Raw genomic sequence first — 110,774 nt, forward strand, 5'->3', positions numbered from 1 at the left:
CCGGTGCCCGCGATGCCTTTTCGCAACTGAGCGGCGAGCTGCATGCCTCGCTGAAAAGCCAGTTGCTGCAGCAGGCAGGCCTTGCCCGCGAGGCGGTGATCGACCGGATCAACGGCAATGTACCGGTTAAGGAAACCGAAGGCGGCGCAAGTTTCTGGATGACCGGTATCGCCGCGACCGACCGCTTCGACAGCGACGGCAATGCTGCAGATATGAATGGCCATATCGCGGGCCTGTTTGCCGGCATCGACGCCGATGTCTCGGAGCATTGGCGTATCGGCGGCCTGTTCGGTTACACGAATGCGTCTGCGGGCACCGATGCCGACTGGGACAGTTACAGCGCCGGTCTTTATGCTGCGGCCGATTGGGGAAGGCTCAACTTCACGACGGGCGCGATCTATTCAAGAAACGATATCTCTACCGAACGGAATATCGCTTTCGGCGCATTCGAGGACCAGCTTGAAGCCGATTACCAGAGCGCGACGCGGCAGGTTTTTGCCGATCTCGGCTGGCGCGAGAAGGTCGGTGCCGCCACGCTCGAGCCTTTTGCCAATCTCGCCCATATCAATCTCGAAACCGATGGTTTTCGCGAACAAGGCGGTGCGGCAGCGCTTTCGGCAAATGGCAACACGGATGACGTGACGCTGACCACCCTTGGCCTCAGATGGTCCGCCGATATCGGCAATGCGGATCTGCCGGCGACCTTTTCCGGCATGCTGGGTTGGCGTCACGTGATCGGCGATCTGACGCCATCCTCGCGGTTTGCCTTCTCGTCCGGCAGCCCCTTCGTCATTGAAGGCGTCTCATTGCCGCGCGATACGGCCGTGCTGGAGGCTTCACTCACCGCGCAGATCTCCAAGACGGCACGGGTTAAGCTCAGCTATTCGGGCGAGTTCGCCCACTCCTTTGCCGCCCATGCGGCAAAGGCAAGTCTCGTCGTAGACTTCTAGAAATCAGATCGCGTCGGCCCATTCGCCGAGTGCGGCAACCACGGCCGGCAGGTCCTGCATGCGCGAGATCACCGTTTCGGCACCCGCATCCGTCAGGCGGTCAGCGTGGCTCGGATAGGTATGCGATGCGCCGGTAAAGCCGACGACCCGCATGCCCGCAGCTCTGGCAGCGTGGACGCCATGGGTCGAATCCTCGACCACCAGGCAGCGCGACGGATCGACACCGAACTGCTGCGCGCCATGCAAAAAGATGTCCGGCTTCGGCTTGACCCGATCCGGTCCCAGATCCTTGGCCGAATAGATATGCGGCGCGAAATAGGGTTTGAGGCCGACCTTGGTCAGCATCATGTCCAGCCGTGCGCTGGAGGAATTGGAGCAGATGCAGCGCTGTGTCGTCAGCCGGGCAAGTGCGAACTTCACGCCCTCGATGATCTTCACATCGCGTTCCAGCCGGGCATCGAGCAGCTTTTCCGACTTGTCGAGCAGCGAGGCGGAAAGCGGAATATCGGCTTCCTTCTCGATGCTAAGCAGGATGTTCTTCCAGGTCATGCCGGCAAAACGCTCACCCATTTCCTCGACGCTGATCGGGTAACCGGCTTCCGTCAGCAGCTGGGATTCCACCCTTGCAGCAATGATTTCGGAATCGACGAGCACGCCGTCGCAATCGAAGAGGATGAGGTCGAAACCGCTCATGATGGAGATATACCCTTTTAAGACGTCAGCCGCCTTCTAGCGGATGGGTGCCGGAAGCTCAACCAGTACGGTCGCATGGCTGGGTCAATCGGGGCGGGAGGCTGCTCACTTCAATATGGGGTATCGAGCGGGAACTGTAGCAAAAACCTCCGCTCGCCTTCGGGCGAAAAGAGTACCGCACGGCTCTCCTCGCTGCGTCGCGCCCAGCCCTGGGCGAGCATATGGGCAAGCAGCGCCTTGCCGAGCGTGCCTGCCAGATGCGACCGGCGCTCGCTCCAGTCGAGGCAGGATTTGCACAAGGGGCGGCGGCTGGAGGCGAGGGCTGATAAATCGATGCCGAAGGCTGAGAGCTGCGCGCGGCCCTTTTCCGTCACCGAAAGGTTCTCCCCATCCGACGCGATCTCGCCATGGCAGACGAAACTGTCGAGCATCCGCACGCCGAAATCGCCGGCAAGGTGATCGTAGCAGACGCGCGCCTTTCCGAGCGCCGGGTCCTTTGGTCCCGGCCTGTAACGCAGATGTCCGCGGCTTGAGGCAAACCCCATCATCGTTTCGATCAACCGGGCTGCCGCTTCGTCGGCCAGCGCGAAATAGCGATGCCGCCCCTGCTTGCGCTGGGATAAAAGCCCGCCGGCCTCAAGTTTGGAAAGATGTGTGCTCGCCGTCTGCAACGTGATCCCGCCAATGGCTGCAAGCTCGGTCGCGGTCAGCGCCCGCCCACCGGTGAGTGCTGCCAGCATGTTGGCGCGGGCGGGGTCGCCGATCAGAGCGGCGATCTGGGCAATGTCTGGACCTTCGTTCATGCGAAAGCTTCTAGCATGTTTTTGCAATCGATACTTCGATCGCTATCGAAGCATTCTCGCTAACCAGCATGGCAAAACACCCCGTCACGAGGAAAACGAAGCCAAGGGAAATGCCATGATCACCTGTTTCATCCGTTACGAGATCGACCCATTCAAGCGCGACCGTTTCGAACAATATGCCCGCGCCTGGGGCCAGTCGATCCCGCGCAACGGTGCCGATCTGATCGGCTATTTCGGTCCGCACGAAGGATCGGCCAACATCGCTTACGGCATCTATAATATCGAGAACCTGGCGGCCTACGAGGCCTATCGCGCCCGGCTGGCCGTCGATTCGCTTGGCCGGGAGAATTACGAATTCGCCAAGCGCGAACGTTTCATACTCAAGGAAGACCGCATCTTTCTGAAAAATATGTCTCTGCCGCATGGAGCTTTTGAAAAACTATGATCGCCGTCATCTTCGAAGTTGTGCCCTATATGGGCGAACGCCACCGTTATCTCGATCTGGCCGGTGATTTGCGCGCCGAGCTTGAAAAGATCGATGGCTTCATCTCCATCGAACGGTTCGAGAGCCTGACGATGCGCGGTAAGCTTCTCTCGCTCTCCTTCTGGCGCGATGAAGACGCGGTTAAGGCATGGCGTAATGTCGAGGCGCATCGCGCCGCGCAGCAGGCCGGGCGTAACGGCATCTTCGCCGATTACCGACTGCGGATCGGTCATGTCCTGCGTGATTACGGTATGTTCGAGCGCGACGACGCGCCGACGGATAGCCGGCAGGTGCATGCGGCATAAGCCGGGTCAGACGGTGTAGCGCGCCTCGGCAAGGTCGATCTCGCGGATGAGCTTGCGGGCGATCTCCTCGGAGACCTTTCGGGCGCGGCTGAGGCGAAAGATCTCGTCGCGCTCGGCACGCAGTGCTGCGAGCCGCAGCCGCTTGTCCACCTCTTCCATCCGCCGGACCTCTTCGGCCTCGTCACCGATCTTCGAGCGCCCGTCGATACGTTGTCGGTAAAGTTCCATCAGCCGAGTGCCGACTTCGCCATAGAGATCGGCATCCGTGCGGCCCTCGCTCATCGCGTGCTGCAGTTTCTCGATCATTCGGATTGCGGCCTCCGCCGAGGCGATACGCGCCGTATCCTCTTCCTGGTGATGGTCGGGCTCGGGTGGAAGTTCGAGATCCTTCAGCAGGAAAGGCAGGCCGACGCTGGCCGCAACCAGCGAGAAGATGATCACGCCGGCCGCAAGGAAGATCGCAAGGTCGCGGGCCGGGAAGGGCGTGATGCCGTCATCGAGAAAGAAGGGCAGCGTCAGGATACCGGCAAGCGTGATGGCGCCGCGCACGCCGGCGAGTGAGGTGGCGACCAACAGTTTCCAATGCGGCTTGTGGATCTCCTGTCCACGGCGGGTTGCCCGGAACAGGGTGAAATGCAGCGATACCCACACCCACACGAAACGAAGTGCGGCAAGCGCTGCGTTGATCGCGATCACGTATGCGATCAACCAGATTGGATCTACATGCCCGGTCTCGGTGACAACCCGTGCCGCACCCGAGATGATGCCCGGCAACTGCTCGCCGAGCAGCACGAAGATGATGCCGTTCAGCGCAAACTGCACCGTATCCCACACGGCATTGCGCCTGACGCGGGTAATGCCGAGCGCTTTGCCCCGCAGTTCGGCATAACTCATGGTAATGCCGGCGGCGACAGCGGCAAGAATGCCGGAACAATGCAGGTGTTCGGCAACCAGATAGGCGCCGAAGGGAATGAGAAGGCTGATCAGGATCTGCGCGCCTGGGTCTTCGCCGAGCTTGCGGGAAACGGTGTCCTTTATCCGCACGACAAGCCACGTCACGCCGAAGCCGATAAGAATGCCGCCGATCGCGACCCAAAGAAACGTGCCCAGCGCGTCCGTCAGCGAGAATGTGCCAGTGACGGCCGCCGCAACGGCAAACCGCATGCAGACAAGGCCGGATGCGTCGTTGAGCAGCGATTCCCCTTCGAGAATGTGCATCAACCGGGGAGGGATCGGCACGCGCGCCGCAATCGCCGAGACCGCGACCGGATCGGTCGGCGAAACAATGGCGGCAAGTGCGAAGGCGACCGCAAGCGGCATGGCCGGGATCATCCAGTGGATCAGAAGCCCGACGCCGACGACCGTGAACACCACGAGCCCGAGCGCCAGTTCCAGGATGACGCCCTTGTCGCGGAACAGCCCTTCCTTCGGAATGCGCCAGCCATCGAGAAACAGAAGCGGCGGCAGAAACAGCAGGAAAAAGATATCCGGTTCCAGCACCACACCATCGCCGGTGATCCCGGTGATCGCAGCCCCGAAGGCGATCTGGATCAGAGGTAGCGGAACGGGCAGCGGAAGCAGCCTGGAGATCGTGCCGCTGAGGATGACGGCAAGCAGCAGGACCAGGGCTATCGTGATACTGTCCATGGTTTTTCCATTCCCTGCTGTTCCAAATCAAGGCCCTGAATAGGAAAGCCGTCCACGCTAGGCAAGGGCGGAAACTGGCTGTTTGGCAGATGCGGGCATCATCTTCCTGCGCATAGGTTATGTTTTTCATCGGCCGCGGACTTGGAGAATTCGGCTGTGATTGCCGCCTCGTCATGTGTCGCAAACTGCCTGATTGTTTTGTGATTTTTGGATAAACTATATGGCCGGCGCATTTCAGATTTTGGCTCATACACCGGTCTATGTGTGGTTCCTGCTTGCCTATCTTGTCTGGCAGGGGGTGGCCGCGACAAGGACGAGAAAACGTCCGCTTTGGCGGCTTCTGACGGTCCCGTTTATCTTCACGGTGCTGGGCATCTGGCCACTGATCGGAAGCTTGGCACTGGACATCAAGCTGGTCGCCATCTGGCTCGGTGCAATCCTCCTTTTCGCGTTGCCGGGCATCGTTACCGGCCCCTGGGTGATCGCTCGGGACGCATCACGCCGTAACGTGACGATCTCGGGAAGCATCGTGCCTCTCGTCAGGAACCTGACACTGTTCGCGTTGCATTATGCGCTTGCTGTCGCGCTTGCACTCAACCCTGATGGGGCTCAAATCCTTACCATGGCAGGCTTTGCGCTATCCGGAGGCTCGATCGGTTATTTTGCCGGCTGGGCGTTCGCATTGCGCCGGCACCTGCTTGATATCCCCATTACAAGGCATTCAGCTTAGCCCTGCGAACCGGGTGCCATGCCGCTCCGGCATCGAAGTGGGGCGAAACCGCAGCCTCTTGAACCCTGACGTTCCTGGGCGACGGGCCCTGCTTCCCAAGGTTACGAGCCTCTGGTTGGCCATGCGGCAAGTGCCTGTTCGGCAACCGCTTCCAGCGTCTCGCGGCTGAACCCGGCTTTGGCCTGTACAGCCATGCCGTGAAGTACGGCCATCAGATACGCCGCCAGCGCATGGGGTTTGGCCGTCTCGGGCAGGTCGCCTTCCGCCTTTGCCCGCTCCAGGCGCTCGCGAAACAGCGCTTCGCCGCGCGCGCGCACCTCGATCAGCATTTGCCGCACGGGTTCGGCACCATCCGACCCGGCCAGCAGGCCGGTGATGTTGAAACAGCCCGTATGCTTGGGATATCGCGTGTTGAGATCGATCGCATTGTACAGCATGTGAGCGGCGACTTCCCGCGACGTCGGTTTCTGAAGCGCATCCGGGATGTAGTCGAGATACCGTTCGTAATAGCGGTCGAGCGCTTGGGCAAACAGCGCTTCCTTGTTGCCGAAGGCGGAATAAAGGGCAGGCCTCTCAACGCCTGCCGCCTCTGTAAGGTCGCTATACGATGTTCCCTCGTAACCCTTGCTCCAGAAGACGCACAGGATCGCATCCAGCGCCTTCTCCACGTCAAATTCGCGATGTCGTCCCATTCGATCAACTCAACCACATTTCGTAACGACCGTTATTAAACAGCTTGACGCCTGAAGTCAAATTTCATACCGATCGTTATCGTAATGGCCATTACGTAAATCAGCCAGGCGTCTCCCGACATTCGGAAACGCCTTCGTTTTTATGGAAAGGTTACCCATGTCGAAGACATTGAAGGGCAAGGTTGCCCTCGTTACGGGCGGTTCTCGCGGCCTTGGCGCGGCAATAGCGCAAGCGCTGGCGGACGAGGGTGCTGACGTTGCGATCAGTTACGTCGCCTCTGCGGAAAAGGCGGAGGCTGTGGTCGAGAAACTGAAGTCGAAGGGCGTCCGCGCGCTTGCGATCCAAAGCGACCAGGCGGATATGGCAGCCGCCAAGCCGCTGGTGGACAAGGTCATCGCACATTTCGGCAAGCTCGATATCCTCGTCAACAACGCGGCGATTGCAGTTCAGGGCAAGACGGTTGACGATCCCGCCCTCGATACGGTCAATCTCGATCGCCAGTGGCAGATCAACGTCTTGGGATCGGTTGCCGCGACTCGCGCCGCAGCGCCGGTTCTGACCGATGGCGGGCGGATCATCTTCATCGGTTCGCTATTTGGCACCCGCATACCGGTTTCGGGTGTTGCCGACTATGCAGGCAGCAAGTCGGCGCTTCTCGGTTATGCCAAGGGCGTCGCGCGCGATCTGGGCAGGCGCAACATCACCGTCAATGTTGTTCAGCCCGGTGTCATGCCCACCGACATGGCCAAAGGCGCTCTGGGCGACGAGGTGCCGGAAGCGCTGCTGGACATGCATCCGATCCGTCGTATTGCGACGCTTGAGGAAGTTTCGGCGCTTGTCACGCATCTTGCCGGCCCGAACGGCGGCTACATGACCGGCGGTATATTCGATATCGCGGGTGGCTTCGCGATCTGACGGGAAAGCCCGCAATACTGGCAGGCATTCGAAAGAGCGCCTGCCACCCCACCTTAATCTCGCCACAGGGTTGATATCATTGCGTTCCGATCTGCAGCAGCCTGTCGTCGAAAGAAAATTGAGTGCCCGAAATACCGTCATCCGCGCGCGTGAAGCGGCGCGTCGTCCTGCATTTTCCCGGATTTGAACCGCTTGACGCGGAAAGGCACCGGACCCGCTATGAAAGGGCGATGCAGAGGACTGCGGAACTCTGGGGGCTTGATGCAGATGTAGGCACTTTGCAGCAAGAGGACCGGCGAGCCTATTTCGACATCGAAACCAGCCGCCCGGAAGATGCCTGGCGAACATCGAGCCGTTTCTTCGTCTTCGATCACGGCGCGATCGTCGATCATCTGGGCGCGCGTCCGCTGGTCACCCGTCTGGCACAAGGTTTCCGCAGTGCTGCAGCCGTTGTCATGGAAGGCGGTGCCTTCGGCTACTTCCGCCATGCCTGGCGTTTCGGCCTGTTCTTCATCTTCCCGTTTCTTCTGATCGGCCTCGGCATGGGAATCAGCCTTGCGCTGGCGACTTATCCGCTCTGGCTGGGCCTCGGCCTGTGGCAGCTCCCGCTCGGTATCGCCCTTGGCTACCTCTTTTTCGCAAAGCTGTTCATTCCCTGGTCGGACCGGTTCCACACCCTGCATCTGTTTTCCGACTGGGAGATGGCGGTTGCCGTGTCCCGCCTCGACAACGCCATCGTCAACGACTGGATAGAGGCCTCCGCCCAGGCGGCAAGACAGGCCTTCGAGTTGCCGGCCGATGAATATGTCATCAGCTCCCACAGCATGGGTTCCAGCATGGCGGCCCAGACGATCGGCCTTCTGCTTGAGCGGGAACCAGAGCTGTTCGCCGGCAAGCGTGTGGTCTTCGTAACCCTTGGCGGCGCCACGCTTCAATGTGCGCTGCTGCGCTCGGCAAGCGTCCTTCGTGCCCGTGTCGGCTTAATCGCCCGTGCAAAAAATGTCACCTGGCTCGAAGTCCAGTGCCTGACCGATGTCATCAGCTTCTACAAATCCTCGGTCACCGCCCTGACCGGCCACCCGGATGCGCCTCAGCCGCGTCTGGTTTTCCTGAGGATCAAGAACATGCTGTTCGCCGATCGTTACAAGAGGATCAAGCTGGATTTCCTCAGGGTGCATCGCCAGTATGTGCTGGCGTCGGACCGGCGCTCGAACTTCGATTTCGGCCTGATGACGGCCGGGCCGCTTGCCGCCGTAACCTTCAAGCGCTTCTCCGGAGAATGGGGTCAGGACGCCGAGCTGGACTACCCGCAAGGAGCCGTGAACGGAGAGCCGCATTAACAAAATAGCGGCGCTTCCTCAAAGTTTTCCCGAAATAATTCAGCAGCTTCAGCATTTGGTAACCAGATTGGGTAACCATAACAGTCGATAAATTCGTTTTATGTATAGCGTAGCGAGTGTGATATGGCTGCTGTTCTTCCGCTGTCTGACCTGAAGCATCAGGTCCGTCCCGACGCATGGGTTAACTCCATCATCAAGGGTGATTGCGTTGCAGCCTTGGAAGCGCTCCCGGATCATTCGGTCGACGCGATCTTCGCTGACCCGCCGTATAACCTCCAGCTCGGCGGCACGCTGCACCGCCCGGATCATTCGGTCGTCGATGCCGTCGATGACGAATGGGACCAGTTCGCCTCGTTTGAAATGTACGACGCCTTCACCCGCGCCTGGCTGCTCGCCTGCCGCCGCGTGCTGAAGCCGGCCGGCACGATCTGGGTGATCGGCTCCTACCACAACATTTTCCGCGTCGGCTCGATCATGCAGGACCTGAATTTCTGGCTGCTGAACGATATCGTCTGGCGCAAGGTCAACCCGATGCCGAACTTCAAGGGCCGCCGGTTCCAGAACGCCCATGAAACGATGATCTGGGCCAGCCGCGACGCCAAGGCCAAGGGCTACACCTTCAATTACGATGCGCTGAAAGCCTCGAACGACGACGTGCAGATGCGCTCCGACTGGCTGTTCCCGATCTGCTCGGGCGGCGAGCGCCTCAAGGGTGAGGACGGTAAGAAGGTGCATCCGACCCAGAAGCCGGAAGCGCTGCTCGCCCGTGTCATCATGGCTTCGACCAAGCCGGGTGATGTCATCCTCGACCCGTTCTTCGGTTCCGGCACGACCGGTGCCGTCGCAAAGCGCCTCGGCCGCAACTTCGTCGGTATCGAGCGCGAACAGAATTATATCGACGCAGCGTCTGCCCGTATCGAAGCGGTAGAGCCGCTCGGCAAGGCGGAACTGACCGTCATGACCGGCAAAAAGGCCGAGCCGCGCGTTGCCTTCAACGTGTTGATCGAAGCCGGTCTGCTAAAGCCCGGCCAGGTGCTGACCGATGCCAAGCGCCGCCACAGCGCGATCATCCGCGCCGATGGAACCCTGGCATCCGGCGGTGATGCCGGCTCGATCCACCGGCTCGGCGCAAAGGTACAGGGCTTTGATGCCTGCAACGGATGGACCTTCTGGCACTTCGACGACGGCCAGTCCTTGCGTCCCATTGATGAACTTCGCGTCGTCATCCGCAACGATCTCGCCAAGCTGGACTGAACCACCAGTCCTTAGCCCCAACCTGGCCGAGATCTGAGAGTTCCTCTTTCGGTTTTGTACCTCTAGTCCTGAAAGAGGATAATGGCGTCCGGGTGGCTGTACCCGGACGCCATATTCATTTGTCGTTTCAGAAGAAGCGGGTCCGGCGAAGCCGGACGCGGTCGGCCAGAAGAGCGCAGTAGCTGGCCAGGTAGACGCCCTTCTCGGTCACGCTGATCCGCAATGATCCATCGGCCTCGAATGTCTCCGTTGTCGTATCCACCACGGCTCCATCCACATAGATGATCTCGACTTTGAGGCTTCTGCCTGTCCGGGCAAGTGTGACAGACTTGCGCAGCCCGTCCTCCATGTCGAAGGCGTAGTTTCGGGTAAAGTCTTCTTCGGACGTCTCCAAAGTCTGGGCAAGCTTTTCGGGATAAGGCATCAGGGCGGCGTCGCTATGAGCTGGCACATGGCTTTCCGGTCACCTGTTGCTAAGGTGAGCAGCTTAAATATGCGAAATCGACTTGCGGTTGTGACTGTGGCAACTAATCTGGATTGCAGTCATGGTCTGCGGTTGGGAAAATCACCCGCAGACTAGTAAAAATATTTTCACCTGTAAACTGATTTCTACTCAGGGTTTTGGATGAAATGAGAATTCCACTCGAGGGGGATGTCGCGGCGAAGATAGAGGCCAAGCTGGCCAAGTTTTCGCGCGGATGGGCAAAGCTGGAACTGGATCCTCTGCGCCGCGCCACATCGTTCAAGGTTCTTGTGCTCTGCGAAATGCTGGGCGGCCGGACAAAGGCTGCCGAAGCTGTAGAACTGGCCGACAATACATTGGACAACTACCGCCACGGCAAGAAGGATCCGACATTTGCCAAATTGGAATTGATGGCGGAAAAGGCCGGTATCGCCGCTCGTTATCTCGGGGGCGAATGGTCGTTTGAAGATGACGCGATACGCATCAGTCTCGCCGCACCGGTAACATCATCTGGTTTCGCCGCGCCGCCCGGCCTGATGGACAACCCCTCTCAGCCTTATGTCCACGGCTATGACGAGATCAGGCCATCGACGACTGCGGCAGCAACAGCGATCGAGAACTACTGGGCGAGATTGGGTCTCGATCCGGACACCGTCACCACATTGCTGGCTGAGGGAGACAGCATGCTCCCGACGATCGCCGACCAGTCGCCGGTCTTCGTCGATACCGGAGACCGTGATCTTGCCGATGGTGGCATCTATGCATTGCGGATCGACAATCGCCTGATCATCCGCCGTGTGCAGCGTCTGGTCGGGGGAGGGCTGCAGCTTCTAGCCGACAACAATGCCGCCTATCCGCCGCAAGAACTCGGTGAGACTGCATCGGCCGAACTCGAAGTCATCGGTCGCGTGCGCAGCACAGCCATCGCCTGCTGACGATAGCTGCGCCAAGCCGGGTTACTTAGACATCGATGCCGTGAGCGATGAGATCCTGCTTCAGCTTCTCGGCGCCGGTAAACTGCACGGCTTTCCAGCCTGCAGCGCGTGCGCCTTCGACATTCACCATCGTATCGTCGATGAAGATCGAGTTTTCGGGGGTGAGGCCGAAATCCTTCGCATGCCGCTCGTAGATCGCCACATCCGGCTTGATCAGGCCGATCTCGCCCGAGACGGTGATACCGCGCGTCGCATTGAGGAACGGATACATCCTGCGCGCCTCGACAAACGTGTCGGCCGCAAAATTCGTCAGCATCGTCACGTCATGGCCCTTGTCGATCAGCCCAAGCATGATGGCGACGCTGTCGTCATAGGAATGCGAGACCATTTCGGGCCAGTATTTGCGGAATGCGCGGATATGCTCTTCCCGCTCGGGATATTGGGCAATCAGCAGAGCTTCTGCGTCTTCCCACTTGCGGCCGCGGTCCTGCTCCAGGTTCCAGTCATGGGTGCAGACATTCTGGAAAAACCATTTCCGCTCTTCGGCATCGGGAATGATGCGCGAAAACGGCAGGTTGGGATCGTAGTGAATGAGAACCTTGCCGATATCGAAGACGATGTGGTCGATCTTGTCTGCCATGATGTTTCCTGCGGTCAGTGTTTTGCAAAGGCTGTCGGAATAGCCTGAGTGATTACCTTTTTCATGACAGTCGGCAAAGCCTCGTCATCGAGCTTTTCGACACCCACCCACCAGCCTGTCGGCTCTTTACCGGCAGGAACCCGCGTGCGGAAAACCGAAAGCCTCAGTTCGAAATGGGTGAAGACGTGGGTAATGGCGCCGCACGGATGCCAATCCGAGTCGAAGGGTGCATGGTCGATGTCGGTTCCGCCGTCGATCCGCGCTGTCCATGCGGTGGTCGGCACTTCCGTCATTCCGCCGAGCAGGCCGGTTTCGATGCGCCGTCTCAGCAAGATCTCGCCATTCTCTGTCACGGCGACGAAGGCAGCGCCGACGCGGACCGGCTTTTCCTTTTTCGCCGCCTTGACCGGAAAACGCTCCGGCTCGTGTTCCGCCAGCGCCAGACAGTCATCGCGGAAGGGACAGAGCGCGCAGGCAGGGCGCTTCGGCGTGCAGATCGTGGCCCCCAGGTCCATCATCGCCTGGGCGAAATCGCCGGGCCGGTCGGTCGGCGTCAGTTCGCGCACCCTGGCTTTCATCTCGGGCTTGGAGCCGGGTAGTGGCGCATCGATCGCATAGAGGCGCGAAATCACCCGCTCGACATTACCGTCCATGACGGCCGACGGCCGGTTGAAGGCGATGGCGGCGACAGCTGCAGACGTGTAGTCCCCGATACCGGGAAGCGCGCGCAGTCCCTCTTCGGTATCAGGGAATATGCCGTGATGGTCGTTGGCTACCGCTTCGGCGCATTTCTTCAGGTTGCGCGCGCGGGCGTAATATCCAAGCCCCGCCCAGGCGGCCATCACGTCCTCCGAAGGCGCTGCCGCCAGATCGGTTACCTTGGGCCAGCGCTCCAGGAATTTTGTAAAATAGGGTTTGACTGCCTGAACGGTTGTCTGCTGCAGCATCACTTCCGACAGCCAGACATGGTAGGGATCGGCCCGTTTCCCGGCCTTCGCCGCCGACGGGCTGACGCGCCACGGTAGTTCCCGGTGATGGCGGTCATACCAGGAAAGCAGCTTATGTGCATGGGTGAGCGTGGGTATCGGGGATAACGTATCGAGCATCGTTTGCCGTTTTAGGGGTGTGTGCCCTATACTTGGAAGATGAATGCGCCGGCATCAAGGACGGCTCAAGCCTGTGGGGCCGGTTATCCAGCGATGAATTATCCATCCAAGAAGACGCCATTTATCCGCAAGGGTGCAAACCAGATCGCCGAGATCGCCAACGGCATCATCGATCCGGTGCTGGCCAAGCGCGCCGGCATCTCGACGGCGCTTCTCGGTTCCTGGGACGAAATCGCCGGCGAAGAATTCGCCGATTGCACCCGGCCGGAAAAGATCACCTGGGCCCGCAATGACGGTTACCGGGACGATGGTTATACGCCCGGCGTGCTGACGATTGCCTGCGAGGGCGCACGTGCGCTGTTTCTCACCCACGCCCAGGGCGAACTGATCGGCCGTATCAACAGCTTCTTCGGTTTTCCGGCCGTGCGCCAGATCCGCATCGTCCAGAAACCGGTTTCGCCGCAACTCAAGCATCCGCGCACGCCGCGCCCCTTGAAGGGCGAGCCGGCCCGCAAGCTGCACGACATGATGGAAGGCATCGAAAGCGAGGCGCTGCGCAAGGCGGTGGAGCGTTTGGGCACCGCAGTGATGCAGCAAAAGCGCACACGTTGAGGTGAAGCCGGGCTTAAGCCCAGGTTTTCCCAGCTTTCGTCACAATTCTTTGAAGTAAGTTACCTATCGGCAACTTGCCGAGGATTGAGCGCCGGGATACGGAGGTTCCAATCTTTTCTTATTTGCTCTCAAACGGGTGTCCTATGCTTTTGAACGATATGACCATGACCAGGCGCGCGCTTCTCGGCGGTGTTGCCGTCACAGCGCTCGCTCTTGCCCTTCCGCTCAGCGTTACCGATGCTCTCGCTCAGGAAAAGCCGGAATCGCAGGGCGATGTCGACATGGCTGCAGCGCTGAAGCCCGGCACCCTGCCGGAAATGGCGCTCGGCAGTGCCGATGCCCCGATCAAGGTCATCGAATACATGTCGATGACCTGCCCGCATTGTGCAAACTTCCACAACGTCACCTTCGACCCGATCAAGACCAAGTATATCGATAGCGGCAAGGTGCAGTTCATCATCCGCGAATTCCCGTTCGATCCGGTCGCAACCGCCGCCTTCATGCTGGCACGCAGCAACCCGCAGAAGCCGGAAGAGCTGGCAACGCCGGAACAGTATTTCGCGATGGTCTCCATGCTGTTCAAGCAGCAGCGCGCCTGGGCGGCTCCAGCCGACAAGGATGTCCGCAACGCGTTGATGCAGACGGTCAAGATTGCCGGTTACACACAGCAGACTTTCGAAGCCTGCTTGACGAACCAGAAGCTTCTCGATGAAATCAATGCTTCTGTGAAGCGTGGCGCGGATGAATTCGCCGTCAACTCCACGCCGACCTTCCTGATCAACGGGAAGAAGTATTCTGGGGACATGTCGGTTGAATCCATGTCGGCGCTTTTCGACAGCATCTGATAACGCTCTCTCCATCGGGAGAGTGAGGGGCGCAGCATGAAGTTCAACAAGCTGCGCCTCGTCGGTTTCAAGTCCTTTGTCGAACCGACCGAATTTTTCATCGAGCGCGGCCTGACCGGAGTGGTCGGGCCGAATGGCTGCGGCAAGTCCAATCTTGTCGAGGCGCTGCGCTGGGTGATGGGCGAAAATTCCTACAAGAACATGCGCGCGTCCGGCATGGACGACGTCATCTTCTCCGGCTCCGGCAATCGACCGGCGCGCAACACCGCCGAAGTCGGCCTCTATCTCGACAATTCCGATCGTACCGCACCGGCAGCTTTTAACGATGCCGACGAGATCCAGGTCACCCGCCGGATCGAGCGCGAAAATGGCTCCGTCTATCGCATCAACGGCAAGGAAAGCCGTGCCAAGGATGTACAGCTGCTTTTCGCCGATGCCTCGACCGGCGCACGTTCGCCCTCCATGGTCGGGCAGGGCAGGATCGGCGAACTGATCAACGCCAAGCCGCAGGCTCGCCGGCAATTGCTGGAAGAGGCCGCAGGGATTTCCGGCCTGCATTCGCGCCGCCACGAGGCGGAACTTCGCCTGCGCGCCGCCGAAACCAATCTCGAGCGTCTCGAAGATGTCGTCGTCCAGCTGGAAAGCCAGATCGAAAGCCTGAAACGTCAGGCCCGCCAGGCAAACCGCTTCAAGTCGCTGTCGGCCGATATCCGCGCCCGCGAGGCGATGCTTCTGCATATCCGCTGGGTCGAGGCCGAGCAGGCTGAACTGGAAGCCCAGACCGCGCTCAACCAGATCACCGTCACGGTTGCCGAAAAGGCTCAAAGGCAGATGGAAGCGGCCAAGGATCAGGCCGTCGCCAGCCTCAAACTGCCGGAGCTGCGCGAGGAGGAGGCGAAAGCCGGTGCCGCCCTGCAGCGCCTGCAGATCGCCCGAAGCCAGCTGGAAGAGGAGGCCGGGCGACTGCTCAAGCGCCGCGACGAGCTGACCCGGCGCCTGGCGCAACTGGCCGAAGACATTCGCCGCGAGGAACAGCTCGCCGCAGACAACACCTCTTTCCTCGAAAAGCTGGACGAGGAAGAGGCAGAGCTGAACGACATGCTGGCGGATAGCGGTGCCGAAAGCGCCGAGCTCAGCGAAGCATTCGAGGCAGCAGGTGCAGCCCTTACTGAGAGCGAGCAACTGCTGGCGACGATCACCGGTGAGCGCGCCGAAGCCGCCGCCGGTCGCAACCAGCTCGAACGTCTGATCCGTGATCTTTCAGAACGTCGCCAGCGCCTCGATCGCCAGCGGCAGGATGCGGCGGCCGAACTCGATGCCGTTTCCGAACGGCTCGGCGCACTCGATGACCCGGAGGAAAAGGCGGAACTGGTCGAAGCCGCCGAGATGGCGCTGGAGGATGCTACTGCCGCTGCCGAAGAGGCCGAAGCCGCACTCAACTCCACCCGCTCTGCGGAAGTCTCCGCGCGCCGTCCGGTGGAGGATGCAAAGACCAAGGTCAACGGGCTGGAGACCGAAGCCCGCACGATCAGGAAGATGCTCGCTGCCGGCGCCGCCTCAGGCGACTACGTGCCGGTTGCCGAAATGATCCATGTCGAGCGCGGTTACGAGGCGGCACTTGGTGCAGCTCTCGGGGACGATCTCGAAAGCCCGGTCGATGACGCGGCCCCCAGTTATTGGTCGGTGACCGGTGACAGCTCCGACGATCCGCGCCTGCCGGATGGCGTTGAGCCGCTGTCGGCCCGTGTTACGGCCCCGCCGGAACTTACCCGCGCTTTGGCGCAGATCGGGATCGCCTCTGCCGGTAACGCGCAGAGCCTGATGGCATCGCTGAAGCCCGGCCAGCGGCTTGTGACCAAAGAGGGTGCTGTCTATCGCTGGGATGGCCATGTCACCGGATCGGAAGCACCCGGAGCGGCTGCACTGCGCCTGTCGCAGAAGAACCGCCTTTCCGAACTCGAAGCCGAGATCGACGAAGCCCGGGATGTTCTGGCCGAATGCGAAAGCCTGCTCGCCGATGCCGTCGCAGAGATCGCGACCAGTGAGCGCATGCTTGCAGATGCTCGCGACCGGGTGCGGCTTGCTACACGTCAGGTTGCCGATGCCCGTGAGGCGCTGGCCGCTGCGGAACGCGCCTCAGGCGATCTCATGCGTCGCCGCGATGTAGTCACCGAGGCGCTCAATCAGGTCGATACGCAGATTGAAGATGTCGATATTCAGGGCGAAAACGCCCGTATAGAACTCGAAAATGCCCCGGACCTGTCGGATCTCGACAATCGCCTGCGTGACCAGCAGGCCGCTGTTGCAACCGATCGTGGCCGGCTGGCCGAAGCGCGTGCCCGCTATGAAGGCCTGAGCCGCGAACTCGAAGCCCGCAAGCGCCGTATCGCTGCCATCGCCCAGGAACGCTCGTCCTGGAAGGCCCGCGCCGATAGCGCCGCCGCCCATATCGACAGCCTGCGCGAGCGCGAGGAAGAGGCGCGCGACGAGATCGTCGAGCTGGAAGCCGCGCCCGAAGAGGTCGACGATCGTCGCCGCAGCCTGATGTCCGAACTGCAAAAGGCGGAGGCTGCGCGAAAACTCGCAGCTGACGAACTGGTCATTGCTGAAACTCGCCAGCGCGAAGCGGACCAGCGTGCCGCAACCGCTCTTTCTGAGCTTGCCGATGCGCGCGAAAAACGCGGGCGTGCCGAGGAGCGACTGGTTTCCGCAGCCGAAAGGCGCCACGAGAGCGAACAGCGTATTCGCGAGGCCTTGAATGTCTCGCCGCCGGAAGTCCTGCGCCTCACCGGCCTGCAGCCGGGCCAGCCTGTTCCGGATATCCGCGCCATCGAACGCGAGGTCGACCGCCTGAAAATGGAGCGCGAGCGGCTCGGCGCCGTCAATCTGCGTGCCGACGAGGAGCAGAAGGAACTTTCCGACAAGCTTGCGACGCTCATCCGCGAGCGCGACGACGTGGTCGACGCGATCCGCAAGCTGCGTGGTGCCATCCAGAGCCTCAACAAGGAAGGTCGCGAGCGCCTGATTGCCGCTTTCGATGTGGTCAACACCCAGTTTCAGCGCTTGTTCACCCACCTTTTCGGCGGCGGTACGGCAGAACTGCAGCTGATCGAATCCGAGGATCCGCTGGAAGCCGGGCTTGAAATCCTCGCCCGCCCACCCGGCAAGAAGCCGCAGACGATGACGCTTCTCTCAGGCGGCGAACAGGCATTGACGGCGATGGCGCTGATCTTCGCCGTCTTCCTTACCAATCCCGCTCCGATCTGCGTTCTGGACGAAGTGGATGCGCCGCTCGACGACCACAATGTCGAGCGCTACTGTAACCTTATGGATGAAATGGCGGCCTCGACCGAGACTCGCTTCGTCATCATCACCCATAATCCGATCACCATGGCACGCATGAACCGGCTCTTCGGCGTGACAATGGCAGAGCAGGGTGTTTCCCAGCTGGTTTCGGTCGATCTCCAGACCGCTGAGCTGCTGCGTGAGGCGAGCTAAAAAAACGAGAGTTTTTTGCGCCATAATTGATTGTAGTCACATATACGTTGTTTCACCCATATAGGGGATGCACGGGATGTGGTATATGGCTATGCAGAATTACGGATTCGGCGGGGGCTGGGGGGCGTCTTTGGGCGCAAAGGCCATTCGGCGAATATGTACCCCCCGCGTGGGTTTCCTGTCCTACGCGGAAGGCTTTGCGGGGCCGAGTGTGATCCGGCCCCGCAAAGCTTTTATCTCTCCCGTCTTCGGGCTCACCTCCAAATTGCGCCAAATTGCCTGTTGCATAATGCTGCAGCGCACATAATCCTGCCTCCATGATTTCCCAAGCTGTTGCAAAAGCTCTGAATTTCAGAGAAAAATGCGCGGGGAGGCAGGAATGGCAAAACGGGTTTACTGGTTCGGCGGTGGTAAGGCAGAAGGCGGCGCGGTGGATATCGCATTGCTGGGCGGCAAGGGGGCACATCTCGCCGAAATGGCGAGTCTTGGCTTGCCGGTCCCTCCGGGGCTGACCATTACCTGTGACTGCTGCCACGAATTTTTCCGCAATGGCAAAAAGATCTGCGACGACCTGAAGGCTGATGTTCTGGCCGGGCTGAAAGCGGTTGAAAAGGAAACCGGTCGCATCTTCGGCGGCAGTGAAAGGCCACTGCTTCTTTCCGTCCGTTCCGGATCGCGCGCCTCCATGCCCGGCATGCTGGACACGGTCCTCAATCTTGGCCTCAACGACGAAACGGTGCAGGCGCTCGGCCATGATGCCGGCGACGCCCGTTTTGCCTGGGACAGCTATCGCCGCTTCATCCAGATGTATGCCGATGTCGTCATGGGCCTCGACAACGAAATCTTCGAAGAGGTGCTGGAAGACGAGAAGGGCCGCCTCGGTCGCCAGCACGATACCGATCTGTCGGCCGTCGAATGGCAGCATATCGTCACGCTCTACAAGCGCCTGATCGAGGACGAACTGGACGAGAGTTTTCCGCAGGACCCGCATGTCCAGCTCTGGAAGGCGATCGCAGCGGTTTTCTCCAGCTGGCACAACGCCCGCGCCGTGACCTACCGCACGCTCCATCGCATCCCCGAAACCTGGGGCACGGCCGTCAACGTCCAGGCCATGGTCTTCGGCAATCTCGGTTCGACCTCCGCCACCGGCGTTGCCTTCACCCGCAATCCATCCACCGGCGAAAAGGCACTTTACGGCGAGTTTCTCGCCAATGCACAAGGCGAGGATGTCGTCGCCGGTATCCGCACGCCCCAGTCGATCACCGAGGAAGGCCGGCTTGCATCCGGCTCTGAAAAGCCGTCGATGGAAAAGCTGATGCCCGAGGCGTTTCAGGAATTCCGCGGCATCTGCGATCGTCTCGAACAGCATTATCAGGATCTTCAGGACGTAGAGTTCACCGTCGAGCGCGGAAAACTCTGGATGCTGCAGACGCGAACGGGAAAGCGCACGACCAAGGCCGCCATGCGGGTTGCCGTGGAAATGGTCGAGGAGGGGCTGATCTCGGAAGAACAGGCGGTCTGTCGCATCGACCCGCCGTCGCTGGATCAGCTTCTGCATCCGACCATCGATCCGCGCGTCCCCCGCCACCAGATCGGCTCGGGCCTTCCCGCCTCGCCGGGGGCGGCGACCGGCGAGATCGTTTTCACCGCTGAACAGGCGGTCGCGGCGGAAGCCGAAGGAAAACGTGTCGTGCTCGTGCGCATCGAGACCAGCCCGGAAGACATTCACGGCATGCACGCGGCAGAAGCCATCCTGACGACACGCGGCGGCATGACCAGCCACGCGGCGGTCGTCGCGCGCGGCATGGGTATCCCCTGCGTCGTCGGCGCTGGCTCGATGCGGGTCGATCTGCGCAACGAAACCCTGACCGGAGCCGGTGGCGTGACGCTCAGAAAAGGCGATATCGTCACCGTTGACGGTTCATCAGGCCAGATCCTCAAGGGCCGCGTCGCCATGCAGCAGCCGGAACTCTCCGGTGACTTCGGAAAGCTGATGGCCTGGGCCGACAGGGCGCGCCGGATGCAGGTCCGCACCAATGCCGACACCCCTCAGGATGCGCGCTCGGCCCGCTCTTTCGGGGCGGAAGGTATCGGTCTTTGCCGCACCGAGCACATGTTCTTCGAAGGTGATCGCATCCACGCGATGCGCGAGATGATCCTTGCCGAAGACGAGGCGGCGCGCCGTGCTGCTCTGGCAAAGCTCTTGCCGCTGCAACGTTCTGATTTCACTGAGCTTTTCACCATCATGCACGGCCTGCCGGTGACCATCCGCCTGCTCGACCCGCCGCTGCATGAATTCCTGCCCAAGACGGAAGCCGAGATCGACGATGTCGCCCGTGCCATGGGCATGTCTCCCGACTTTCTTGCCCGCCGCATCGATGCGATCCACGAATTCAACCCGATGCTCGGCCATCGCGGTTGTCGCCTGGCAATCTCCTATCCGGAGATCGCCGAAATGCAGGCGCGCGCCATTTTCGAGGCCGCAACCGAAGCGGCCAAGGCAACGGGCGAGCCGGTGGAACTGGAAATCCTCGTACCGCTGGTCAGCCTCCGGGCAGAGCTCGATTACGTCAAGGGCGTCATCGATGCCGTTGCGCGCGACGTCTGGAAAGAGACCGGCATGGAGATCGGTTATCTGGCCGGCACGATGATCGAGCTGCCGCGCGCTGCGATCCGCGCCCATGTGATTGCCGAAACCGCCGAGTTCTTCTCCTTCGGCACCAACGACCTGACCCAGACCACATTCGGCATGTCGCGCGATGACGCAGCAACCTTCATCCCGACCTATCAGCGAAAAGGGATCATCGAGCACGACCCCTTCGTCTCGCTGGATTTCGATGGCGTCGGCGAACTGATCCAGATTGCCGCCGAGCGCGGGCGAAAGACCAAGCCCGATCTCAAGATGGGCATCTGCGGCGAACATGGCGGCGATCCGGCATCGATCCATTTCTGCGAAAATGCCGATCTCGACTATGTGTCCTGCTCGCCCTTCCGGGTGCCGGTAGCGCGCCTCGCGGCAGCCCAGGCCGCTATCGCCAAGCGCAACGCCTGACCCTTCAGTGGGGAAGGGCGCTGAGGATGGCGTGAGCTTGGCCGCTCATGTTAGTATGCCCCCGGGGGAAAACCTGGGGAGGGGCGGATGCCGAATCTCGATCATGTCAACATCCACACCCGCGATGCGGCTGTGATGATCGATTTTTTGACGACGCTTCTCGGCGTGGAGGAGGGGTATCGCCCGCCTTTCGGCATGCCGGGCCACTGGCTCTATCTCGAAGGCCATCCGGCCATTCACCTCAATGTCGTGGAGCGCGATGACGATTTCCCGCAAGGCATGCTCAACCACGCAGCCTTCGCCTTTTTTTATCGGGATGATGCGATCAGCCGGGCAAAGGCCACCGGTTATCGTCTCGAACACGATGAGATACCCGGTGCAGGTATCGGCCAGATATTCGTCTATGGCCCGGAAGGGATCAGGATAGAGCTGCAGTACAGGCAGTAGCGGGTCTTACGGCCTGTGCACGATCACGCGCCGTTCGACCACGATCGGCGGGCGCCAGAACATCTGGTCGTTGCGTTCCATCATCGAGCGGGTCTGTGCGCGTCGGTCGAGTTCCAGATCGAGCAGGCATTGCGCCATGGCATCCGTTTTGGCGCGAAAACCGTAGCCTGCACATGTGCGCTCGTCGGCCGCTCGCCGCTCCTCCGGCGTCATCGTCTGGCATGAGGCCAGAATGAGAAGCAGTGCCGAGGGAATGAGAATTCGGGAAAGACGCATGGTCATGCTCCATCAGGTCGCACGGACGAGCCGCGAACAGGTATGTAGAGCATTCGACGATAAAATGCGCGGGGCATGAAAAAAATCGAGGTGGAAAAACCGGCAGCGGAAGGCGTCGGCAGTGGCCCACGATGCTTTGAGATTCCATTCTTCCGACACCTGTCCTACACAGTCTTGATTGTTTCGTCCGGAGCTTGCGCCGCAAAATGACTGTCCGTTTCGTCCGGCCCGTTTCCCAATCCGCCTATCTTGGCCGGCGGTTGGCTTTGTCGGCATTGCTGCTGTTCGTGATTGTGGCTCTTGCCCATCGTTTCGGCCCGTTGAGCGAACCGGATTTCCTGGCGCTTCTGTTCCTGTCCGCAGCAATCGCAGCCGTGTCCCTGCCGCTTTCGCTCGTTGGCCTTGTCCGCTTATGGCAGGTCGGGGCCGATGGTGGCGTTGCGGCCACGAAGGGGCTGATCTATGCGGCATTGCCGCTTGGGACAGTCATTTATGGGGCCGTGCAATATTATACCAAGCCGGCAATCTACGACATTTCCACCGATCTGGCTGATCCGCCGGCTTTTATCTCCGAATTGCATTTCGCCCAGCGCTGGCTTCCCAGACCCCCGGTGCCTGAGGCAGGCGAGCGGCGTGCCCAGTTCGCAGCTTACCCGGGTTTGATCGGCAGGCGGTATGAGGGTGCGCTTGACCGTGTTTATGATGGCGTCCGCAAGGCATCCCTATCCGCAAGAATTGCGATTGCAAAGACCGACGGGCTTTCGCTGGTCGAGCCTGACCGGACCGAGCGAAGCGCGCCGAAGGATGACCAGGCGCCGGTCCCGGATATCGCGCCAGTGCCTTTGCCACGGCCCGAACCATCACTGGACGGCGCTGTCGGCAATCCGACCGAGGTCGTGTTGCAGGGTGCGACCCGCACATTGATTGCCGGATTGCGTTTCGATGTTGTTATCCGTTTGCGCGAGGATGCCGAAACGACCTTTGTCGATATCCGTGTCGTCTCTCGCTATGGGCCGCATGATCTCGGTTTCGGTGCGGAGATCGCCGAGGATTTTCTCGACCGCCTCGACGCGGAACTGCTCGGGCTCTCAGGCGGCTAGAGCAATTCCAGCAAAAGTAGGAACCGGTTTTGCGTCCGGAATTGCGTTAAAACAAAGCGATAGAGCCGTTTCGCATTTCGAAGAAAGGCGGAAATGCTCTAAAATCGCAACCGGATTGCGTAAGCAAAGCGACAGGCAATTCTATCAGGCCGGCCGATAGATCCCGTGCAGCGAGGGTGGCCCATCGGTTGCTACCCTCCCTTTTTCAAGAAGGTCTTCGATATGGGCAAGAACCGAAAGCGCCGCCGCGCCATGCAGCTTGGGATCTGTCTTCACGTAGATGGCCTTGACCATGTCGGCGATCAGTCTGTCGCCGGCCAGAATGCGTTCCATCACGGCTCGCTCCCGCATCCGTCGATGGGTCCGCAAACCCCGCAGGAATGAAGCAGGCTCGCGCACCGGGCCGCCATGGCCGGGAAAATAGATCCTGTCCTTGCGGGCCAGCAGCTTTTCGACAGAGGCCATGAAATCGGCCATGGATCCGTCCGGCGGCGCAACGATCGTTGTGGCCCAGGCCATCACGTGATCGGCCGAAAACACGATGCCGCTATCCTTCAGCGCGAAGACGGAATGGTTCGCCGTATGGCCGGGCGTGTGAATGGCCGAAAGCGCCCATCCATCGCCTTCGATCACCTGCCCATCGGCAATCGCGATATCCGGCAGGAAATCCGTATCGGCGCTTTCCGAAAAAGGATTGATCTCCCCTTCATGCAATGGCCGCGCCGCGCGATGTGCGCCTTCTGCTACCGTCAATGCACCCGTGGCGTCCTTCAAGCGCGCTGCCAGCGGCGAATGATCTCTGTGCGTATGGCTGACGAAGATATGGCTGACTTCCCGACCGTCGATGGCCCGCATCAGCGCATCGAAATGCGCTTCGTTGTCGGGGCCGGGATCGATGACGGCCAGCGAGGATTTGCCGACGATATAACTGTTGGTGCCGTAAAAAGTGAAGGGGGAGGGATTGTTGACGGTCAGTCGCTGAACGTCCTGCGCAATCGGAACGGCATGGCCGTAGTCCGGTGAGAATTCGGTGTCGAAATCGATATCGCTTGCCATGCCTTGCGTCTTGCTAGCCTTTTCCTTCGCCATATCCCGCTTTATTCCAAAAACTATCGCAAGGAAAATAGCCGGATGAACGAAGATAGCCGTTGAGGGCGGGATAAAGCTTTGCTAGAGGAAGCGCCTGCCGTGCGGCATCTTCATGCGGTCACGGAAGTGTTGGGGCGTCGCCAAGCGGTAAGGCACCGGTTTTTGGTACCGGCATTCCCAGGTTCGAATCCTGGCGCCCCAGCCATATTTCAGCAAAATGTGTTGGTGACCGAGGAATCCATCCGCCGAATCTGTCGCAGCACGCGATAGGGCATGCTGGCCTTGGTAACGATATAACGGGGCGATGTCTTGCCGCCGAAGCCGGAGAACAGCAGGATCGAGCCCGCGTTGACGATCCCGTCGAAATCGAAGACACGGCCCATAGCCGCCGCAGACTGGATCGCGTTCCAGAGCAGAAGCGGTACGACGCCGTTGCCGGCATCCGGTGCGCGGGTCGACATCAGGTAATAATAAGTGCTGTTGTCGAAGACACAGAAAATCGCCGCCTTCGGCCTGCCGGTTGCGCTCTCTCGTGCGACCCAGATGTGGCCGCGTCCGCGACTCACCGCCTGGATCGCGACTTCCTTGCAAACGCCGAAATCGATATTGGCCTGCAGGCTCTTTTCTTCGAGATGTGCCGCAGAAAGGTGGAAGAAGGCTTCCGGATCCGAACTTTCGTGAACGTCGAAATTCTCCGCGGCCCGGCGGATGACATTGCGTGTCTTGTCGCGCATCGCCTTCCAGATCACGGCGTCCGGGTAGGGCTCTATTTCGAAAGTGAACTGAACCTGGACATTGTAGCCCTGTGCCTGAAAGGGCAGGGCGTCACATACGCCGCGATGCATCTTCTGACGAAAGGATGAAAGCGGCGGGAGTTTGCGGATAAGTTCCTGCGTGATCGAATGGCGTTTGACATAGCGATTGGCTTCGCTGCCGCCGCCGTCATCGATGCCGGGGCCGAGAAAATGCGTCAGCGTCGGCATGTTGCTGCTTGTCAGGCCGTATCGGGAATTGACCATATAGGGAAGGCGCCCGACCGTTCGTCCGCCATCGGTCACCTCGACGAAATCGACCCGCCCGCGTGTGGCAGCTTCCAGCCACCATTGTTCGTGGAATATTGTCGGCGTCAGCTTGTTGAACGCCATCTCTGCTGCCGCTTTTAACTGGCCCTGTTGGTCAATACTCTTGCTACGCGTGATCATCGAACCTAGCCTCAGTACTATAGATTCTGAACTATGCCTGCTGAGCGGGTATCTGTCGGAGTTATTTGCATTGTATTTGCAGCGTCATGTTAAACGAAAATTAATTAATGTGAATAAGAGCATTCATATTTATTGATTCAAGTTTAATTGCTGCGCTGCAAATAAAATCGGTCGCGCGGCAAAGTAAAAATATTAATTCGATGAATCAATAGCTTGCCGACTGGCCTGTAGCGGCTGTCGGCGAGGTTTCGTCGGAGGAAATGTAGATCGCTTCGGGTTCTAGGCCTGCTGCTCAAGCGAAAAGGCACAGTTTGTGGGGGCAGGTGAGTGAAACCTGCCGCGTCCTTGCTTCAGAGCGGGATAGGGTGGTCGCCGAAAAATATGGATCAGACAGCCTGACGCGTCGCGCCGATGAATTTCGGTTTTGCCATGGCGGACCGGTAGACCGCCGTCGTTTCCAGGGCGACGCGTTCTATGGTCAGGTTGTCGATGCGAATCTGGCTCTTTTCCTGCCATTCGCGAAGAGTGGCGGGATCGGCAAGGAGGTTGGCAAGGGCTGCGGCCAGCATCTCCGGTGCCGATGGAGGCACGAGTATGCCGGCTTCGCCGAATTCCAGCAACTGCGGAATCCCGTCGACCTTTGTCCCAATGATGGCGCAGCGCGCCTCGCGCGCCTCGGAAATCACCAGAGGCGCAGGATCGGCAAGCGACGGCAGGACGAATATGTCGGCCGCCAGCATGTAAGGATAGGGATCGTCGAGCGAGCCGACGAAGGTGATTGCGTCACCGCAGCCCGTCTGCCTCGCCAGTTCCCGGTATTCTTCGCCCATAGGGCCGCTGCCGACGATGAAAAGCCGCGCTGCGGGATATGTGGCGTGAACAATCTTGAACGCCTGTATGAGGTCCACGACCCCCTTGCGCGGGTGTAACCCGCCAACGAATAGGATGCTCGGATGCGCAAGATCGGCAGGAGCCGCTTGCCTGTTGGCAAAACGTGCAGTGCCGATCGTGCCGTTGAGCACGACATGCAGCTTTTTCGCCGAAATTCCGCGCTGCTGCATGGAGCGACTGACGGATTCGCTGACGGCGATCACCCGGGTGCCGAGCCCCATCAGGATGGCGCTTTTTTCAAATTCATTGTGAACGGTGGTGACCAGCGGAATCCCGGACAGCTTGCAGACCGGATAGGCCAATACGGCGCTCGTCATCATATGCGCATGGATTACGTCAGGTTTCCACTCGTTGACATGACGTTTCAATGTCGCGACCGAGCGGACGACCGTCAGCAGTCTCCGTTCGTGATCGACGATGCGGGTTGCTACATGGTTGCTTGCCAGCAGCTCGTCGAAATCGCCGCCGCCGCTGGCGATGCACACCTCGTGACCGAGCCTTCTTTGCTCGCATGCGAGATCGACTGCTGCATGGACATGTCCGTTCAGCCGGTAGGTGTGGTTAAGAAGATGCATGATACGCATGTTTGATTACTATCCGCTTTTACATGGAATAAGCTCAAGTCTCTTGTCGTGCCGTTCCCGACGGTCCGGATTATCTGCGGGTTCCGGGTGACGGTAGCCCAAAGCCCGTTCCGCTTCCAATGTCGAAACTCTGGCTGTAGGTTGATAGTTGAATGCGCCGTGGCGTCCGAAGGACTCGATCCCGAACTGTCTCAGTCGATCGATTTGCCGGGCAGCTTCCGCCGGCGCGCCGTGCGTATAGATCGGATAGGCGTTTTTAAGAACCTGGCCGCCCTCCAGCTTCAGGTCGCCGTTAAATATGGCGTTGTTGGCAACATGCGCCCTGAATTCCGCTTCGGCAAGTTCAATGCTGGTGATCGTGTCGTTGCTGACGACCTCGACAGCGAAATATTCGCGGCCGTCATTGCGGCCATAGAAATCGGAATAGATCGTCAGCCGCTTCCATGCTGCTTCATAGGAGAAGTTGTAAAGGATGGATTGGGTGAACCCGCGATCGCCCGAGAAGCTGAAATAGAGACTGATAAGCGTGATTGTCTCCAGCGACTTTTCCTGTTCCAGCCCGCAAAGTCGAAGCATGATGTTGATCGGCATGGTCGAGATCACTCGCGCAGCCGCTATTGTCTTGCCTTGTGCTGGCGTTACGATGAACTGTTCATCGTCCTTGGCCACCTTGGATATCGGCGTGCCAAGCCTGAAGGTGACCCCGTTTTCGATGAGGCCTTTCTTGGCTGGCTCGTAAAGGACCGCATAGCCTTCCTTCGGTCTTGCCAGCTGCTTGTTCTTTAGATGCGGCAATTTCCTCTGGCGCATTTTCCGGAGCAAGCCTCGCAGCGACGAGTGCTCCTTGATCCACATCATGCGCTTTTCGGCCAGTTCCAGGTCGATATGTTCGGGTGGAACGCCGTAAAAGCGCGCCATATAGTTTTCCAGCCCCGAACGCTTGAGGAGGTAGCCGCCGATCCAGAACCTGGCGAAATCCTTGGCGTTGCGCAGCCGACGGCGCCAGATCCGCGCATGGATGATGGAGAGGACAATTCGGCAGATGCCAACCGGCCCGGCGCCAAGGATGTCATCGACGATCGAAATCGGGTAGCGCGTAATCTGCCTCTGAGGATTGAGCCTTCCCCAAGTCGGATGGACATGAACGTAATGTTCGAGCAGTTCCGGAAAATGCTTGAGGAGTGGAGAGTCATCCTGAAAGATCAGGCTGCCGATGTCGAAGGTGAAGCCATTGGCCGACCAGTCGATGTGGTTCCCGCCAATGTGTTGATATTCGTCGATAATCGCAATGCGCGCGCTGTTTTGTCGAAGGAGTACCGATGCAGCAACGAGGCCGGTTATGCCCGCGCCCAGGATGATTGCATCATAGACGTCAGCCTCAGATGCCGTTTCCGACTGCAACTTGTAAGAATCAAGCATCGATTCTCCCTCATAGTTGGCTAGGAGGCTAACAATACTTTCAATAAATATCACATACATCAAATCCGCACTATAATTACTGGCGTGTCAATGCAGGAAATGCACAATAAGTTTGGATTTAATAATTCATAATTCACGACGTATTTCGAGATATCTTTGATTTCAGTATAGATTATCGCCTGTTTGTGTGTATCGTTGATTTAGTCGAAAGGTCTGTTTGCGCTCTTTATCGGCATTGTCGGCATTTATCGATCGGAAATGCTCAGCTTCGGCTAGGTTGAATTCGCGTTTATGACGTCCTCTGTGCCGGTTCGTCACGTCGGACGGAAGGACGTTTTCCAGATAAGTGAGCCTTATTCTCGAAGGCTTGCTGACGGTCTCTTTTGTTTGAGGGTTGGGTCGTCCATGCTTGCATTTGCCACGCTAAGAGGCGCATCCTGGCTGATCTTCTCGCGCCTGTTCGGCCGCGTTGTCGACTTTGTCAATCTTCTCATCCTGGCGCGCCTGCTCGTGCCTGCCGATTTCGGCGTCACTGCTTTGGCCATGGCGCTGGTGCTGATTATCGACAGTATATTGGAGGTGCCGGTTACCCAGGCGCTCGTGCGCCTTCCCACGATAGACAAGCAGCATCTGGATACGGGCTTCACGCTTGCCGTTCTGCGAGGCATCGCTGTTGCCGCACTCACAATCGGCTGCGCGTGGCCATATTCCTGGATCAATGGTGATCCGGAACTGGTACCCGTTGTCTGTATTCTGGCGATCGGCACGGTGGTCAAGGGGCTCTACAGTCCGGCAATGGTCTACTTCGCCCGCAATATCGATTTCCGTCCGACCTTTATTGCCGAGACGACCAGTAAGGTCTGCGGCCTGATCGCCGCTATCGTCATCGTTTATACGGAGGGCGGTTATTGGGCGCTGGTCGCCAACTATGTCGTCGCGGCAAGCGTCACGACAATGATGTCATATGTTTTTGCTCGCTATCGCCCCGCTTTCTCTCTTCGGCGTCTTGGCGATTTTGCCGGCTTCATGGGTTGGTTCACCGCCTCGCAGGTCGTGTCTGCACTGAATTGGCAATATGACCGGCTGATGATCGGCGCCTATGTTCCGAAAGCTTTGCTCGGCCGCTATACGGTGGCGAATGACGTTTCGTTGATACCGACGCAAAGCTTTATCGGCCCGGCTTTGCAGCCTCTGATGTCTGCATTTTCGAAGATGAGTTCGGACCGGGCAAGGGTCGGCCAGGCATTTCTGAAGGCAATCCGTATCGCCATGCTGATGTGCGTGCCTGCCACGCTCGGCATCGCTCTGACCGCGGATCTGGTCACTAATCTTCTGCTCGGGCCGAAATGGGCTGAGGCTGCGCCTTATCTGGCCTTGCTGTCCATCTCCATGCTGCCGGTGCCCTATTTTCAGACGCTGATTTCTCTTAGTCTTGCCCTTGATCGTCCAGATCTTCTGTTTCGGATAAATCTGATCGATTTCATCCTCCGCACGATCGCTGTCACGACCGGTTTCTATTTCTTTTCGATCGAGGGCGTTATCTACGCAAGGCTTCTGATGGCCGCCGTAATGGGGGCCTATTACGTGTTTCAGCTGCGGCAGCTCCTCAATCTCGGGTTCCGGCGGCAGATCCGGAATCTGTGGAAGGTTGCGGTGGCCGGCGCCGTGATGGTCGTTGCCGTCTATTGGTTGCGAATGCAGTTCGCCGGTCTGGAAATCCCCGATTTCCTTGAGATGCTCCTGATTGCAGGTTTCGGCGCGGCAGCTTACGGCGTAACGCTGCTGGCTCTGGGCTTGAGGCTTAAGCTCGGCGGTGGCCGCTTTGAGCTGTTTGACGCACGCTGACGTCGTCACGTGCTCAAGGGCAAGGCTTCCGGCTCTGGCGTCTGATGGGTGTCTGGCTGCCAAAGCAGTCGCAGCGGAAGCGGGATGGCCATCAATATCTGTCGGATGATGGATAACCTGACCCAATTGTCTGGATGATATTTTTATTACTGTCGAGTTCTTCTTTAAAGCTTAACAATAAATAAAAACTCTTGCTCGCTCCGTTAATTTATGTTTTGCTTGGGTCATCACGTGAAATTGCCAGCATTCGAGTATCCTTAGTATTTCAATGTGAGATCCATTTGCGGCTCTCACAGAGCGGGTGGCGTGTTTTACTATGAAAGCTGTAATTTTGGCGGGAGGTCTTGGAACAAGACTTTCCGAGGAGACGTCGACTGTACCAAAGCCTTTGGTTGAGATAGGCGGACAGCCAATTCTCTGGCACATCATGAAGATATACGCCGCTCATGGCGTGAAAGACTTCATCGTGTGCTGCGGTTACAAGGGACATCTGATCAAGAAGTTCTTTGAAGACCTGCGTATGCGTGGATCGAGCGTGACTTTCGATCTTGCAACATCGGAAGTTACCTATCTCGACCCGCCTTGCGAAGATTGGCGCGTCACGTTGGCGGATACGGGCGCAGATACGATGACCGGCGGCAGGCTTGCCCGGGTTCGGCATCTTCTCGGCAACGAGCCGTTTTTCATGACCTATGGCGATGGCGTCGGTGACATAGACCTGACCGCGCTTCTGAAATTCCACAAGGACCACGGCAAAAGCGCAACCGTGACTGCCGTGCAGCCGGTCGGCCGGTTCGGTGCCATGTATCTGGAAGACGAGGATCCGCGCGTCCAGTCCTTCAATGAGAAGCCAGAGAATGGCGGGACCTGGATCAGCGGCGGTTTCTTCGTCCTCAACCCGTCCGTGCTCGGGCTGATCGAAGGCGATGAGGTGATGTGGGAGAGAGGTCCCATGGACGAGTTGGCCAAGCAGGGCGAGCTTATGGCTTATCGCCATCGTGGCTTCTGGCACCCGATGGATACGCTGCGGGACAAGACGGTGCTTAACGAGATGTGGGCATCCCGTTCGGCTGAGTGGAAAGTCTGGTAGCCGCAGGCTTGAGGAGGCGTCATGAACTTCACCTCTCTCGGCGGCTCGGATGCGAAACTTATCGATCTGAAGGTTCACGGCGATAGCCGCGGCAGTTTTGCCCGCACATGGTGCACGAAGCTTTTTGATGATGCCGGTGTCGTGTTCACGCCCATTCAGGGAAATACGTCCCTGACGAAAACGCGCGGCGCTGTTCGCGGCATGCATTTTCAAAGGGCACCGCATGCTGATGCCAAGGTCGTCCGCTGCAGTCATGGGCGTATCCATGACGTGATCGTCGACCTTCGCGAGGGATCGAAGACATTGGGAGAGAGCTTCCATGTCGAACTCGGTGCCGACGATGGAAGGATGCTGTTCATTCCGGCCGGTTTTGCACACGGGTTTCAGGCGCTGAGCGAGGACGCGATCGTAGAATACCTGATGGGTGATGCCTATTACCCGGAACTTTATGACGGAGCGCGTTACGATGACCCGCTTCTGTCGATCGAATGGCCGGAGCCGGTGACGGAAATCTCCGACAAGGATCGGGAATGGCCTGATCTTCTGGCGAGAATGCCCTGGCTCCAACGGAGCGCCGCATGATGCTGGATGGTGTGTTCAAGACTGCAGGCAATGACGACGGTGGCATCCTGCCGCCGCTCGACGTGATGTCCTTGCTTCGCACCCTGTTTCCGTTGCCACGCAGCCTGACGGGGAATGGCGTGCGCGCGACGCTGCAGGCATTGAAGCAGCATATCCCGCTCGATATCCACGAAGTTGCCACCGGCACGCAGGTCTTCGACTGGGACGTGCCGCGCGAATGGAATATCCGGGCAGCGTCGATCAAGGCGCTCGATGGCCGTGTGCTCGTCGATTTTGCCGATAACAATCTGCATGTCGTCGGTTACAGCGTGCCCGTCCGCGGCACGTTCACCCGCGAGCAGCTGGCCGCGCATATCCACACGCTGCCAGACCAGCCGGAGGCCATCCCATACCGCACCTCCTATTACGCCGAGAACTGGGGCTTCTGCTTGCCGCATTCGCTCTGGCAGACGATGCAGGACGAGGCCTACGAGGTCGAGATCGATAGCGCGCTGGCCGATGGCGCGCTGACCTATGGCGAGTTCCTCATTCCCGGCGAGACAGATCAGGAGATCCTGATCTCCGTGCATGTCTGCCACCCGAGCCTCGCCAACGACAACCTGTCCGGCATCGTCGTTGCCACTGCGCTCGCAAGACATTTCCTGGCGCAGCCGAAGCGCCGCTTCGGCATCCGCTTCCTCTTCCTGCCGGCCACCATCGGCGCGATCACCTGGCTGGCGCAGAACGAGGATCATCTCGACCGCATCGCCCACGGCCTTGTCCTGACCTGCATCGGTGACGATGGACCGTTCCATTACAAGAAGACTGTCGACGGCGCGGTGGTCGATCTCGCGGCCGAGCATGTGTTGCGGCATAGCGGGCATGCGTTCGGAATGCTTGAATTCTCGCCTTATGGATACGACGAGCGGCAATACGGCTCCCCTGGTATCGTCCTTCCGGTTGGCTGCCTGATGCGTTCCATCCACGGCACTTTTCCGGAATATCACACCTCGCTCGACAATTGCGACTTCGTCACATCGGAGGCGCTCGACCAGTCTTTCCACCTTCTGGTGGATCTCATCGAGCTGCTTCAGCGGAATGCCACCTATCGCCGCGTCGACGGCAGGGGCGAACCACAACTCGGGCGGCGCGGGCTTTATCGCGCCATAGCCGGGCAGAAGGAAGCAGGCGGGGCCTCGCAGATGGACCTGCTCTGGGTCCTGAACCAGTGCGACGGAAACCGCTCGCTTCTCGATATCGCGGAACGCGCCAAGGCGCCGTTTTCCAGAATACGTGCAGCCGCAGATCTATGTTTGAACGCTGAATTAATCACGGAGGTTCGGCCATGACTATCGCAAGCATTCAGGTGGAAGCATCAACGCCGAAGTCCGGCCGTATCACAGCCTGCAGGTCCTGCGGCGGAAATCATCTCGATACGATCCTTGATCTCGGCAATCAGCCGCTTGCAAACGCGCTGCTCGAACCCGAACAGCTCGGCGTTCTGGAGCCGCTGTTTCCGCTGGAAGTGGTGCTCTGCCAGGAATGCGGCCTCTTGCAGGTCAGCGAGGATGTGCCGCCGGAAATCCTTTTTGGCCAGGATTATCCGTATTTCTCGTCCTTCATTCCGGCCCTTCTTGCCCATAGCCGCGAACACGCACTCGATCTAATCGCGGAACGGGGTCTGGGAGCCGACAATCTTGTCGTCGAGATTGCCAGCAATGACGGTTATCTTTTGAAGAATTTCGTCGAGCACGGCATTCCGGTCCTCGGCATCGATCCTGCTGGCGGCCCGGCCAAGGCGGCGATCGAGATCGGCGTGCCGACGGTCATCGATTTCTTCGGCAAGGACGTGGCAACGAAGCTGGTTGCCGAAGGCAAGCGTGCGTCGGTCATGCTGGCCAATAACGTGCTCGCCCATGTCAACGACATCAACTATTTCGTCGAAGGTTTCGCCATTCTGCTGGCCGATGACGGCATTGCCGAATTCGAATTCCCTTACGTCAAGGATCTGATCGAAACCTGCGCTTTCGACACGATCTACCACGAGCATTTCTTCTATTATTCGCTGGCAGCCCTCGAACCGCTGATGGGCCGTCATGGGCTTTATCTCAACGATGCCAAGAAACTCGATATCCATGGCGGCTCGCTGCGTCTGCGGGTCTCCAAGACCGAGGGCAAGTCCGAACGGCTGCAGAAGATGCAGGCGGAAGAAGATGCGATGGGCCTGACCGGCTTCGATTGCTACCGTGATTTCGGCCTGCGCGTTTCCGGCATCCGGGATGACTTGCGGAAGATGCTCGGTGCCTTCCGTGAAGAAGGCAAGACAATCGCCGCCTATGGCGCGGCCGCCAAGGGCGCGACGCTTCTGAACTATGCCGATCTGCCAGCCGGTACGATCTCCTATGTCGTGGACCGCAACACCCACAAGGTAGGCAAGTTCATGCCCGGCGTCCGCTTGCCGATCCGGCCGGTCGAGGAGCTGGTTACCGCGCCGACCGATTATCTGCTCATCCTGCCCTGGAATTTTGCCGAGGAGATCGTCGCCCAGCAGGCTGATTACAAGAAGAAGGGCGGAACCTTCCTCAAAGCCATTCCCTATCCTCAGGAGATCGAGGTGGGCTGATGTCTGACGCCAACAAAGTCCGTAACCTCGTCTTCGCACGCGTCGGCCGCCTGTCGCTGCATCGCAACTGGCTGGTCGAGCCGAAGGCGTCGCGAAACTGGGATCTGCAGCTGAGCACTTATGACGAGCAGCAGTCGGATCTCGATGACGGAGACTTTCCCCTCTCCGTCGACACCGGCACGAAATGGGATAGCGCCTGTCGCTACCTGCGGGCCAATCCCGATCTGCTTGACCGCTACGACTACATCATGTTTCCCGATGACGACCTGCTGTTCGAGCCGAATGGCCTGTCGAACCTGTTCGACCTCATGACGTCGAACGATCTGGATATAGGCCAGCCATCACTCCTCCCGTCGAGCCATATTTCCTATCCGGTCACGGCGCATTGCCCCGGTTTCACGCTGCGATATTCGAATTATGTCGAACCGATGTGCCCGATTATCCGCACGGATTATCTGCGCACGCTCCTTCCCATCCTTGCCCGTTGGCCAACCGGCTGGGGGCTGGATGATATCTGGACCATGATGATGGCAAAACCGGCCTATCGCGCCGCCTTCATCGATGCCTCGCCGATCCTGCACACGAGGCCGCTTTATACCGGCGCCGTCTACAAAACCTTCGAGAGACTGGGCATGAACCCGGAGGGCGACCTGAGGGAGGTCAGAAGCACGTTCCGGGGCGTGCCGCAGCCGAAACTGATCTATGGCGGCATAACTGATGGCAGCCGCAAGGTCAGCCATCTCGCCGCCAATATTCGCAATGGCCTGCATCTCCTGCGCGCCGCAAGCGCAATGCGCAAACCGCGCGAAGCCAGAAGGGCGGGTTACGGCATGCTGATACGCACGGTCACCCAGATCGGCTACCGGCCGGTGCAGCTTGAAAAGGTGGTCGGGGCGAGCCCCGCCGTCACCGTTCTTTCGACAACCACAACCACAAGATAGAGGCGGTTCGTATATGCGTATCCTAATCACCGGAAATATGGGTTATGTCGGCCCGGTCGTGGCAGCACATTTTCGCTCGGTCTGGCCGGACGCGGAGCTTATCGGGTTCGATACCGGTTATTTTGCCCAATGCCTGACGCTGCCTGATGAATTTCCCGAGCGTGTGCTCGACAAACAGGTATTCGGCGATGTCCGTGACTTTCCGGTGGAATTGCTCGAAGGCGTGGATGCGGTCGTACATCTTGCAGCGCTTTCCAACGATCCGATCGGTGCCCGTTTCGAAAAGCAGACGGAAGGCATCAATTACCGCGCCAGCGTCGATATCGCCACGGCAGCCGCTGAGGCAGGTGTGAAAAGCTTCGTCTTTGCCTCCAGCTGCAGCGTCTACGGCTTTGCCGAGGGTGGGCCACGCAAGGAAAACGACACGCTGACACCGCTGACCGCCTATGCAAGGTCCAAGATCGCCACCGAACAGGCGCTGGAACAGCTGGAAGCGCCGGACATGGCGATTACCTGCCTGCGTTTCGCCACCGCATGCGGCCAGTCCCCGCGGTTGAGACTGGATCTGGTGCTGAACGATTTCGTCGCGACGGCCCTTTCGACCGGCGAGATCAAGGTCCTGAGCGACGGCACGCCCTGGCGCCCGCTGATCGATGTCAAGGACATGGCGCGCGCCATGGAATGGGCAATCAAGCGCGATAGCGACAATGGCGGCCGCTTCGTGTCGATCAATGCCGGCCGCAACGAGAACAATTACCAGGTCTTCCAGCTTGCCGAGGCCGTCGCCCAGGCGATCCCCGGAACGCGCGTTTCGATCAACAAGGACGCACTGCCGGATCTGCGTTCCTATCAGGTGGATTTCACCCGCTATGCCAAGGCAGCCCCGGACCACCAGCCGGCTGTCTCCCTGTCTGAATCGATCACGCGGTTGGTCGACGGTCTAACGAGTGCAAAACAGGCGGGACGTGAAGTCATTCCGGCTGCTGCCAAGCGACTGACCACGCTTGAACGCCTCATGGATGCGGGACGTCTGTCCGACGATGTTCGCTGGGTAAACTGAAGCGCCGAGACCAAAAGAGACGAGTGGTGATAAGGGAACGATGATGGAGCATCAGGGATATGCGATCTTGGGCAGCGGAATGGCCGGGTTCGGCGCTGCCAACGTTCTGTTTGCCAATGGCATACGGGCCAGGATCTACGACAAGCGCTCCAGGCCTGGCGGCCTGACCTCGAGCTTCGGCAATGGTGACGGCTTCGTCTTCGACGAGGGCGTGCATATCTCGTTCACGAAAAATCCCCGCGTGAAGGATCTGTTTGCTGAATCGACCGGCCAGAAATTCGAGGTCGGCAATGTCTATTGCAACAACTACTGGCAGGGGCACTGGATAAAGCATCCCGCCCAGGTCAACCTTCACGGCCTGCCGGCCGAGCTGGTGGTCAATTGCATCAAGGATTTCATCGAGGCGCGCCAGATCGAAAACCCGAAGATCACCAATTACGAAGACTGGCTGCTGGCCGCCTTCGGCAAGACCTTCGCCGAAACCTTCCCGGCAGTTTACACTCGCAAGTATCACACCACGGATGCCAGCAACATGTCGACGGACTGGCTGGGGCCGCGTCTCTATCGCCCCAATCTGGAAGAGGTGCTGCGCGGCGCGCTGGAACACGAGCCGCTCGACGTTTTTTACGTCAATGAGTTCCGTTATCCGACGGAAGGCGGCTTCGAATCCTTCATCAGCGGCTTTTACGACAAGGCCGAAGTGCTCTGCGACCACGAGATCGCGGCGATCGACACGAAGGAAAAGCAGCTGACATTCAAGGACGGTACGACGCATGACTTCAAGAAGCTGATTTCGTCCCTGCCTCTCCCGATCGTCATTCCGCTGATCAAGGGTGTGCCTGATGATGTTCGCGAAGCTGCAGCGAAGCTCGCCTGCACCCAGGTCGTTGTCGTCAATATCGGGCTCAATCGCCCAATCGAGACCAAGCCACAATGGTCCTATTTCTACGATGAGGACATCCCGTTCGCGCGCGTCAGCTACCGAGGCAATCTGTCGAAGAAAAGCGTTCCCGATGGCTGTGGGGCTCTGCAGGCGGAAATCTACTTCAGCGAAAAATACCGGCCGCTAACCGGCAGCCCGGACGAGTGGATCGAACCGGCCATCGATGCGCTGATCAAGTCCGGCATCGTGCAGTCGCGCGCCGAGATCATTCACAAGAGCGCAATCATGCTGCCCTTTGGCAACGTGATCTTCGATCTTGACCGAAAAGCTGCCGTCGAAACCGTGCATGCCTATCTCGACGAGGTGGGCATCGAATATTGCGGCCGCTTCGGCCAGTGGGGCTATATCTGGACCGACGCCGCCTTCCTGAGCGGTGAACGAGCCGCACGTGCAGCGCTCGGGCTCACCGGCACTGTCGAGGAGTAGAGCAATTCGCTTCAAGGTGGGAACCGGTTTTACGGCCGGAATTGCGTCAGAACAGGGAGATGGAGCGATCTCGCGTTTTGAGGAAACGCGGAAACGCACTCGCTCGACGGCGCGCCAAACGCACTTAACCACAACGGCGGGGTTGCTGCGATGAGTATCCCGCCCGTTGGTGTTTTCACACTTATCGTCGGCATCCTCTGCCTGATATCCGGTTATCGCGCCACAGCGATTGCCTTCGGCGTGATGACCATATTCGGCGGAGCGGCTGCGGTGATGATCGGCGGGGCAGGCATTCAGCCCGGCCATCTCTTCGTCGGCTTCCTGGCGCTCGCAACGCTCTCCTACCGTGAGAAGATGAAGGTCGCACTCAACGCGCTGGCCTTTCCGCAACCTGCTTTCTGGCTTCTCTGCCTTCTGACCTATGGCGTGCTTGCAGGGTTTTTCGCTCCGAGGCTGTGGGCGGAGACGATGAACATCATTCCGCTCGGCTCGTCGGAATATCCCGAGACCGGCGGCGCGGTGCCGCTCGGTCCGGTTTCCAGCAATCTCACCCAGGCCATCTACAACACCGCCAATATTGTGACCTTCGTCATGATCGTTGCGATGGCCTCTACCATGGCAGGGTTTCGCGCGGCGACCGGTACCGTCTTGGCCTTCTCTTCCGCCAACCTGCTCTTCGGCATTGCCGATCTCGTCACCTACGGAACCCCGATCCAGGAACTCTTCAGCTATATCCGCAACGCACCTTATGCGTTCCATGACGAGGCGATTGTCGCCGGCGTCAAGCGCGTTGTCGGTTCCTGGCCGGAAGCCTCCACATTCGCCGGTGTCAGCCTGGGCGTGGTGGGTTTTGCCGGAACGATGCGCATTTGCGGGCGCTACAGCAAATTGACAGGTTTTCTCTTCCTGCTGACATCGATCATGGTGATCAGGTCCACTTCGTCTGCAGGCCTGTTCGGTCTGCCGGTCTGCCTCGCAATCCTTTACATGACCTGCTTTTTCCGCTGCGGCGGCCAGTCCGGCACGCGGATCAGTGGCGGCGTCGTCCTTTTCGCGCCGATCATCCTCGTCCTCATCGGCATGATGATCGTTATGAACGAGGATCTTTTCCGCCAGCTTTATGCCTATTTTGATCTTCTGCTGTTCAGCAAGGCGAACTCTGCATCCGGCATCGAACGGGGCATGTGGAATGCCTATGGCTGGAGCAATTTTATCAACTCTTATGGCCTCGGCGTCGGGCTGGGCACATCCCGCACATCGAGCTTCATTATTGCGCTTCTTTCCAATGTTGGCATTCCGGGTGTGATTTTCTTCGGCCTGTTCTTTTTGTCTGCCTTTTACACCAGGCGAGGAACGCCACGGACATTCGACAGTGATGTCCGGCTTGCCGGCCGCAACGGCTGCCTTTGTCTTCTCATCGGCGCTTCGGTATCGGGATCAACTGTGGATACCGGGCTTTTGTTTTTCGTCATGGCAGGGCTTGCGACAGCGGTGCCGGCCGAAGAGCGTGAGACGTCTTTCGCGCCGGTGCCTGCTCACGCATAGACCTTCACATAGTCCACTCGCATCGATGTTTCCTTGTGTTCGGGAAGCAAGGGGTCCGGGTAAGGCACATCCGCACGCAGCGCGAGGGTCACGAGCGGCCAGAAGAGATCGTTATTGGCCTTGATTTCAGCAGCGCGCCCGATCGGCCAGACGGTCGGCCGGCCGCTCGCGGGATCGATCACCGGCTCACGTTCGAAATACGGCCTGCATTCGCTCTCGGTCACCAGCATCCCGTATCGACAATATTGCGTCGTCATGTCGACCGGTGTCCTGACGCCGACTTCGGCGTGCCGTTCTCCCGGCTGGCCCCATTCGTGCAGGTAGGCACCGTAATTCGTCGGCTCGAACCCCTTCTGCTCGACAACATCGATCTCGATGCTGGTTTTCGGGAAAAGAATGCTGCGGCCATTCATCAGCCAGAAGGCGGGCCATGTGAGCGGATGTTTGGGAAAGATCATCCGGGTCTCGAAGTAGCCGGTCCGCCATCCCTTGAGAATTGTCCCGTCTCCGCGGGCAGTCTGAAGATTGCCGGAAATCCATTGCTTCTGCGGGTCCCCGTTGCCGTAATAATGCGGCACGGACATTTGCCGTCCGATATATTTTGCCGAAATCTGCAGCGCCTTGCCGTTTGCCGTCGCGTCGTCGTCGACGATTGCGTAAGGATTGAAGCCCTCCTCGCCGGTGCTGCGGGCAAAGGCGGAATTGCCGTAAAAGCCCGGATCGAATGTCGTGGCTTTCCGCCCGGCTTCCCAGATCGTCCAGTCGATCGTTCGGAATTGCTCGTCAAAGATCAGGCGGCGTCCGCTGGTCGGGTCACTTGCTGCCAGCGCCCGGCCACCCAGCATCACCCCGGCCCCTGCCAGTACCGATGCCTTGACGAATGTTCTACGCGGCAGCTTCGACATGTCCGATCCTATCTTCAAGGAAATTGAGTGTGTCCTGGCAGGTCAGCGGCTCTGGGATGATCGCTTGGATATATCCGTTTTTATTATCCGTATTTCCCGATGTTCGTGAAAGGGAGGTGAATGCTCCATAGATTGATCATCGGTTATTCAGTGTTTCTGTATGTATTGATAGGTTAGACTAGCGATAGACACGGCGTCCATCGAAAATAAACGTCGATACGTATATTTGATTGTCGTATGAAGACTTAGTATATCCCAGGCGCATGGGATGGAATTCGATTGCGAAATTTGAATATTTGCTTCGAATAGGCCGAAATTATCCGCATCCGGCCCGAACACGCCTTCGGCTATCTGCCGCGCCGGTCAGGGGTGTTGCTGATCGTGAAGATATTTGGTGCCAGATTCCAGCTCCGAATGCCGGTGCTTGGCTTTATGTGCCCGGCTATGGGCCACGTAGCATACGAAATGAGAGGCAATATAACCAGCGCCAAGCGCAGTGCTCAGCATCATGATCCATATGAAGGTAGATGCTAATGAAAGTCCCGACAGGACTGCGGTCAAGAGATAGACAATCGCAACAAACACGGAAAGTATAGTAAAGACAACGACATGAAGCCAGATTCCACAAACGGCGCCAATGGCGACAGAAAGGATCAGGACCCAAATAGCCATTCATTACTCAATTTTAATTAGGATTCTCTAATATTAATATCGCATGTCTAGGCGTGTTCGATCAAGCCCCGAGCGCTGCCGTGGCGAGTTTTCCTCTCTATTAGGGTTGATGCCGGTTATTGCGAGGCGCCCCCGTTTTGCGTCACCGCATTTTGTTGAGGCTCGACACGAATGACGTCGCCGGGCTGAACGGCATCGTCGTCCTTGACCACGAATGTCTCTGTCGCGCCGTTGATCGTGCGGCTGATTTTCGTGATCGTACGCGGGCGGCCTTCGGCATTCAGCGCGGATAGGGCCGCCGGCACGCGCATCTCGATATTCAGGAGCAGTGCCTGCGAGGTTCTCATCTTCTCGTCATTGGCTGCAAGCTTGTCTCTGAGCTCTGATGCTTCCATCAGTGCGGATGCCTTGAACTTCTCCACGACGGCCAATGCATCCTGGTCGAGTTTCGTCAGATCCTGCTGAGTAGTCAAAAGTGCAAGCGATACGTCGAGATTGCGGCTCTCGAGATCCGCGAGATTCTGGTTCGCGCCAAGCTGGCGTGATGACACGGTCAGCCCTTGTGATACCAGCTTGTTGACCGAGCTCAGATCCTTGTTGGCGAGATCGATCTGCTTCGTCAGCGACGCTTCCTTCTGCTTAAGTCCTTCGATCTGGTTCTTGGCAAGAACCTTGGACTGTTCCAGCGCGGTAAGATCGGAATCCATAGAGCGCAGGCGGCTGTCCAGAAGCGCCTGCTCGTTTCGCATCACCTGCATCACGGCGGTCTGGGACGAGCGCTCCGTCAGTTCGCGCGGAAAGCTGATCTTGACGTTCTTCGCCAGCATGGCATCCACGCGGGCTTGTCTCGCCAGCAGGCCAAGCCGCTCTGCTTCGAGCTCCCGCATCGTGCCCTGGTTCACAAGGGCCTCGCGCTGAACCTCCATGACCCTAGGATCAACGCTTCCGCTTCCTCCAGCCATGCTGAGCGCCTGGGTTACGGTAAGGCCGGGGAGGAAATTGAACTTGCCGGGTGTCCCAACTGCGCCGGTAACGAAAAATGGCCGGTAGCTGGAGATTTCGATCGATGCATTCGGCCGTTTCTGAAGACCGATCTGGGCCTGAAGTTGCTCGCCGATGATCTCGGAAACTTCCTCTGGTGTCTTGCCGGCAACCGGAATTGTACCCACGATCGGCAGTGAAAGCGTTCCGGAGGCCGAAACCGTAAATTCTCCCGTCAGCGGCACCCACTCATATGCGATACCCGCACTCGGCCGCCATTCGAAAACGCGGATCTTCAACACGTCGAGCGGACCGAGAAGATATGTGGCTGCAAGGGCTTGCCCGATGGTCGATACGAGCATGCCCGAGGCAAGCGCAACTATCCAAGCGCCTGCGGAGAAGGAAAAGAATGCTTTGCGGTTACGGCGGCAGGAGGAATTGGTATGCGTCACGTTCCCTATGCTCCTTCGGCTATTTCACCTGTGTCATGCTATCTGTGCGGGTCTCACGGCCGGCGGCGGCTCCGTGCCGAGGGCCTTGTACGCAAAGTTACTGAACTTCCTGATGAACACAGGTGTTGCGAAATCTGCAGCGCGTGTCACTGCATCGGCCGGATCGAAGTCCATGCGCTCCAGCCGATCAATTGCGTCGATAAGCGTCTCGACGGTTTGATCCTTGAAGAATACGCCTGTCCTTCCATCGATGACCGTCTCGGTTGCTCCACCGCGCCCAAATGCGATCACAGGACGACCGCTCGCCATGGCTTCCAGTGGGACTATACCAAAATCTTCCTCACCCGGAAAGATCAGGGCTCTGCACCGTGCATAGTGATACTTCAGCACGTCGAAGGATTGTGAGCCCATGATCGTCACTGTCGGGCCGGCTATCTTGCGAAGATAGTCCAGCATCTCGCCGCCGCCGATGACGACGAGTTTTTTCTTCATCAGATTGAAGGCCTCTACAGCCAGATCCGGCCTCTTGTAGCCGACGAGTTCGCCCACCATCAGATAGTAGTCGCCGACCTCCTGCATGGGCACCGGGCGGAAAGCCTGAGTGTCGACAGGCGGGTGGATGACATCCGCATCCCTGCGATAATAGCTTCTGATCCGGTTGGCGACTGTGACCGAGTTGGCGGCGAAATGATCAACCCGGCTCGCCGTTCCGATATCCCACGCCCGGAGGCGATGCGCGAGCGGCGGCATCATCAGCCGCGTCATTATACCTGACTTCCGATAGTATTCGTGATACATATTCCAGACGTATCGCATCGGAGAATGACAATAGCAGATGTGAACGGCCGGAGAATTCGGAATAACGCCCTTGGCAGGGCCGGATTCGCTACTGATGACGAGATCATATTGACTTAAGTCCAGCTGCTCCAGCGCCATCGGCATCAGGGGAAGGTACTTTTTATACATACGCTTTGCATACGGCAAAGAATTGATGAACGTCGGGTAAATTGTATGTGAATTGATCGCAGCTGATATGGAAGCCTTGTCATATACATGTGTGTAAATGTCAGCTTGAGGGTAAATCTTGCAGATCGCCTCAAGGACTTTCTCGCCGCCTCGCATTCCGACGAGCCAATAGTGGATAATTGCCACACGCATGAACCACCTCACGAGAATCGTTATATTCTATAAATCGTATTAGTTCCGAGAGTTCTGAGGATAAACCTGTAATTTCGGTTGTTCCAAAGAAGAACTAAGGGAGAACGGTCCGGAAAGTTTCACTAAAGACTTTCTGGAGTTTCTAACATTTTTCAATAGACTACAGTCAATAAATATATTGTCAAACTTTTAAGCATTTGTTAGCAATGATTAACAGTGCTACGCAGTGCATGCAAATCGACTGACCTTTAATCACATCTGCTGATATGGAGTGCGTCAATGCGTGACGTCAATGTAAACGCCGGCGAAAGTGGCATTCAGCGATTATTTGTTTTCGACAAATTCAAGTTAAGGCTGTCTCCTAGGCTATCTTTATTTGCAAAGCGTGCTTTAGATATTCTTTTGTCTCTGACAGCTTTGTTTGTTCTTGTGCCATTAATATTTATAACATCTCTCGTATTGCTGCTGATCCAAGGAAGGCCAATCTTCATAGCTCATAGCAGGATTGGGCGAGGCGGGGGCATGTTCCCATGTCTTAAGTTTCGCACCATGGTCAACAATAACGAAGCGTTGCTTGAAAAATACTTGGCGGATAATCCTGCGGAGCAGGCGGAATGGGCGGCCACGCGCAAGCTGAAGAACGATCCGCGCATCACGCCGTTCGGCGCTTTTCTGCGCAAGAGCAGCATCGACGAGATTCCCCAGCTCGTGAACGTCGTTCTTGGCCATATGAGCATTGTCGGTCCTCGCCCGATCGTTCCCAGCGAGACGGTTTATTATGGCCAGAACTACGCCGATTATATTCGCGTGCGTCCGGGTCTGACAGGATTGTGGCAGGTTAGCGGGCGAAGCGATGCAGATTATGTCAAGCGCGTGCAGCTCGATGCGCTGTATGTCGCCAATCGCAGTCTTGTCGGCGATCTGGTGATTATGGCCAAGACCATACCCGCCGTGTTGAATGCGCGTGGAAGCTATTGAGGAGTAATGCCTTTTGGCATTGCGGGCATCATTCGAGCGCTGGTTGGGTCTGGTAATATATCGTCGAAAAATCGGGGTGTATTCCCTTCTGGATTAACTATTTCAACTCTTCAGTGCTGAAACTTGAATTTATCGTGCTATTGTTATTGAAGTATCCGGTATTTTTACTGGAATAGGATTTCAACAATAGTTTCTGTGGCAGGGAAGGCGTTGGAATTTATCGATGGGCCTGAAGGATAGTTTCGCAGTCAACGGCCGCTTTCTGACCCAGACGCCAACCGGCGTGCAGCGCTACGCCTTGAATGTGCTGAAGGCCCTCGATGAGGCAAGCGGTGGCGGGGCGGTCGCTTCGCTTCTTGTTCCTTCCGGCGCTGCCGATCCAGGTCTGAACGCCTTTTCGCGGATTGAAGTCGCCAGCCGCCTCAACGGCCATGCGTGGGAACAATGCGTTCTGCCTTGGAAATGGCGTGGCCCCTTGCTCAATCTCTGCAATACGGCTCCTGTCGCCAAGAAGAACCAGATCGTCTGTATCCATGACGGCAACGTTTTTGCAGCGCCTGACAGCTACAGTCTGGCGTTCCGGACGGCCTACAAGTCCATCCAGCCGGTGCTCGCCAGACGGGCGATGCGGATCGCGACGGTTTCGCATGCCTCGGCGCGCCAGCTTGCCCGCTACCTGCCGATAGAGGCAAAGGATATCGCCGTCCTGCCGAACGGCTACGAACATGTCCTGCAATGGAATGCCGACGCGGCCACCATCGCGCCGGGGATCGTTCAGGCGATCGCAGCGCGGTCTCGCCGGTATGTTTTTGCGCTTGGATCCCGCGCCAGGCACAAGAACCTGGCGCTTCTGTCCAAGATTGCCGCGGAACTGGATAGGCTTGGAATAGATATTGTCATTGCCGGGGGGGATTTCGGTATTTTCAGCGAAAGCGCGGCGGGGCAGCACGACAATGTCATAATGGCCGGTCGGGTTTCCGATGACGACATCGCCTATTTTCTGAAACGTGCCCTGTGTCTTGCCTTTCCCTCCCTGAATGAGGGTTTCGGCTTGCCCGTCGTGGAGGCGATGGCACTGGGATGCCCGGTCATATCGTCTTACCATTCGAGCATGGCCGAAGTCTGTGGCGATGCCGCGCTGATGGCTTCGCCCTTCGACCCGGCTCAATGGATAGCTTATGTCGAGGCCCTGAGGAACTCGGCTTCGCTGATGGACGACCTGCGTGCGAAGGGTTTCGTCCAGATGCAGAAATTCTCCTGGCGTGAGACCGCTGCAGGATATTGCGAACTGCTTGACGAGCCGACGGTCCGCCTGGCGCCTCCTGCGCCGGCAGCGCCGCCCATTGCCAGGGTTGCTGTCGCCATCGCCACCCGCGGTCGTCCGGCAGTCGTGTCGCAGACCGTCCGTCACCTTCTGGAAACGCAGACATTGGCGCCCGAGCGGGTAATCCTTTCCTGCGTGGATAGCAGTGATGCTGGAGATCTTGCCGATGATGATCGTGTAGAGGTGCTCACCGGGAAGGCGGGCTTGCCGGCCCAGCGCAACAACGCTCTGGATCATTTGCCAACGGGAATTGACGTTCTCGTGTTTCTGGACGACGATTTCGTTGCCGACCCGAACTGGCTTGCCACCGCGGCGCGCGCCTTTGCGGACGAAAGCAGTGTGGTGGGCTTTACCGGGCGTGTGGTCGCCGATGGTATCAAGGGGCCGGGCATACCCTTTACTGAGGCAGTCAAGCTTGTCGAAGAGGCCCCTGCGACTGAGGGATCGGTCTGGGAGCGTCCCTTCAGCCCCTACGGCTGCAACATGGCGTACAGAGTATCGGCGATAGGCGATAATCGCTTCGACGAGCGTCTCGTTCTTTATGGCTGGCTGGAGGATCGCGACTTTGGTGCATCGCTGGCGAAAAAGGGCGGGGACCTGGTCAAATGCGCCGAAGCCTATGGTGTTCACATGGGAGTGAAGGTCGGCCGGGTCAGTGGCCAGCGCTTGGGATATTCGCAGGTAATAAACCCCGTTTATCTACGTCGGAAGGGAACGATGACGACCAAACAGGCGATCGGCCAGATCTGGCGCAACATGTCGATGAATTTCGCAAAGTCCGTGGCCCCGGAACCGTTTATCGACCGGCGTGGCAGGGTAAAGGGAAATCTAGCAGCCTTGGCTGATCTTCTGTGCGGTAAAATCAACCCGGAAAGAGCGGCCTCTCTGGATGTTCCGCCCACCAAACTCGAGCGCCTTGGCGGAGGTGCCGCACGATGACTTTTGACAGACCTGGTCCCGTCGAGCGAGCGTCGCGCATCTGGCCTATAGATAACGTGGCAAAGGATAACAGGGTCGATGGCCCTGTCATGTTCCTTAAACTGGTTTTTGTCATAGCGTGGCGATACAAGCTTCGCCTGCTTGCCTGCATGTTTTCAGGTGTCATTGCCGCAGCGCTTTACGCGCATTCTCTGCCGCGCACCTATGATGCGACAGCCACGATCTTGCTCGAACCGCGCCAGTTCGCCAATGCCAGCTCGATATTGCAGCAGGGGCTTGATCTGAACAGCGCCGAAAGTGAACTGCAGATCATTCTCTCGGAGCGGCTTCTCTCGGCAGTTTTCGAAAGCCTGAAATTGTATGAAAGCCCGGAGCTTGCGCCCCAGCCTGTGAGCTTGCTCAAGTCGGCCATTACCGGCCCGATCGAGTGGGTCCGGTCGACTTTCTCGGGACAGCCCGCGGAAAATAACGCCACCACGCTCACCCAAAGCCCGGAAGAAAATCTCAAGCGTGTTGCCTTCGCCAACTTCGTTGAGAGAGTGTCCGCACGCCGCGTCGGCCAGTCCTATGTTGTTGCGGTCGGTTATTGGTCCACGGACCCAACCCAGCCCGCGCGTGTCGCCAATGCCATCATCTCCGGTTACATCCTGCAATCCGTCACCTCGAAGGAACAGGTTGCCAGCGCCGGAACGGAAACCCTGCAGGGGCGACTTGATGCATTATCCGCCCAGATCGCGACGGCCACGCAGGCGATGAAGGAAGGCACGCTGCCAAAGGCCGCGACACCGGATGCCGATGCCAAGATCACTGGCGCCGCACTTCCCCCTCTTGCTCCGTCAAGTCCAAAAACCTCTCTTATCGTGGCATTCGGCGGCGTGCTGGGATTGTTTTTCGGTATGGCTGCGCTGGCCATGAGCATTGCTTTCGATCGCAAGGTCCGCAGTCCCAAGGATCTGGAAACTGAAACCACGATGCCTTGCATGGCTCAGATACCGGAGGTCGGGGGCCGATTGCAGCTTGCGACGCGGGTCGGGGCCGGACAGCGGATGCGGCGCCACGCGGCGGCCATCCGTGATCTGCGTACCTTGATCGATATCTCCTATACCCACAAGAAGGCCGACAAGAACGCCGTGATCGCGCTGGCGGGCTATTCCCGTGACGCGGGCGGATCGGCGCTCGCGCTCAACCTTGCAGATATGCTCAATCGCAGCGGACGTCCCGCAACCGTGTTCTGGTGCGGTGAACAGACCAGAGGCGTATCGGGCGGCCCGCTCGCATCGCTTGCAGATGCCGCAATTTCGGAAGCGGATATCGCGGAGATAACTTTCGAGCAGCGGGATGGGATTGCAATTTTGCCGGTTCTCTCCCGTGATGCGGTGACCAATATCTATTCCAATTTCCGTCACCCGCGCATCCGCGAGATCATTGAAGCGGCGCGTCAGAAAGGTGATGTTATTATCGATCTTCCTGAATTGGATAGTTCGTTGGACGCCCTGGCTCTTGCGTCTCAAGCCGATGTCGTTGTCCTCGTGACGCGATGGGGTCGCACGACGCGTGAAGCCGTCAAGAGCGCCGAGCAGCAGCTGCGCAGGGCCGGAGCCAATCTTGTCGGTTATATCATCAACAGGCAACGGTCATGACCGACGACATTGCCTTGAAAACGCTTGAGTCTATGGTAGCGGGTCAGGGCAAAAACATTTCCATGGATACGCGGGGTGCCGGCTCTCCCAAATTGGCGGTCATCGTTACCTGCTGGAATTATGCCGATTATGTCACCGATGCCATTGAAAGCGTTTTGAGGCAGGGTCGCCGGGATTGTGAACTGGTCGTCATCGATGACGGATCGACAGATAATTCCTGGGACGAAATATGCCGAACTGGCGTCCGGGCGTACCATATCGAAAATGCGGGGCAAAGGCTCGCCTGCCTTCGCGGGCTACAGGAGACGACGGCCCCTTTCGTCCTGTTTCTCGATGCCGATGACGAATTGTTGCCCGGCGCGCTGACGGAAGTCCTCTGGCACCTCGACAAGGATGTGGCGAAACTTCAGTTCCCGCTGCTGAGGATGGATGCGCGGCGGCGGATCATGAGCGGTCCCGTCCCACCGCTTTCCGATTTTCGTGAGAGGGAACTGCTCGTCCGGGAAGTTCTGAAGACCGGATACTACACAAGCCCTCCGACATCCGGAAATGTGTTTCGCAGGGATGTCTGCCAACTGATAGAAGGAGCGGATTACGAACGCGCTGTCGATGGCGTCATCCTGTTCGTGGCTCCTTTCATGGGTGACATCATAAGTCTTTCGAGGCCGCTCGGCCTTTACCGGGTGCATGACCGTAATGATTCTGGTTTCAGCAGTGAATTGAACCCGATCCCGCTCAAGCGCGAGGCGGAGCGTTTCGAGCACCGGCTGGAGCATCTTCGCTCGCTTCTTGATAAGACAGGTCTCGGATCCCGCCTGGTGACCGCCAATCGCGCCTATTTTCATCAGGAACGCAGCTTCTATCTGGCCATCGCAAACAGCGCACGTGTCGGGCTGCGCCAACTGCTGTTTCTGCTGTCGCTTTTGTGGACCTATCCGTATTCCGCCAAGGTCAAACTGTCGATGACAGTCTTTTTTGCGCTAACCTTCATGCTTTCATCCGAACGGGCAAAGCGCGTCATCAATTATCGCCTGCAGGCGCACAGCAGGTCCGCCATGGGACTTATCAGGGCAATTTTCCGGCGTTAGCCATCGACGTTTCACTCGCGGGCCCGGGCAACCGGGAAAACCGTGAAGAGAAGCATTCCGACAAACAGAAGCCCTGTCGATGTCGTGATAAGAAAGGGCATGTCCAGCCCGGTGTCTCCGTGCTGTACGTAAAATCCTTCGCGGAATAGCACGACGACCTGGGTAATCGGATTGGCAAGGAGCACGTCCGAGAACGGATGCGGCATATGCGACGGCACGTAGAACACGCCCGATAGCAGGAAAAGCGGCCGCATGACGATGTCGAAGATCTTCTGGTAAAGCGGAAACTTGAAGAACAGCACGGTGTTGCCGAGTGCCACCCCGAGCGCCATGATCCAGGCAAAGGCGATCGCCTCGACGATATAGGCCCACTGGATGGTAACCGGCTGGTTCGTCGTCCACAAAGCCGCGTAGAGAATGATCCAGGTCACCACGCAGGACGTCATTGCCTGCAGGATGAACCGCGAAATCACCGCATCGAATGGCGATACTTTCGGGTAGCTCATCAGAGCCTTGTTACCGCTGATCGCCGAGACGAGATAACCTTCCATGCCTTTGTACATGCTGAAGGCGAGGTAGCCCGTGGCATAAAACAGGGTGAAGCTCGTTCCGAGCGCCGGCAGTCTTCCCAGTGACCCCAGAAGCAGCGACATCAGCCCGATGAAGGCAACCGGCTCCAGCAGGGCCCACACATAACCACCCGGGCTCCTGCCGTATCGGGTCGCAATTTCACGGATCACGAAAGCAGTGACGATGCGGATATGGGTGGTCAGGTAGTTCAAGGACGTGCCTCGTCTGCAGGCGAATGGATGGCCGGCGGTGCGGGTTTCCGGACCGCCGGGATACCGTCAGTGTCGGTCGCGGATATTATAGAAGACCATCACGGCAACACCCCAAAGCAGTAAGCCCGCCAGTGTGACCAGGATCGGGTTCAGCAGGCGATGCGGATATTGTGCCATCTGCGACAGGGTCGGTTTGATGAAGACCGCAAGATAACGCTGTTTCGCCCCCGCTTCTACACGGGCCTTTTCGAGAGAGGCGAGCGAAGCCGTATAGGCGCGCTCGGCAAACTCGTTCTGTGTCTGGATTGATTCATAAAGCGCGATACGACCGGCAACATCGGTTGCCTGACCTGTCGAGCGACCGCCTTTTCCGGAAACGCCGCTACCGAAGCGCTGGCGTTCCTTTGCAATCTGGTCTTCCAGGCTGGAGATCTGCGAACGGATGAGGCGCACGCGCGGAGTGTTGCTGCCCATTTGGGTCAGTGCTGTCGAAAGCTCGGTCTTGAGCTTGACCAGTTGTTCTTCGAGCGAGCCGATCAACTGGGCCGCGAGCTTTGCGCCTTCGACCGGGTCGGCTTCCTGCGAGGCGTCGCGATAGCTTCTAAGCGACGCGCGGGTCTGGGTTAGGCGGTCTTCGGCAGTCTGAACCTCGTCCCGTGCCGTCTTGAGCACTTCGTTGCGGGCCGTCAGCGACAGGTCGTTGATCAGCTTTTCGCTCTGGGCGATGACGAAATCGGCAACCTTCTGCGACATTTCCGGGCTGAATGCCTTCACCTGCAGGTCCATAATGCCCGAGGTCTGGTCGAAATTCACGGTCACCATGTTGCGCCAATAGGCCAGCCTGTCTTCGATCGGCATATCCGGGCTGATACCATAGAAGAAATCCATGCCCTGGCGTGCAAATACCGCATCAAGGCCAAAGGCCTCGTCGACCATCTGAACCATCCGCTCGCTCAGGATGAAGTCGACCAGTACGTAGGAATCGGAAAGCGTGCTGCCGGATGAACTTTGCGAGAACATGCCGAGCAGGTCGCTCGACGGTGCGGCTTCGATGCTGCGCACGGAGAAGGACGAGAAGCTGTGATACTGGTCGGCCGCGATGAAGGCCATGTAACCGGTGCTGACGACTGAAGGCACTGCGACCAGGGCGAGAAAACCGCCAACGATCGCCATATGCCGCGTTTTCAGTGCTGACAGCCAACCCCGCTTGGCAGGTTCCGGCGATGCGGGGTCTATCGTGATCTCAGGCGATGCCGGTTGAGCAGGCTGCACAGACGGAGCCGGCACGGACGCAGGGCGTTCGAGCAGCGATTCCAGTAGGCGCAGGTTCCTGCTCTTCGGCGCGGCTTGGCCGTTCTCGGAGGGCAGAGCAACTTGATTGCCTGATACGGTGTTTGGAGCCGTCTGGTTCAAAGTCAGTGCCTCTTCATATTGCTTTCATGCACGGCGATGGCCTCGTTGATGTCATCGTAGTAGGTCATCTGCCCATTTTCCAGAACGATGCCGGTCTGGCAATAGTCGCGCAACGTTCCGGTGCTGTGGGAGACCATGATCACGTCGGAATTGCTCAGCTTTTCCTTGAAGGTCTGCTGCGATTTCCGCTTGAAATTGGTATCGCCCACGGCGGTGATTTCGTCGACCAGATAATAGTCGAAATTGATTCCCATGCTCACCCCGAATGCCAGCCTAGCCTTCATGCCCGAAGAGTAGGTTCTGACAGGCGCATGGTAGAATTGCCCTAGTTCGGCGAATTCGGCAACATAGGCAACCAGCTCGTCGGTATTCACGCCATAGATGCGGGCGACAAAGCGGACATTCTGCTCGCCGGAAAGATTGCCCTGGAAGCTGCCCTGAAAGCCCAGCGGCCAGGAGATTTTTCCCTGCCGGATGATGCGGCCGCGGTCGAGTTCGAGCGTACCTGCGATAATCTGAAGCAGCGTCGACTTTCCCGCGCCGTTACGGCCCAAAAGCCCGATGCTCTTGCCACGCGGAAAGGTCACCGACACATTGTCGATGATCATCTTTCTCACGCCTTTCATGCGCACCTCTTTGGTTGCGCGCTCCAATCGGATCATCGGTCTCTCAGCCTTCCCCTGGATGTCGTAAATAGCACAAGCCCGATGAATACCAGGCAGGCCGCGACACTCCAGACATAGAACCCGTCATATCCGGCTGCCCGGTATTGCGGATAAAATCCGGTCCTGAATTGCATGACGATATGAGCCAAAGGGTTAAAAAGTATCACATCCTTGGCGATCGGTGGCAGTGAATCCGGCAGGAAGAATACGCCGGAGACGAGGAAAAGCGGGCGGGTGACGATGCCATAAAGCTTTTCGTAGATCGGGTACATGACGAACAGCACTGCATTCGCGAGCCCGATGCCGAGCGCGATCAGGCTCGCCGCTACCATGGCTTCCAGGATGGGCGGCAGATGGATGGAAACGGGATGGCGGACCGTGAACACGATATAACCGAGCACAACGATTGCGACGATTGTCGTCGTCACGATCTGCAGCACGTAGCGTGCAGCAACCGTGTCGATCGGCGCCACGCTCGGATAGCTGAGCAGGGCCTTGTTGCCGCTGACGGCGCTGTTCAGATAGCCGGCCAGCGCCTGGTAGAACTGGAAGCCGATATAACCGGTGGCAAAGAACAGCGGGAAGCTGGTTCCAAGCGGCGGCAGATGGGCGATCGCCATGAAGATGACGGACAGGAAGACGATATGGCTGACCGGATCGAGGAAGGCCCAGAGATATCCGCCCGGCTTTGCTCCGAAGCGCGTCGACATTTCACGCATTACCAATGCGCTGACGACACGAGCGTGAGTTGCTAGATAGGACAAGCGCGTCTGGAAACCCTGGTTGAAGAACGGCCGGAAACTGACGCCAAATTATGTCAAATCGGCGGTTTATGCTACCAAAAACAATGGTGGCTCAAGACGGCTACCCTGATTTGCAGCCATCGCGCGTGTTCTGAAGCGTAGCACCGGTCCGGGGAGCGGTGCTACGCAAGTCTCTACAGGTGCTGTTACGCGCCGGCCAGCAGTTCCTCGCAGTAGCTCGGTCCGGTTGCGCCGGGGCGGTCGGCGGTGATCTCGATATTGCGGATCGTGTAATCGGAGGAAACGGTGATCTTGGCCGAGCAGCTGACGCTGGCGCTCTTGCCGTTCTCCAGCTTGATGCGCTTGTAGCCGCCGCGCCAGCTATAAACTGTGCTGGAACCGGAAGTAACGTCATCGAGCGGCGGATTGTATTTTGCAAAGAACTCGCCGGCAGAGTGGCCGACCCAGCGCTTGGATATCGGGCTGTCGGTTATGGTAACGGTCGTGCAGCTGGAAAGTGCAAGCGCGAGAAGGGCGGTCGATGCGATGAGGCGGCGGCTCATGATCCGTGAAAATCCTTGTGTGATGGGCTGGTCCCCAAGCAATGCCTGCGGGACATATGTCATGTTCCAGCTAGCAGATTTTCCTGGCTCACCGCGAGATCACGGGACGGCTTTGACATCAAATTCTTGAAGCGCCGCTTTTTTGCAACGGATTCACGGCAGTGCCACAAGGTGCGACAAACGAATTAAGCCTTGTCACATTTTTTTCGAAAACGGTGCTTGTCGAAGGAAAAATGCTGTTCTATAGAGGCGCCACTGGTCACGGAGTGTAGCGCAGTCTGGTAGCGCACCACGTTCGGGACGTGGGGGTCGCAAGTTCGAATCTTGCCACTCCGACCAGTCAAAAGCCTTTCAGAGCAAAGGTTTCAACTCCCGAAAGACTTTCTCCGCAGAATTCCTTTTCTGATAAACGGACCGATTGGGGACTGTTTTATCGTTTGGGCTTAAGAACGCATTTGTCGGCGCGATCTGGACGTCCCAGTTTGCATGTGTGCGGTCTGTTTAAACCCTTTCGCTGCCGCCTCCATTACCATGTCCGAGATCGATTAATCTCGAACCAGCAGGTCCTGTATTCTCATTTTTGGGAACAGCTGAAGAGAGCCGGCGTTATCAGCCCATCGAAACCGATGGAGGTGACTATGCTTAAAGGTATCGCATTGTGGGCAATGGGTGTTCCTATCCTTGTAATCGTTCTGCTCTACATGTTTGTTTTCTAGCTGCAGCCACTTGTTGCGCCATTGAGCAGAAGCAGCTCAGCCGAAGCATTATCGGCTGCAAAACAACAAACTCATATGAAAAGGCCCGCTTTCGCGGGCTTTTTTTGTTTCCGTAATTTGTGATCTGAGAGCTACTGGCGCTGAGAGTTACAACGCACTTGTCGTAACACGAAGGCGGCTTGCGCCGCCCTCGTGACATTCTTGCGTTCAGATATCGCTTCCGGCGCTGGGGAAGAACTCGGCTGCTTCTGCGGCCGTCAATCTCCGGATCTCCGCTTCGTCGCGGCGTGATGCGAACAGTTCGCTTGCCATCAGTTGTTCGGCCAGATCCGCGGGCAGCGAAAGCACGATGCGCTGTTCACCTTCCTTGCCGCGATGGATGCCGCCGACATCTGCGCGCTTCGCGGTAACCATGCCGCCGGCAACCGTATTCAGCGTGTCGGGATCGATCAGGACGAAGGCGCCGGTGGCGCGGTTCTGCTCATAGGCATCGAACACCGCCGGTTCTTCGAAGGAAAGATGCACCTTGCCGATCGCGTTCATCGAAAGCAGCGAGGCATGCGGCTTCCACTGGCCGGTCGAAAGATCGAGCTGCGACGTGGGTTCGATCGTTACCCGCTGCCGGCGCGAGCCGCTTTTCAGCCAGTAACGCTTGCCCGGCTCGATGCCGCCCGGCTGAAGCGACACGAGCTGCGCGTCGAAGGATGTGCCGGTCATCGGCTGGCCATCGATGGAGACAATGATGTCGCCACGCGCCACATCCACCTGCCGGTCGAGAACGAGCGTGATCGCATCGCCGGCGACCGCTGCATTGCGCACGAGATCGAAGGTGACAATCTGCTTCACATTGGCGACGGTGCCCGAAGGCAGGATCGCAACCGAGTCACCCGGCTTGATCGCGCCGCCCGATACCGTACCCTGATAACCGCGAAAACTCTCGCCGGGGCGCACGACGCGTTGCACGGGGAGGCGGAAACCGCCGGCCTGGGTGGAACGGCTGGTGGCAAGCTCCAGCGCTTCGATCAGCGTCGGGCCTTCATACCAAGGCATTGCATCAGCGCCGGAGAGAACGACATTCTCGCCCTTGAGCGCCGACATCGGAATGGCGGTGATCTGCCGCACGCCGAGTGCCAATGCGAATTCGCGGAATTCGGCCGCGATCTTTTCGAACACTGCCTTGTCGTAACCGATCAGGTCGATCTTGTTGACCGCCAGCACGAATTGCCTGATGCCCATCAGCGCCGCGATCGTTGCGTGCCGACGGGTCTGTTCGAGCAGGCCGACGCGGGCGTCAGCCAGAAGGATGGCGAGATCGGCGGTAGAGGCGCCGGTCACCATGTTGCGGGTATATTGCTCGTGGCCGGGTGTATCGGCGACGATGAAGGAGCGGCGATCCGTGGAGAAATAGCGATAGGCGACATCGATCGTGATGCCCTGTTCGCGTTCCGCCTGCAGGCCGTCGAGCAGCAGCGCGAAATCCGGCAGGCCGAGATCGTTCTGCGCGCCACTGTCACGCGCAAGCGTCGCCGCCTGGTCTTCCTTGACCGCCTTGGTGTCCCAGAGAAGCCTGCCGATCAGGGTCGACTTGCCGTCATCGACAGAGCCGCAGGTGATCAGGCGCAGCGGCCGCGTATCGCGCGAAACGCGGGCGGCGGATTCGGCGAAGGGAATGACATTCGCCGAAGCAGCGACGGGCGTGGTTGTGGCTGTAGCTGTGGCGCTCATCTTAGAAATATCCCTCGCGCTTCTTCTTTTCCATGGAGCCGGACTGGTCGCGGTCGATGGCGCGGCCCTGTCGTTCGGAAACGGTTGCGATTTCCAGTTCCGCGATCACCTCTTCCAGGTTGGACGCCGTCGAGCGGATCGCACCGGTGAGTGGAAAGCAGCCGAGCGTGCGGAAGCGGATCATGCCGTGCTGGATTTCTTCGCCGGGCTGGAGTTCCAGCCGCGGATCTTCCGCCAGGATCATCATCCCGTCGCGCTCCACATAGGGGCGCTCGGCGGCGTAATAGAGCGGCACGAGCGGAATGTCTTCCGCCTGGATGTATCGCCAGATATCGACCTCGGTCCAGTTCGACAGCGGGAAGGCGCGAACGCTCTCTCCCTTTTTGATCATGCCGTTATAGATGTTCCAAAGTTCCGGCCGCTGGTTGCGCGGGTCCCATTTGTGGTCCGGCGTCCGGAAGGAATAGATGCGTTCCTTGGCGCGGGAGGCTTCCTCGTCGCGACGGGCGCCGCCGAAGGCCGCATCATAGCCGCCTGCATCGAGTGCCTGCTTCAACGCTTCCGTCTTCATCACGTCGGTATAGAAGGCCGATCCGTGGGTAAACGGCGTGATGTTTTCTTCGGCACCGCGCTTGTTGGTATGGACCACGAGATCGAGGTCGTATTTTTCGGCGATCTGGTCGCGAAACTCGATCATCTCCTTGAACTTCCAGGTCGTGTCGACATGCAGAAGCGGGAAGGGGACGCGGCCGGGGAAGAAAGCCTTGCGTGCCAGATGCAGCAGCACGGATGAATCCTTGCCGATCGAATAGAGCATGACCGGGTTTTCGAACTCCGCGGCAACCTCGCGAAAGATATGGATCGCTTCGTTTTCGAGGGCTTTCAGATGCGGATCGAGCGGCGGGCGGGAAACGGGTGGGTTCCTGATTTCCGTTTCCTGTGCAGACAGGGACATTTCGGTCTCCGGTAGATTTTGAATGTTACACACAAAGAGTGGGGATTTGGGCCTCAGCGGGCGATGGAACTCGCGAGCGGTGCTGAAGCCGGTATCGGCTGAGACGCGCTTTCCGGGACATGCAGTCCGCATTCGCGTTTCTCGTCGTTTTCCCACCACCATCGTCCGGCGCGTTCAGGCTCGCCGGGCTTGATGGCGCGGGTACAGGGCTCGCAGCCGATGGAGGGGTAACCGCGGGCATGCAGCGGGTTGACCGGGATATGCTCAGCCGTCACATGGGCATTGATCGTGTCGATATCCCAGTCGGCCAGCGGGTTGACCTTGATGAGGCCGCGTTCGGCATCATATTCGGCAAAAGGCGTGGTGGCGCGATTGCCGGACTGGCCGCGGCGCAAGCCGGTCACCCACACCTGCGCTTGCGAAAGCGCCTTGGCGAGCGGGATCAGCTTGCGCACATGACAGCAGGCGTGACGTGCTTCGATACTGTCGTAGAAACCGTTCAAGCCGTATTTCGCGGCATAGGCATCGATATCGTCCTGTTCAGGATAGAACCGCCGGATCGTCATGTCGTAACGTTCCTCAGTTTCCGAGATGAGCGCGACCGTTTCCTGAAACAGGCGTCCGGTTTCCAGCGTGGAAACTTCGATCGGAAGGCGATGCGTACCGATCGCGGCGGTGATGACCTGGTCTTCTATTCCAAGCGAGGTGGTGAAAACGGCGTGGCCAAGTTCGGCAGCAGCGGAAAGACGGCCGGCAAGATCGAGGCTTGCAAGTCTGGCGTTCAATTCTTCGGCGAGGCTCTCGTTGCCTTCTGCATACGCGGTACGCTCAATCACATCATGCGAGGTCATGGTTCTTCTTTCATCAGCAAGTGCTGTAGTATTGCGACTTGCAGGGGCTGATGACAGGAAAAGCCGTTTCTTCCGCCGGTTCTGGGGAGCAAATATCTCTAGAAAGCCGGGCCTACACAGAAAACCTGCCGCCTTAACCAAATGTGACTGTTTTTACGGCAGCAGATGCCCGCATAGGTTTGTATTTTCTGCATGTTTGCGGTACTCCAGAACGGAGTGTGCAATGCGGCATAGCCGTGTGCACGAACGCGACCGCGGATGTCGCATCCAAGATATTCGCGAGGCGCAGGGATACGAAGTGTGAAGCGGCGACGTGAGGGCAAAAAAGCCTCGCGGCGGCGTTGCTGTTGATGGTTGCGTGATGATATCCCAGAAAGCGAAATATGCGCTTCGAGCCTTGGCTGCTCTGGCGCAGGCCGACCCGGATGAGCCGATGCTGATCTCGGAGATCGCGGTCCAGCAGTCCATTCCGAAGAAATTTCTGGAACAGATCCTGCTCGACCTGAAACGCTCCGGCATCGTCATGAGCCGCCGTGGCAAGCAGGGTGGATATCTACTGCTGAAGCCCGCCGACGCAATCTCCTTCGGTGAAGTCCTGCGGCTTGTCGACGGGCCGATCGCTCCGCTTCCCTGCTTGTCGCAAACCGCCTATCGCAAATGCGATGATTGCGATGGCGAACACCTGTGCGAAATCCGCCATGTCTTCGCCCGTGTAGCCGACGCCACCCGCGACGTTCTGTTCAACACCACGATTGCCGATGCGATCGAGGGGGCAGGCGAAGGTACACAGAAGCCAGCTCAGGTGAGAGAGCTTCTGACGGCGTAAGCCCTCTTGCTTAATTGATATTGGCGTCTGCCTACGTGCAGCAGGGCATGCTAATGTACTCTCCTTGTCGAGAGGCTGGCATGTTTTCTGTGTCCATCGCAAAATCACCGAAGGACTTCGAGATCGCCGCGGCGCTGTGCCGGGAACTGGCGGATTGGGATATCGCCATGGCCGCGACCCATGGCGTCGATCCTCAACTGGTGACGGATCTTTATCACGGTGAGACTGCGGCAAGCCTTGCCCGGCGTTACGCGCAATCGGGGACAGGAATGTTGCTGGCATCATGGGATGGCCAGCCGGCGGGATGTTTGGCATTTTCCATCTTCGACGATACGGCCGACGAACTTCACAAATTCTACGTGGGCCCCGATTTCCGGCAAAGAGGCATCGGCGGCGCAATGATGCGGGCGGTCATCCATGCTGTCGAAGCGCGTCGGAAGAGCACGCTGCTGGCGCACACCACCATCTATATGACCGATGCTATCTCGATCTATCGCGCCTGCGGTTTCGACTTCTGCCCACCCTTTCGAGACGTGCCCAAAGCGGTTGGCCATACGGAGATTTTCCTCAGGCGCGACTCTCCGCCGGGTTGAAATCGAGCCTCTGGAACGAATTTCGGCCGGATTGCGTTTTTGCCGTTCGGTGTTTTCCCGATGCTGCTGTTCTGTGAACTGATGCTCATGGAACGCATTCTTTGTCGCGCGAACCCGCCCGAGGGAAACAGTTTTGCCTTCTTTTCGCCGTGAATTGACTAAGACGACCTGACCGATAGAGTTTAGCCCATATCAAATGGCCCGATGATCACGGGACACTGGTCATGGGACAAGGATCACAGGAGAGACTCTATGCTGAACTTCACCGATGGGATTGGAAAGCGGCTGGCAGTGGTTGCGCTCGGCGTGACGCTCGCTGCAGGAAGCATAGCGCCGGCCTTTGCCGCGAGCCAGCTTCTGAACGTGTCCTACGATCCAACACGCGAGCTCTATAAGGATTTCAACGCCGCCTTTGCCAAGCACTGGAAGGCGGAAGGTGGTGAGGATGTCACAATCCGTCAGTCGCATGGCGGCTCCGGCGCGCAGGCCCGCTCTGTGATCGATGGCCTTGAGGCCGATGTCGTGACGCTGGCGCTGGAGAGCGATATCAATGCCATCCAGAAGACCGGCAAAATCAAGGAAGACTGGCGCACCCGCCTGCCCAACAACGCTTCGCCCTACACCTCGACGATCGTCTTCCTCGTTCGCAAGGGTAATCCGAAGGGCATCAAGAACTGGGGCGATCTGGTGAAGGGCGACGTGCAGATCGTCACGCCGAACCCGAAAACATCAGGTGGCGCCCGCTGGAACTATCTGGCTGCCTGGGCCTGGGCCAATGAAGAATTCAAGGGCGATCAGGACAAGATCAAGGCCTATATCGGCGATCTCTACAAGCGCGCTCCGGTTCTCGATACCGGTGCCCGCGGATCCACCGTCACCTTTGCCCAGCGCCAGATCGGCGACGTTCTGCTCGCCTGGGAAAACGAGGCCTATCTGGCCGGTGAGGAATTCGGCAAGGATGCGTTCGACATCGTCGTGCCGCCGATCTCCATCCTCGCCGAACCGCCGGTCGCAGTCGTCGATGCCAATGTCGACGCCAAGGGCACCCGCAAGGTCGCCGAAGCCTATCTCCAATATCTTTATTCCGACGAAGGCCAGAACATCGCGGCCAAGCACTTCTATCGTCCGTCCAAGCCGGAAGTGGTGAAGCCGGAACTGTTGAAACAGCTGCCTCCGATCAAGCTCGTCACCATTGACGATCCGCTCTTCGGCGGCTGGAAGAAGGCGCAGCCGGAGCACTTTGGTGATGGCGGCATTTTCGACCAGATCTACAAGCCCGGCGCCAAATAATCACTCAAGTGACACTGGAGGCACGGTGCGGTAGTTTGTTGCCGCACCGTTGCCATGTCGGGCCTGAACGTAGAATTCGGAACCAAGCATGACCGCATCCGCTACCGTTTCCACGGCGGGCTGGAGATTGAAACAGCCGAGCATCATCCCGGGTTTCGGGTTGACGCTCGGCTTTTCGCTCGCCTACCTGTCGCTGATCATTCTCATCCCCATCGCCGGCCTGCTCTGGCGCACGGCCGAACTCGGCTGGTCGGGCTTTTTTGCCATCTTCTCCGATGAACGGACGATCCGGGCTCTTTATGTATCCTTCGGCACGGCCTTTATCGCGGCAGTGATCAATGTCGTCTTCGGCACGCTGCTCGCCTGGGTGCTCACCCGTTATCGGTTTCCCGGGCGCCGGCTGATCGATGCGATGGTCGATCTGCCCTTCGCCCTTCCGACGGCTGTTGCCGGTATCGCGTTTGCCTCGCTTTATGCGCCGAATGGCTGGATCGGCTCGCTGTTCATGCCCTTCCGCATCGCTTTCACGCCGATCGGCATCGTCATCGCGCTGATCTTCATCGGTCTTCCCTTCGTCGTGCGCACCGTGCAGCCGATCATGGAAGAGATCGACAAGGAGGTGGAAGAGGCGGCTGCCACGCTTGGCGCCAACCGGTTCCAGACGATCTTCAACGTGCTTCTGCCCGGTCTTACGCCAGCCCTTCTCACAGGCTTTGCGCTCGCCTTCGCGCGCGGTGTCGGAGAATACGGCTCGGTCATCTTCATCGCCGGTAACATCCCTTACGTGTCTGAAATCGCACCGCTGCTGATCGTCATCCGGCTGGAAGAATTCAACTATGCCGGCGCGACCGCCATCGCCACGATCATGCTTCTGATCTCCTTTGCCATGCTTCTGGTGATCAACCTCATCCAGGCCTGGAGCCGCAGGAGATATGGCAATGTCTGATAATCGCCGTATCTCCTTCCGTAACCCGGCTGACGAAAGCTTCTCCACCAAGCTGATCCTCGTCGCCCTGACGCTCGTCTTCCTCGCCTTCTTCCTGTTCCTCCCGCTTGTGTCGGTTTTCTACGAAGCCTTTCGCGAAGGATGGGTCACCTACGAGGAGGCGTTGCTGGAACCCGATGCCTGGGCAGCGATCCGGCTGACTCTGATCGTGGCTGCCATCGCCGTGCCACTCAATCTCGTCTTCGGTCTGGCCGCCTCCTGGGCGATCGCCAAGTTCGAGTTCAAGGGCAAGGCGTTTCTGATCACCCTGATCGATCTGCCGTTTTCGATCTCGCCGGTCATCTCCGGTCTGGTCTATGTTCTTCTCTTTGGCAGCGGCAGCCTTCTCGGCCCCTGGCTGAAAAGCTATGGCATCGAGATCCTGTTTGCCGTGCCCGGCATCGTGCTTGCGACCGTCTTCGTCACCTTCCCCTTTGTTGCGCGCGAACTGATCCCGCTGATGCAGGACCAGGGCACCGGCGATGAGGAGGCGGCACTGTCTCTGGGCGCGTCCGGCTGGCAGACGTTCTGGTATGTGACGCTGCCCAATATCAAATGGGGCCTACTTTACGGCGTGCTGCTCTGTAACGCCCGCGCTATGGGTGAGTTCGGCGCCGTCTCAGTCGTTTCCGGCCGTATCCGCGGCCTCACCAACACCATGCCGCTGCATGTCGAGATCCTCTATAATGAGTACAACATGGTCGCCGCCTTTGCGGTGGCATCCCTGCTGGCTCTTCTGGCACTCGTCACGCTCGCTTTGAAAACCTTTCTCGAACTTCGGTTCGGTGCCGGCGCCGCCGGCGGCCGGCACTAGGATACCCCGCGTATGGAAGTCAAAATCAACAATATCCGCAAGGAATTCGACCGTTTCGCCGCGCTGAATGACGTATCGCTCAATATCGCTTCGGGTGAATTGATCGCGCTGCTCGGCCCGTCCGGTTCCGGCAAGACGACACTGCTTCGCCTGATCGCCGGCCTGGATTTCCCGACTGCCGGCCAGATTTTCTTTGGTGAGGAAGATGCCTCCCGCCATTCGGTCCAGGAGCGAAATGTCGGCTTCGTTTTCCAGCATTACGCGCTGTTCCGTCACATGACCGTGGCACAGAATATCGGCTTCGGACTCAAGGTCCGTCCGTCCGCCAGCCGCCCGCCGAAAAGCGAGATCAAAAAGCGGGTTTCCGACCTGCTCGACATGGTGCAGCTCTCGGGTCTTGAAAATCGCTATCCCAACCAGCTTTCCGGCGGTCAGCGCCAGCGCGTGGCGCTTGCCCGTGCCATGGCGATCGAACCCCGCATCCTTCTGCTCGACGAGCCTTTCGGCGCGCTCGATGCCAAGGTCAGGAAGGAACTGCGCCGCTGGCTGCGCGAATTCCACGACCGCACCGGCCACACGACCGTGTTCGTCACCCACGACCAGGAAGAAGCGCTTGAACTTGCCGACCGTGTTGTCGTCATGAGCCAGGGCAAGATCGAGCAGGTCGGTTCAGCGGATGATGTCTACGACCGCCCGCAGTCGCCTTTCGTCTTCTCCTTCATCGGCGAATCCTCGCATCTGCCGGTCGAGGTGAAGAATGGTACGGTTCTGTTCCAGGGCGAGCCGATCGGCATTTCGGAAAAGACCGATGCGGCCGGAGACCTGTTCTTCCGCCCGGAAGACGTGGTCCTGACCGACGAGAAGGACGCATTGTTCGGCAAGGTTACTGCCTGTCGCCGTCTCGCCGGCACCCGTATTGCCGAGATCGACATCGCCAACAACGGCCACGATCCGTTCCATGTCGAAGTGGAGGTGCCATTGCATGCTCCGATCGAGCTTGGTTCGGAAGCCCGTTTCCGCCCGACCCGCTGGAAGATCTTTACCAAGTAACTGCCGGACGGTTTACGCTCGGAGTCCGTGAGCTTGTTGATGTTCCAGCCCTGTCCGAAGATCAAGGAGAGGCTGGAATACTATTCCATCCAAGCTTCGTCTGTCGTCTTGCCCGCATCGGTTTGTATATCCGGCTCATGTGTCGCAGCCGCTACATCTTTAAGGCGTAAGATTCGATAAATACAAATACGCTAAGGCAATTGCGGTTCAACGTCTTTAATAGGCTTAAAATGTCGGCTCATGTCGATGAAACCTGCCAACCGAAGCAGCATGAGCTGCTATCCCCAGCTGTAGTCGATACAGTTTCGGCATCTCGTCAGCCATTGTTCGGGCGCTTTTTGCGTGGCGCTGGCCAAGCGCAATCCAGAGGGCGCACCCTTCGGCAAGGCCCTCCGCCGGAAGATATGGCGAAGGCGCTGGCCATCCTTGCAAACCAGCCGAATGCCAGCGCTGGCCTTGTCCGGCTTGGAGACAAGCAGATCCTGTTTTCCGATTGCGAGCAGGCGTTTGTCATGTATGCCCGGCACGGCCACTCGCTGGTCGCGCTGTTCGATCCTGTCGGCCCGCAGGAACTGTGGCCAAACCTGCTTGAAAAGTTCATGGCGACGGCGCGTCATCAAGGCAGCCGACCGGTCTTCTATCAGGTTTCGAAAGCTTTCCTGCCGCACGCCTTTGATTGCGGCCTGCGTCCGTACAAGCTCGGCGAGCAGGCAGTGGTAGACCTGACCCGTTTCGACCTCAAGGGCGGTGCCTGGCTGAAACTGCGCCGCTCGATCAATCGCGCCGAACGCGACGGGCTGGAATTCTCCATGCTTTCACCCGATGAGGTGCCCGAGGTCATAGACGAGCTGCTCTCGGTTTCGCGTGCCTGGCTGGCCTCGCACAACGCCTCGGAGAAGGGTTTTTCGCTCGGCACATTCGACCTCGCCTATGTCAAGGCATGCCCGGTGGCGATCATCCGCTTGGAAGGGCGCATCGTCGCTTTCGCAAACATTCTCGAAGCCGGCCAGCATGGCGATGCCTTCATCGACCTTATGCGTCACATTCCCGAGACGCATCGCGGCATGATGGATCTGCTCTTCGTGCGCATCATGGAGCATATGAAGGCGCGGGGTTTCCGCACGCTCAATCTCGGCATGGCCCCTCTCGCGGGCCTGGCGGATCATCACTACGCGCCGCTGTGGAACCGGCTCGGCCGGGAGATCTTCGAATTCGGCGAGCGTTTCTATAATTTCCGCGGCGTGCAGGCTTTCAAGTCGAAGTTCGATCCGGTCTGGCAGCCGCGTTATCTCGTCGTTTCGGGCCGCGGTCTTCCGCTCGCTTCCATCTTCGATGTAACGATGCTGATCGGCGGCGGGTTGCGCGGGATTTTGCGCAGATGAGGGCTTTGCCGGTTATCGTTGCAGCGCTCACGCTGGTTGCCGGTGCCGTTGAACTCTATCACATGCAGTTCGCTCAGAATGAAATCGTCAGCCTGCCGACCTCCCGCATCAGCGATCCGCAGGTGCAGGAAAAAGGCATCGTCGTGCTTCTGTCGGACGCCGATGGCTGGGGCCGCGAAGAAGACCGCATGTCGGATGCGCTGACAGCCGATGGTGCTGTAGTCGTCGGCGTCGATCTGCCCGACTATTATGCCGGGCTTGGCGAAGAGAAGCGGGACTGCCTCTATCTCGTCTCCGATATCGAGGAACTGAGCCGCCAGATCCATCGCGATCGGGACATGACGACCTATCGCGCTCCGCTGGTGGCAGGCATCGGCGCCGGCGGATCGCTGGCTCTGGCGATTGCCGCCCAGACACCGTTCTCCACCATCGGCGCGACGCTGGCGGTCGACCCGGATCCGTCGATCGCCCTGTCGAAAATACTCTGCACGCCGGCGCCGAAAAATCAGGTCGATGGCGGTATGCGCTATGGCCTGACCGAAGGCGAGCTGCCGAACGATATCGACGTCGTATTCACGCCCGAAGCCGCAAAGGCGGGGCGCGAGCATGTCGAAGATCTGAAACGCACCCACCCCGACATCGAGGTGACTGCGGATGACGAGGCTTCCGAGGAAGCTTTGCTTGCAGTTTCACGCAGCGTGATGACAGCCGCTGAGGCCACCGGTTCTCCGCTGGACCTTCCGATTGTGCCGATCGAGGCCGCGCCGCGCCGCAATACGATGGCGATCATCTATTCCGGTGACGGCGGCTGGCGTGATATCGACCAGAAACTCGCGGCATATCTGAAGGACGAGGGAATCCCGGTCGTCGGCGTCGATGCCCTGCGCTATTTCTGGAACGAAAAGACGCCGGCACAGACGGCAGCCGACCTTTCCCGCATCATCGCCACCTACCGCCAGCGCTGGAATGTCGAGAATGTCGTTCTGATCGGCTATTCCTTCGGCGCCAACATTCTGCCCGCCACTTACCGGCTGTTGGCGAAAGATGACCAGGAGGCAGTTCGTCTCATGTCGCTGCTGGCACTGTCGCATCAGGCCGATTTCGAAATCGCCGTCACCGGATGGCTCGGTTATGCCGGTGCCGGCAAGCATGGTGACCCGGTGGATGACTTAAGAGCGATCGAGCCTCTTAAGATCCAGTGCGTCTATGGGCTTGAGGAAGAAGATACGGCCTGCCCGGATGTGGGTGAAATCCCGGGTGTCGACATACACCCGCGCAAGGGTGGTCATCATTTCGACGGAGATTACCGCGCACTCAATCAACTCATCATTGATCGACTGAGCCAGCTTCTATCAGTGATGTGACAGTGAAATTCGGTTGTTGCCACGGCAAGCGAAACGGAAAGATCGCGGCGTGCTTTAGATCGCCGCGAAGCTTGCTTCGTTGGGCAGGAGATCGACCTGCTTTCCGTCGAACAGGTCCGAATGTTCGCCGATCGCCTGTTCCCAGGCGGCTGCGGGTCCCTGGGCGATCAATTGCAGCGAACCGTTCATGGGGTTGACGACTTTCAGTCCGAGGGGCTCATAGGCATTCAAGGCGTCAATGACCGGTGCCTTGGCGCGCAACGAAACGTCCCGCAAGGCCGCCTTGCGGGCCATGATATCCGATATCTCTCGGGCCTGAGACATTTCCTGATCGGCATTCACTTCGACGATGAAAACGATCGAGTCCTGCGGCGACGAGCTCGAAACGATATTCCTGACTCTGGCATTCAGCATGGTCAGTCCTTTCGATGGAAGAGCCGGCGTCATGGCAGCAGGCCTTCCAGGTCAATGCAGCCACGCCCCACTCTTGGGACAATATTGGCCCAATTTTGATTACATCTAGTAAACTCCATCAGCGTTTCCGTCAAACGTCGAGGCTGGCCGGTGAGTTCCGGATACTTCTCAAGAATGAGCGCCAGAGCTGATGAAATACATGGCGCCGAGAGCGAGCTGCCGTTCATGGAGGCGTAGCCGCCGCCGGCCAGAGCACTGTGTATATCCACGCCCGGTCCTACGATATTCGGTTTGCTCGGGGCTTGCCGCGCTGTATCGCCGTAGGAATACCCCCAGTCGCTGAAGGCGGCGACACGATCGTCCCTGTCGATCGCCCCGACGGCGACGACATGCTCAAGCTTGGCGGGAAAGCAATGGTTGCCCATACCCAGGTTGCCGTTGTTGCCGATTGCCGCCACGACCACCGCGCCCTGGTCTGCAGCGTTGCCGATCGCCTTGTAAAGGCTGCTGATATCCTCTCGGGTCAGGTTTCGTGTGCCGAGCGATGCGTTGACGATCTGGACGCCGTCGCCTTGAGGGCCTGCTTCGTTGACGAGCCAGTTCAGGCCGCCAAGCAACTGCGCAAAGTAACCTCGCAATCCCCCGTTCTCCGACTGCTCCGTCAGCACGGCCGCAACCGAGAGATGGACCTGCGGTGATATGCCGGCGTTCTGGCCGGCGCATATGCCTGCCACATGTGTTCCGTGGCTGCCGAAATCCCGCGGGCTTGCGCCCGGCACTTCGACGCCGTTGAGGTCGAACTGCCGGTAGACGATATGGTCGCCTTTCCTGTGTGAAAATTCAGGATGATCGACATCGATGCCTGTGTCCAGAAGGCCGATGGAGATGCCGTTGCCCCGGTATGCCTGGGGAAGCTCGCCTCGATTGGGAAGAATGCGACGGTGCCAGAAGTCGGGTGAAGTTTGCAACTCCCGGATCTCCGGCGGATGCACCAGGATTTCCGAGTTTGGAACGACCTCGACGCCCTGTTCCTCGAGGATATCGATCATCGGCTGTTCCAGTCGAGGCAGGATCACCGCTCCCAGCGCTTCGAGATAGACCCCGCGCAGAAACAGTCGCTCGCCGCGGCTAACCCGCGCAACCGCGGGCAGAGCCTGCCGATAGGTGTTGGAGGCGTTGATGAGATCCAGTGTCGTTTGCGATCGGGACGTCATCGCCACATGCATCAGCCGCCGCAATTGTTTGCGGGAATCCGTCTGGCTCGTTTGCGGCAAGATGATTTTGTTCTCGGAACCCGGACCGGCCTTGTCGCTCTGTTCGTCCAGATAGCGATTGTCCGGAAGGAGAATGATCACGGACGATTTGGGCGACACCTCGATATCCGCAGTAAGCCCACCAATCTCCGGGCGACTGTACCGGGCAAGCGACTGGATGCCGCGCTTGTTCTTGTAAAGGCGGATCCAGCGCCTTCTGAGATCTCGCCGGTGGCGTTTTCCTGCAAAACCGCCGCTTCCGCGCCAGACGGACGACTGCTTTGCAAGCGCACGCACAAACTCTTCCGGCGCCAGCGCCAGGATCCTGCTCATCATGATTCGCCCCCAACTTTTGACTGAGGCGAGAATATTATCGCTATTTAAGATTGCAACAATTTCCTGCGCAACCAAAGGGTGAGACGGGTTGCATCAGCGGTCGCTGAGTGCTGCCCGCGGATTGACCCAGGGCTCTTGATTGCTCCGGGGCAGGGGAACTTTTCCGAGGATATGATCTGCCGCCTTCTCGCCGGTCATGATCGAAGGCCCGTTGAGATTGCCATATGTGATGTGCGGGAAGATCGAACTGTCCGCGACCCTCAAGCCTTCCACTCCGATGACGCGACATTCCGCATCGACGACAGCTTGTCGGTCGTCAGCGCTTCCCATCCGGCAGGTGCCGCAGGGATGGTAGGCGCTTTCCAGATGCTCGCGCAGGAAAGCGTCGATCTCGTCATCCGACTGCAGGTTTTCACCGGGCTGGATTTCCGGTCCGCGATAGTCGTCGAATGCTTTCTGGTTGAAAATTTCGCGCGTCAGCCGCACGCAATGGCGGAATTTGATCCAGTCTTCCTCATGGCTCATGTAGTTGAAGCGAATGACCGGATCATCCTTCGGATCCGCCGAACGAAGGGTTACGTTGCCACGCGATTTAGAAAGATTGTAGCCGACATGCGCCTGAAAGCCATGGCTCTTGGCGGCAGCTTTCCCATCGTAGGAAATCGCCACCGGCAGGAAATGATACTGGATATCCGGTTGCTTCAAGCCGGCCTGCGAGCGCAGGAAGGCGCAGGCTTCGAACTGGTTGGAGGCGCCAAGGCCGCCCTTGGACAGCACCCATTGCGCCCCCGCCACCCCCTGCCAGAACCACGGCAGCCAGGAGTAGAGCGAAACCGGCTTGGTCGAGACCTGCTGGAAATAGAATTCCATATGGTCCTGAAGATTGGCGCCGACGCCCGGGCGGTCAACCTTCACCTCGATACCCATGTCCTTCAAGTGCGCCGCAGGCCCGATACCTGACAGCATCAGAAGCTTGGGCGAGTTGAACGACGAGGCTGCCACGATCACCTCGCGATTGGCTTTAACGACTTCCGGCACGCCGCGCCGCAACACCTCGACACCGGTCGCTCGTCCATTCTCGATGACGATCTTCTGCGCCAGACCATAGACGATCTCGACATTCTTCCGCTTCATCGCTGGCCGCAGATAGGCATTGGCGGCAGACCAGCGGCGGCCCTGATGGATCGTCTGTTCCATCAGCCCGAAACCCTCCTGTTTCGAGCCGTTATAATCCTCGGTCGTTTCGAAGCCTGCCTCGGCACCCGCCCGGATGAAGGCATGAAAGAGCGGGTTCTTCACTGGCCCGCGCTGCACATGCAAAGGCCCGTCGGTACCACGCCAGCCTTCTTCTCCCCCATGGCTGTGCTCCATCCGCTTGAAGTAGGGCAGCACGTCGGCATAGGACCAGCCTCGCGCGCCAAGCTCCTCCCAACGGTTGTAATCCTCCGCATGGCCGCGCACGTAAACCAGCCCGTTGATCGAGGATGAACCGCCCAGAACCTTGCCGCGCGGCGCGGTGATGCGGCGGTTGTTGAGATTGGGTTCGGGTTCGGAGAGATAACCCCAATTGTACCGCTTCATGCTCATCGGCCATGCCAGCGCTGCCGGCATCTGGATGAACGGACCATAGTCCGACCCACCGGCCTCGATCACGATCACCGAATGCCTGCCATCTTCCGAGAGGCGGTAAGCCATGGCAGACCCTGCCGAGCCGGAACCGATGATGACGAAATCTGCGTTTTGCATGGTCAAGTCCAGTTTTGGGATTTTGGCCGGCGGTATCAGAGTGGATAATCGGCTGCGGGAAGGGGCAGCCTGATGCTGCTGGAGACGGGCACAAGAACATGAAAAGCTACCGATGGCCTGTCAAATTGCGACCCATGCGCGATGGCTTTTGCCCATTCCGATCCAATAGAATTTAAAAGGCTGGTTAGCTCTTCGAAGCCTGATGTATTACGGCGAAGGAAAAGATCTGCCTGAGAGAGTATGACGACAAATGCACCCTTGGGATTTATCGGATGCAGATCTCTCATGACGTCGACAAATGCATCCGTATTGAGATTTCGGTATGGCAGGGACAATCCTGTCATGAAAGACCGAAAGGCGTCGGAGAGGCTGCTGCAATGGCCCAATTCGACTTCAAATAGATGGCTGATTTCGGCATCGCGAACAGCTTGTTCTAACTCGGTCTTTTCTGCCAGGATGCGATGAACGTAAGGCGGATTCACCGAAGTCAGGAAAGATGCAAAATCGGTAGCCGCTTTGGCCATCAATACGGCGCCTCGACCTTGCCCATTCCCACATAGACCGTCTTCAGCTCCGAATAATGCTCCAGCGCCGCAAGCGAGTTTTCCCGCCCGAAACCGGACTGCTTCGATCCGCCGAAGGGAATTTCCACCGGGCAGAGATTGTAGGTATTGATCCACAAGGTCCCGGCTTCCAGCTGATCCACCACCCGGTGCCCGCGCGAAAGGTCAGCGGTGAACACGCCGGCCGACAGGCCGAATTCTGTCGCATTGGCTCGCGTGATCACTTCGTCCTCATCGTCGAAATCGAGCACGCACATGACCGGCCCGAAAATCTCCTCGCGGGCGATGGTCATCTCGTCGGTCACGTCGGCAAACACGGTCGGCTGGATGTAGTAGCCTTCACCCGTCACATCGTTGGGAATGCCGCCGCCGGTCAGGAGCGTGGCGCCTTCCGCCTTGCCCTTGTCTATATAGCCCAAGACCTTCTGCCGCTGGTCGAAGGAGATCAACGGCCCCATCTGGGTCGCCTCATCCATCGGCTCACCTATGACGATCTTTTCCGTCCTCTCCTTCAGCCGTGACAGGAACTGGTCCTTCACCTTGCGTTGCACGAAAACGCGGGTGCCGTTGGAGCAGACCTGTCCGGTCGAATAGAAGTTGCCGAGCATCGCCCCGCCGATGGCGCTGTCGATATCCGCATCGTCGAACACGATCAGCGGCGATTTTCCGCCAAGCTCCATCGTCACATGCTTGAGCTGGCCGGCGGCGGCGGCCGCCACCTTGCGCCCCGTCGGCACCGAGCCGGTGAGCGAAACCTTTGCGATATCCGGGTGGTTGACCAGCAGCGGCCCGGTCTTGCCGTCACCCTGGATGACGTTGTAAAGCCCTTTCGGCAGACCGGCTTCGATCAGGATCTCGGCAATCTTCAGTGCACCGAGCGGCGTGTTTTCCGACGGCTTGAACACCATGGCATTGCCGGCGGCAAGCGCCGGCGCGCCCTTCCAGCAGGCGATCTGCTGCGGATAGTTCCAGGCACCGATACCGACGCAGACGCCGAGCGGTACTCGTTTCGTATAGGCAAAGTCACCGCCGAGCGGGATATACTGGCCGTTCATGCCCGCCGCGATCACGCCGCCGAAAAATTCAAAGCTGTCGGCACCCGAAGTCGGGTCGGCGACGATCGTTTCCTGGATCGGCTTGCCGGTATCGAGCGTTTCGAGTTCCGAAAGCTCGCGGTTCCTCTCGCGCATGATTTCGGCGGCACGCTTGAGGATTCGGCCGCGCGCCGTCGGGCTCATTGCCGCCCATTCGGGCTGGGCGCGTTTGGCCGCTGCGATCGCCTTTTCCACAATCGCCGGCGTTGCCGCATGCAGCCTTGCGATCACCTCGCCGGTGGCGGGGTAAAGGCTCTCGATGACGCTGCCTGCGGTATCCTCCACATATTCGCCGTCGATGAAGTGGCTGGCTTTCGGCTGTGCTTTCATTCTCTTGTCTCCGTCCTCACTCCCCACGGGGATAACGCTTGGACTCTTCCAGATTGTCGAGGTTCATGTGGTTGCGCATGTAGCGCTCGGAGGCTTTCTGCAAAGGCTGGTGATCCCAGGGGTAATAGGCGCCGTTCCTCAGAGCCTCGTAAACGATCCAGCGACGCGCCTGGCTTTCGCGCACGGCGGCGTCGAATTTCGCCATGTCCCATTTGGCATCCCGCTTGGCGCGAAAATCGGCGAGAACTTCGGCATGAGCCGGGTCGCCCGCAAGGTTCGTGAGCTCCTTCGGATCGGCTTCGAGATCGAAAAGTTGCTCTGGATCGAGTTCGCAATGGATATATTTCCACTTGCCCTCTCGAATTCCGACGAGCGGCGCGTAGGACGCTTCGGCCGCATATTCCATCAGCACCGGCGAGGTCCGTTCGCCGCCATCGATCACCGGCTTCAGGCTTTCGCCATCCGTCCATGGCGCAATCTCGGAGATCGATATCCCGGCAAGGTCGCAAAGCGTCGGCGTCACGTCGAGATTGGAAACGGGAGCTTTGTGCAGGGCAGGGGCAATGCCCGGTCCCGCCACCATCAGCGGCACACGCGCGGAGCCTTCGAAGAAGTTCATCTTGAACCACAATCCGCGCTCGCCCAGCATGTCGCCATGGTCGGAACAGAACAGGATGAACGTATTGTCGAGCATCCGGGTGCGGGTCAGCGTATCGATCAGCTCGCCGACCTTCTCGTCGATATAGGAAATGTTGGCGAAATAGGCCTGACGCGAGCGGCGCACATTTTCCTCGGTAATGTCGAAGCTCGCATAATCGCATGATTTCAGGATGCGCTGCGAATGCGGATCCTGGCTCTCCAGCATGCCGACGTCCGGCATCAGATACTCGCAGTCGTTATAGAGATCCCAGAACTTTTTCCGCGCCACGTAAGGGTCGTGCGGATGGGTAAACGAGACCGTCAGAGCCCAGGGCCGACGGTCGGCGTCATCGTTTTCGCGCGCCAGATGATAGAGCTTCTGGTTGGCCAGAAACGCCACTTCATCGTCATATTCCATCTGGTTGGAAATCTCGGCGACACCTGCACCGGTCACCGATCCCATATTGTGATACCACCAGTCGATCCGCTCGCCCGGCTTGCGATAATCCGGCGTCCAGCCGAAATCGGCCGGATAGATATCGGTCGTTAGCCGCTCCTCGAAACCGTGCAACTGGTCTGGTCCGACGAAATGCATCTTTCCCGAAAGTGCCGTGTAATAACCGGCGCGGCGCAGATGGTGAGCATAGGTCGGGATCGACGACACATATTCCGCGGCGTTGTCGTAAACCTGCGTCCGGCTCGGCAATTGCCCGGCCATGAAGGATGCGCGGGCAGGGGCACAGAGCGGCGAGGACGTGTAGTTGTTGGCAAACCGCGCCGAGCGCGCGGCAAGTGCCTTCATGTGCGGCGCATGCAGCCACTCCGCCGGTCCGTCGGGAAACAGTGTGCCATTCAACTGGTCGACCATGATGATGAGAAAGTTCGGGCGGTACATGATCGCGGCAGGACCTCTGTAGGCAGGAATGGCAATGTAAGGAGTTATTTTCGATCTTGTTTTCGATCAAGCGATGATTGCGAAACGCGCTATCCCAAATGCGTAGAGCGCATTGAACGCGCCCGGCCACTCAATCATGCAGTCTGATCCGCGATTGACGCTACCAAGTGCCGCAGCAGATTTGGATAGTCATCGGAAATGCGGGTAGCGTTTGCCATCAGCGTGATCGCGGCATTTGCCGGTCCCGTCATTGCGTCAGGCTGGCCGGTTAACAGCTTGGCAGTGCTTGGCATTTCCCTAAAGCTGGACCTGTTGTCCAAGACTGGTCAACCTCCGCGCCGGCACTTGCCGCACACTGTCCAAACATCGGATAATTCCTCGTAATTCATTGAATTTTAAGCAAATACCGGAAGGTCGTCACAAAACCTTCATGCGATTTTCATAGAGGAGCAACGGATTGTTGACGGGTAGCGCCGCAACCTGCGCAACGTCATTTAAGGCCTTTTTTCGAGCATTTTGAAAAGCGCTCGTGCAGTGGAGTAATGCGTATGTCGTCTGCGGCTGTTCTCGAACCGGGTGTTGTCCGGCGATATGCAGGCGACCAGCTTGTTACCCTCGGGAAACTGGTTCTCGAAAACGCCTTCCAGCCGATTGTCGAAGTGGCGACAGGATCGGTCTTCGGTTACGAATCCCTGCTGCGTGGCCATGAACGGATCGGCTTTTCCTCTCCGCCGGAATTGCTCGACGAGGCCCAGCAGGCAGGCCAGCTTCTGGCGCTGGAGCAGATGATGTCCGGCCGCGCGCTCGCCAAATTCGCGACGCTTCCCGACTATTCGTCAGCCACGCTTTTTCTCAATCTGGATGTCCGACTGATCCGTCAGGGGCATGAATTCCTCGAAAGAGTGCTGCACCATCTGCGGGCGGCCGAGATCGCGCCGTCTTCGGTCTGTTTCGAATTCTCCGAACGCTTCGACAACACCAGCGTACCGGAATTTGCCGATCTGGTGGCCGATATGCGCAAGGCGGGCTTCAAGCTCGCCATCGACGATTTCGGTGTCGGTCACGGCGAGATGAAGCTGCTCTGTGACTTCCCCGTCGACTACCTGAAGATCGACCGGCATTTCGTGTCCGATATCGACCGCAATCCGCGCAAGCGCCATCTGGTCAAGAATATCGTCAACATTGCCCACACGCTCGGTATCCGGGTCATTGCCGAGGGCATCGAGACGGAATCCGAATTTCTGGCCTGCCGCGAATATGGTGTCGATCTCGTTCAGGGCTATTTCATCGCCAAGCCGACGACCTTCCTGACCGAACTGCAGCCGGCCTTTCCGCATCTTGCCGATATCGGCCGTGCGCGCCGTTCCAGCCAGTCGCTGGACGAGATCCTCATCCGCAAGCAGATCGAGAGACTGCCGACGGTTTTCGAGAATGACGCGATCGATTCTGTATTCGAATTGTTCCGCCGCAATCCGCGCCAGGCATTCTTTCCGGTCCTGAACGCCAATGGCGAACCGCGTGGCGTCATCAACGAATACCACCTGAAGGAATTCATCTATCAGCCCTTCGGTCGCGACCTTCTGAAGAACAAGGTCTATGAACGCTCGATCGCTCACTTCGTCGAGCGCGCCCCGATCATCGGGCTGGATGCCGAGGCGGAAGAACTGATGAGCCTTTTTGCCAACATGGAAAACAGTGCCTGTGTCATCCTCACCGAAAACATGCGTTATGCCGGCGTCGTCTCGGCCGCATCTCTCATCAAGGTGGTGAACGAGAAGCAGCTGAAGATCGCGCAGGATCAGAACCCGCTGACTAGCCTGCCGGGTAACCGCGCGGTACGCGATTTCATGCAGGAAGCTGGCCGCGACGACGAAGAAAGCCGCTTTTTCTGCTATTGCGACTTCGACAATTTCAAGCCGTTCAACGATCACTACGGTTTCCAGAAGGGCGACCACGCAATCTCGCTGTTTGCCGCGCTGATGAAGCGTTACTTCTTCTCGGAGGGTGACTTCCTTGGCCATATCGGCGGCGACGACTTCTTCATCGGCATCCGCGATTGGACACGCGAGGAGCTGGACGAAATCCTCGAGCGCCTGCTGTCGGATTTTCACGGCGATGTGATCGAGCTTTATTCCGAAGAAGAACGAGCCTCCGGCAGGATCCGCGGTCATGACCGCTCGGGCCGCGAACGGGACTTCCCGCTGTTGCGCTGCTCTATCGGCGTTCTGGAGCTGCCCAAGGGCCTGCTTCTCGATGATATCGGCCGCATCAGCGTCGAGATCGCATCGGTCAAGGCAACTGCCAAGGAGAGCGAAGGCGGTCTCGTCTTCTCGTCCTTTGGTGAGACAAAGTGACCGGCCACATCCACCGGTCCCTTTCTAAGGCAGAGGTCGTGTCCTAAGTCAGTGGTCTCATGCTGACAGGAGACTTTTATGCCGCTTCCCAATGAGATGCGTTTCATCGACCTGCCGTCCTTCGGTTCCCCCGACGTGATGGTGGTTGCCCGCGGGCCGCTGCCGAAACCGCGTCCCGGCGAAATTCTGGTCAAGGTCGAGGCAGCGGGCGTCAATCGCCCCGATGTGGCGCAGCGTCAGGGCAATTATCCGGCGCCCAAGGATGCAAGCCCGATCCTCGGGCTGGAGATTGCCGGCGAAGTCGTGGCTCTCGGAGAAGGCGTTTCGGAATATTCGGTAGGTGACAAGGTCTGCGCACTGGCGAATGGTGGCGGTTATGCAGAATATTGCGCAGTGCCGGCCGGCCAGGCTCTGCCTTGGCCGAAGGGCTATGATGCGGTCAAGGCGGCTGCGGTGCCGGAAACCTTCTTCACTGTCTGGGCCAATCTCTTCCAGATGGCCGGCCTGACCGAGGGTGAGAGCGTGCTGATCCATGGCGGCTCAAGCGGCATCGGCACGACCGCAATCCAGCTTGCAAGGGCCTTTGGAGCAACCGTCTATGCAACGGCCGGATCTAAGGAGAAATGCGACGCCTGCGAAAAGCTCGGCGCCACGAGAGCGATCGACTACAAGTCGGAAGATTTTGCCGAAGTCATCAAGACAGAGACTGAAGGGCAGGGCGTCGATGTCGTGCTCGACATGATCGGGGCGGCTTATTTCGAGAAGAACCTCTCCGTGCTGGCCAAGGATGGCTGCCTGTCGATCATAGCTTTCTTAGGGGGAGCCAAGACCGACGCCATCGATCTGAGACCCATCATGGTCAAGCGCCTGACGGTGACCGGTTCGACCATGCGGCCGCGCACCGCAGACGAAAAGCGCGCCATTCGCGACGATCTCGTCACCGAGGTCTGGCCGCTTCTGGAAAAGGGTGAGATCGCCCCGGTAATCCACTCGGTGCTGGAATTCGGTCAGGTCGCTGATGCCCATAGGCTGATGGAAACCAGCAGCCATATCGGCAAGATTGTTCTGAAGATAGGGGAAGGAAAGGTGGCTTGAAGGAATCACAATCCGGTTCAGGCTTGCGAATGCTAAGCCGGGATCGGTGATTTTGCAAAGCACTTATATTCGCGCAGCGTTACATAACTTGCCTTGCAAGACATGCGTATGACACCTACCTTCTAGTCATCGTCAACGTAGTGAAAGGAAGGTGATCCAATGTCTAATGAGATTTCGGTCTGCGTAACGGGCAATGGAAAGGTGGCGGTCTTGACGGGGCAGCCCTCGGCCTGAACCACATCTTCTTTCGGACTGTCGAGAGACGGGCCGGGTTCGTTGAACGGACCAGATTTCATGGAAGGGTCGCCTCGGCGGCCCTTTTCCTTTTCTGCAGCAGGCATACGCGCGCGGCATGCCCGCAGCGAGGCTTCGCAAAATTGATGCGAGTTTTTTGAGCTTAATTCTTTCAGGTATGCCTATTTTTAGCGCGGTTGCTTTGACCGAGATCACAAAAATCCCTGCTCATTTGGCAAGGGTGTGCTGCTAATCGAGTGCTACTTCAAGACGGTCTTCGCGCGTATAACAAACGCATCGAAACAAGAGGGCGCCACCAACCGGCCGCCGTTTCGAAAGCCCAGGAAAGGGGGACCATCATGAACGTGAAACGCACTTTGACGAATTGGCGCAACTACCGTCGGACGGTTGCCGAACTGGAGCGGATGACGACGCGCGAACTGGCAGATCTCGGGATCACCCAATACGAGATCCGCAGCTTCGCTCGGACCGCCCACGGTTTCTGATCGAAAAACAGGCAAATACTTCGATGAAAACGCCCGCCATGACGCGGGCGTTTTGCTTTTGTGGGATTCCGCCGGATCAGATGCCTATCCGCCCGAGTGCCGGTATCTTGAGGCCGGGTCGGGCAAGATCGAAGCCCGCGACAAGTCCGAGAAAATGCACTTCCAGACCGCTGCGCTGGCCGACCGAGAAACCGGCAAGTCCACGCAGCGTTACATGAAGGTCGCGCCGGTCTTCGTCCAGATGAACGAATTCACCATTCGGCAGATAGTCGCGCCCCACCGCATGCGGCGGCAGCACGGCGCCGATTTCCGGCACGGTGCGCAGCACATAGGCGACGAACGTATTGGAATTCGGCCCGGGCCAAATCGTGTAGCCGCCGGGTTCTGCATAAGGATAGGCCGCGATCGCGCCTTCTATCTTCGGGATCAGTAACTCGGCCTTCGATCCCGTGACCGTGGCGACCAGCTGCGGTTCGTTCGAATACCAGTAGGCGTCGGGCGCCCGGTGATTGCGCCGGATCGGCGATCCCCAGCCCACCTTGTCGTAACGGGTATAGGCCGATGCGCCTTTTTCCTTGGTGACGATCCAGGCGTGGCTGGCGACAGAACCTTTAAGCCCACCCGTCATGGCGGAGAAGATGTAGATCGCCGCATCCTTGTTATCCTCGGGCTTGGGCAGGATGCCCGCCGAGGTCCAGCGCGCCGCACTCCACCCGGATGGATGATCCTTCATTGCCCAAAGCCCCGCAGACGCGAAGGTCGGCAGCAGGTAGACGATGAAGATGACGACCAGCAGACGTTTTACCGATTTCATAAGCATTTCCCGTGCAAGTCTTCCGCGAACAGGATAAGAGCCTGCCACCAATCTCTTGTTGCCATAGAAGCCAGCAAAATCAGGACAGACCATGCAAAATCCCGTTACCGTTGAAGTGACCCGCGGTTCTTCCGTCGAAAGCCGTCACAGAGGATTGGGTGTGGTTGTCGATGGAAGCGGAAAGACGGTGTTCTCCTTCGGCGATGCTGAGGCCGGCGTCTTCCCGCGTTCCTCCTGCAAGGCCATGCAGGCGCTGCCCTTGATCGAGAGCGGTGCTGCGGACGCCTATGGTTTCGGCAATGCAGAACTCGCCTTTGCCTGTGCCTCTCACTCCGGCGAGGATCGTCATGTCGAAATGGCGGCATCCATGCTGGCCAAGGCCGGGCGCGATGTCTCTTCACTCGAATGCGGCGCGCACTGGTCTTCCGATCAGGCAACCCTGATCCATCAGGCGCGAACCATCGACAAGCCGACGGCGCTGCATAACAACTGCTCGGGCAAACATTCCGGCTTCGTCTGCACCTGTGTCCATTCCGGCGCGCCGGTCGAAGGTTATGTCGGTTACGATCACCCGCTGCAGCGCGAAATCCGCGATGTCATGCAGAGCCTGACGGGTGCAGTGCTTGGCGCCGACAATTGCGGCACGGATGGCTGCTCCATCCCGACCTATGCCGTGCCGCTCAAGGGACTGGCCCATGGTTTCGCGAAAATGCTGACCGGCGAAGGGCTTGCCGCATCGCGTGCCAAGGCGTCACGACGCCTGATCGATGCCTGCATGGCCGAGCCTTTTTACGTCGCCGGCACTGATCGCGCCTGCACGAAGCTGATGGAAGTGGCTCCGGGCAAGATCTTTGCCAAGACCGGTGCCGAAGGCGTTTTTGTTGCAGCACTTCCCGACCAGGGCCTCGCCATGGCTGTCAAATGCGAAGACGGCACGACCCGCGCCGCCGAAGCGATGATCTTTGCGCTGATTTCCCGCTATTTCGAAAAGGGTGGCGAAACCCAGACGAAGCTGATGGCCATGGCCAACCGCCAGATGAAGAACTGGAACGGCATGCCTGTCGGTGATGTCCGCGTAACCGACGCCATGTTCGCCTGATAGAAGCGTATCGGCATCGCTCTGCACTGGTCTGCGTCTCCTGTCATGTTATGACTGTTGCAGATCAGGAGGATGTGGATGAACACGTTCTATTTTTCGCCCGGCAGTTGCGCGCTTGCCAGTCACATCGCACTCGCCGAATCCGGCCTGCCTTATCAGGTGAAGAAGCTGAACTTCGCCGAGGGCGAGCAGCGGTCTGAGGCCTATCTGGCGATCAATCCCAAGGGGCGTGTCCCGGCGCTTGTCACGGATAAGGGCGTGGTAACGGAAACCGTTGCCATTCTCGGCTATATCGCCCAGGCGGCACCGGAAGCGAGGCTTGCGCCGCTTGCCGATCCCTTCCTCTTTGCCAAGATGCAGGCCTTCAACGCCTACATGGCGTCCACCGTGCATGTTGCGCATGCGCATGGCCGGCGCGGTTATCGCTGGGCCGATCAGGAAACCTCATTCGAGGACATGAAGAACAAGCTGCCGCAGGTGATGAGCGAGTGTTTTCGCATTATCGAAGACGGCATGCTCGAGGGTCCCTATGTGCTCGGAGAGCACTATTCGACCGCCGATCCCTATCTCTTCCTGATGTCCGGATGGCTGAAGAGCGACCGGGTGGAAATCGCAGATTTTCCGCGCGTACACGCGCATTACCGCATGATGCTGGAGCGTCCCGCCGTGCAGAAGGCACTGGCGGAAGAAAAGGCAGCCTGAAGCAGAAGCAGCAACCGGTTTGCATCCCAAATTGCGGTGAACGCTCTATGCGCAGCGCGCGAGTGGCATGCTTTCCGGCTGAGCTTCGGCATCGGCTACCATCGGTGCCGGCATCGGAAGATAAGGCATGGGCAGGTCTGCGAGCTGCAGCAGATCCATCGCCCGAATGTCAGGATGGTCGAGAGCGTCTGGTCGGAGGGCCTCGGCCGCCGAGCGGGTCGACATCGTTTGTAGTATCGTGTTCAAGAAAATCTTGAGGGGGTTCATTATTCACCTCGCAAATGGTGGTTTCATTTGCAGGTTGAATATGTGCTTCGTTCGGCGTCACTACAATCGACATTATCAGGTACTCGTTATAGGTTTTCTATATGAGTAATCTGAATCTCGTCCATCTGAATGGTCTTCGGGCACTGGAGGCTGTCGCCCGTTTGGGCTCGTTGCAGGCCGCAGCGGCAGAGCTTGGCGTTTCGATCGGCGCCGTCAGCCAGCAGGTGATCAAGGCGGAAGCGCAGCTTGGTCATCCTGTCTTTCAACGCCTGCCGAAAGGCATGATGCCGCTGGATACGGCAAGGCCTATGCTGGCGCGACTGACGGACGGGTTCCGCAGCCTTTCGGAAGCAGTGGCTGTCGGACGAGCGCGAGATGACAAGCTGCTGACGATCTCCGTGGCGCCGGTCTTCGCAGCCCGTTTCCTTGTGCACCGGCTCGACCGGTTCACGGCATTGCATCCCGAGATCCGCCTGCGCATCGATGCGACCACCGCTCTGGCGGATTTCGTCACCGATGGCGTGGATATCGGCATTCGTGTCGGGGCAGGAAAATGGCAGGGTGTGAATGCGGACCTGCTGTTGCCGCAGCTCGTTTTTCCCGTCTGCGCGCCGGCTCTGGCCGCGAAATTGCGCGAGCCGAAGGACATTCTCGAACTGCCCACGATCATCGACGGGCATGCGATGTTTTCCTGGGATGTCTGGCTTAGTTGCGTGGGCCTCGAGGGGCGGCAGATGCAGGTCCGTCACGTCTTCAATGAAGCCTCGCTCTGTCTCGACGCAACGATAAGGGGCGAGGGCGTCATGATCGCCTGGCAGACGCTTGCCGATTATCCGCTGGCGCAGGGCAAGCTGGTTGAGCCCTTTGCCATTCGCGCCGCGACCGGCTTCGGGCATTATTTCGTCACGCCCGCCGGAATTCGCCAGCCACCGAAGGTCAAGGCCTTTCATCGATGGCTGACGCAGGAGCTTGAGGCCTTGCAGCCTGAATAGTCTTATGGATTTGCCGGTTCGGCGTTCCGCTTTGCCCACATCGCCTGATAGCCGGGGCGATGGGTGCAGGCCTCATACCATGCCTTCAGCGATGGACGGTTGTCGAACAGCGAGTGATAACCGCGTGCATAACGCAGGATTTCGATGACATTGATATCCGCGGCGGTAAACCGATCGCCAACGAGATAATGTGTTGTCTCAAGATGCTTTTCGAGCGCATCCAGAGGACGGACGAGGCAGTCGGCTGCATCGTCGATCGCTGCGATGCCTTCCGGCGTGTCGCCCTTGGTTGACTGGATCTTCAGCGCATCCGTTTCGATGCTGGTTGCCGCAAACAGCGACCACTGCACCATCAGTGCTTCTTCCTCGACATTCTTCGGGCCGAGTTCGCCGCCATATTTGCGGGCGAGATAAAGCGAGATCGCAAGTGACTCATGCAGCACGAAGCCGTCGTCGTCCATCGACGGGATCGATCCCATCGGATTGACGGCAAGAAACTCGTCCGAGCGGGTGTGCACCGGGCAGCCGGGGGCAGACGTGTCAGCCAAGCGATAGGCCTGGATGATCGGCACGAGCTCGAATGGCAGGCCGATTTCCTCGATAAGCCAGAGTGGCCGCGTCGCGCGTGAACGGTAAACCCCGTAGATCTTCAGCATCGATATCTCCTTGATGAGTTGGCGCGAAGCTAAAGCAATTCCAGCAAAAGTGGGAACCGGTTTTGCGTTCGGAATTGCGTGAAACAAATGATTAGAGCACTTCTGGCGAAATCTATTTTCGCCAGAAATGCTCTAAGCAGGTTCGGTGACGAACGGAAGATCATCCTGGGTTGGACGCCCATGAAAGTTTTCGATAGGATTAAATCGTGTCGGATAACCTCAAGGAGCTTCCCATGCGCACCACCCAGTCCCTCAGCATCACGCTTCCGATCGAGATGGCGGAAATGGTCAAGGCCAAGGTCGCCTCCGGTGAATACGCATCCGAAAGCGAAGTCATTCGCGACGGCCTGCGCACCCTGATCGCCCGCGACGCGGCAATCGAAAAGTGGCTGGTCGAGGAAGTCGTGCCGACGATAGAGGCGGTCGATGCCGGTCGGGTGAAGGCTCGTCCGCTTGAAGAGACACGCGAACGTCTGCATGCGAGGATCGACCGCATGGTCGCTGATCGTCGATGAAATATGAGGTCATGTTTTCTGACGACGCTGAAGATGATGTCGCGGAACTGTTGGCCTATCTCGTGCCGAGGGCAGGCGAGCGTGTGGCCAGACGCTATGTCGATAGGCTGATTGATTACTGTCACTCATTTGAGGATTTTCCGGAACGAGGTATCCGCTCGGAGCTCGATCCCAACCTTCGACTGGTCGGTTATCGAAGGCGTGCAACGATCGCTTTCCGTGTCCTGGACAATACAGTGCTGATCGCCCGTATCTTCAACCGGGGTAGGGACGTCGGTTTTAATGAAGATGATCTCGATCTCTAGCTTGCCCGATTGCCTTCTATGGTCAGATGCGAAAATCGCTCTGCGCCGCCCTTTGACAGATCCCCGGTCGATGCTTCTCTCCACCGATACCCGATGATCGCGCCCCGTCTCGCCCCCTGAAAGATGTTGTTGGCGATGATAGCGTCACCTGCACCTTCCACCACGGTCACGACGCAGCCCACCCCGGCGTCGCGCACGATATTGCCGGTCGCCGTGACATTGCGCAGGTAGGGGCCGAAACCGAATGCCAGGCCGCCATAGGGCGCGTTCTCGACCATATTGCCCGTCACTGCCGTATCCGCCTCGGCGCTGATGCCGACGCCGAAGATCGGGTCCTCGACCGTGTAGGGGCCAACCAGGCGCAGGTTGCGGACGATATTGTTGGAGATGGTGGCAAGCCGTCCCCCCTCGTTGAAATTGACGACCGAAATGCCGTTGGCCGCGCCATCCACCAAGTTGCCTGAGATCATCGCGCCTTCGAAGGAGAATTCGGCGTAGATCGCCGTCTCGCCGGATGCGCTGCAGTGATTGCCAGATATCATCGCATTCGAGGCGCTGTTGGCGCGGATCGCGGAAAAGGCCGAATCCGAGATGTGGTTGCCGGAAACGATCACGTCATCGGCGCGGTAAAGGTTGATCGCATTGCCATACTGGCCGGTGCCGCCATTACCCGCGCCGGTGCGCGAGATGCGATTGCCGGAAACGATCGTCCCATCCCGACCTTTTTCCCAGCGATGAATGAGAATGCCGCCATTGCCACAGTCCGAGACGATATTGTCGGCGACCGTGAGATCGGCGCTATTGACCGCATAAAGCCCGTATTCGGCAGCGCGCGTCATCCGGTTGCGCGTAATTCTGCCGCCGCATGCCTCAAGATGCAGCCCCGACTTGCCCCCATTTGCCACGTCGCAATTTTCGATGGCGAGGTCCGCCACGTTGCGAAACAGCGCAAGCGCCGGGGCATCTCCACCAGCCGCGCGCCCCGCACCATCGATGGCCAGGCCCGACAGTTCGATGCGGCGCACGTTTTCGGCCCGCAGCAATATCCCGGAGCCGGACAGGATCAGGCGTGTCGCGCCGGCAATCCCGATCAGGCGGGTGCCATCGGGCAGATCAAGGCTCGATATCGGATAGTCGCCGGGCGGCAGATAGACAGGCATGTTGCGCCCTGCAGCCTCGGTGAGCAGCCGCTGGAGATTGCGTCGCGTCGTTTCTCCTCCGCCCGGTGCGACGCCATGGGCGCTTGCATCGATGGAGCCACGCAATTCGCCGCTGGAGATGGCCGGTGATCGGGCTGCCGCCGACCGGGCAAGAGCCGCAGTCGAGGCCGCTGCGACCAGCCCTGTCAACAGTCGACGTTTCGAAATCATCCAGCTTGCCTCACCACGTCAATAAATAGTTTCCCATTGCAGTATCTGTGATCGACCTGCGTCACAAATATTTGCGTATCCGGGTAAAAACTTTGCAATCATCTCAACAAGACATGTCATCGCACGATTTTATTAAGCAAGGGGTAGTAATTGCTTTTTAAGGTGTATTGCGTGGGGCATGCAATTTCTGGACGTTTCGGGGGCTTGGAGACGGACATGGTAATTCCCGTATCATATGAGATGACGGTGGAAACGCCGAGGGAAGCATTGGAAGATGCGTGCGAGCGATTGCGACGCTCCGTTATGGACAGCGGTTGCGCGCTGGACCTTGCGGAGGCGTTGCAGGAGCTGACGGCGCTGAGGGTGCTGGATCAGTTGCCCGATTTCATTTCGATCAAGGACCGCCGCAGCCGGTTTGTCTTCGCCAACGAAGCAGCCTGCCGTGCGGCCGATATCAGCGATTACTCCAGCCTGATCGGCAAGACCGATTTCGATGTCTTCATCGGAGAGACCGCCAACCGGCTTTTCGCCATGGAGCAGCTGGTGATGGAAAGTGGTTTGGCCGTTGAGAAGCAGGACGAATATCTCGTCCGCCATGACGGCAAGACATTCTGGCTGTCCATCTCGAAAATTGCGCTCAGGAACTCTGCCGGGCAGATCGTCGGTCTGGTCAGCATTTCGCGCGATATCAGCGAGCGAAAACGGCAGGAAGAGCTGCGCCACGGCCAGGCGCGCCTGCTGGAAATGATCGCGCGTGGTCAGCCGCTGGATGTGGTGCTGAATGCAATCGTCCGGCTTATCGAGGCGCAGCTTCATGATGTGAGGGGCGCCGTAATGCTGCTTGACGAGGACCGCAAGCGGTTCTCAGGAGGCGCGGCCCCCGGTCTTTCACCTTCCTATGTGCAGCTCATCGAGAGCATCGAAATCGGTCCAAGTCGTGGTTCCTGCGGCACGGCGGCCTGGACCGGTACGCTCGTGACAGTCGCGGATGTAGAGGCCGACCCGCTCTGGGAGCCATATCGTGAGCTTGGTTCCCTGTTCGGTTTTCGCTCTTGCTGGTCGACGCCGGTCATCGGCGCCGAGGCGCGCGTGCTTGGCACGTTCGCGCTTTATTCGCCCACAAGGCGCGAGCCGACGACGATTGAACTGGAGTTGATGGCGATCGCCACCGATCTTGCCGGCATTGCCATAGAGCGTGCTGAAAGCGAACGCCGTATCCGTCATCTGGCGCATCACGATCCGCTCACCGGCCTGCCCAATCGCACGCTTTTCTGGAGCCAGTTCAATCGCAGCCTGCACGAGGCGCGGCGCGAAAGCCGCAAGGTGACGGTTGCCTATATCGACCTCGATAATTTCAAGGCGATCAACGATACCCACGGCCACGCAGCTGGTGATGCAGTTCTCAAGACGCTTTCGGATCGCATGGCTCACTGTATCCGTGCGAGCGATCTCATCGTCAGGCTGGGCGGCGATGAATTCGCCATCGTCTTCTCAAATCCGGATGGCGACCGCAGCGGCGTGTTGCGGCGTCTGGATAAGCTGCGGGCCCTCATTGCCGAACCTGTCTTGGTTGAGGGAGAAAGCATCGGCGCGACCTGCAGCATGGGCGTCGCCTTCTATCCCGAGGACGGCGAGCTTGCAGAGGATCTCCTGGCAAGCGCTGACCGCGCCATGTACGAAGCCAAGGAACTCGGCCGCGACAGGCTGACTATCTGTGGGTGATTGTCAGGCGCTGGTGAGGATACGCGCGGCACTCGGGCTGCCGGCCTTCTCGTTCGGATAGGTTTCCTCGAACTTGCTGACGAACTTGTCGAACAGCCCGGCGAAGACGTTGAGTTCCTCCTCACTCCAGCCATCGAGCATGGAGGCAAGCAGCCGTCGTTTGGTCGCGTCGACCTGTGCCATCAGCTGGTCGCCGAGTTCCGTGCGCACGACGATCGACCGGCGTCCGTCAGCTTGCGATGCATCACGTCGCAAAAGCCCTTGTGTCACCAGTTCCGCGACCAGCCGGCTCCCGCGTGAAGGATCGAGCCGCATCACATCGGCGATCGCACCGACCGTGACCTCGCCGTCGATACGGTTCATTGCCCGTAATGCATCCAGGTGTGAGATTTCGAGGCTTGGAGCAAGATTGTCGACCAGCGTCCGGCTGATCACCCTGCGGCCGATCAGCAGCCGCATCCTACCCATCACCTCGCTGATATGGGCAATATCGGCGGCGGCTTGAAAGAAGTGTTCTTCGGTCACTGTCTTTGTCATGGCGAAGGAAAATAGCAGAGCTGTATATCCGGGCAAGAATTATCTGCCGCCCGCATCTGGGTGCGATTGACAATTATATGCTAAAAGCACATAAATTGCGCCTCACACTGGATAGCCCATGACACCTCCCGCATCCCTCGTCGTCCCGCTGGTTGCCAGCCACCGCCAGCGATTGATCGTTTTCTGCTTCCTGATGGCGGCGCTTTTCATGGCGACGCTCGACAACCAGATCGTCTCGACGGCATTGCCGACGATTGTCGGCGAATTCGGCCAGATGGAGCGTTTCGGCTGGGTCAGTTCCGCCTTTCTGCTCGCCACCAGCGCCGTAATGCCCATTTATGGCAAGCTGGGCGATCTTTTCGGCCGCAAATACGTCATGCTGGCTGCGATCGTCATCTTCACGCTCGGTTCGCTCGCCTGCGGTTTTGCATGGTCGATGGATAGCCTTATCGCTGCCCGCGTCTTTCAGGGACTGGGCGGCGGCGGTATCATGGTGTCGATCTTCTCGATCAATGCCGATCTCTTCGAGCCGCGCGAACGCGCCAAATACCAGAGCTATTCCAGTCTGATGATCATGGCATCCGGCAGCCTCGGCCCCGTCCTCGGCGGCACGATGAGCGATCTCTTCGGCTGGCGGTCGATCTTCCTCATCAACCTGCCGCTCGGCGTCATCGTCATCACCGGTCTCGTCCTGATGTTGCCCTATCGCCGCCCGACGCGTCAGCCCAGGATCGACTATATCGGCGCCGCAGTCCTGGCCGCGACGATCACCTGCCTCGTCGCCTTTGCCGACAGCCGCCAGATTTTCGGCTCGCTCATTGCACCGGCTTCGCTCGCCCTTCTGGCTGGCGGCATCGTCTGTGCCTGCCTCTGGGTTTTCGTCGAAAGCCGCGTGCCGGAACCGATCGTGCCGCTCAAGCTTTTCCGCGATAGCACGTTCTCGCTCTACCTCATCATCTCGCTTTGCGCTGGTTCGGTCGGCATCGGCCTAGTCAACTATTATGCGCTCTTCCTGCAGACAACGACCGGTCTTTCGCCCTCTGCCGCCGGCCTGTTCTTCATCGCGCTGACCGGTGGCATCGTGACCGGCTCGATTTCCGCCGGCCGGCTGATCTCGATTACCGGGCGCTATAAGCCCTTTACCGTGATCGGCCTGGCCATGAGCGTCGTCATGCTTTTCTGCTTCTCGCAGATCGGTCACGATGTTTCTCTGGTCATGGTCGCGATGATCATGTTCCTGCAGGGCCTCTCGGTCGGTTTCGGCCAGCAGGCGCCGATCATCGGCGTGCAGAATGCCGTGCCGCGCGGCGATGTCGGGGCCGCAAGCGGCGCCGTGGCGCTGATGCGCATGGGCGGCGCTTCGATCGCCATCTCGCTCTTCGGTGCGATCATCGGCACGGGCCTCAAGGCTCATCCGGTCGAAATCCCCGGACTGCCCGATATCGAGACGCTGACGCCAAAGATCCTGGCCACCTTGCCCGAGGCATCGCGTCAGGCCGTGGCGGCCGTCTATCATGATGTCTTCTCGCCGCTCTTCCTCGTTGCGGCAGCCATCGCCCTGATCGGCCTCGTCGCAGCTCTGTGCCTGAAGCCGATCCAGCTTCCGACGATGCAGGCAGCAAGCCAGCCGAAAGAGGAAAAGGCGGCGGCCTGAGGTCCTCGAAACTGCGCCTCTCGAAAGTCTCGGGTTGTCGCCTATCTTGATAGGCATGAAACCCGAGGCTCTGCTTCATCCGACTCCCGCCGGGCTGTTCTGCCCCATCGGAAATTTCCACGTCGATCCGGTCCGCCCCGTCGAACGGGCGCTGATCACCCATGGTCATTCCGATCATGCCCGCTCTGGCCATGGCCATGTGCTCGCCACACGCCAGACGCTCGACATCATGGCGATCCGTTACGGAGAGGATTTTGCAGGCAGCGAACAGGCGGCCGCTTGGGGCGAGGAAATCTTCATCAACGGCGTCAAGGTGATGTTCAAACCGGCCGGCCATGTTCTCGGCTCGGCCCAGATCCTCATCGAAAAGGACGGCATGCGCATCGTCGTCTCGGGCGATTACAAGCGTGGTGTAGACCCGACCTGCGATCCCTTCGAGCCGATCGCCTGTGATGTCTTCATTACCGAAGCAACCTTCGGCCTGCCGGTCTTCCATCACCCCGACCCGAAGGTCGAGATCGCAAAACTGTTCACCTCGTTGAAACAGTTTCCCGAGCGTAGCCATCTTGTCGGCGCCTATGCGCTCGGCAAGGCGCAGCGCGTCATCCGCCTGATCCGCGACAATGGCTATTCCGACCCGATCTATATCCATGGCGCACTGGCGCGGCTCTGCGATTATTATCGGGGGCAGGGCATTGAACTTGGTGATTTGAGGCCTGCAACCATCGAAAAGAGCAAGCCCACGGAATTTTCAGGCGCCATCGTCGTCGGCCCGCCATCGGCGTTTCAGGATCGCTGGGCGCGGCGTTTCAACGAACCGCTGATTTCGTTTGCTTCCGGCTGGATGATGGTCCGACAGCGCGCCAAACAGGGCGGTGTCGAACTGCCGCTCGTCGTCTCCGACCATTGCGACTGGCCGGAACTCCTGTCCACGATCAGGGAGATTGCCCCGCAACAGGTCTGGGTCACCCATGGGCGCGAGGAGGCGCTGGTAAGGTGGTGCGAGCTGCAGGGCATTCCGGCAAGGCCGCTGCATCTCGTGGGCTATGAGGATGAGGGGGATTGATGAACGCCCGTCCGCATCGAAACACCCCCCTCTGGCCTGCCGGCCATCTCCCCCACAAGGGGGGAGATCACAGGTGGCCTGCACCTTGCCCAGCTCAGGCGTTTGCGAGTGCATCGATTAAACCGTCTCTTCTTTCGTTGAATTTGATCGAGGCAAGCCATTACGCCCAGCTGATCTCCCCCCTTGTGGGGGAGATGGCCGGCAGGCCAGAGGGGGGCTGGCACGGCAAAGCCCCGGCCACCGGGGAGACTCCCCCATGAAACCCTTCGCAACCCTGCTCGACCGCCTCGTCCTCACCCCATCCCGCAACGGCAAGCTCACCCTGCTCGTCGATTATTTCCGCACCACACCCGATCCCGATCGCGGTTATGGCCTCGCAGCCCTTGCCGGCGCGCTGGATTTGAAAAGCGTCAAGCCTGCCATGCTGCGTGAACTGGTCATGGAGCGGATGGACGAGGTCCTGTTCCGTTATTCTTACGATTATGTCGGCGATCTCGCCGAAACCATCTCGCTCGTCTGGGATGGCGGCGCCAAGGACGTTGCCGACCATGCCCCGCAACCCCGCCTGTCGGAGGTCGTCAAGCGGATGAATTCGCTCGGTCGCACCGAAGTTCGCGGTGCCGTGCGCGATCTGCTCGACCAGCTCGACACATCCGGCCGTTTCGCCTTCCTCAAACTTGCCACCGGGTCGCTGCGCATCGGGGTATCCGCCCGTCTCGCCAAGCAGGCGCTGGCCGATATGAGCGGAAAAGACATCATCGAGATCGAAACTCTCTGGCATGGCCTCACACCACCCTACGAAAGCCTGTTCGCCTGGCTGGAGGGCAGGGCGGACAAGCCGGTTCTTGCCACCCCGGCGATCTTCCATTCCGTCATGCTCGCCAATCCGGTGGAAGACGGTGATCTCGAAAAGCTCGATCCGGCCGATTATGCTGCCGAATGGAAATGGGACGGCATCCGCGTGCAGATGTCGAGTTACAGCGGCACGAAGAAACTCTATTCCCGCTCGGGCGATGATATTACCAACGCTTTCCCGGATGTCGTCGAGGCGATCAATTTCGACGGCGTCATCGATGGCGAGTTGCTCGTCGGCGGCACGAAGCGGACCAACGCTCCGACCCGAACTTTCTCCGATCTGCAGCAGCGCCTCAACCGCAAGACGGTTACGGGAAAGATGATGGACGAATATCCCGCCTTCGTCCGCGCCTATGATCTTCTGTTTCAGGGCGAGGCGGACATTCGCGATCAGGGCTTTCTCACCCGTCGCGATCGTTTGGCTGATGTAATCGACAAAGCCCCTCACGACCGGTTCGATCTCTCCGATCTGGTGCCCTTCACCGATTGGAGCGAACTCGACCGGTTGAGAGCCGACCCGCCCGATCCGGTCATCGAAGGCGTGATGATCAAGCGCAAGGACAGCTCCTATCAGGCCGGTCGCCTCAAGGGGCCGTGGTTCAAGTGGAAGCGCGATCCCTATAACATCGATGCCGTCATGCTTTACGCCCAACGCGGCCACGGCAAACGCTCGAGCTATTATTCCGACTTCACCTTCGGCGTCTGGACCACGACTGATGAGGGGGAACAGCTCGTGCCCGTCGGCAAGGCCTATTTCGGCTTCACTGACGCGGAACTGGAAGTGCTCGACAAGTTCGTCCGCGATAACACGATCGACCGTTTCGGCCCGGTGAGGGCGGTCAAGGCGACGCCCGATTTCGGCTTCGTGCTGGAAGTCGCCTTCGAGGGCATCGCTCGCTCCACCCGCCACAAATCCGGCGTCGCCATGCGCTTTCCCCGTATTGCAAGGCTCAGGCAGGATAAGCTGCCGCGCGATGCCGACCGGCTGGAAACGCTTGTCGCAATGATCGAGACACGCGAGGCGAAAACCTGAAATTTTCGATCATGCTTAAATTGTGCATGACGTCAGTTAGCGGATGCCTCTCACGCCAAGGTGATTATTTTGGCCGCAGCGGTTGCGCCTTCTGCGACGCACCAATCCGCTTGTCCCGCCCGGCGGCCTTCCCGTGTCGCCTTGCATTTTCAAAGCCCCGTGGGCGAGATCGCCAACGCGCATATTTGAGAAATACGATGTCCATTCCTGAAATTGCACTGCCTCGCCGCCCGCTATCTCTCAAGTCCAGCGCGGTTTCCCTGCCGCGCGGCTTCTTCTGGTTCGTGCCGGTCATCATGGTGCTTGCCGGTTTCATCATCTGGTGGCAGGGGCCGGGCCTTTGGCGTGACTATCAGATCAGCCGCAACCCGGTCGTGCTGCAGGACGGAGACATCCGCAACGGCAAGTGCACCACGCGAAAGGGCGTGATGACTGAATGCGAGGCAAAGCTTGCTTATAGCTACCAGGGGCGAGCTTATGAGACGGAGACGCATTTCTTCTTTGTCGATATGCATTCCGGCGACTACATGACCGAACTCGTCATCGCCGCCGATCGCCCCGAACTCGCCACGCTGACACTCGGCCTGGAAAAGCTCTGGAACCGGGCCATCTCCTTCGCCGTCCTTGGAGGCCTGATGGTGCTTCTCAGCGGCGCAATGGTGTTTCTGGCGATCCGTGTCTGGCGCGTGCGCGGCCAGATATGCAGGCCGGCGGAACTGACGCTGATCCCGGTCGCGGTCACTGCCGCGAAGAAGAGCCGCAAACGCCTGTTCGTCACCTATGTGGACAAGCTCGCGCCCGGCATGACCAAGCGCACGGCCTACACGCTGTTTGGGCGCGATGAGGAGCCCCTGTTCCTGACTGATCCGCAGGGCAATCCGGTCGGTGCCGCCGTCCGCCATGGAAAGACGGCCCTGCCGGTGATGATAGATGCCGGACTTCAGCGCATTGACCTGACGGCAGAAGAGCGCGAGACGGCACTCGCTTCGATCCGTGCCGCCGAGGCGGATGCCAATGAAATCGAGCCGCAAGCCGCACCGAAGAAGAAACTTCAATGGATGCAGGGCTTCAAGACGCTTCTCGTCGGCATCATTCTCGTCGTGGTCGCTGCGCTCGGTTACTGGGCCTGGTACGTCACCACGTCGCCGACGCAATTCGACCAGATCGGCATGGAGATCAATAACGTCATGCCCGGCCCGCTCAACGAGTGGGGCTGCGGCCAGTTGCAGAAGCGTTTTGGCGATGACCGCGCACCGCGTGGCTGCTCGGCTGCCGATCATCTGAGCTGGAAATAGGGCGGCAGTCCGGCTTTCGTTTTCTTGAACGCCTCCGGCCCCATTGACGAACATGTGACACGCAGCATTTTATCGTCTGCTAAGAGTGCCATGTGTTCGTTCCGCTTCCGGATGTTTCGCCCATGATCGTGACCCGCCGCCTCGTGCTTGCCGGCATCGCCGCCGGTGCCCTTTCCAGAAGTGCTCTCGCTGCCACTCCCTTCCCGACGCCGGATATCCCGCCGCTTGAAAACCGGGACTATGCGCAGGCGCGCAAACATTTTCGCACCTCTCTCCTGCGCAAGGGGCCGTCGCCGGAAGTCTCGCCGCCGCTCGGCACACCGCCGGGTGCAACACGCGTTACCTATCCGGGCGGCCCGGATGGTTCGATCCAGCTGATCGCCTGGCTTTCCCATTACGAGCCGTCGAAGACACTGAAACCCGCAGTGCTTTTCCTTCACGGCGGAAATGCCACCGGCGACGGCCATTGGGAACTGATGAAACCCTATTGGGAAGCAGGCTTTGTTGTTCTTCTGCCGTCCTTCCGTGGGGAGAACGGACAGGCCGGTTATTACTCCGGCTTCTACGATGAAACCGCCGATGCGCTGGCGGCTGCGACCTATCTGGAAAATCTGCCCGGAATAGACCGCAATCGCTTCTTCATCGCCGGTCATTCGAATGGCGGCACGCTGGCGCTGCTCGCCTCGATGACGCGCAAATTCCGCGCCGCCGCGCCTATCTCGGCCGGTGTCAGCGCCTGGCGCTATTTCGGTCGATATTCGAACGAAATGCCGTTTGATCCGGCGGATCCGATGGAATTCGTCATGCGCTCCTCCGCCTGTTTCGGCGCCAGCCTCAAATGCCCGACATATCTGCTGCGCGGCTCTGAGGAACGTCCGTTTGACAAGGACCATGAGTTGCTGATGGAGCGGGCAAGATCGGCAAGCGTCTCGATCGAAAAGAAACTGCTACCGGGCACGCATAACGGTGTCGTCCCCGGTGCCGTTGTCGAAAGCATCCATTTTTTCAACCAGTTTGCCTGATCGCGGGTGCTGCCGGGGCCGTTTGTCGAGCCAATAAAAAAGGCGGGATCTTGATCCCGCCTCTTCTTTTCATGTCGCTGATCTGATGATCAGAACTCTTCCCAGTTGTCCGCTGCCGGTGCCGCCGCAGCGCCGCTGCGACCGCCGCCGAAGGCCTGGGCAAGCTTGCCGACCATGCCGCGTGCTGGCGAGGCGACCGGTGCAGTGCCGCGCGAGGCGGCTTTCACCGGCGCGGCCATCATCGATGCCGTCTGGCGCAGTGCACCTGTCTGTTGCGAAAAGCCTGCGCTCGAACCCTGGCCGAGCTGGAACTGCGATACCAGTTCGCGCAGACGACCCGATTCCGTGGCCAGCGTGGCGCCTGCAGCATTGGCTTCTTCCACCATCGCTGCATTCTGCTGGGTCACCTGGTCCATCTGGTTGACCGCGGTGTTGACTTCCGCGAGGCCGACCGACTGTTCACGCGAGGAGGTGGCGATCGAATCCATATGCTGGTTGATCGTGACGATATAGGTCTCGATCGTCTTCAGCGCCGTACCGGTTTCGCTGACCAGCTTGACGCCGGTCTCGACCTCGACCGACGACTTGCCGATGAGATCCTTGATCTCCTTGGCTGCCTGGGCGGAACGCTGTGCCAGTTCGCGCACTTCCTGTGCGACAACGGCAAAGCCCTTGCCCGCTTCACCCGCACGCGCGGCCTCGACGCCGGCGTTGAGTGCCAGAAGATTGGTCTGGAAGGCAATGTCATCGATCACGCCGATGATGTTGGAAATCTGGCCGGACGATTCCTCGATCCGTTCCATGGCGTTGACCGCGTTGGCAACGACGACGCCGGACTGGCGGGCGCTTTCATTTGCCTGGATAGCAACGGTGCGGGCTTCTTCCGCACGCTTCGACGAGTTCGACACGTTGGTCGTGATCTGGTCGAGGGCGGCGGCGGTTTCTTCCAGCGAAGCGGCCTGCTGTTCGGTCCGCTTGGAAAGATCGTCGGCGCTCTGGCTGACCTCGCGCGAGCCCGAATCGATCGAGCTTGTCGCCTGGGCGACCGAGCCGAGCGTTCCGCGCAGCTGCGAAACTGTGGCGTTGAAATCTGCGCGCAGGCTTTCGAATTCCTGGGCGAAGGCCCGGTTCAGCTGGAATGTCAGATCGCCGGAGGAGAGGTGCTTGAGACCTGTGGCAAGGCCATTCGTGGCTTCAGCCATCGCTTCGGCGCGGATGCGGGCATCCTCGGCATTGCGCTGGCGCTGCTCTTCTGTGAGGCTGCGCTGTGCTTCCGCTTCGCTTTCAAGCGCCTGCGTCTTCAGGGCGTTGTCCTTGAACACCTGAACCGCCTGCGCCATCGTGCCGATCTCGTCGCGGCGGTCGAGACCAGGGATCTCGCGATTGGTTTCTCCCGAAGCAAGTTCCGCCATGCGGTCGCTCAGTCGAGCGATCGGGCCGGTAATCCCGCGCGAGGCGACGTAGAGGCCAAGCAGGATAAGCACGGCAAGCGAAATGCCCAATGCAATCACGCCGGTGATGATCGTATCGTTGGTATCGGCCTGAAGTTCGGCGGTGCCGGCATCGACCGTCTTCATCAACTCGTCATTACCGGAGGCGAAAAGCGGCAGGACCTGCATGACCTTGGCGCCGGCATCGCGCATGGCAGCGCGTGCCTGGATCGCCTGGCCGTTCTTGGCGAGCGTGATGACCTGCTGGCCCAGCTGGTCGAATTCATCGACTGCCTTCAATATGGCGTCGGCGGCAGCGCGGCGTGTGGGTACGAGATCCACGGTCATGCCGACGCGCTGCTTCATCAGGTCGCGGTCGCCTTCGTATTTTTTCACGGCAGCTGCAAATTCCGGCGAGGCCGGATCATTGACCTGCATCAGGCCGAGCTGCAGGCCCATCTGCAGCAATCCGGCCGTTGCGCGCGCATTCAGCGTTGCAGCCGTGCTCTCGTGCGAAATGAAATAGGAGTATCGTTCGTCGGCATTCTTGAACTGCATGCTGACATAGAAAAGCCCGATGAGTGCGATCGCACCCATCAGTGCGATGACCGCGACGATCTTCGTGCGGATTTTTGCATTTTCGAGGAACTGCATTTCGCTTCCTATTGGGAAAGGGCGATCCCGTGCGAAAATGCTGTCATACGCAGGGATGCTGTCTGAACCGATTACATGACGATCACCACCGCTCCCATCGCGGCTGAACCTCTTGCACCGTCGTGTGAGATCTAGCCTGGGCGCATTTAAATTTGATTAAACATGTTTCGAACCGTTCCTGATCGCGGGAATGCGCGCTGCGCCAGACACACCAGCTTCGCGCCAGCGCCACCTGCCAGAGTGTACATAGACGTCATCTGCTCGAGCGGGTCTTTATGCCGAACACATTTTCATCGTTTCGCCGCGCCACCGGTCTTGCGGCCGCACTGATTGCAACGACGGCGCTCGCCGGTTGCCAGGTTCCGTTCGTCACCGATACCAGCCGCGTGAACCCGAATGTTTTCGTTCAGGAAACGGCTCCGGTTTTCCACGTCCCGCCCTATCAGGATCCTCCGTCTAACCAGCCGCCGCCAATGCCGGGTGCCATCCCGCAGAAACGTCAGCTCTACCCGTCGGATTTCCACCAGAAATACGATCTCGGCGCGACCTACGGCCTGCCTGTTTCCAACCCCGTCTATCGAACCATGTACGACGTCACGCGCGACGCCGACCACACGCTTCCGGCGATCCCCTATTCGCGCGTCGATCAGCGTTTCCTGAGATCGCAAGTCGACTATCGCACCAACGAGGCGCCGGGCACGATCATCGTAGATACCCGTGCACACTACCTCTATCTGGTTCAGCCGGGCGGCAAGGCGATGCGATATGGCGTCGGGCTCGGCAAGGCCGGCTTCGCATGGTCCGGTCGCGGCGTGATCCAGCGCAAGGCGAAATGGCCACGCTGGACGCCGCCCGATGAGATGGTGTCCCGTGATCCAGGCCTGCGCCAGTTTGCTGCCGCCGAGGGCGGCGCGACCCCAGGCCTCAACAATCCGCTCGGTGCCCGCGCGCTCTATATCTTCAAGGATGGCAAGGACACGCTCTACCGCGTCCATGGAACGCCGGACTGGCAGTCTGTCGGCAAGGCCACGTCTTCGGGCTGTGTGCGCATGTTCAATCAGGATGTCATCGATCTTTTTGATCGTGTTCCGAACGGCACTCCGATCGTCGTTACCTGACCGATTATCCGTTGACTATAAGCCTGGAGCCGCCCGCAAGGCGGCTTCTTGCGTTCCTTCGGTCAATGTAAACGTTGCCGATTTGCCGCAGACCCGTCTCTTAGAGGTGGAGCATATGCTGCTGGAACCTTTCGCCTTCGAGATCGTTCGATTAAGCTTTGCGTTATCGCGTTCCTCTGGATGGTTCTCCCTGACATGACATTCGACACTTCCTTCTCTCGCCGGAGCTTCCTTACTCTTCTCGGCGCGGGCGCAGCCTCGACGCTTGCCGGCTGTGCCTCGACCACGCCATATGGCGGGCAGGTCATCACCTATCGAGACGGCATCAGCACCCAGCCGCCGGAGCCGGCCGGATACGATGCCGATGCGGCCCAGATGTATGGCAGCGTGCAAGATGGCGGTTTCGTCATCCCGGCCATCCCCTATCAGAAGATCAATCCGCGTTATTATCGCCAGCGCGTCGTCGATCCGACCGGCGAGCGCCCCGGCACGATCGTCGTCGATACGCCCTCGCGCTTCCTCTATCTGGTCGAGCCGGGTGGCTCTGCCATGCGTTACGGCGTCGGCATCGGCCGCGAAGGCTTTTCCTGGTCAGGCGAGGGCGTCATCCAGTGGAAGCAGAAATGGCCGAAATGGACCCCGCCGGATGAGATGGTCGCCCGCCAGCCCGAACTGGTCAAATATTCCGCCAAAAACGGCGGCATGGCTCCCGGCCTCAACAATCCGCTCGGCGCCCGCGCGCTCTATATATTCCAGAACGGCCAGGACACGCTTTACCGCCTGCATGGCTCGCCGGAGTGGAACTCGATCGGCAAGGCCGTCTCCTCCGGCTGCGTGCGCCTGATGAACCAGGACATCGTAGACCTTTATGAACGCGTTCCCGCCAAGACACGCATCGTGGTCTGGCAATAACGGAACTCTTCTCAAGATGTTATCCTCGGCCTCGTGCCGGGGATTTTCTTTCCGGCACGTCAGTCTACGCGAACATTTCTAGGATCGCACCGAAACATGTGTTAAGCGCCAGCCGAATAAAAGCAGGAGCGCAACATGACCGAACTGACCGTAGAAGACGCAACCAACCGCATCTATGAATCGCTCCACGCGGACAATGCCGATATCGACACCCATATCGCATCTCTGAAAGCTGCTCTGGCAAAGGCCGGCCAAAAGGAAGCCGTCTTCGATCCGGCCAAAATCTCGCAGAACAACCGTTCCGGCCGCAAACTGATGCAGGCCTATTTTCGCCAGCGCGGCGTGACGGTAAAATTTTCGGCGTGATGACTTGGTCGAACCGTGATGCAGGCTTTGCATCACGGCTGACTTGCGGGCGAAGCGGATGCCGGAGGGTGATTGAGCCGCGCGGGCAGCCAACTGGGCCAACCGCAAATGCTCCTCTTATATGAGGCCGTGCATGTGCTTCATGGGCTGCAGTACGATATCCGCAATGGCCGAAATTCCGACCTTGAATGCCTCCTGATATCCAGGATCGGCGACCATATTCTTGAATGCCGACCGATTTGGATATTGAACCAGCACGGCAGCATCCCACCCTGCTGCCGGCCCTGCGGTGAGCAGAGGCAGGCCGTCACCGCCAAACAGAATTTGTGCGCCAAAGCGCGCCAAAATCGGCTTGGCCATCTTATGGTATTGGCGATACCTTTCCCGTCCGTCATCGGGTTTGAAGTTGATCAGGTTCAGCATCACGATGGGCGTGTCGTCGGCTTCACTCAGGAAGACCTCGACTGCAGCTGGGGACAATTCAGCCATTCGCTTATCTTTCTTAAACACTTTGCTCGGAGGGCGTGCACCCGGCAAACGAATAGCGTGTTCATTTGTCAGAAACTGTCAGGAGTGAACGCCAGTCGCGATCCTGTTCGTGCCACTGTTTCACGATCGATTGTCGTCGGCCGGGATAACGCTCCTGCAAAACGGTTGTCAGTTGCAACCGATCTATGCGGAAGTGACGGAAGGCCGATCTCTGTTCGCACCATGCGGCGAGTACCCGCACACCGTCGAAATAGACGATGGCTATCGGCCAGATGGTGCGATCCGACAATGAACCATGAGCGTCTTCATAGCTGATCTCGACTTTGCGCTGCCGACGAATGGCCTCTCGCAATGATGCGGCGTGTGGAGGGTCGACAAGCTCCGACGATGGCGCCGCCGTTATAAGGCCAGACGCTTCATCGCTCGTCGCAGAAGGTGCCTTTCCAACGGAAAGGATCTTTGCCAATGCGCTTTCGCTGCCATGTGCCAGCGCCGGATCGGCGCGTTGCTGCACCCAACTCAAGCCGAGCTTGATCGCGTCCAGTTCGTCCGGTGAAAATGCGAATTCTGGAAGGAAGTAGCCATCTCTCAGACAAAAGCCAATGCCCGCTTGTGCATCGATCGGCGCTCCCAAAGCGCGCAACGTATCTATATCCCGGTATATGCTCCGCTCCGACACCCCCAGCCGATCCGCGAGATCGAGGGCAGTGACGGGTATCCTGCGTGCTCGCAGTATGCCGAGTAGTTCAAATAATCGACCCGTTCGCGACATATGCAGATATCCCTCGGCAAGTTCGGTGCCCGCTTCCTACTTCTCCTCGGCCCCCTCAAGCCGATCCTTCAGCCCCACCAGCGCGGCCCTCAGCGTTCCCACCTCTTCGAGGCTGCATCCTGTCGCCTTGCCGATGGCTTGCATCACGCCGGCTGACCGATCCTTCAGCTCCAGCCCCTGCGGCGTCAGCGTGATCTTCACCTGCCGTTCGTCTTCCGCATCGCGCTTGCGCTTGACGAGGCCGGATTGCTCCAGTCGCTTGAGGAGCGGCGAGAGCGTGCCGGAGTCGAGCCCCAACCTGTCGCCGAGCGCCTTCACCTTCTGACCATCTTCCGCCCAGAGTGCCATCATCACCAGATATTGCGGATAGGTCAGTCCGAGCGGTTCGAGCAGGGGCTTGTATGCGCGCGTAAACGCATGCGCCGCGCCATAGATGGCGAAACACAGCATCGCATCCAGCCCGCCGGCTGCTGCCTCGCGGCTTTCGACCTCATCGTTTTTATTCGGCTCTGCCCCTGTCATCACGAAACCGTGCTCTATCTCTTTCATAATCTATTCTCGCAGGCTTGACGTCAGAATGCAATGCGCATAAATCTATTGCACGCAATTGAATTGCGAACGATTTAACCGAAGGGAGTACGAACATGCCCATTCTTTATACCACCAAGGGTTCTGCCACCGGCGGCCGTGCAGGCCACGGCGCCTCTGAAAACGGCGTTCTCGATGTCACGCTGACAGTCCCGAAGGAACTCGGCGGCGACGGCGCAACCGGCACCAACCCCGAACAGCTTTTCGCAGTCGGTTATTCCGCCTGCTTCCTCGGCGCGCTGAAGGCCGTTGCCGGCAAGGAAAAGGTGAAGATCCCGGAAGACGCCAAGGTGACGGCAACGGTCGGCATCGGCCCGCGTGAAGACGGCACCGGCTTCGGTATCGAAGTCTCGCTCTCCGTTTCGATCCCCGGAATGGACAAGGCACAGGCCGAAGATCTGGTCGCCAAGGCGCATATCGTTTGCCCCTACAGCCATGCCATGCGCACCGCCACGGAAGTTCCGGTCACGGTCGCCTGAACATCGTAGGCATATGAGGTGCCGTCTTCGGGCGGCATCCGGACCATGTTTTTAAAACGGCTGGAAGCCTCGGGGCTTCCGGCCGTTTTGCCATATCAGTTCCGTTGCAGGGCGAGATGAGCGCCAAGCCCGATCAGAACCGCCCCGCCGGCCCGCTGCATCATCTTTTGCGCCGCGGCCGATTTCTTCAGGCCCTTGACGACGGCGCCTGCGAGAAACACGCAGACGATATCGGCGGACGAGAAAGTGAGGTTCACCACCGCGCCGAGGATCAGGAACTGCAGCCAGACGGGAAAGGCCGCCGACGCATCGACGAATTGCGGCAGGAAGGCCATGAAGAAGATCGCCGTCTTCGGGTTCAGCACCTCGACTGTAATGCTTTCCACAAAGGCGCGGCGGGCGGATTTCTGGCCGATCACGGGCAGGGAAGGATCGCCGCTTGTCCTGGCTCTAAAAAGCGAGATACCGAGCCAGATCAGATAGCCCGCTCCGATCATCTTTACCGCCAGATAAAGCGTCGGCACTGCATGGAAGAGAACGGAAAGCCCGGCAGCAGAAGCAACCACATGCACATAACAGCCCAGATGAATGCCGAGCGTTGCCATCAGCCCGCCTTTGCGCCCCCGCGCCATTGTCTGCGCCGCGGCATAGAGCATCGCCGGGCCGGGAATATAGGCGAACACCGCAGTCGTGATGAAGAAGGTGATCAGCAATTCGACAGATGGCATCGGGTGATCCTTGGCGAGAATGATAGGCGAAACACTATTCTTTAGCCCGGCCAAAAGCCATCAGGTCATCTCATCCGAAAATCTGCAAAACCATTGTCTTTGGAAAGATATCGTTTATATTCTTTCGTGGGAAAGGAATAATGCCATGGCTTACGCATCGAAAAATCCCGATCTCGTCATCTCGGAAGCGCAGGTGGTGACCAAGGCCACTGTCGCGGCTGCAGACCGGCTCGGCCTCAGCGCCCGCACGCTTGCCGGCATTGTCGGCGTGTCGGAAGCCTCCGTATCGCGCATGAAGCGGCTGGATCATCTCCTGGAAAAGGGCACAAAACCCTTCGAGCTGGCGCTGTTGCTGATCCGTCTTTTCCGCTCCCTCGATGCCATCACCGGCGGCGATGAACAGGTGGCGCGCGCCTGGCTGAAGAACCACAACACGGCTCTCTCCGGTATTCCCGCCGACAAGATCCTCTCCATTTCCGGTCTGACTGATGTCCTTGCCTATCTGGATGCCCGCCGCGCTCTCGTCTGAGTTCAGACGGCTGAGCACGACTGTCTGGCGTCTCGTCGAGGCGCAGCATCGTGTCTCGACGATGAAGCTGGTCGATCATGTCGATGAGCAGGCGCTGCTTGAAAACCTTCTGGAAGAAACCAAGCCCGCCTATCCGCCGGAATGCGAAGGGCTGGATTATCTGTTGAAGACGCCGTTCCGTTACGGCGCGGCCTATCCGCATGGCTCCCGTTTCCGCCGCGCCGGCAAGACACCGGGCGTTTTCTATGCGGCCTTCGAGATTTCCACCGCGATTGCCGAAATGGCGTTTTACCGTTTGTTGTTCTTCGCAGAATCTCCGGCCACGCCGCTGCCGTCCAATCCCGCCGAATACACGGCCTTTGCCGTCTCGATCGACAGCGCAAAGATCCTGGACCTCACCACAGCCCCATTCGATCGGGATCGTGCGGCCTGGGAAGATCGACAGGACTACGCTGCCTGCCAGGCTTTCGCTGAAACCGCCCGCAGCGCCGATGCCGAAGCGATCGTCTACCGTTCTGTTCGCGATCCTGAGGGCGGGTTGAATATCGCGCTGCTGATGGCCTCCGCCTTTGCTGCGCCTGAACCATCAGAACGGCAGACATGGCGAATTCGCCTGTCACGGGCAGGCGTACAGGCGATCCGCAATCATCCGCTACTGAGAATGGGATTTTCAATTGCCGATTTTGCTGACGATCCACGTATAGCGGCGGTGATCAAGCCCTGATCGGCCTCAGAATGTCGGGTGTAAAAACGAAAAAAGGCCGGGGCAATGTTGCTCCGACCTCTCTCATCGCCGCTTTACCCACCAGTGCCAGTACATCCGTGGTCAAAAGCTGAAAGCAGCGGCGGCAATTGCGAGCAGCACATGGGTTAAGCGCTCATCAGCAATGCCGATGAAGCTTATGTAATCCATGATTGTGTTGAAATCAAGAATAACTGCTATCTGCGGCAATTATGCGCGTTTGCCGCGTATCATGCGGATTGCCCGTTTCTGTCCGCCTGACGAAATCGACGAAGGCGCGCAAGGCCGCCGGCATCTGGCGACGGCTCGGGTAATAGAGATAGAAGCCGGAATAATAGGGGCACCAGTCTTCGAGCATGCGCGTGAGCCGGCCATCCGACACCAGGTCCTTCACCTGATCCTCGAAGGTGAAGGCAATGCCAGCACCTGCAAGTGCTGCATCCACCATCATGTCCTGATCGTCGAGCACAAGGGCGCCATCCACCTCCACCGACAGTTCCACACCGCCACGCTCGAATTCCCAGGCGTAAAGCCGACCCGTGCCGAAACGAAAGCCGATGCAGGGCAGGGATTTCAACTGTTCCGGCGTAACCGGCTTCGGATGTTTTTCGAAAAAGTCGGGCGTCGCGACGATCGCTGTCCGCTGCCTTGGACCGATCGGAACCGCGATCATATCCTGCGCAATGATTTCGCCGAAACGAACACCGGCATCGAACCCTTCCGACACCATGTCGACCAGCTCGTTGTTGATGACGATCTCGATGCCGACCCTCGGATGGGCCTCCAGAAACCGCGCGACCAGCGGCAGAAGCACCATCCGCGCTGAAGGCCGCGAGGCATTGATCCGCAACCGCCCGACCGGCGTGCCGCGAAAATTGTTGAGGTCGTCCAGCGCATCCTCGATATCGCGGAAGGCGGGGGCGACGCGCGAAAGCAGCCGCTCGCCGGCCTCCGTCAGCGCCACGCTGCGCGTCGTGCGGTTGAACAGCCGCACATCCAGCCGCTCCTCCAGCGCCTTCAGGGAATGGCTGAGCGCAGATGGCGTACAGCCCAGTTCGTCGGCCGCGCGACGAAAGCTCTTGTGTCGCGCCAGCGCCAGAAACGGTGACAGATCGGTGGGTGAGAAAATTGCCATTGCTGAATTTTACTCATCAACTCGAAGAGAATCCAGTCGATTATCTCACGAGCGGTGTCGGCGTAAAAATGTCCTCAGCCGCCGATCAACGGAACGGCATCACGAAAGAGGAGATTTCAACATGCGTACATGGTTCATCACTGGTGCATCCCGCGGCTTTGGCGCCCTGATCACCGAAAAGGCTTTGGCAAAGGGCGATAACGTCGTCGCCACCGCCCGCAATCCGAAATCGGTGACGGAACGTTTCGGCGACCATCCGAACCTTCTCGCCGTCGCATTCGATGTCAACGACGAGACCCAGGCTCATGATGCCGCCAAGGCTGCGATTGCCCGCTTCGGCCGCATCGACGTTCTGGTCAACAATGCCGGTTTCGGCCTGCTCGGCGCAATCGAGGAAGCGAGTGCTGAGGAAGTCGAGGCGATCTACCGCACCAATGTCTTCGGGCTTCTCTCCGTCACCCGTGCCACACTCCCGCATATGCGTCGTCAGCGCTCGGGCCATATCCTCAACTTCTCGTCCATCGGTGGATATCGCAGTTCAGCCGGTTTCGGCGTCTACTGCTCGGCGAAATTCGCCGTCGAAGGCCTGACGGAAGCGCTGGCCGATGAACTCGCTCCCCTCGGCATCTTCGCCACCGCCATCGAACCCGGCTATTTCCGCACGGATTTCCTCGAAGGCAATTCGCTCAGTGTGAGCCCGGTCGAGATTGCCGATTATGCGCAAACCGCCGGCGTGGTGCGCGAAAAGGCAAAACACATCAGCCGCAACCAGCCCGGCAATCCGCAGAAACTCGCCGACGTGCTGATCGATTTCGTCGATATGGAAAACCCGCCGGTCCGCCTACCGCTCGGCAGCGACACGGTCGCGGCCATCGAAGCCAAGATCGCCTCCGATACTGCGCTGCTGGAGCGGGTAAGGGCGATCTCTGTGTCGACGGATTTCGACAAGACTGAAGCCGCCTGAGCGGCCGCGCTACCAATATCAAAAGCGCCCGGTGATGAGCCGGGCGTTTGGTTGCTCTGTATTTGCCAGATCCATCAGCCTATCGTCATGCGCCGCAGCACATTGGTTTTCCAATAGAAATGATGCGCCAGTGCGCCACCGACATGCATTGCCAGTATCAGCCAGAGAATGACTTTGAGAATATCCGCGTGGAGGTCTCCGGCACTGCCCCAGCCCAGATAATAGGCGCCGATACCCGTCAAGGGCATCATAAGCAGCAATACGTAAAGCAGAACATGCGCGATTTTTGCCCCAAGCCTGAATATCGCAGGCTCACTCACGGGCGCAGCCGGAACGCCCTGGATATTGCGCAATAAAAGCCGAAGCAACACCATGAGCAATACCGCAAGGCCGGCATAGGCATGGATATTGGCCGAGGCAATCTGATCCACGGTGGCGGCTCCGGTCCGCCGCATGGCGTGTTGCCACGCATTCATGCCGTCCGGCAAAAGCAGGTTGAACAACACGAGTATAGCAGTCAGCCAGTGGAGAATACGCTGCGGCAGAGAATAGGTAATCGGCGATGTCATCTGAATTCGCTCTCGATTTGGAAGAACTGGTCGTTCGGCGACTGATTTATTTGGTGACGGTCAGGGTCCCATGCATGCCCGCTTCATAGTGGCCCATGATGTTGCAGAAGAGCATGTAATGACCGGGTGAAAGTCTGGCTTTCAACGAACCGTTCGCGCCTGGTTTGAGATCCGCGACCTCGCCAAGACTTTTAAGCTGCTTTTCATCAATGCGATGCTTGCCCTTGATGACGGTGATCTTCTGGTCGGCAGACTTCAGCTTCACCAGCACCATTTCGTGTTCCTCGGTCATCGCCGCATTGTGCACCGAAAAGACGACTTCACCGGCCTTGATGATGGACTGGTCCATCTTGAGGCTCATGGGGCCACCGCCTTCGCCGTCTTCGATGACATTGATAGCCGTGGCCGCGAAGGCCTGTGGTGCCAGCGACATAAATGCGATTGTGCCTAGTGCCAGGAAATGTCTGCGCATCATGGATCTCCTCAGGTTTATCCCGCCGGAGACTTAGAACCGTTTTCTGACGGCACTCTGAACGCGAAACGTGTCTAGGAGGCTTGTTTCAATCCTGCCAGCAATTGCCGCACCCCATCCGATCCGCCAGCACCCAGTTCAGCATCGATTTCCGCGTGAACCCGTGTCCAGATCGGCAAGGCTGCAGAAAGCATCGCCATCCCCGCTTCGGTCAGCGTCAAAAGTCGCCCGCGGCGATCTTTCGGGTCGGTCTCGGTTCTGACCAGCCCGCGCCGTTCCAGAACCTTGAGCGCCGCCGTCAAAGTCGTGCGGTCCATGGCGAGTAGATCGCAGACGGATTTCATCGTCGCCGGCACCGGTCGGTTGAGTGACATCATCAGCGAAAACTGCCCGTTATTCAGCCCGATAGGTTTCATCGCCACATCGAAACGCCGGGCAAGCGCCCGTGCCGCCCGCTGCACATGCAGGCACAGGCAGGTGTCCCGTACATGCAGGGTCGTGGAGAATGGAATTGATTCGGAATTTGACAGCATGGAATAATCATGTTGATATCAACGTAATCTGTCAAGGAAGAGGAGGTTCCGGGCATGGATATCACCGCATCCGCAAAGAATAACCCCGACAATCCGGTCGTCGACAAGGATGAATGGCGCAATGCGCGCCTTAAACTTCTGGAGCTTGAGAAGGAAGAAACCCACCTGCGCGACAGAGTGCGGGCGGCGCGCCAGGCGCTCCCTCGGGTGAAGGTCAACAAAGATTATACCTTCGAGACGCTTGCCGGCCGAAAGACACTCGCCGAGCTTTTCGATGGCCGCAGCCAGTTGCTTGTCTATCATTTCATGCTCGGCCCGGATTGGGACGAGGGCTGTATCGGCTGCTCCTTCTTCTGCGATCATGTCGAAGGCGCGCTGCCGCATCTCAACAACCACGACGTCACCTGGGTGGCGGTCTCGCGCGCACCGCTCGCAAAGATCGAGGCCTATCGCAAGCGCATGGGCTGGAATTTCCCCTGGGTCTCGTCCTTCGGCGATGATTTCAACTACGATTACAACGTCTCCTTCTCGGATGAGGAGCGGGCATCCGGCGCCGTCGAATACAATTACCGTAAGGTGCCGACCACAGAGATCGCCGATGAGGAACACGGCATGTCCTCTTTCTACCGTAACGAGGCAGGCGAGATCTTTCACACCTATTCGACCTACGCCCGCGGCGGCGAAGAGGTCTGCGGCACGCTGATGCTGCTCGACCGGGCACCGCTCGGCCGCAATGAAACCTCGACCATGAGTTTCCTGAAGCGCCACGATGAATATGAAACGGCGCCAAAGGAGAAGGGTTCATCCTGCTGCCATTGAGGCGGTGCAGATTTCATAATCAGGGAGGAAAAGACAATGACGATGGTCATGGCAAAACCGCGCGCCGAGCACGGGTTTCTGGAGAGGATGGTCGGCACCTGGGATGTCACCTCGGATATGAGCGGCGAAATGCCATGGGTCGAAAACGTCCGTTCGCTTCAGGGAATCTGGATTATCGCCGAAGGCACCGGCATGATGCCGAAAGGAGACGGCGGCGAAGGAGGAGAACCCGCAACCACCATGCTCACGCTCGGACATGACGCCGCCAAGGGCAAATATGTCGGCACCTGGTTTGGTTCGATGATGGATTATCTCTGGGTCTACGAAGGCGAGGTCGAGCCGGATGGCAAGACGCTCAGTCTCTATACGACAGGGCCGACGATGAGCGGCGAGGGCATGGCCGATTACCGCGAGCAGGTCACCTTCCTGGCCGATGACCACCGCACTTTCACCTCCAGCGCCAGGCAACCGGATGGCAGCTGGAAACAGTTCATGGAAGCGCATTATCGCCGCAAAGGCTGAGAGCCTTCCTTTCCCTAACCGATCACGAGGATAGTGCCATGCTGCAGACTGCTTCCAACACGCGTTCCGCCATTCATGGAAAATTCATCTGGTGCGAGCTGATGACCTCCGACACCAGGGCCGCCGGTGATTTTTATTCCGCCGTTGTCGGCTGGAAGGTGAATTCCATACAGATGCCGGATTTGCCGTCCTATTATCTGTTCGAAATGGGCGAGGGAGAAAACTGCCCCGGCATCGGCGGCATGATGAATTTCCCGCCCGAACTGGAAGGCAAGCTGCCGCCGAACTGGACGGGTTACGTCGCGGTCGATGACGTGGATGAGACGGCGAAGGAATATGTTTCACTCGGTGGCCGGGTTCAGCGCGAGCCGGACGATATTCCAGGCATCGGCCGGTTTGCCGTTGTCGCCGATCCGCATGGCGCAGTGCTTTGCATCATGACGCCGATCCCACCGGAAAATCCGCCACGCGAACTGGGACCGGAAGACCCGGGCAATGTCGGCTGGCGCGAGCTTTACGCCGGTGAGGTAAACGAGGCTTTCGACTTCTACGCCAAGGTTTTCGGCTGGACCAAGGACCATGATTTCGACATGGGCGCGATGGGGCCGTACCGCATCTTCGCCCATGGAGGCAAAGCCATCGGTGGCATGATGACGAGGCCCGAAACCGTGCCGATGGCCTGCTGGAGTTATTATTTCAATGTCGAGGCGATCGACGCAGCGATCGACCGGATCAAGGCAAATGGCGGCGCGGTGGTGTTTGGCCCGCAGGACGTGCCCGGCGGCAGCTGGATCGTCCAGGCGACGGACCCGCAGGGTGCGTTCTTCTGCCTGGTGGCACCGGGAAGGTAGATAATTAAAGACCTCTCCCAACCCTCCCCACAAGGGGGAGGGCTTAACCCAGCCGAGACGTTGAAGCAAAATCAGGGCAGAAGTTTGCCGCGGATTTTCTCCCCCTTTGTGGGGGAAATTGCCGGCAGGCCAGAGGGGGAATTGTCCCGCGCCATAACGTCTGACGTTGTAATGAGCGCCTCCATTCCTACCGCTTCAAGCTCCCCAAAATCCCGCGCACGATAGCCCGGCCGAGTTGCGTGGCAACCGTGCGCGTCACGCTCTTCATCGCCGCTTCCACGATCGTCTCGCGCTGGTAGCCCGAGCGGCCGACGGTCTTGCGCCCACGCTGCTGGTCCTGATCGTCGTCACCGCCGCCGAAGCCCGGCAAAGTCCAGCCGGTCGTCTCGCCGGAACCGGCAGGCGGCGCGGGGTCGAGTTCGTCCTGTGCGTTTCTGGCGGCAGCCGCATCGGCGGCTTGCTTGGCGCGAGAGGCAAGGATCTCGAAGGCGCTTTCGCGATCGATATCCTCGTCATAAAGCCCAAGAACCGGGCTGCGGTCCATGATCCCCTGACGCTCGGCATCGGTGAGCGGCCCGATCCGGCCCGACGGCGGGCGGATCAGCGTGCGTTCCACCATCGAAGGTGCGCCCTTTGCTTCCAGCGTCGAGACCAGCGCCTCGCCGGTGCCAAGCTGGGTGATTGCGGTTGCGCAGTCGAAATCCGGGTTGGGGCGGAACGTATCGGCCGCCGTCTTCACCGCTTTCTGCTCGCGCGGCGTATAGGCGCGCAGCGCATGCTGCACCCGGTTGCCGAGCTGTGCCAGCACCGTTTCCGGTACATCGAGCGGGTTCTGCGTGACGAAATAGACGCCGACGCCCTTGGAGCGGATAAGGCGTACCACCTGCTCCACCCGGTCGATCAGGATCTTTGGCGCCTCATCGAACAGAAGATGCGCCTCGTCGAAGAAGAAGACGAGCTTCGGCTTGTCCGGATCGCCCACTTCCGGCAGTTCCTCGAACAGTTCGGAAAGCAGCCACAGAAGGAAGGTCGCGTAAAGCCGCGGGTTCATCATCAGCTTGTCGGCGGCCAGAATGGAGATCTGGCCGTAACCGTTATTCGGGTTGACCCGCATGATATCGGTGATCTTGAGCGCCGGTTCGCCGAAGAAATGCTCGGCACCCTGCTGTTCCAGCACCAGAAGCGCGCGCTGGATGGAGCCGACCGAAGCCTTGGAGATCAGGCCGAATTCCTTGGAAAGCTCGGTCGCATTCTCCGCCATGTAGTTGAGAAGCGAGGTGAGGTCTTTGAGGTCCAGAAGCGGCAGGCCGGCCTTGTCGGCCAGCTTGAAGGCGATGTTGAGCACACCTTCCTGCGGCTCGGACGCGTTCATCAGCCGGGCGAGCAAGAGCGGTCCCATTTCGGCGATCGTGGTGCGCACCCGATGGCCTTTTTCGCCATAGATGTCCCAGAAGATCACCGGAAACTGTTCGAAGTCATAATCCTGAGAACCGATCTGTTCGGCGCGCTTCAGCAGGAAATCCTTGGATTCTCCCTTGGCGGCGACACCGGAAAGGTCACCCTTGATGTCCGCTGCGAAAACCGGAACGCCTGCCTTGGAAAAACCTTCCGCCAGAACCTGCAGCGTCACCGTCTTGCCGGTGCCGGTGGCCCCGGTCACCAGACCGTGGCGGTTGCCGAATTTCAGGTCCAGATATTCCGCCTTGTTCAGCGTGTCGTCCGGCTTGCGGCTGCCGCCGATGAAGAGCTTACCCGTCTCGTCCGTCATGCAACTCTGCGCTCCCTCGCGGCGTTTGTTCTCAAATGCTTATACGGCGGGCTTTGGCGGGCGGCAACGATTTCCCGAGGCCCCGAGCGATCAGATCACGCGAAGGCGAGGGCCATATGACGACGAGCGGCAACCTGCTGGAGAACGGCACCGGACATATCGACAAGGACAATATTTCTGGTCCGCATCACGGACGAGGGCGCGACGCCGATAAGCCCGCCGAAATTCCGGCTCGTGGTTTGAAGGATGTCTTCTGGCGGATTGTCTCCGGGGTGATGGAAGACAGGGTCACGCTGATTGCGGCCGGCGTCACCTATTATCTTCTTCTGGCTCTCTTTCCAGCCGCCAGCGTGCTCGTCTCTCTGTATGGGCTTATGGCCGACCCCGCGGCGATCGCCGACCGTATCGCTTCGCTCGGCTCCGTCATGCCAGCGGACGCGCTTGACATCTTTCTCAATCAGGTGAGGGCGCTGTCGGCAGAGCGCGGCGCCACCCTGTCGGCAGGTTTGGTCGGCGGTCTGGCGCTGGCGCTGTGGAGCGCCAATAACGGCATCAAGGCGCTGTTCGATGCGATGAATGTTGCCTATCGCGAAAAGGAAAAACGCAGCATCGTCCGCCTCAATCTCGTCTCGCTCGCCTTCACCTTCGGCGCCTTCCTGATCGCCATCGTCATCCTGTTTTCGATGGGCGTCGTGCCGGCGGTGCTGAACTATTTCTGGCTGGATCGCTGGGCCGAACTCATCATTCGCGTCGCCCGCTGGCCGATCATGATGGTATTCGTCGGTTTTGGCATCATGGCTCTCTATCGGTTCGGCCCCAGCCGCGAGCCCGCCAAGGTCCGCTGGCTCACATGGGGCGCTGTCTTCTCCACGCTCCTCTGGTTCGCCGCCTCCCTCGGCGTCTCCTTCTATCTCTCCAATATCGCCAACTACAACGCGACCTATGGTACATTGGGCGCGCTGATCGGTTTCATGGTCTGGACATGGATATCGGCCATCATCGTGATCGTCGGGGCCGAGATCAACGCCGAACTGGAACACCAGACGACGCGCGACTCGACCACCGGCACGCCGCGGCCCATGGGAGAACGCGGTGCCTACATGGCCGATA

General features: G+C 58.9%; 105 protein-coding genes and 2 tRNA genes (2 of these 107 cut by a window edge). 62 read left to right on the forward strand and 45 right to left on the reverse strand.

The window, feature by feature from the left end; translation table 11 throughout:
- Positions 1–950, forward strand: the final stretch of a protein-coding gene (locus tag ACI3K0_RS06580; protein ID WP_183822937.1) for an autotransporter domain-containing protein. It extends 1,840 nt beyond the left edge of the window; only the last 950 of its 2,790 coding nucleotides appear in the window; its start codon lies off the left edge, out of view; it ends in the stop codon at positions 948–950.
- A 3-nt stretch (positions 951–953) separates the two neighbouring features.
- Here the strand turns inward: ACI3K0_RS06580 and ACI3K0_RS06585 are convergent, their stop codons facing one another.
- Both ACI3K0_RS06585 and ACI3K0_RS06590 read right to left on the reverse strand, forming a co-directional pair.
- A complete protein-coding gene (locus tag ACI3K0_RS06585; RefSeq protein WP_148144070.1) occupies positions 954–1,643 on the reverse strand; it encodes an HAD family hydrolase in 690 nt (229 codons plus the stop codon).
- Positions 1,644–1,753: 110 nt separating this feature from the next.
- A complete protein-coding gene (locus ACI3K0_RS06590) occupies positions 1,754–2,446 on the reverse strand; it encodes an ArsR/SmtB family transcription factor (protein ID WP_404945138.1) in 693 nt (230 codons plus the stop codon).
- Positions 2,447–2,561: 115 nt separating this feature from the next.
- On the opposite strand from ACI3K0_RS06590, the gene ACI3K0_RS06595 reads away from it, so the two are divergent.
- Positions 2,562–2,891: an NIPSNAP family protein gene (locus ACI3K0_RS06595; RefSeq protein WP_183822935.1), complete on the forward strand. Its 330-nt coding sequence runs from the start codon at positions 2,562–2,564 to the stop codon at positions 2,889–2,891.
- A complete protein-coding gene (locus tag ACI3K0_RS06600) occupies positions 2,888–3,235 on the forward strand; it encodes an antibiotic biosynthesis monooxygenase (RefSeq protein WP_183822933.1) in 348 nt (115 codons plus the stop codon). Before ACI3K0_RS06595 ends, ACI3K0_RS06600 begins: the two co-directional genes overlap by 4 nt.
- Positions 3,236–3,241: 6 nt before the next feature.
- Here ACI3K0_RS06600 and ACI3K0_RS06605 read toward each other — a convergent pair whose 3' ends face one another.
- The gene (locus ACI3K0_RS06605) at positions 3,242–4,882 is read right to left on the reverse strand and encodes a Na+/H+ antiporter (RefSeq protein ID WP_404945139.1); all 1,641 of its coding nucleotides are present in this window, start codon (positions 4,880–4,882) and stop codon (positions 3,242–3,244) included.
- 220 nt (positions 4,883–5,102) lie between these two features.
- Between ACI3K0_RS06605 and ACI3K0_RS06610 the strand changes: the two genes are divergently transcribed.
- Entirely contained in the window at positions 5,103–5,612 is a 510-nt protein-coding gene (locus ACI3K0_RS06610; RefSeq protein WP_183822929.1) for a DUF6622 family protein, read from the forward strand.
- Between the two features lie 101 nt (positions 5,613–5,713).
- On the opposite strand, the gene ACI3K0_RS06615 is transcribed toward ACI3K0_RS06610, so the two are convergent.
- Positions 5,714–6,304, reverse strand: coding sequence for a TetR/AcrR family transcriptional regulator (locus ACI3K0_RS06615; protein WP_404945140.1), 591 nt, complete (start codon positions 6,302–6,304; stop codon positions 5,714–5,716).
- 157 nt (positions 6,305–6,461) lie between these two features.
- On the opposite strand from ACI3K0_RS06615, the gene ACI3K0_RS06620 reads away from it, so the two are divergent.
- From ACI3K0_RS06620 to ACI3K0_RS06630, 3 genes are all read left to right on the forward strand, one after another.
- Positions 6,462–7,220, forward strand: coding sequence for an SDR family NAD(P)-dependent oxidoreductase (locus tag ACI3K0_RS06620; RefSeq protein ID WP_183822925.1), 759 nt, complete (start codon positions 6,462–6,464; stop codon positions 7,218–7,220).
- A 230-nt stretch (positions 7,221–7,450) separates the two neighbouring features.
- On the forward strand, positions 7,451–8,560 hold the full coding sequence (locus tag ACI3K0_RS06625) for a hypothetical protein (RefSeq protein WP_404945141.1): 1,110 nt from the start codon (positions 7,451–7,453) through the stop codon (positions 8,558–8,560).
- A gap of 123 nt (positions 8,561–8,683) precedes the next feature.
- Positions 8,684–9,814, forward strand: a complete 1,131-nt coding sequence (locus ACI3K0_RS06630; RefSeq protein ID WP_183822923.1) for a site-specific DNA-methyltransferase — start codon at positions 8,684–8,686, stop codon at positions 9,812–9,814.
- Between the two features lie 127 nt (positions 9,815–9,941).
- On the opposite strand, the gene ACI3K0_RS06635 is transcribed toward ACI3K0_RS06630, so the two are convergent.
- Positions 9,942–10,265, reverse strand: coding sequence for a hypothetical protein (locus ACI3K0_RS06635; RefSeq protein ID WP_148144062.1), 324 nt, complete (start codon positions 10,263–10,265; stop codon positions 9,942–9,944).
- A gap of 179 nt (positions 10,266–10,444) precedes the next feature.
- Here ACI3K0_RS06635 and ACI3K0_RS06640 point away from each other — a divergent pair, with 179 nt between their 5' ends.
- Entirely contained in the window at positions 10,445–11,212 is a 768-nt protein-coding gene (locus tag ACI3K0_RS06640; protein ID WP_148144061.1) for a LexA family transcriptional regulator, read from the forward strand.
- Positions 11,213–11,237: 25 nt separating this feature from the next.
- On the opposite strand, the gene ACI3K0_RS06645 is transcribed toward ACI3K0_RS06640, so the two are convergent.
- Together ACI3K0_RS06645 and mutY are read right to left on the reverse strand one after the other, a co-directional pair.
- Entirely contained in the window at positions 11,238–11,852 is a 615-nt protein-coding gene (locus ACI3K0_RS06645; RefSeq protein ID WP_148144060.1) for an HAD family phosphatase, read from the reverse strand.
- Between the two features lie 14 nt (positions 11,853–11,866).
- Positions 11,867–12,958: an A/G-specific adenine glycosylase gene (gene mutY / locus ACI3K0_RS06650; RefSeq protein ID WP_404945142.1), complete on the reverse strand. Its 1,092-nt coding sequence runs from the start codon at positions 12,956–12,958 to the stop codon at positions 11,867–11,869.
- 93 nt (positions 12,959–13,051) lie between these two features.
- On the opposite strand from mutY, the gene ACI3K0_RS06655 reads away from it, so the two are divergent.
- The 5 genes from ACI3K0_RS06655 (at position 13,052) to ACI3K0_RS06675 (ending at position 21,412) form a co-directional block, all read left to right on the forward strand.
- Positions 13,052–13,570, forward strand: coding sequence for a DUF721 domain-containing protein (locus tag ACI3K0_RS06655; protein WP_148144058.1), 519 nt, complete (start codon positions 13,052–13,054; stop codon positions 13,568–13,570).
- A gap of 143 nt (positions 13,571–13,713) precedes the next feature.
- On the forward strand, positions 13,714–14,415 hold the full coding sequence (locus tag ACI3K0_RS06660) for a DsbA family protein (protein ID WP_206824297.1): 702 nt from the start codon (positions 13,714–13,716) through the stop codon (positions 14,413–14,415).
- Between the two features lie 36 nt (positions 14,416–14,451).
- A complete protein-coding gene (locus tag ACI3K0_RS06665) occupies positions 14,452–17,913 on the forward strand; it encodes a chromosome segregation SMC family protein (protein ID WP_404945143.1) in 3,462 nt (1,153 codons plus the stop codon).
- Positions 17,914–18,292: 379 nt separating this feature from the next.
- The gene (gene ppdK / locus ACI3K0_RS06670) at positions 18,293–20,965 is read left to right on the forward strand and encodes a pyruvate, phosphate dikinase (protein ID WP_183822910.1); all 2,673 of its coding nucleotides are present in this window, start codon (positions 18,293–18,295) and stop codon (positions 20,963–20,965) included.
- An 87-nt stretch (positions 20,966–21,052) separates the two neighbouring features.
- Entirely contained in the window at positions 21,053–21,412 is a 360-nt protein-coding gene (locus tag ACI3K0_RS06675) for a VOC family protein (protein ID WP_404945144.1), read from the forward strand.
- A gap of 6 nt (positions 21,413–21,418) precedes the next feature.
- Here ACI3K0_RS06675 and ACI3K0_RS06680 read toward each other — a convergent pair whose 3' ends face one another.
- Positions 21,419–21,688, reverse strand: coding sequence for a hypothetical protein (locus ACI3K0_RS06680; protein WP_183822906.1), 270 nt, complete (start codon positions 21,686–21,688; stop codon positions 21,419–21,421).
- 206 nt (positions 21,689–21,894) lie between these two features.
- Here ACI3K0_RS06680 and ACI3K0_RS06685 point away from each other — a divergent pair, with 206 nt between their 5' ends.
- Positions 21,895–22,788 (forward strand): DUF1499 domain-containing protein, encoded by an 894-nt coding sequence (locus tag ACI3K0_RS06685; RefSeq protein WP_206824304.1) that lies wholly within the window; start codon positions 21,895–21,897, stop codon positions 22,786–22,788.
- Positions 22,789–22,932: 144 nt separating this feature from the next.
- Here the strand turns inward: ACI3K0_RS06685 and ACI3K0_RS06690 are convergent, their stop codons facing one another.
- Positions 22,933–23,844 (reverse strand): MBL fold metallo-hydrolase, encoded by a 912-nt coding sequence (locus ACI3K0_RS06690; RefSeq protein ID WP_206824575.1) that lies wholly within the window; start codon positions 23,842–23,844, stop codon positions 22,933–22,935.
- Positions 23,845–24,007: 163 nt separating this feature from the next.
- Here ACI3K0_RS06690 and ACI3K0_RS06695 point away from each other — a divergent pair.
- Positions 24,008–24,082: transfer RNA gene (locus ACI3K0_RS06695), tRNA-Gln, on the forward strand.
- 4 nt (positions 24,083–24,086) lie between these two features.
- On the opposite strand, the gene ACI3K0_RS06700 is transcribed toward ACI3K0_RS06695, so the two are convergent.
- The 3 genes from ACI3K0_RS06700 to ACI3K0_RS06710 form a co-directional block, all read right to left on the reverse strand.
- Entirely contained in the window at positions 24,087–25,079 is a 993-nt protein-coding gene (locus ACI3K0_RS06700; RefSeq protein ID WP_246435931.1) for a GNAT family N-acetyltransferase, read from the reverse strand.
- 386 nt (positions 25,080–25,465) lie between these two features.
- On the reverse strand, positions 25,466–26,554 hold the full coding sequence (locus ACI3K0_RS06705; protein ID WP_148144051.1) for a glycosyltransferase family 4 protein: 1,089 nt from the start codon (positions 26,552–26,554) through the stop codon (positions 25,466–25,468).
- A gap of 9 nt (positions 26,555–26,563) precedes the next feature.
- Positions 26,564–27,973 (reverse strand): FAD-dependent oxidoreductase, encoded by a 1,410-nt coding sequence (locus tag ACI3K0_RS06710; protein WP_404945145.1) that lies wholly within the window; start codon positions 27,971–27,973, stop codon positions 26,564–26,566.
- A 405-nt stretch (positions 27,974–28,378) separates the two neighbouring features.
- On the opposite strand from ACI3K0_RS06710, the gene ACI3K0_RS06715 reads away from it, so the two are divergent.
- From ACI3K0_RS06715 to ACI3K0_RS06755, 9 genes are all read left to right on the forward strand, one after another.
- Positions 28,379–29,818 carry a lipopolysaccharide biosynthesis protein gene (locus tag ACI3K0_RS06715; RefSeq protein ID WP_404945146.1) on the forward strand — a complete coding sequence of 480 codons (1,440 nt, stop codon included), beginning with the start codon at positions 28,379–28,381 and terminating at the stop codon, positions 29,816–29,818.
- Between the two features lie 316 nt (positions 29,819–30,134).
- Positions 30,135–30,908, forward strand: coding sequence for a glucose-1-phosphate cytidylyltransferase (rfbF, locus tag ACI3K0_RS06720; RefSeq protein WP_148144048.1), 774 nt, complete (start codon positions 30,135–30,137; stop codon positions 30,906–30,908).
- A gap of 21 nt (positions 30,909–30,929) precedes the next feature.
- Positions 30,930–31,490: a dTDP-4-dehydrorhamnose 3,5-epimerase family protein gene (locus ACI3K0_RS06725; protein ID WP_148144047.1), complete on the forward strand. Its 561-nt coding sequence runs from the start codon at positions 30,930–30,932 to the stop codon at positions 31,488–31,490.
- Positions 31,490–32,818, forward strand: a complete 1,329-nt coding sequence (locus ACI3K0_RS06730) for a DUF4910 domain-containing protein (protein WP_183824072.1) — start codon at positions 31,490–31,492, stop codon at positions 32,816–32,818. Before ACI3K0_RS06725 ends, ACI3K0_RS06730 begins: the two co-directional genes overlap by 1 nt.
- The gene (locus tag ACI3K0_RS06735) at positions 32,815–34,092 is read left to right on the forward strand and encodes a class I SAM-dependent methyltransferase (RefSeq protein WP_183822898.1); all 1,278 of its coding nucleotides are present in this window, start codon (positions 32,815–32,817) and stop codon (positions 34,090–34,092) included. Before ACI3K0_RS06730 ends, ACI3K0_RS06735 begins: the two co-directional genes overlap by 4 nt.
- On the forward strand, positions 34,092–35,033 hold the full coding sequence (locus tag ACI3K0_RS06740) for a DUF707 domain-containing protein (protein ID WP_183822896.1): 942 nt from the start codon (positions 34,092–34,094) through the stop codon (positions 35,031–35,033). The genes ACI3K0_RS06735 and ACI3K0_RS06740 overlap by 1 nt, the downstream gene beginning before the upstream one ends.
- A 13-nt stretch (positions 35,034–35,046) precedes the next feature.
- The gene (locus ACI3K0_RS06745) at positions 35,047–36,093 is read left to right on the forward strand and encodes an NAD(P)-dependent oxidoreductase (protein ID WP_148144044.1); all 1,047 of its coding nucleotides are present in this window, start codon (positions 35,047–35,049) and stop codon (positions 36,091–36,093) included.
- Positions 36,094–36,133: 40 nt separating this feature from the next.
- Positions 36,134–37,462 carry a protoporphyrinogen/coproporphyrinogen oxidase gene (locus ACI3K0_RS06750; protein WP_404945147.1) on the forward strand — a complete coding sequence of 443 codons (1,329 nt, stop codon included), beginning with the start codon at positions 36,134–36,136 and terminating at the stop codon, positions 37,460–37,462.
- A 150-nt stretch (positions 37,463–37,612) separates the two neighbouring features.
- On the forward strand, positions 37,613–39,007 hold the full coding sequence (locus tag ACI3K0_RS06755; RefSeq protein WP_183822892.1) for a hypothetical protein: 1,395 nt from the start codon (positions 37,613–37,615) through the stop codon (positions 39,005–39,007).
- Here ACI3K0_RS06755 and ACI3K0_RS06760 read toward each other — a convergent pair.
- The 4 genes from ACI3K0_RS06760 to ACI3K0_RS06775 all read right to left on the reverse strand — a co-directional run bounded on the left by ACI3K0_RS06760 (position 38,998) and on the right by ACI3K0_RS06775 (position 43,175).
- Complete coding sequence (locus ACI3K0_RS06760; protein ID WP_183822890.1) at positions 38,998–39,912, reverse strand: family 16 glycosylhydrolase; 915 nt, start codon at positions 39,910–39,912, stop codon at positions 38,998–39,000. The genes ACI3K0_RS06755 and ACI3K0_RS06760 overlap by 10 nt on opposite strands.
- A gap of 363 nt (positions 39,913–40,275) precedes the next feature.
- Positions 40,276–40,584: a hypothetical protein gene (locus ACI3K0_RS06765; protein ID WP_404945148.1), complete on the reverse strand. Its 309-nt coding sequence runs from the start codon at positions 40,582–40,584 to the stop codon at positions 40,276–40,278.
- Between the two features lie 116 nt (positions 40,585–40,700).
- Positions 40,701–42,017 (reverse strand): polysaccharide biosynthesis/export family protein, encoded by a 1,317-nt coding sequence (locus tag ACI3K0_RS06770; protein WP_343062393.1) that lies wholly within the window; start codon positions 42,015–42,017, stop codon positions 40,701–40,703.
- Positions 42,018–42,050: 33 nt separating this feature from the next.
- On the reverse strand, positions 42,051–43,175 hold the full coding sequence (locus tag ACI3K0_RS06775) for a glycosyltransferase (RefSeq protein WP_183684982.1): 1,125 nt from the start codon (positions 43,173–43,175) through the stop codon (positions 42,051–42,053).
- 279 nt (positions 43,176–43,454) lie between these two features.
- On the opposite strand from ACI3K0_RS06775, the gene ACI3K0_RS06780 reads away from it, so the two are divergent.
- From ACI3K0_RS06780 to ACI3K0_RS06795, 4 genes are all read left to right on the forward strand, one after another.
- Entirely contained in the window at positions 43,455–44,153 is a 699-nt protein-coding gene (locus tag ACI3K0_RS06780) for a sugar transferase (RefSeq protein ID WP_183822886.1), read from the forward strand.
- Positions 44,154–44,376: 223 nt separating this feature from the next.
- Positions 44,377–46,416: a glycosyltransferase gene (locus ACI3K0_RS06785; RefSeq protein WP_183822884.1), complete on the forward strand. Its 2,040-nt coding sequence runs from the start codon at positions 44,377–44,379 to the stop codon at positions 46,414–46,416.
- The gene (locus ACI3K0_RS06790; RefSeq protein ID WP_183822882.1) at positions 46,413–48,056 is read left to right on the forward strand and encodes a Wzz/FepE/Etk N-terminal domain-containing protein; all 1,644 of its coding nucleotides are present in this window, start codon (positions 46,413–46,415) and stop codon (positions 48,054–48,056) included. Before ACI3K0_RS06785 ends, ACI3K0_RS06790 begins: the two co-directional genes overlap by 4 nt.
- Positions 48,053–49,144: a glycosyltransferase family A protein gene (locus tag ACI3K0_RS06795; protein WP_286194162.1), complete on the forward strand. Its 1,092-nt coding sequence runs from the start codon at positions 48,053–48,055 to the stop codon at positions 49,142–49,144. The genes ACI3K0_RS06790 and ACI3K0_RS06795 overlap by 4 nt, the downstream gene beginning before the upstream one ends.
- A gap of 11 nt (positions 49,145–49,155) precedes the next feature.
- Here the strand turns inward: ACI3K0_RS06795 and ACI3K0_RS06800 are convergent, their stop codons facing one another.
- The 5 genes from ACI3K0_RS06800 to ACI3K0_RS06820 all read right to left on the reverse strand — a co-directional run bounded on the left by ACI3K0_RS06800 (position 49,156) and on the right by ACI3K0_RS06820 (position 53,310).
- The gene (locus ACI3K0_RS06800) at positions 49,156–49,926 is read right to left on the reverse strand and encodes an ABC transporter permease (RefSeq protein ID WP_183822880.1); all 771 of its coding nucleotides are present in this window, start codon (positions 49,924–49,926) and stop codon (positions 49,156–49,158) included.
- Positions 49,927–49,992: 66 nt separating this feature from the next.
- The gene (locus ACI3K0_RS06805; RefSeq protein WP_183822878.1) at positions 49,993–51,099 is read right to left on the reverse strand and encodes an RkpR, polysaccharide export protein; all 1,107 of its coding nucleotides are present in this window, start codon (positions 51,097–51,099) and stop codon (positions 49,993–49,995) included.
- 242 nt (positions 51,100–51,341) lie between these two features.
- Entirely contained in the window at positions 51,342–52,001 is a 660-nt protein-coding gene (locus tag ACI3K0_RS06810) for an ABC transporter ATP-binding protein (protein WP_148144035.1), read from the reverse strand.
- On the reverse strand, positions 51,998–52,768 hold the full coding sequence (locus tag ACI3K0_RS06815) for an ABC transporter permease (protein ID WP_148144034.1): 771 nt from the start codon (positions 52,766–52,768) through the stop codon (positions 51,998–52,000). The genes ACI3K0_RS06810 and ACI3K0_RS06815 overlap by 4 nt, the downstream gene beginning before the upstream one ends.
- A 185-nt stretch (positions 52,769–52,953) precedes the next feature.
- Positions 52,954–53,310, reverse strand: a complete 357-nt coding sequence (locus tag ACI3K0_RS06820; protein ID WP_148144033.1) for a hypothetical protein — start codon at positions 53,308–53,310, stop codon at positions 52,954–52,956.
- A gap of 262 nt (positions 53,311–53,572) precedes the next feature.
- On the opposite strand from ACI3K0_RS06820, the gene ACI3K0_RS06825 reads away from it, so the two are divergent.
- Positions 53,573–53,649: transfer RNA gene (locus ACI3K0_RS06825), tRNA-Pro, on the forward strand.
- A 584-nt stretch (positions 53,650–54,233) separates the two neighbouring features.
- Here ACI3K0_RS06825 and cysN read toward each other — a convergent pair.
- From cysN to ACI3K0_RS06840, 3 genes are read right to left on the reverse strand one after another with little or no spacing between them, the layout of a single operon-like run.
- Positions 54,234–55,751: a sulfate adenylyltransferase subunit CysN gene (cysN, locus tag ACI3K0_RS06830; protein ID WP_183822876.1), complete on the reverse strand. Its 1,518-nt coding sequence runs from the start codon at positions 55,749–55,751 to the stop codon at positions 54,234–54,236.
- Position 55,752: 1 nt separating this feature from the next.
- Complete coding sequence (gene cysD, locus ACI3K0_RS06835) at positions 55,753–56,706, reverse strand: sulfate adenylyltransferase subunit CysD (RefSeq protein WP_148144031.1); 954 nt, start codon at positions 56,704–56,706, stop codon at positions 55,753–55,755.
- Positions 56,707–56,759: 53 nt separating this feature from the next.
- On the reverse strand, positions 56,760–57,557 hold the full coding sequence (locus ACI3K0_RS06840; protein ID WP_404945149.1) for a phosphoadenylyl-sulfate reductase: 798 nt from the start codon (positions 57,555–57,557) through the stop codon (positions 56,760–56,762).
- Between the two features lie 361 nt (positions 57,558–57,918).
- On the opposite strand from ACI3K0_RS06840, the gene ACI3K0_RS06845 reads away from it, so the two are divergent.
- The 8 genes from ACI3K0_RS06845 (at position 57,919) to ACI3K0_RS06880 (ending at position 65,861) form a co-directional block, all read left to right on the forward strand.
- Positions 57,919–58,383, forward strand: coding sequence for an Rrf2 family transcriptional regulator (locus ACI3K0_RS06845; RefSeq protein WP_183822872.1), 465 nt, complete (start codon positions 57,919–57,921; stop codon positions 58,381–58,383).
- 80 nt (positions 58,384–58,463) lie between these two features.
- Complete coding sequence (locus ACI3K0_RS06850; RefSeq protein WP_246435927.1) at positions 58,464–58,976, forward strand: GNAT family N-acetyltransferase; 513 nt, start codon at positions 58,464–58,466, stop codon at positions 58,974–58,976.
- Between the two features lie 252 nt (positions 58,977–59,228).
- The gene (locus ACI3K0_RS06855) at positions 59,229–60,266 is read left to right on the forward strand and encodes a sulfate ABC transporter substrate-binding protein (protein WP_183684984.1); all 1,038 of its coding nucleotides are present in this window, start codon (positions 59,229–59,231) and stop codon (positions 60,264–60,266) included.
- 88 nt (positions 60,267–60,354) lie between these two features.
- Positions 60,355–61,212, forward strand: a complete 858-nt coding sequence (gene cysT / locus ACI3K0_RS06860) for a sulfate ABC transporter permease subunit CysT (RefSeq protein ID WP_183822870.1) — start codon at positions 60,355–60,357, stop codon at positions 61,210–61,212.
- Positions 61,205–62,065: a sulfate ABC transporter permease subunit CysW gene (cysW, locus tag ACI3K0_RS06865; protein ID WP_148144026.1), complete on the forward strand. Its 861-nt coding sequence runs from the start codon at positions 61,205–61,207 to the stop codon at positions 62,063–62,065. Before cysT ends, cysW begins: the two co-directional genes overlap by 8 nt.
- A gap of 12 nt (positions 62,066–62,077) precedes the next feature.
- Positions 62,078–63,115, forward strand: a complete 1,038-nt coding sequence (locus tag ACI3K0_RS06870) for a sulfate/molybdate ABC transporter ATP-binding protein (RefSeq protein ID WP_183822868.1) — start codon at positions 62,078–62,080, stop codon at positions 63,113–63,115.
- Between the two features lie 404 nt (positions 63,116–63,519).
- A complete protein-coding gene (locus ACI3K0_RS06875; protein WP_246435925.1) occupies positions 63,520–64,497 on the forward strand; it encodes a GNAT family N-acetyltransferase in 978 nt (325 codons plus the stop codon).
- A complete protein-coding gene (locus ACI3K0_RS06880; RefSeq protein ID WP_183822865.1) occupies positions 64,494–65,861 on the forward strand; it encodes a virulence factor family protein in 1,368 nt (455 codons plus the stop codon). Before ACI3K0_RS06875 ends, ACI3K0_RS06880 begins: the two co-directional genes overlap by 4 nt.
- A 54-nt stretch (positions 65,862–65,915) precedes the next feature.
- Here the strand turns inward: ACI3K0_RS06880 and ACI3K0_RS06885 are convergent, their stop codons facing one another.
- The 6 genes from ACI3K0_RS06885 to betC all read right to left on the reverse strand — a co-directional run bounded on the left by ACI3K0_RS06885 (position 65,916) and on the right by betC (position 73,131).
- On the reverse strand, positions 65,916–66,275 hold the full coding sequence (locus ACI3K0_RS06885) for a hypothetical protein (protein ID WP_183822863.1): 360 nt from the start codon (positions 66,273–66,275) through the stop codon (positions 65,916–65,918).
- A gap of 29 nt (positions 66,276–66,304) precedes the next feature.
- Entirely contained in the window at positions 66,305–67,864 is a 1,560-nt protein-coding gene (locus ACI3K0_RS06890) for a S8 family peptidase (protein ID WP_404945150.1), read from the reverse strand.
- Positions 67,865–67,957: 93 nt separating this feature from the next.
- Positions 67,958–69,610 (reverse strand): choline dehydrogenase, encoded by a 1,653-nt coding sequence (gene betA, locus ACI3K0_RS06895; RefSeq protein WP_404945151.1) that lies wholly within the window; start codon positions 69,608–69,610, stop codon positions 67,958–67,960.
- Positions 69,611–69,645: 35 nt separating this feature from the next.
- Entirely contained in the window at positions 69,646–70,134 is a 489-nt protein-coding gene (locus tag ACI3K0_RS06900; protein ID WP_404945152.1) for a barstar family protein, read from the reverse strand.
- The gene (gene betB / locus ACI3K0_RS06905; RefSeq protein ID WP_404945153.1) at positions 70,134–71,597 is read right to left on the reverse strand and encodes a betaine-aldehyde dehydrogenase; all 1,464 of its coding nucleotides are present in this window, start codon (positions 71,595–71,597) and stop codon (positions 70,134–70,136) included. Before betB ends, ACI3K0_RS06900 begins: the two co-directional genes overlap by 1 nt.
- A gap of 16 nt (positions 71,598–71,613) precedes the next feature.
- Positions 71,614–73,131: a choline-sulfatase gene (gene betC, locus ACI3K0_RS06910; RefSeq protein WP_404945154.1), complete on the reverse strand. Its 1,518-nt coding sequence runs from the start codon at positions 73,129–73,131 to the stop codon at positions 71,614–71,616.
- A 548-nt stretch (positions 73,132–73,679) separates the two neighbouring features.
- Here betC and ACI3K0_RS06915 point away from each other — a divergent pair.
- The 3 genes from ACI3K0_RS06915 to ACI3K0_RS06925 all read left to right on the forward strand — a co-directional run bounded on the left by ACI3K0_RS06915 (position 73,680) and on the right by ACI3K0_RS06925 (position 77,320).
- On the forward strand, positions 73,680–75,485 hold the full coding sequence (locus ACI3K0_RS06915) for a bifunctional diguanylate cyclase/phosphodiesterase (protein ID WP_404945155.1): 1,806 nt from the start codon (positions 73,680–73,682) through the stop codon (positions 75,483–75,485).
- A 78-nt stretch (positions 75,486–75,563) separates the two neighbouring features.
- Positions 75,564–76,580 (forward strand): NAD(P)H-quinone oxidoreductase, encoded by a 1,017-nt coding sequence (locus tag ACI3K0_RS06920; protein ID WP_404945156.1) that lies wholly within the window; start codon positions 75,564–75,566, stop codon positions 76,578–76,580.
- Between the two features lie 593 nt (positions 76,581–77,173).
- On the forward strand, positions 77,174–77,320 hold the full coding sequence (locus ACI3K0_RS06925; RefSeq protein ID WP_148144014.1) for a DUF1127 domain-containing protein: 147 nt from the start codon (positions 77,174–77,176) through the stop codon (positions 77,318–77,320).
- A gap of 76 nt (positions 77,321–77,396) precedes the next feature.
- On the opposite strand, the gene ACI3K0_RS06930 is transcribed toward ACI3K0_RS06925, so the two are convergent.
- Complete coding sequence (locus tag ACI3K0_RS06930) at positions 77,397–78,134, reverse strand: DUF3750 domain-containing protein (protein WP_183822847.1); 738 nt, start codon at positions 78,132–78,134, stop codon at positions 77,397–77,399.
- A 91-nt stretch (positions 78,135–78,225) separates the two neighbouring features.
- Between ACI3K0_RS06930 and ACI3K0_RS06935 the strand changes: the two genes are divergently transcribed.
- Together ACI3K0_RS06935 and ACI3K0_RS06940 are read left to right on the forward strand one after the other, a co-directional pair.
- Entirely contained in the window at positions 78,226–79,233 is a 1,008-nt protein-coding gene (locus ACI3K0_RS06935) for an asparaginase (protein ID WP_183822845.1), read from the forward strand.
- A gap of 78 nt (positions 79,234–79,311) precedes the next feature.
- Complete coding sequence (locus ACI3K0_RS06940; protein ID WP_404945157.1) at positions 79,312–79,935, forward strand: glutathione S-transferase family protein; 624 nt, start codon at positions 79,312–79,314, stop codon at positions 79,933–79,935.
- A 45-nt stretch (positions 79,936–79,980) separates the two neighbouring features.
- On the opposite strand, the gene ACI3K0_RS06945 is transcribed toward ACI3K0_RS06940, so the two are convergent.
- Positions 79,981–80,160, reverse strand: coding sequence for a hypothetical protein (locus ACI3K0_RS06945; protein WP_183822843.1), 180 nt, complete (start codon positions 80,158–80,160; stop codon positions 79,981–79,983).
- 143 nt (positions 80,161–80,303) lie between these two features.
- Here ACI3K0_RS06945 and ACI3K0_RS06950 point away from each other — a divergent pair, with 143 nt between their 5' ends.
- Complete coding sequence (locus ACI3K0_RS06950) at positions 80,304–81,194, forward strand: LysR substrate-binding domain-containing protein (protein ID WP_183822841.1); 891 nt, start codon at positions 80,304–80,306, stop codon at positions 81,192–81,194.
- Between the two features lie 2 nt (positions 81,195–81,196).
- Here ACI3K0_RS06950 and ACI3K0_RS06955 read toward each other — a convergent pair whose 3' ends face one another.
- Complete coding sequence (locus tag ACI3K0_RS06955; protein WP_183822839.1) at positions 81,197–81,850, reverse strand: glutathione S-transferase family protein; 654 nt, start codon at positions 81,848–81,850, stop codon at positions 81,197–81,199.
- 233 nt (positions 81,851–82,083) lie between these two features.
- Between ACI3K0_RS06955 and ACI3K0_RS06960 the strand changes: the two genes are divergently transcribed.
- Together ACI3K0_RS06960 and ACI3K0_RS06965 are read left to right on the forward strand one after the other, a co-directional pair.
- Complete coding sequence (locus tag ACI3K0_RS06960; RefSeq protein WP_183824068.1) at positions 82,084–82,365, forward strand: type II toxin-antitoxin system ParD family antitoxin; 282 nt, start codon at positions 82,084–82,086, stop codon at positions 82,363–82,365.
- Between the two features lie 11 nt (positions 82,366–82,376).
- Entirely contained in the window at positions 82,377–82,670 is a 294-nt protein-coding gene (locus tag ACI3K0_RS06965) for a type II toxin-antitoxin system RelE/ParE family toxin (RefSeq protein WP_246435920.1), read from the forward strand.
- Here the strand turns inward: ACI3K0_RS06965 and ACI3K0_RS06970 are convergent.
- The gene (locus tag ACI3K0_RS06970; protein WP_183822835.1) at positions 82,667–84,040 is read right to left on the reverse strand and encodes a TIGR03808 family TAT-translocated repetitive protein; all 1,374 of its coding nucleotides are present in this window, start codon (positions 84,038–84,040) and stop codon (positions 82,667–82,669) included. The genes ACI3K0_RS06965 and ACI3K0_RS06970 overlap by 4 nt on opposite strands.
- A gap of 216 nt (positions 84,041–84,256) precedes the next feature.
- On the opposite strand from ACI3K0_RS06970, the gene ACI3K0_RS06975 reads away from it, so the two are divergent.
- Positions 84,257–85,762, forward strand: a complete 1,506-nt coding sequence (locus ACI3K0_RS06975; RefSeq protein ID WP_404945158.1) for a diguanylate cyclase domain-containing protein — start codon at positions 84,257–84,259, stop codon at positions 85,760–85,762.
- 3 nt (positions 85,763–85,765) lie between these two features.
- Here the strand turns inward: ACI3K0_RS06975 and ACI3K0_RS06980 are convergent, their stop codons facing one another.
- Entirely contained in the window at positions 85,766–86,287 is a 522-nt protein-coding gene (locus ACI3K0_RS06980; RefSeq protein WP_343062390.1) for a MarR family transcriptional regulator, read from the reverse strand.
- A 130-nt stretch (positions 86,288–86,417) separates the two neighbouring features.
- On the opposite strand from ACI3K0_RS06980, the gene ACI3K0_RS06985 reads away from it, so the two are divergent.
- The 5 genes from ACI3K0_RS06985 to ACI3K0_RS07005 all read left to right on the forward strand — a co-directional run bounded on the left by ACI3K0_RS06985 (position 86,418) and on the right by ACI3K0_RS07005 (position 93,224).
- Positions 86,418–87,953 carry an MDR family MFS transporter gene (locus ACI3K0_RS06985; RefSeq protein ID WP_404945159.1) on the forward strand — a complete coding sequence of 512 codons (1,536 nt, stop codon included), beginning with the start codon at positions 86,418–86,420 and terminating at the stop codon, positions 87,951–87,953.
- 55 nt (positions 87,954–88,008) lie between these two features.
- Positions 88,009–89,019, forward strand: coding sequence for a ligase-associated DNA damage response exonuclease (locus ACI3K0_RS06990; RefSeq protein WP_183822829.1), 1,011 nt, complete (start codon positions 88,009–88,011; stop codon positions 89,017–89,019).
- Between the two features lie 256 nt (positions 89,020–89,275).
- Positions 89,276–90,907, forward strand: coding sequence for a cisplatin damage response ATP-dependent DNA ligase (locus ACI3K0_RS06995; RefSeq protein ID WP_183822828.1), 1,632 nt, complete (start codon positions 89,276–89,278; stop codon positions 90,905–90,907).
- 197 nt (positions 90,908–91,104) lie between these two features.
- A complete protein-coding gene (locus tag ACI3K0_RS07000; RefSeq protein WP_210303620.1) occupies positions 91,105–92,202 on the forward strand; it encodes a hypothetical protein in 1,098 nt (365 codons plus the stop codon).
- A gap of 122 nt (positions 92,203–92,324) precedes the next feature.
- The gene (locus ACI3K0_RS07005; RefSeq protein ID WP_183822826.1) at positions 92,325–93,224 is read left to right on the forward strand and encodes a S9 family peptidase; all 900 of its coding nucleotides are present in this window, start codon (positions 92,325–92,327) and stop codon (positions 93,222–93,224) included.
- A gap of 89 nt (positions 93,225–93,313) precedes the next feature.
- Here the strand turns inward: ACI3K0_RS07005 and ACI3K0_RS07010 are convergent, their stop codons facing one another.
- Positions 93,314–95,308: a methyl-accepting chemotaxis protein gene (locus ACI3K0_RS07010; RefSeq protein ID WP_148143998.1), complete on the reverse strand. Its 1,995-nt coding sequence runs from the start codon at positions 95,306–95,308 to the stop codon at positions 93,314–93,316.
- Positions 95,309–95,583: 275 nt separating this feature from the next.
- Here ACI3K0_RS07010 and ACI3K0_RS07015 point away from each other — a divergent pair, with 275 nt between their 5' ends.
- From ACI3K0_RS07015 to ACI3K0_RS07025, 3 genes are all read left to right on the forward strand, one after another.
- On the forward strand, positions 95,584–96,426 hold the full coding sequence (locus ACI3K0_RS07015) for a L,D-transpeptidase (RefSeq protein ID WP_183822824.1): 843 nt from the start codon (positions 95,584–95,586) through the stop codon (positions 96,424–96,426).
- A gap of 195 nt (positions 96,427–96,621) precedes the next feature.
- Positions 96,622–97,338 carry a L,D-transpeptidase gene (locus ACI3K0_RS07020; protein ID WP_148143996.1) on the forward strand — a complete coding sequence of 239 codons (717 nt, stop codon included), beginning with the start codon at positions 96,622–96,624 and terminating at the stop codon, positions 97,336–97,338.
- Between the two features lie 135 nt (positions 97,339–97,473).
- Positions 97,474–97,704, forward strand: a complete 231-nt coding sequence (locus tag ACI3K0_RS07025; protein WP_183822822.1) for a hypothetical protein — start codon at positions 97,474–97,476, stop codon at positions 97,702–97,704.
- 117 nt (positions 97,705–97,821) lie between these two features.
- Here the strand turns inward: ACI3K0_RS07025 and ACI3K0_RS07030 are convergent, their stop codons facing one another.
- From ACI3K0_RS07030 to ACI3K0_RS07040, 3 genes are all read right to left on the reverse strand, one after another.
- Positions 97,822–98,193, reverse strand: a complete 372-nt coding sequence (locus ACI3K0_RS07030) for a DUF1330 domain-containing protein (RefSeq protein ID WP_183822820.1) — start codon at positions 98,191–98,193, stop codon at positions 97,822–97,824.
- Positions 98,194–98,254: 61 nt separating this feature from the next.
- Positions 98,255–98,965, reverse strand: a complete 711-nt coding sequence (locus tag ACI3K0_RS07035) for a YafY family protein (RefSeq protein ID WP_183822818.1) — start codon at positions 98,963–98,965, stop codon at positions 98,255–98,257.
- A 36-nt stretch (positions 98,966–99,001) separates the two neighbouring features.
- On the reverse strand, positions 99,002–99,415 hold the full coding sequence (locus ACI3K0_RS07040; RefSeq protein WP_246436014.1) for a MarR family winged helix-turn-helix transcriptional regulator: 414 nt from the start codon (positions 99,413–99,415) through the stop codon (positions 99,002–99,004).
- Positions 99,416–99,609: 194 nt separating this feature from the next.
- Between ACI3K0_RS07040 and ACI3K0_RS07045 the strand changes: the two genes are divergently transcribed.
- Positions 99,610–100,032 (forward strand): organic hydroperoxide resistance protein, encoded by a 423-nt coding sequence (locus ACI3K0_RS07045; RefSeq protein WP_148143992.1) that lies wholly within the window; start codon positions 99,610–99,612, stop codon positions 100,030–100,032.
- A 95-nt stretch (positions 100,033–100,127) separates the two neighbouring features.
- On the opposite strand, the gene ACI3K0_RS07050 is transcribed toward ACI3K0_RS07045, so the two are convergent.
- Positions 100,128–100,760, reverse strand: a complete 633-nt coding sequence (locus tag ACI3K0_RS07050; RefSeq protein WP_183822816.1) for a LysE family translocator — start codon at positions 100,758–100,760, stop codon at positions 100,128–100,130.
- A 145-nt stretch (positions 100,761–100,905) separates the two neighbouring features.
- On the opposite strand from ACI3K0_RS07050, the gene ACI3K0_RS07055 reads away from it, so the two are divergent.
- Together ACI3K0_RS07055 and ACI3K0_RS07060 are read left to right on the forward strand one after the other, a co-directional pair.
- The gene (locus tag ACI3K0_RS07055) at positions 100,906–101,289 is read left to right on the forward strand and encodes an MbcA/ParS/Xre antitoxin family protein (protein WP_183822814.1); all 384 of its coding nucleotides are present in this window, start codon (positions 100,906–100,908) and stop codon (positions 101,287–101,289) included.
- On the forward strand, positions 101,249–102,013 hold the full coding sequence (locus ACI3K0_RS07060; RefSeq protein WP_183822812.1) for an RES family NAD+ phosphorylase: 765 nt from the start codon (positions 101,249–101,251) through the stop codon (positions 102,011–102,013). The genes ACI3K0_RS07055 and ACI3K0_RS07060 overlap by 41 nt, the downstream gene beginning before the upstream one ends.
- 202 nt (positions 102,014–102,215) lie before the next feature.
- On the opposite strand, the gene ACI3K0_RS07065 is transcribed toward ACI3K0_RS07060, so the two are convergent.
- Positions 102,216–103,166: a LysR family transcriptional regulator gene (locus tag ACI3K0_RS07065; protein WP_183822810.1), complete on the reverse strand. Its 951-nt coding sequence runs from the start codon at positions 103,164–103,166 to the stop codon at positions 102,216–102,218.
- 121 nt (positions 103,167–103,287) lie between these two features.
- Between ACI3K0_RS07065 and ACI3K0_RS07070 the strand changes: the two genes are divergently transcribed.
- A complete protein-coding gene (locus tag ACI3K0_RS07070) occupies positions 103,288–104,130 on the forward strand; it encodes an SDR family NAD(P)-dependent oxidoreductase (protein WP_404945160.1) in 843 nt (280 codons plus the stop codon).
- 74 nt (positions 104,131–104,204) lie between these two features.
- On the opposite strand, the gene ACI3K0_RS07075 is transcribed toward ACI3K0_RS07070, so the two are convergent.
- The 3 genes from ACI3K0_RS07075 to ACI3K0_RS07085 form a co-directional block, all read right to left on the reverse strand.
- Complete coding sequence (locus tag ACI3K0_RS07075) at positions 104,205–104,699, reverse strand: cytochrome b/b6 domain-containing protein (protein WP_148143986.1); 495 nt, start codon at positions 104,697–104,699, stop codon at positions 104,205–104,207.
- Between the two features lie 46 nt (positions 104,700–104,745).
- On the reverse strand, positions 104,746–105,171 hold the full coding sequence (locus tag ACI3K0_RS07080; protein ID WP_246435918.1) for a plastocyanin/azurin family copper-binding protein: 426 nt from the start codon (positions 105,169–105,171) through the stop codon (positions 104,746–104,748).
- Positions 105,172–105,245: 74 nt separating this feature from the next.
- The gene (locus tag ACI3K0_RS07085; RefSeq protein ID WP_183685064.1) at positions 105,246–105,701 is read right to left on the reverse strand and encodes a MarR family winged helix-turn-helix transcriptional regulator; all 456 of its coding nucleotides are present in this window, start codon (positions 105,699–105,701) and stop codon (positions 105,246–105,248) included.
- Positions 105,702–105,758: 57 nt separating this feature from the next.
- Between ACI3K0_RS07085 and ACI3K0_RS07090 the strand changes: the two genes are divergently transcribed.
- From ACI3K0_RS07090 to ACI3K0_RS07100, 3 genes are read left to right on the forward strand one after another with little or no spacing between them, the layout of a single operon-like run.
- A complete protein-coding gene (locus ACI3K0_RS07090; protein ID WP_183822806.1) occupies positions 105,759–106,523 on the forward strand; it encodes a thioredoxin family protein in 765 nt (254 codons plus the stop codon).
- A 42-nt stretch (positions 106,524–106,565) separates the two neighbouring features.
- Positions 106,566–107,045 carry a DUF1579 domain-containing protein gene (locus ACI3K0_RS07095; RefSeq protein ID WP_183824062.1) on the forward strand — a complete coding sequence of 160 codons (480 nt, stop codon included), beginning with the start codon at positions 106,566–106,568 and terminating at the stop codon, positions 107,043–107,045.
- Positions 107,046–107,083: 38 nt separating this feature from the next.
- The gene (locus tag ACI3K0_RS07100; RefSeq protein WP_404945161.1) at positions 107,084–107,896 is read left to right on the forward strand and encodes a VOC family protein; all 813 of its coding nucleotides are present in this window, start codon (positions 107,084–107,086) and stop codon (positions 107,894–107,896) included.
- A 187-nt stretch (positions 107,897–108,083) separates the two neighbouring features.
- Here the strand turns inward: ACI3K0_RS07100 and ACI3K0_RS07105 are convergent, their stop codons facing one another.
- Entirely contained in the window at positions 108,084–109,664 is a 1,581-nt protein-coding gene (locus ACI3K0_RS07105; protein ID WP_183822802.1) for a helicase HerA-like C-terminal domain-containing protein, read from the reverse strand.
- A 116-nt stretch (positions 109,665–109,780) separates the two neighbouring features.
- Between ACI3K0_RS07105 and ACI3K0_RS07110 the strand changes: the two genes are divergently transcribed.
- Positions 109,781–110,774: the 5' portion of a YihY/virulence factor BrkB family protein gene (locus ACI3K0_RS07110; RefSeq protein ID WP_183822800.1), read on the forward strand. The gene runs 23 nt beyond the window's last position; 994 of the gene's 1,017 nt are visible here — the first part of the coding sequence; it begins with the start codon at positions 109,781–109,783; its stop codon lies beyond the right edge, outside the window.

It is taken from the genome of Rhizobium sp. ZW T2_16 (assembly GCF_044987325.1).
GTDB classification, from domain to species: domain Bacteria; phylum Pseudomonadota; class Alphaproteobacteria; order Rhizobiales; family Rhizobiaceae; genus Neorhizobium; species Neorhizobium cellulosilyticum.

What these genes read in the sequence shown, in the direction of transcription:
- ACI3K0_RS06705 (WP_148144051.1), bottom strand. Translation starts at nt 26,554, where the DNA reads ATGCGTATCATGCATCTTCTTAACCACACCTACCGGCTGAACGGACAT.
- betC (WP_404945154.1), bottom strand. Translation starts at nt 73,131, where the DNA reads ATGTACCGCCCGAACTTTCTCATCATCATGGTCGACCAGTTGAATGGC.
- cysD (WP_148144031.1), bottom strand. Translation starts at nt 56,706, where the DNA reads ATGTCCCTGTCTGCACAGGAAACGGAAATCAGGAACCCACCCGTTTCC.
- ACI3K0_RS07045 (WP_148143992.1), top strand. Translation starts at nt 99,610, where the DNA reads ATGCCCATTCTTTATACCACCAAGGGTTCTGCCACCGGCGGCCGTGCA.
- ACI3K0_RS06965 (WP_246435920.1), top strand. Translation starts at nt 82,377, where the DNA reads ATGTTTTCTGACGACGCTGAAGATGATGTCGCGGAACTGTTGGCCTAT.
- ACI3K0_RS06685 (WP_206824304.1), top strand. Translation starts at nt 21,895, where the DNA reads ATGACTGTCCGTTTCGTCCGGCCCGTTTCCCAATCCGCCTATCTTGGC.
- ACI3K0_RS06915 (WP_404945155.1), top strand. Translation starts at nt 73,680, where the DNA reads ATGTCGTCTGCGGCTGTTCTCGAACCGGGTGTTGTCCGGCGATATGCA.
- ACI3K0_RS07075 (WP_148143986.1), bottom strand. Translation starts at nt 104,699, where the DNA reads ATGACATCGCCGATTACCTATTCTCTGCCGCAGCGTATTCTCCACTGG.
- ACI3K0_RS06840 (WP_404945149.1), bottom strand. Translation starts at nt 57,557, where the DNA reads ATGACCTCGCATGATGTGATTGAGCGTACCGCGTATGCAGAAGGCAAC.
- ACI3K0_RS06955 (WP_183822839.1), bottom strand. Translation starts at nt 81,850, where the DNA reads ATGCTGAAGATCTACGGGGTTTACCGTTCACGCGCGACGCGGCCACTC.
- ACI3K0_RS06845 (WP_183822872.1), top strand. Translation starts at nt 57,919, where the DNA reads ATGATATCCCAGAAAGCGAAATATGCGCTTCGAGCCTTGGCTGCTCTG.
- ACI3K0_RS06795 (WP_286194162.1), top strand. Translation starts at nt 48,053, where the DNA reads ATGACCGACGACATTGCCTTGAAAACGCTTGAGTCTATGGTAGCGGGT.
- ACI3K0_RS07080 (WP_246435918.1), bottom strand. Translation starts at nt 105,171, where the DNA reads ATGCGCAGACATTTCCTGGCACTAGGCACAATCGCATTTATGTCGCTG.
- ACI3K0_RS06725 (WP_148144047.1), top strand. Translation starts at nt 30,930, where the DNA reads ATGAACTTCACCTCTCTCGGCGGCTCGGATGCGAAACTTATCGATCTG.
- ACI3K0_RS06655 (WP_148144058.1), top strand. Translation starts at nt 13,052, where the DNA reads ATGAATTATCCATCCAAGAAGACGCCATTTATCCGCAAGGGTGCAAAC.
- ACI3K0_RS06710 (WP_404945145.1), bottom strand. Translation starts at nt 27,973, where the DNA reads ATGCTTGATTCTTACAAGTTGCAGTCGGAAACGGCATCTGAGGCTGAC.
- cysT (WP_183822870.1), top strand. Translation starts at nt 60,355, where the DNA reads ATGACCGCATCCGCTACCGTTTCCACGGCGGGCTGGAGATTGAAACAG.
- ACI3K0_RS06885 (WP_183822863.1), bottom strand. Translation starts at nt 66,275, where the DNA reads ATGCTGAATGCCAGAGTCAGGAATATCGTTTCGAGCTCGTCGCCGCAG.
- ACI3K0_RS07010 (WP_148143998.1), bottom strand. Translation starts at nt 95,308, where the DNA reads ATGCAGTTCCTCGAAAATGCAAAAATCCGCACGAAGATCGTCGCGGTC.
- ACI3K0_RS06880 (WP_183822865.1), top strand. Translation starts at nt 64,494, where the DNA reads ATGAGGGCTTTGCCGGTTATCGTTGCAGCGCTCACGCTGGTTGCCGGT.
- ACI3K0_RS06945 (WP_183822843.1), bottom strand. Translation starts at nt 80,160, where the DNA reads ATGTCGACCCGCTCGGCGGCCGAGGCCCTCCGACCAGACGCTCTCGAC.
- ACI3K0_RS06930 (WP_183822847.1), bottom strand. Translation starts at nt 78,134, where the DNA reads ATGAAATCGGTAAAACGTCTGCTGGTCGTCATCTTCATCGTCTACCTG.
- betA (WP_404945151.1), bottom strand. Translation starts at nt 69,610, where the DNA reads ATGCAAAACGCAGATTTCGTCATCATCGGTTCCGGCTCGGCAGGGTCT.
- ACI3K0_RS07065 (WP_183822810.1), bottom strand. Translation starts at nt 103,166, where the DNA reads ATGGCAATTTTCTCACCCACCGATCTGTCACCGTTTCTGGCGCTGGCG.
- ACI3K0_RS06970 (WP_183822835.1), bottom strand. Translation starts at nt 84,040, where the DNA reads ATGATTTCGAAACGTCGACTGTTGACAGGGCTGGTCGCAGCGGCCTCG.
- ACI3K0_RS07020 (WP_148143996.1), top strand. Translation starts at nt 96,622, where the DNA reads ATGACATTCGACACTTCCTTCTCTCGCCGGAGCTTCCTTACTCTTCTC.
- ACI3K0_RS07060 (WP_183822812.1), top strand. Translation starts at nt 101,249, where the DNA reads ATGTCCTTGCCTATCTGGATGCCCGCCGCGCTCTCGTCTGAGTTCAGA.
- ACI3K0_RS06700 (WP_246435931.1), bottom strand. Translation starts at nt 25,079, where the DNA reads ATGATCACGCGTAGCAAGAGTATTGACCAACAGGGCCAGTTAAAAGCG.
- ACI3K0_RS06620 (WP_183822925.1), top strand. Translation starts at nt 6,462, where the DNA reads ATGTCGAAGACATTGAAGGGCAAGGTTGCCCTCGTTACGGGCGGTTCT.
- ACI3K0_RS06855 (WP_183684984.1), top strand. Translation starts at nt 59,229, where the DNA reads ATGCTGAACTTCACCGATGGGATTGGAAAGCGGCTGGCAGTGGTTGCG.
- ACI3K0_RS06615 (WP_404945140.1), bottom strand. Translation starts at nt 6,304, where the DNA reads ATGGGACGACATCGCGAATTTGACGTGGAGAAGGCGCTGGATGCGATC.
- ACI3K0_RS06805 (WP_183822878.1), bottom strand. Translation starts at nt 51,099, where the DNA reads ATGGCGATCGTTGGCGGTTTTCTCGCCCTGGTCGCAGTGCCTTCAGTC.
- ACI3K0_RS06900 (WP_404945152.1), bottom strand. Translation starts at nt 70,134, where the DNA reads ATGGCCAAAGCGGCTACCGATTTTGCATCTTTCCTGACTTCGGTGAAT.
- ACI3K0_RS06630 (WP_183822923.1), top strand. Translation starts at nt 8,684, where the DNA reads ATGGCTGCTGTTCTTCCGCTGTCTGACCTGAAGCATCAGGTCCGTCCC.
- ACI3K0_RS06820 (WP_148144033.1), bottom strand. Translation starts at nt 53,310, where the DNA reads ATGAGCCGCCGCCTCATCGCATCGACCGCCCTTCTCGCGCTTGCACTT.
- ACI3K0_RS06985 (WP_404945159.1), top strand. Translation starts at nt 86,418, where the DNA reads ATGACACCTCCCGCATCCCTCGTCGTCCCGCTGGTTGCCAGCCACCGC.
- ACI3K0_RS06660 (WP_206824297.1), top strand. Translation starts at nt 13,714, where the DNA reads ATGCTTTTGAACGATATGACCATGACCAGGCGCGCGCTTCTCGGCGGT.
- ACI3K0_RS06595 (WP_183822935.1), top strand. Translation starts at nt 2,562, where the DNA reads ATGATCACCTGTTTCATCCGTTACGAGATCGACCCATTCAAGCGCGAC.
- ACI3K0_RS06765 (WP_404945148.1), bottom strand. Translation starts at nt 40,584, where the DNA reads ATGGCTATTTGGGTCCTGATCCTTTCTGTCGCCATTGGCGCCGTTTGT.
- ACI3K0_RS06610 (WP_183822929.1), top strand. Translation starts at nt 5,103, where the DNA reads ATGGCCGGCGCATTTCAGATTTTGGCTCATACACCGGTCTATGTGTGG.
- ACI3K0_RS07015 (WP_183822824.1), top strand. Translation starts at nt 95,584, where the DNA reads ATGCCGAACACATTTTCATCGTTTCGCCGCGCCACCGGTCTTGCGGCC.
- ACI3K0_RS06625 (WP_404945141.1), top strand. Translation starts at nt 7,451, where the DNA reads ATGCAGAGGACTGCGGAACTCTGGGGGCTTGATGCAGATGTAGGCACT.
- ACI3K0_RS06935 (WP_183822845.1), top strand. Translation starts at nt 78,226, where the DNA reads ATGCAAAATCCCGTTACCGTTGAAGTGACCCGCGGTTCTTCCGTCGAA.
- ACI3K0_RS06585 (WP_148144070.1), bottom strand. Translation starts at nt 1,643, where the DNA reads ATGAGCGGTTTCGACCTCATCCTCTTCGATTGCGACGGCGTGCTCGTC.
- ACI3K0_RS07105 (WP_183822802.1), bottom strand. Translation starts at nt 109,664, where the DNA reads ATGACGGACGAGACGGGTAAGCTCTTCATCGGCGGCAGCCGCAAGCCG.
- ACI3K0_RS06960 (WP_183824068.1), top strand. Translation starts at nt 82,084, where the DNA reads ATGCGCACCACCCAGTCCCTCAGCATCACGCTTCCGATCGAGATGGCG.
- ACI3K0_RS06790 (WP_183822882.1), top strand. Translation starts at nt 46,413, where the DNA reads ATGACTTTTGACAGACCTGGTCCCGTCGAGCGAGCGTCGCGCATCTGG.
- ACI3K0_RS06745 (WP_148144044.1), top strand. Translation starts at nt 35,047, where the DNA reads ATGCGTATCCTAATCACCGGAAATATGGGTTATGTCGGCCCGGTCGTG.
- ACI3K0_RS06680 (WP_183822906.1), bottom strand. Translation starts at nt 21,688, where the DNA reads ATGCGTCTTTCCCGAATTCTCATTCCCTCGGCACTGCTTCTCATTCTG.
- ACI3K0_RS06755 (WP_183822892.1), top strand. Translation starts at nt 37,613, where the DNA reads ATGAGTATCCCGCCCGTTGGTGTTTTCACACTTATCGTCGGCATCCTC.
- ACI3K0_RS06590 (WP_404945138.1), bottom strand. Translation starts at nt 2,446, where the DNA reads ATGAACGAAGGTCCAGACATTGCCCAGATCGCCGCTCTGATCGGCGAC.
- ACI3K0_RS06890 (WP_404945150.1), bottom strand. Translation starts at nt 67,864, where the DNA reads ATGATGAGCAGGATCCTGGCGCTGGCGCCGGAAGAGTTTGTGCGTGCG.
- ACI3K0_RS07095 (WP_183824062.1), top strand. Translation starts at nt 106,566, where the DNA reads ATGGTCATGGCAAAACCGCGCGCCGAGCACGGGTTTCTGGAGAGGATG.
- ACI3K0_RS06940 (WP_404945157.1), top strand. Translation starts at nt 79,312, where the DNA reads ATGAACACGTTCTATTTTTCGCCCGGCAGTTGCGCGCTTGCCAGTCAC.
- ACI3K0_RS07070 (WP_404945160.1), top strand. Translation starts at nt 103,288, where the DNA reads ATGCGTACATGGTTCATCACTGGTGCATCCCGCGGCTTTGGCGCCCTG.
- ACI3K0_RS07090 (WP_183822806.1), top strand. Translation starts at nt 105,759, where the DNA reads ATGGATATCACCGCATCCGCAAAGAATAACCCCGACAATCCGGTCGTC.
- ACI3K0_RS06920 (WP_404945156.1), top strand. Translation starts at nt 75,564, where the DNA reads ATGCCGCTTCCCAATGAGATGCGTTTCATCGACCTGCCGTCCTTCGGT.
- ACI3K0_RS06785 (WP_183822884.1), top strand. Translation starts at nt 44,377, where the DNA reads ATGGGCCTGAAGGATAGTTTCGCAGTCAACGGCCGCTTTCTGACCCAG.
- ACI3K0_RS06735 (WP_183822898.1), top strand. Translation starts at nt 32,815, where the DNA reads ATGACTATCGCAAGCATTCAGGTGGAAGCATCAACGCCGAAGTCCGGC.
- ACI3K0_RS07100 (WP_404945161.1), top strand. Translation starts at nt 107,084, where the DNA reads ATGCTGCAGACTGCTTCCAACACGCGTTCCGCCATTCATGGAAAATTC.
- ACI3K0_RS06690 (WP_206824575.1), bottom strand. Translation starts at nt 23,844, where the DNA reads ATGGCAAGCGATATCGATTTCGACACCGAATTCTCACCGGACTACGGC.
- ACI3K0_RS06850 (WP_246435927.1), top strand. Translation starts at nt 58,464, where the DNA reads ATGTTTTCTGTGTCCATCGCAAAATCACCGAAGGACTTCGAGATCGCC.
- ACI3K0_RS07055 (WP_183822814.1), top strand. Translation starts at nt 100,906, where the DNA reads ATGGCTTACGCATCGAAAAATCCCGATCTCGTCATCTCGGAAGCGCAG.
- ACI3K0_RS07005 (WP_183822826.1), top strand. Translation starts at nt 92,325, where the DNA reads ATGATCGTGACCCGCCGCCTCGTGCTTGCCGGCATCGCCGCCGGTGCC.
- ACI3K0_RS06640 (WP_148144061.1), top strand. Translation starts at nt 10,445, where the DNA reads ATGAGAATTCCACTCGAGGGGGATGTCGCGGCGAAGATAGAGGCCAAG.
- ACI3K0_RS06780 (WP_183822886.1), top strand. Translation starts at nt 43,455, where the DNA reads ATGCGTGACGTCAATGTAAACGCCGGCGAAAGTGGCATTCAGCGATTA.
- rfbF (WP_148144048.1), top strand. Translation starts at nt 30,135, where the DNA reads ATGAAAGCTGTAATTTTGGCGGGAGGTCTTGGAACAAGACTTTCCGAG.
- ACI3K0_RS06715 (WP_404945146.1), top strand. Translation starts at nt 28,379, where the DNA reads ATGCTTGCATTTGCCACGCTAAGAGGCGCATCCTGGCTGATCTTCTCG.
- ACI3K0_RS06810 (WP_148144035.1), bottom strand. Translation starts at nt 52,001, where the DNA reads ATGATCCGATTGGAGCGCGCAACCAAAGAGGTGCGCATGAAAGGCGTG.
- ACI3K0_RS06875 (WP_246435925.1), top strand. Translation starts at nt 63,520, where the DNA reads ATGGCGAAGGCGCTGGCCATCCTTGCAAACCAGCCGAATGCCAGCGCT.
- ACI3K0_RS06995 (WP_183822828.1), top strand. Translation starts at nt 89,276, where the DNA reads ATGAAACCCTTCGCAACCCTGCTCGACCGCCTCGTCCTCACCCCATCC.
- ACI3K0_RS07025 (WP_183822822.1), top strand. Translation starts at nt 97,474, where the DNA reads ATGACCGAACTGACCGTAGAAGACGCAACCAACCGCATCTATGAATCG.
- ACI3K0_RS06925 (WP_148144014.1), top strand. Translation starts at nt 77,174, where the DNA reads ATGAACGTGAAACGCACTTTGACGAATTGGCGCAACTACCGTCGGACG.
- ACI3K0_RS06665 (WP_404945143.1), top strand. Translation starts at nt 14,452, where the DNA reads ATGAAGTTCAACAAGCTGCGCCTCGTCGGTTTCAAGTCCTTTGTCGAA.
- ACI3K0_RS07035 (WP_183822818.1), bottom strand. Translation starts at nt 98,965, where the DNA reads ATGTCGCGAACGGGTCGATTATTTGAACTACTCGGCATACTGCGAGCA.
- ACI3K0_RS06605 (WP_404945139.1), bottom strand. Translation starts at nt 4,882, where the DNA reads ATGGACAGTATCACGATAGCCCTGGTCCTGCTGCTTGCCGTCATCCTC.
- cysW (WP_148144026.1), top strand. Translation starts at nt 61,205, where the DNA reads ATGTCTGATAATCGCCGTATCTCCTTCCGTAACCCGGCTGACGAAAGC.
- ACI3K0_RS06645 (WP_148144060.1), bottom strand. Translation starts at nt 11,852, where the DNA reads ATGGCAGACAAGATCGACCACATCGTCTTCGATATCGGCAAGGTTCTC.
- ACI3K0_RS06775 (WP_183684982.1), bottom strand. Translation starts at nt 43,175, where the DNA reads ATGCGTGTGGCAATTATCCACTATTGGCTCGTCGGAATGCGAGGCGGC.
- ACI3K0_RS07000 (WP_210303620.1), top strand. Translation starts at nt 91,105, where the DNA reads ATGTCCATTCCTGAAATTGCACTGCCTCGCCGCCCGCTATCTCTCAAG.
- ACI3K0_RS06870 (WP_183822868.1), top strand. Translation starts at nt 62,078, where the DNA reads ATGGAAGTCAAAATCAACAATATCCGCAAGGAATTCGACCGTTTCGCC.
- ACI3K0_RS06990 (WP_183822829.1), top strand. Translation starts at nt 88,009, where the DNA reads ATGAAACCCGAGGCTCTGCTTCATCCGACTCCCGCCGGGCTGTTCTGC.
- ACI3K0_RS07040 (WP_246436014.1), bottom strand. Translation starts at nt 99,415, where the DNA reads ATGCTGTGTTTCGCCATCTATGGCGCGGCGCATGCGTTTACGCGCGCA.
- ACI3K0_RS06760 (WP_183822890.1), bottom strand. Translation starts at nt 39,912, where the DNA reads ATGTCGAAGCTGCCGCGTAGAACATTCGTCAAGGCATCGGTACTGGCA.
- ppdK (WP_183822910.1), top strand. Translation starts at nt 18,293, where the DNA reads ATGGCAAAACGGGTTTACTGGTTCGGCGGTGGTAAGGCAGAAGGCGGC.
- ACI3K0_RS07030 (WP_183822820.1), bottom strand. Translation starts at nt 98,193, where the DNA reads ATGGCTGAATTGTCCCCAGCTGCAGTCGAGGTCTTCCTGAGTGAAGCC.
- mutY (WP_404945142.1), bottom strand. Translation starts at nt 12,958, where the DNA reads ATGCTCGATACGTTATCCCCGATACCCACGCTCACCCATGCACATAAG.
- ACI3K0_RS07050 (WP_183822816.1), bottom strand. Translation starts at nt 100,760, where the DNA reads ATGCCATCTGTCGAATTGCTGATCACCTTCTTCATCACGACTGCGGTG.
- ACI3K0_RS06975 (WP_404945158.1), top strand. Translation starts at nt 84,257, where the DNA reads ATGGTAATTCCCGTATCATATGAGATGACGGTGGAAACGCCGAGGGAA.
- betB (WP_404945153.1), bottom strand. Translation starts at nt 71,597, where the DNA reads ATGAAAGCACAGCCGAAAGCCAGCCACTTCATCGACGGCGAATATGTG.
- ACI3K0_RS06675 (WP_404945144.1), top strand. Translation starts at nt 21,053, where the DNA reads ATGCCGAATCTCGATCATGTCAACATCCACACCCGCGATGCGGCTGTG.
- ACI3K0_RS06600 (WP_183822933.1), top strand. Translation starts at nt 2,888, where the DNA reads ATGATCGCCGTCATCTTCGAAGTTGTGCCCTATATGGGCGAACGCCAC.
- cysN (WP_183822876.1), bottom strand. Translation starts at nt 55,751, where the DNA reads ATGAGCGCCACAGCTACAGCCACAACCACGCCCGTCGCTGCTTCGGCG.
- ACI3K0_RS06950 (WP_183822841.1), top strand. Translation starts at nt 80,304, where the DNA reads ATGAGTAATCTGAATCTCGTCCATCTGAATGGTCTTCGGGCACTGGAG.
- ACI3K0_RS06740 (WP_183822896.1), top strand. Translation starts at nt 34,092, where the DNA reads ATGTCTGACGCCAACAAAGTCCGTAACCTCGTCTTCGCACGCGTCGGC.
- ACI3K0_RS06750 (WP_404945147.1), top strand. Translation starts at nt 36,134, where the DNA reads ATGATGGAGCATCAGGGATATGCGATCTTGGGCAGCGGAATGGCCGGG.
- ACI3K0_RS06730 (WP_183824072.1), top strand. Translation starts at nt 31,490, where the DNA reads ATGCTGGATGGTGTGTTCAAGACTGCAGGCAATGACGACGGTGGCATC.